General features: G+C 62.1%; 109 protein-coding genes, 2 tRNA genes and 2 pseudogenes (1 of these 113 cut by a window edge). 65 read left to right on the top strand and 48 right to left on the bottom strand.

Going from position 1 to position 111,916, the window contains the following annotated elements:
• On the bottom strand, window positions 1–1,303 hold the 5' portion of the coding sequence (locus RCH10_RS12245) for a type II toxin-antitoxin system HipA family toxin (RefSeq protein ID WP_409052560.1). 83 nt of this gene lie to the left of the window's left edge; the window shows 1,303 of its 1,386 coding nt (coding positions 1–1,303); the start codon lies at window positions 1,301–1,303; its stop codon lies off the left edge, out of view.
• Complete coding sequence (locus RCH10_RS12240; RefSeq protein ID WP_187052229.1) at window positions 1,297–1,557, bottom strand: helix-turn-helix domain-containing protein; 261 nt, start codon at window positions 1,555–1,557, stop codon at window positions 1,297–1,299. Before RCH10_RS12240 ends, RCH10_RS12245 begins: the two co-directional genes overlap by 7 nt.
• A 130-nt stretch (window positions 1,558–1,687) precedes the next feature.
• Here RCH10_RS12240 and RCH10_RS12235 point away from each other — a divergent pair, with 130 nt between their 5' ends.
• Complete coding sequence (locus RCH10_RS12235) at window positions 1,688–2,875, top strand: PLP-dependent aminotransferase family protein (protein ID WP_409052559.1); 1,188 nt, start codon at window positions 1,688–1,690, stop codon at window positions 2,873–2,875.
• A 3-nt stretch (window positions 2,876–2,878) separates the two neighbouring features.
• Here the strand turns inward: RCH10_RS12235 and RCH10_RS12230 are convergent, their stop codons facing one another.
• Window positions 2,879–3,106 (bottom strand): hypothetical protein, encoded by a 228-nt coding sequence (locus tag RCH10_RS12230; protein ID WP_187052227.1) that lies wholly within the window; start codon window positions 3,104–3,106, stop codon window positions 2,879–2,881.
• An 88-nt stretch (window positions 3,107–3,194) separates the two neighbouring features.
• Here RCH10_RS12230 and RCH10_RS12225 point away from each other — a divergent pair, with 88 nt between their 5' ends.
• Both RCH10_RS12225 and RCH10_RS12220 read left to right on the top strand, forming a co-directional pair.
• On the top strand, window positions 3,195–3,533 hold the full coding sequence (locus tag RCH10_RS12225; RefSeq protein ID WP_409052558.1) for a DUF6172 family protein: 339 nt from the start codon (window positions 3,195–3,197) through the stop codon (window positions 3,531–3,533).
• A 31-nt stretch (window positions 3,534–3,564) separates the two neighbouring features.
• On the top strand, window positions 3,565–4,107 hold the full coding sequence (locus RCH10_RS12220) for a Dps family protein (RefSeq protein ID WP_187052225.1): 543 nt from the start codon (window positions 3,565–3,567) through the stop codon (window positions 4,105–4,107).
• 22 nt (window positions 4,108–4,129) lie between these two features.
• Here the strand turns inward: RCH10_RS12220 and serB are convergent, their stop codons facing one another.
• Window positions 4,130–4,843, bottom strand: a complete 714-nt coding sequence (gene serB / locus RCH10_RS12215; RefSeq protein WP_409052557.1) for a phosphoserine phosphatase SerB — start codon at window positions 4,841–4,843, stop codon at window positions 4,130–4,132.
• On the bottom strand, window positions 4,840–8,319 hold the full coding sequence (mfd, locus tag RCH10_RS12210; protein WP_409052556.1) for a transcription-repair coupling factor: 3,480 nt from the start codon (window positions 8,317–8,319) through the stop codon (window positions 4,840–4,842). The genes serB and mfd overlap by 4 nt, the downstream gene beginning before the upstream one ends.
• A 146-nt stretch (window positions 8,320–8,465) precedes the next feature.
• Here mfd and ispD point away from each other — a divergent pair, with 146 nt between their 5' ends.
• Both ispD and ispF read left to right on the top strand, forming a co-directional pair.
• The gene (ispD, locus tag RCH10_RS12205) at window positions 8,466–9,191 is read left to right on the top strand and encodes a 2-C-methyl-D-erythritol 4-phosphate cytidylyltransferase (protein ID WP_409052555.1); all 726 of its coding nucleotides are present in this window, start codon (window positions 8,466–8,468) and stop codon (window positions 9,189–9,191) included.
• Window positions 9,188–9,676: a 2-C-methyl-D-erythritol 2,4-cyclodiphosphate synthase gene (ispF, locus tag RCH10_RS12200; protein WP_409052554.1), complete on the top strand. Its 489-nt coding sequence runs from the start codon at window positions 9,188–9,190 to the stop codon at window positions 9,674–9,676. The genes ispD and ispF overlap by 4 nt, the downstream gene beginning before the upstream one ends.
• 54 nt (window positions 9,677–9,730) lie before the next feature.
• Here the strand turns inward: ispF and RCH10_RS12195 are convergent, their stop codons facing one another.
• Both RCH10_RS12195 and ompR read right to left on the bottom strand, forming a co-directional pair.
• Window positions 9,731–11,167: an ATP-binding protein gene (locus tag RCH10_RS12195; RefSeq protein WP_409052670.1), complete on the bottom strand. Its 1,437-nt coding sequence runs from the start codon at window positions 11,165–11,167 to the stop codon at window positions 9,731–9,733.
• A gap of 71 nt (window positions 11,168–11,238) precedes the next feature.
• On the bottom strand, window positions 11,239–11,970 hold the full coding sequence (gene ompR / locus RCH10_RS12190) for a two-component system response regulator OmpR (protein ID WP_068632698.1): 732 nt from the start codon (window positions 11,968–11,970) through the stop codon (window positions 11,239–11,241).
• Between the two features lie 192 nt (window positions 11,971–12,162).
• On the opposite strand from ompR, the gene RCH10_RS12185 reads away from it, so the two are divergent.
• The 8 genes from RCH10_RS12185 (at window position 12,163) to rimO (ending at window position 19,412) form a co-directional block, all read left to right on the top strand.
• The gene (locus tag RCH10_RS12185; RefSeq protein ID WP_323495043.1) at window positions 12,163–12,510 is read left to right on the top strand and encodes a hypothetical protein; all 348 of its coding nucleotides are present in this window, start codon (window positions 12,163–12,165) and stop codon (window positions 12,508–12,510) included.
• Window positions 12,511–12,622: 112 nt separating this feature from the next.
• A complete protein-coding gene (locus RCH10_RS12180) occupies window positions 12,623–13,306 on the top strand; it encodes an SIMPL domain-containing protein (protein WP_323495044.1) in 684 nt (227 codons plus the stop codon).
• Between the two features lie 105 nt (window positions 13,307–13,411).
• The gene (locus RCH10_RS12175; protein ID WP_409052553.1) at window positions 13,412–14,359 is read left to right on the top strand and encodes an alpha/beta fold hydrolase; all 948 of its coding nucleotides are present in this window, start codon (window positions 13,412–13,414) and stop codon (window positions 14,357–14,359) included.
• A gap of 57 nt (window positions 14,360–14,416) precedes the next feature.
• Complete coding sequence (locus tag RCH10_RS12170; RefSeq protein ID WP_409052552.1) at window positions 14,417–16,621, top strand: RelA/SpoT family protein; 2,205 nt, start codon at window positions 14,417–14,419, stop codon at window positions 16,619–16,621.
• Window positions 16,622–16,667: 46 nt separating this feature from the next.
• Window positions 16,668–16,744, top strand: a tRNA-Val gene (locus RCH10_RS12165).
• Between the two features lie 170 nt (window positions 16,745–16,914).
• A complete protein-coding gene (locus RCH10_RS12160) occupies window positions 16,915–17,310 on the top strand; it encodes a hypothetical protein (RefSeq protein ID WP_261802388.1) in 396 nt (131 codons plus the stop codon).
• Window positions 17,311–17,413: 103 nt separating this feature from the next.
• On the top strand, window positions 17,414–17,962 hold the full coding sequence (phaR, locus tag RCH10_RS12155) for a polyhydroxyalkanoate synthesis repressor PhaR (RefSeq protein ID WP_323495047.1): 549 nt from the start codon (window positions 17,414–17,416) through the stop codon (window positions 17,960–17,962).
• A 40-nt stretch (window positions 17,963–18,002) separates the two neighbouring features.
• Window positions 18,003–19,412 (top strand): 30S ribosomal protein S12 methylthiotransferase RimO, encoded by a 1,410-nt coding sequence (gene rimO, locus RCH10_RS12150; protein ID WP_409052551.1) that lies wholly within the window; start codon window positions 18,003–18,005, stop codon window positions 19,410–19,412.
• Between the two features lie 90 nt (window positions 19,413–19,502).
• On the opposite strand, the gene RCH10_RS12145 is transcribed toward rimO, so the two are convergent.
• Window positions 19,503–19,587, bottom strand: a tRNA-Leu gene (locus tag RCH10_RS12145).
• Window positions 19,588–19,668: 81 nt separating this feature from the next.
• Between RCH10_RS12145 and rnr the strand changes: the two genes are divergently transcribed.
• Complete coding sequence (gene rnr / locus RCH10_RS12140) at window positions 19,669–21,960, top strand: ribonuclease R (protein ID WP_409052550.1); 2,292 nt, start codon at window positions 19,669–19,671, stop codon at window positions 21,958–21,960.
• A 47-nt stretch (window positions 21,961–22,007) separates the two neighbouring features.
• The gene (locus tag RCH10_RS12135; RefSeq protein WP_409052549.1) at window positions 22,008–22,769 is read left to right on the top strand and encodes an SDR family oxidoreductase; all 762 of its coding nucleotides are present in this window, start codon (window positions 22,008–22,010) and stop codon (window positions 22,767–22,769) included.
• 18 nt (window positions 22,770–22,787) lie between these two features.
• Here RCH10_RS12135 and RCH10_RS12130 read toward each other — a convergent pair whose 3' ends face one another.
• From RCH10_RS12130 to RCH10_RS12120, 3 genes are all read right to left on the bottom strand, one after another.
• On the bottom strand, window positions 22,788–24,293 hold the full coding sequence (locus RCH10_RS12130) for an NAD(P)H-hydrate dehydratase (protein WP_409052548.1): 1,506 nt from the start codon (window positions 24,291–24,293) through the stop codon (window positions 22,788–22,790).
• A 14-nt stretch (window positions 24,294–24,307) separates the two neighbouring features.
• The gene (locus RCH10_RS12125) at window positions 24,308–25,564 is read right to left on the bottom strand and encodes a D-amino acid dehydrogenase (RefSeq protein ID WP_323495051.1); all 1,257 of its coding nucleotides are present in this window, start codon (window positions 25,562–25,564) and stop codon (window positions 24,308–24,310) included.
• Window positions 25,565–25,649: 85 nt separating this feature from the next.
• Window positions 25,650–26,975: an amidase gene (locus RCH10_RS12120; RefSeq protein WP_409052547.1), complete on the bottom strand. Its 1,326-nt coding sequence runs from the start codon at window positions 26,973–26,975 to the stop codon at window positions 25,650–25,652.
• A 300-nt stretch (window positions 26,976–27,275) separates the two neighbouring features.
• On the opposite strand from RCH10_RS12120, the gene rpsB reads away from it, so the two are divergent.
• The 21 genes from rpsB (at window position 27,276) to RCH10_RS12015 (ending at window position 49,172) form a co-directional block, all read left to right on the top strand.
• A complete protein-coding gene (rpsB, locus tag RCH10_RS12115) occupies window positions 27,276–28,034 on the top strand; it encodes a 30S ribosomal protein S2 (RefSeq protein ID WP_409052546.1) in 759 nt (252 codons plus the stop codon).
• An 80-nt stretch (window positions 28,035–28,114) separates the two neighbouring features.
• Window positions 28,115–29,038 (top strand): translation elongation factor Ts, encoded by a 924-nt coding sequence (gene tsf, locus RCH10_RS12110; protein ID WP_323500682.1) that lies wholly within the window; start codon window positions 28,115–28,117, stop codon window positions 29,036–29,038.
• Between the two features lie 44 nt (window positions 29,039–29,082).
• Window positions 29,083–29,805 carry a UMP kinase gene (pyrH, locus tag RCH10_RS12105; protein WP_187052208.1) on the top strand — a complete coding sequence of 241 codons (723 nt, stop codon included), beginning with the start codon at window positions 29,083–29,085 and terminating at the stop codon, window positions 29,803–29,805.
• Window positions 29,806–29,818: 13 nt separating this feature from the next.
• Window positions 29,819–30,379, top strand: coding sequence for a ribosome recycling factor (frr, locus tag RCH10_RS12100; protein ID WP_187052207.1), 561 nt, complete (start codon window positions 29,819–29,821; stop codon window positions 30,377–30,379).
• Between the two features lies 1 nt (window position 30,380).
• Entirely contained in the window at window positions 30,381–31,115 is a 735-nt protein-coding gene (uppS, locus tag RCH10_RS12095) for a polyprenyl diphosphate synthase (protein WP_409052545.1), read from the top strand.
• Between the two features lie 15 nt (window positions 31,116–31,130).
• Window positions 31,131–32,000 carry a phosphatidate cytidylyltransferase gene (locus tag RCH10_RS12090; RefSeq protein ID WP_409052544.1) on the top strand — a complete coding sequence of 290 codons (870 nt, stop codon included), beginning with the start codon at window positions 31,131–31,133 and terminating at the stop codon, window positions 31,998–32,000.
• The gene (gene ispC, locus RCH10_RS12085) at window positions 31,987–33,177 is read left to right on the top strand and encodes a 1-deoxy-D-xylulose-5-phosphate reductoisomerase (protein ID WP_409052543.1); all 1,191 of its coding nucleotides are present in this window, start codon (window positions 31,987–31,989) and stop codon (window positions 33,175–33,177) included. Before RCH10_RS12090 ends, ispC begins: the two co-directional genes overlap by 14 nt.
• Window positions 33,178–33,200: 23 nt before the next feature.
• Entirely contained in the window at window positions 33,201–34,571 is a 1,371-nt protein-coding gene (gene rseP / locus RCH10_RS12080) for an RIP metalloprotease RseP (RefSeq protein WP_409052542.1), read from the top strand.
• A 38-nt stretch (window positions 34,572–34,609) separates the two neighbouring features.
• Window positions 34,610–37,051, top strand: coding sequence for an outer membrane protein assembly factor BamA (gene bamA, locus RCH10_RS12075; protein ID WP_409052541.1), 2,442 nt, complete (start codon window positions 34,610–34,612; stop codon window positions 37,049–37,051).
• On the top strand, window positions 37,051–37,593 hold the full coding sequence (locus tag RCH10_RS12070; protein WP_323495059.1) for an OmpH family outer membrane protein: 543 nt from the start codon (window positions 37,051–37,053) through the stop codon (window positions 37,591–37,593). The genes bamA and RCH10_RS12070 overlap by 1 nt, the downstream gene beginning before the upstream one ends.
• A 13-nt stretch (window positions 37,594–37,606) precedes the next feature.
• Window positions 37,607–38,596 carry a UDP-3-O-(3-hydroxymyristoyl)glucosamine N-acyltransferase gene (lpxD, locus tag RCH10_RS12065; protein ID WP_409052540.1) on the top strand — a complete coding sequence of 330 codons (990 nt, stop codon included), beginning with the start codon at window positions 37,607–37,609 and terminating at the stop codon, window positions 38,594–38,596.
• Window positions 38,593–39,075 carry a 3-hydroxyacyl-ACP dehydratase FabZ gene (gene fabZ / locus RCH10_RS12060; protein ID WP_323495061.1) on the top strand — a complete coding sequence of 161 codons (483 nt, stop codon included), beginning with the start codon at window positions 38,593–38,595 and terminating at the stop codon, window positions 39,073–39,075. Before lpxD ends, fabZ begins: the two co-directional genes overlap by 4 nt.
• Window positions 39,076–39,088: 13 nt before the next feature.
• Window positions 39,089–39,877 carry an acyl-ACP--UDP-N-acetylglucosamine O-acyltransferase gene (gene lpxA / locus RCH10_RS12055; RefSeq protein WP_323500675.1) on the top strand — a complete coding sequence of 263 codons (789 nt, stop codon included), beginning with the start codon at window positions 39,089–39,091 and terminating at the stop codon, window positions 39,875–39,877.
• 41 nt (window positions 39,878–39,918) lie between these two features.
• The gene (gene lpxB, locus RCH10_RS12050) at window positions 39,919–41,070 is read left to right on the top strand and encodes a lipid-A-disaccharide synthase (protein ID WP_409052539.1); all 1,152 of its coding nucleotides are present in this window, start codon (window positions 39,919–39,921) and stop codon (window positions 41,068–41,070) included.
• Window positions 41,042–41,761: a ribonuclease HII gene (gene rnhB, locus RCH10_RS12045; protein ID WP_409052538.1), complete on the top strand. Its 720-nt coding sequence runs from the start codon at window positions 41,042–41,044 to the stop codon at window positions 41,759–41,761. Before lpxB ends, rnhB begins: the two co-directional genes overlap by 29 nt.
• Window positions 41,758–42,537: a TrmH family RNA methyltransferase gene (locus RCH10_RS12040; protein WP_409052537.1), complete on the top strand. Its 780-nt coding sequence runs from the start codon at window positions 41,758–41,760 to the stop codon at window positions 42,535–42,537. Before rnhB ends, RCH10_RS12040 begins: the two co-directional genes overlap by 4 nt.
• Window positions 42,538–42,685: 148 nt before the next feature.
• Entirely contained in the window at window positions 42,686–43,870 is a 1,185-nt protein-coding gene (gene carA / locus RCH10_RS12035) for a glutamine-hydrolyzing carbamoyl-phosphate synthase small subunit (protein ID WP_409052536.1), read from the top strand.
• Window positions 43,863–47,090, top strand: a complete 3,228-nt coding sequence (gene carB, locus RCH10_RS12030) for a carbamoyl-phosphate synthase large subunit (protein WP_409052535.1) — start codon at window positions 43,863–43,865, stop codon at window positions 47,088–47,090. Before carA ends, carB begins: the two co-directional genes overlap by 8 nt.
• 29 nt (window positions 47,091–47,119) lie before the next feature.
• Complete coding sequence (locus RCH10_RS12025) at window positions 47,120–47,989, top strand: Kdo hydroxylase family protein (protein ID WP_409052534.1); 870 nt, start codon at window positions 47,120–47,122, stop codon at window positions 47,987–47,989.
• Between the two features lie 62 nt (window positions 47,990–48,051).
• Complete coding sequence (gene greA / locus RCH10_RS12020) at window positions 48,052–48,540, top strand: transcription elongation factor GreA (protein ID WP_409052533.1); 489 nt, start codon at window positions 48,052–48,054, stop codon at window positions 48,538–48,540.
• Window positions 48,541–48,575: 35 nt separating this feature from the next.
• Window positions 48,576–49,172 (top strand): DUF4149 domain-containing protein, encoded by a 597-nt coding sequence (locus RCH10_RS12015; protein ID WP_409052532.1) that lies wholly within the window; start codon window positions 48,576–48,578, stop codon window positions 49,170–49,172.
• Here the strand turns inward: RCH10_RS12015 and RCH10_RS12010 are convergent.
• Together RCH10_RS12010 and RCH10_RS12005 are read right to left on the bottom strand one after the other, a co-directional pair.
• Window positions 49,060–49,779 (bottom strand): glycosyltransferase, encoded by a 720-nt coding sequence (locus RCH10_RS12010; protein WP_323495275.1) that lies wholly within the window; start codon window positions 49,777–49,779, stop codon window positions 49,060–49,062. The two genes, RCH10_RS12015 and RCH10_RS12010, sit on opposite strands and share 113 nt — an antisense overlap.
• 62 nt (window positions 49,780–49,841) lie before the next feature.
• Window positions 49,842–50,321, bottom strand: a complete 480-nt coding sequence (locus tag RCH10_RS12005) for a YhbY family RNA-binding protein (RefSeq protein WP_187052192.1) — start codon at window positions 50,319–50,321, stop codon at window positions 49,842–49,844.
• A 20-nt stretch (window positions 50,322–50,341) separates the two neighbouring features.
• Between RCH10_RS12005 and RCH10_RS12000 the strand changes: the two genes are divergently transcribed.
• The 6 genes from RCH10_RS12000 to RCH10_RS11975 all read left to right on the top strand — a co-directional run bounded on the left by RCH10_RS12000 (window position 50,342) and on the right by RCH10_RS11975 (window position 56,437).
• Complete coding sequence (locus RCH10_RS12000) at window positions 50,342–51,010, top strand: RlmE family RNA methyltransferase (RefSeq protein ID WP_409052531.1); 669 nt, start codon at window positions 50,342–50,344, stop codon at window positions 51,008–51,010.
• A gap of 177 nt (window positions 51,011–51,187) precedes the next feature.
• Window positions 51,188–53,107: an ATP-dependent zinc metalloprotease FtsH gene (gene ftsH, locus RCH10_RS11995; protein ID WP_323495071.1), complete on the top strand. Its 1,920-nt coding sequence runs from the start codon at window positions 51,188–51,190 to the stop codon at window positions 53,105–53,107.
• A gap of 60 nt (window positions 53,108–53,167) precedes the next feature.
• On the top strand, window positions 53,168–54,076 hold the full coding sequence (gene folP, locus RCH10_RS11990; RefSeq protein ID WP_409052530.1) for a dihydropteroate synthase: 909 nt from the start codon (window positions 53,168–53,170) through the stop codon (window positions 54,074–54,076).
• Entirely contained in the window at window positions 54,073–55,410 is a 1,338-nt protein-coding gene (gene glmM / locus RCH10_RS11985) for a phosphoglucosamine mutase (protein WP_409052529.1), read from the top strand. The genes folP and glmM overlap by 4 nt, the downstream gene beginning before the upstream one ends.
• Before the next feature lie 8 nt (window positions 55,411–55,418).
• Window positions 55,419–55,961: an MOSC domain-containing protein gene (locus RCH10_RS11980; RefSeq protein ID WP_409052669.1), complete on the top strand. Its 543-nt coding sequence runs from the start codon at window positions 55,419–55,421 to the stop codon at window positions 55,959–55,961.
• Entirely contained in the window at window positions 55,958–56,437 is a 480-nt protein-coding gene (locus RCH10_RS11975) for a GNAT family N-acetyltransferase (RefSeq protein ID WP_409052528.1), read from the top strand. The genes RCH10_RS11980 and RCH10_RS11975 overlap by 4 nt, the downstream gene beginning before the upstream one ends.
• Before the next feature lie 30 nt (window positions 56,438–56,467).
• Here RCH10_RS11975 and RCH10_RS11970 read toward each other — a convergent pair whose 3' ends face one another.
• Genes RCH10_RS11970 through RCH10_RS11950 form a run of 5 tightly spaced genes read right to left on the bottom strand, consistent with a single transcriptional unit; the run spans window position 56,468 to window position 61,972 of the window.
• Complete coding sequence (locus RCH10_RS11970) at window positions 56,468–57,739, bottom strand: acyl-CoA dehydrogenase family protein (RefSeq protein WP_187052187.1); 1,272 nt, start codon at window positions 57,737–57,739, stop codon at window positions 56,468–56,470.
• A 28-nt stretch (window positions 57,740–57,767) separates the two neighbouring features.
• Window positions 57,768–58,874 carry a phosphotransferase gene (locus RCH10_RS11965; RefSeq protein ID WP_409052527.1) on the bottom strand — a complete coding sequence of 369 codons (1,107 nt, stop codon included), beginning with the start codon at window positions 58,872–58,874 and terminating at the stop codon, window positions 57,768–57,770.
• Between the two features lie 7 nt (window positions 58,875–58,881).
• On the bottom strand, window positions 58,882–59,601 hold the full coding sequence (locus tag RCH10_RS11960; protein ID WP_187052185.1) for a Crp/Fnr family transcriptional regulator: 720 nt from the start codon (window positions 59,599–59,601) through the stop codon (window positions 58,882–58,884).
• Window positions 59,602–59,660: 59 nt separating this feature from the next.
• The gene (locus tag RCH10_RS11955; protein WP_323495075.1) at window positions 59,661–60,440 is read right to left on the bottom strand and encodes an oxepin-CoA hydrolase, alternative type; all 780 of its coding nucleotides are present in this window, start codon (window positions 60,438–60,440) and stop codon (window positions 59,661–59,663) included.
• 11 nt (window positions 60,441–60,451) lie between these two features.
• Window positions 60,452–61,972, bottom strand: a complete 1,521-nt coding sequence (locus tag RCH10_RS11950) for a 3-hydroxyacyl-CoA dehydrogenase (RefSeq protein ID WP_409052526.1) — start codon at window positions 61,970–61,972, stop codon at window positions 60,452–60,454.
• 145 nt (window positions 61,973–62,117) lie between these two features.
• Between RCH10_RS11950 and RCH10_RS11945 the strand changes: the two genes are divergently transcribed.
• The gene (locus RCH10_RS11945) at window positions 62,118–64,340 is read left to right on the top strand and encodes a hypothetical protein (protein ID WP_409052525.1); all 2,223 of its coding nucleotides are present in this window, start codon (window positions 62,118–62,120) and stop codon (window positions 64,338–64,340) included.
• Between the two features lie 24 nt (window positions 64,341–64,364).
• On the opposite strand, the gene RCH10_RS11940 is transcribed toward RCH10_RS11945, so the two are convergent.
• The 4 genes from RCH10_RS11940 to lexA form a co-directional block, all read right to left on the bottom strand.
• Complete coding sequence (locus RCH10_RS11940; protein ID WP_409052524.1) at window positions 64,365–65,528, bottom strand: MFS transporter; 1,164 nt, start codon at window positions 65,526–65,528, stop codon at window positions 64,365–64,367.
• Window positions 65,529–65,536: 8 nt separating this feature from the next.
• Window positions 65,537–66,544, bottom strand: a complete 1,008-nt coding sequence (locus RCH10_RS11935; RefSeq protein WP_409052523.1) for a D-2-hydroxyacid dehydrogenase family protein — start codon at window positions 66,542–66,544, stop codon at window positions 65,537–65,539.
• Window positions 66,545–66,627: 83 nt separating this feature from the next.
• Entirely contained in the window at window positions 66,628–66,993 is a 366-nt protein-coding gene (locus RCH10_RS11930; RefSeq protein ID WP_323495080.1) for a hypothetical protein, read from the bottom strand.
• Window positions 66,994–67,133: 140 nt separating this feature from the next.
• Complete coding sequence (lexA, locus tag RCH10_RS11925) at window positions 67,134–67,808, bottom strand: transcriptional repressor LexA (protein WP_323495278.1); 675 nt, start codon at window positions 67,806–67,808, stop codon at window positions 67,134–67,136.
• A 72-nt stretch (window positions 67,809–67,880) separates the two neighbouring features.
• Here lexA and RCH10_RS11920 point away from each other — a divergent pair, with 72 nt between their 5' ends.
• A complete protein-coding gene (locus tag RCH10_RS11920) occupies window positions 67,881–68,900 on the top strand; it encodes an asparaginase (RefSeq protein ID WP_409052522.1) in 1,020 nt (339 codons plus the stop codon).
• A 77-nt stretch (window positions 68,901–68,977) separates the two neighbouring features.
• Here RCH10_RS11920 and adk read toward each other — a convergent pair whose 3' ends face one another.
• The 6 genes from adk to RCH10_RS11890 all read right to left on the bottom strand — a co-directional run bounded on the left by adk (window position 68,978) and on the right by RCH10_RS11890 (window position 72,887).
• On the bottom strand, window positions 68,978–69,634 hold the full coding sequence (gene adk / locus RCH10_RS11915; protein ID WP_323495082.1) for an adenylate kinase: 657 nt from the start codon (window positions 69,632–69,634) through the stop codon (window positions 68,978–68,980).
• A 149-nt stretch (window positions 69,635–69,783) separates the two neighbouring features.
• A complete protein-coding gene (gene kdsB, locus RCH10_RS11910; protein WP_409052521.1) occupies window positions 69,784–70,584 on the bottom strand; it encodes a 3-deoxy-manno-octulosonate cytidylyltransferase in 801 nt (266 codons plus the stop codon).
• A 68-nt stretch (window positions 70,585–70,652) separates the two neighbouring features.
• Window positions 70,653–70,835: a Trm112 family protein gene (locus tag RCH10_RS11905; RefSeq protein ID WP_187052178.1), complete on the bottom strand. Its 183-nt coding sequence runs from the start codon at window positions 70,833–70,835 to the stop codon at window positions 70,653–70,655.
• Window positions 70,816–71,808 carry a tetraacyldisaccharide 4'-kinase gene (gene lpxK, locus RCH10_RS11900; RefSeq protein WP_409052520.1) on the bottom strand — a complete coding sequence of 331 codons (993 nt, stop codon included), beginning with the start codon at window positions 71,806–71,808 and terminating at the stop codon, window positions 70,816–70,818. The genes RCH10_RS11905 and lpxK overlap by 20 nt, the downstream gene beginning before the upstream one ends.
• A 2-nt stretch (window positions 71,809–71,810) precedes the next feature.
• Window positions 71,811–72,236, bottom strand: coding sequence for an ExbD/TolR family protein (locus RCH10_RS11895; protein WP_409052519.1), 426 nt, complete (start codon window positions 72,234–72,236; stop codon window positions 71,811–71,813).
• Between the two features lie 18 nt (window positions 72,237–72,254).
• Entirely contained in the window at window positions 72,255–72,887 is a 633-nt protein-coding gene (locus RCH10_RS11890; protein WP_323500713.1) for a MotA/TolQ/ExbB proton channel family protein, read from the bottom strand.
• 310 nt (window positions 72,888–73,197) lie between these two features.
• Here RCH10_RS11890 and xseA point away from each other — a divergent pair, with 310 nt between their 5' ends.
• Together xseA and RCH10_RS11880 are read left to right on the top strand one after the other, a co-directional pair.
• Window positions 73,198–74,511 (top strand): exodeoxyribonuclease VII large subunit, encoded by a 1,314-nt coding sequence (gene xseA / locus RCH10_RS11885; protein ID WP_409052518.1) that lies wholly within the window; start codon window positions 73,198–73,200, stop codon window positions 74,509–74,511.
• A 48-nt stretch (window positions 74,512–74,559) separates the two neighbouring features.
• Complete coding sequence (locus tag RCH10_RS11880) at window positions 74,560–75,141, top strand: superoxide dismutase (RefSeq protein WP_261802378.1); 582 nt, start codon at window positions 74,560–74,562, stop codon at window positions 75,139–75,141.
• Window positions 75,142–75,219: 78 nt separating this feature from the next.
• Here RCH10_RS11880 and RCH10_RS11875 read toward each other — a convergent pair whose 3' ends face one another.
• From RCH10_RS11875 to RCH10_RS11865, 3 genes are all read right to left on the bottom strand, one after another.
• On the bottom strand, window positions 75,220–75,684 hold the full coding sequence (locus RCH10_RS11875; RefSeq protein WP_323500659.1) for a DUF192 domain-containing protein: 465 nt from the start codon (window positions 75,682–75,684) through the stop codon (window positions 75,220–75,222).
• An 88-nt stretch (window positions 75,685–75,772) separates the two neighbouring features.
• Complete coding sequence (locus tag RCH10_RS11870) at window positions 75,773–75,967, bottom strand: hypothetical protein (RefSeq protein WP_409052517.1); 195 nt, start codon at window positions 75,965–75,967, stop codon at window positions 75,773–75,775.
• Window positions 75,968–76,122: 155 nt separating this feature from the next.
• Window positions 76,123–76,440, bottom strand: coding sequence for a cell envelope biogenesis protein TolA (locus RCH10_RS11865; protein WP_187052174.1), 318 nt, complete (start codon window positions 76,438–76,440; stop codon window positions 76,123–76,125).
• A 365-nt stretch (window positions 76,441–76,805) separates the two neighbouring features.
• On the opposite strand from RCH10_RS11865, the gene clpS reads away from it, so the two are divergent.
• The 5 genes from clpS to RCH10_RS11840 all read left to right on the top strand — a co-directional run bounded on the left by clpS (window position 76,806) and on the right by RCH10_RS11840 (window position 83,305).
• On the top strand, window positions 76,806–77,165 hold the full coding sequence (clpS, locus tag RCH10_RS11860; RefSeq protein ID WP_409052516.1) for an ATP-dependent Clp protease adapter ClpS: 360 nt from the start codon (window positions 76,806–76,808) through the stop codon (window positions 77,163–77,165).
• Between the two features lie 76 nt (window positions 77,166–77,241).
• Window positions 77,242–79,563 (top strand): ATP-dependent Clp protease ATP-binding subunit ClpA, encoded by a 2,322-nt coding sequence (gene clpA / locus RCH10_RS11855; RefSeq protein WP_409052515.1) that lies wholly within the window; start codon window positions 77,242–77,244, stop codon window positions 79,561–79,563.
• Window positions 79,564–79,737: 174 nt separating this feature from the next.
• On the top strand, window positions 79,738–81,183 hold the full coding sequence (gene cls / locus RCH10_RS11850; protein WP_409052514.1) for a cardiolipin synthase: 1,446 nt from the start codon (window positions 79,738–79,740) through the stop codon (window positions 81,181–81,183).
• A 1-nt stretch (window position 81,184) separates the two neighbouring features.
• Window positions 81,185–82,624, top strand: coding sequence for an exodeoxyribonuclease I (sbcB, locus tag RCH10_RS11845; RefSeq protein ID WP_409052513.1), 1,440 nt, complete (start codon window positions 81,185–81,187; stop codon window positions 82,622–82,624).
• Between the two features lie 348 nt (window positions 82,625–82,972).
• Complete coding sequence (locus RCH10_RS11840) at window positions 82,973–83,305, top strand: FHA domain-containing protein (RefSeq protein WP_409052512.1); 333 nt, start codon at window positions 82,973–82,975, stop codon at window positions 83,303–83,305.
• Window positions 83,306–83,351: 46 nt separating this feature from the next.
• On the opposite strand, the gene RCH10_RS11835 is transcribed toward RCH10_RS11840, so the two are convergent.
• Window positions 83,352–84,125, bottom strand: coding sequence for a response regulator transcription factor (locus tag RCH10_RS11835; protein WP_409052511.1), 774 nt, complete (start codon window positions 84,123–84,125; stop codon window positions 83,352–83,354).
• Window positions 84,126–84,281: 156 nt separating this feature from the next.
• Here RCH10_RS11835 and RCH10_RS11830 point away from each other — a divergent pair, with 156 nt between their 5' ends.
• The 3 genes from RCH10_RS11830 to RCH10_RS11820 all read left to right on the top strand — a co-directional run bounded on the left by RCH10_RS11830 (window position 84,282) and on the right by RCH10_RS11820 (window position 86,703).
• Complete coding sequence (locus RCH10_RS11830) at window positions 84,282–85,043, top strand: winged helix-turn-helix domain-containing protein (RefSeq protein ID WP_409052510.1); 762 nt, start codon at window positions 84,282–84,284, stop codon at window positions 85,041–85,043.
• Window positions 85,040–85,759, top strand: coding sequence for a hypothetical protein (locus tag RCH10_RS11825; protein ID WP_409052509.1), 720 nt, complete (start codon window positions 85,040–85,042; stop codon window positions 85,757–85,759). Before RCH10_RS11830 ends, RCH10_RS11825 begins: the two co-directional genes overlap by 4 nt.
• A gap of 80 nt (window positions 85,760–85,839) precedes the next feature.
• Window positions 85,840–86,703 (top strand): NAD-dependent protein deacetylase, encoded by an 864-nt coding sequence (locus tag RCH10_RS11820; RefSeq protein ID WP_409052508.1) that lies wholly within the window; start codon window positions 85,840–85,842, stop codon window positions 86,701–86,703.
• Here the strand turns inward: RCH10_RS11820 and RCH10_RS11815 are convergent.
• The 5 genes from RCH10_RS11815 to RCH10_RS11795 all read right to left on the bottom strand — a co-directional run bounded on the left by RCH10_RS11815 (window position 86,681) and on the right by RCH10_RS11795 (window position 92,339).
• Complete coding sequence (locus tag RCH10_RS11815) at window positions 86,681–87,964, bottom strand: amidohydrolase family protein (protein WP_323500652.1); 1,284 nt, start codon at window positions 87,962–87,964, stop codon at window positions 86,681–86,683. The genes RCH10_RS11820 and RCH10_RS11815 overlap by 23 nt on opposite strands.
• Before the next feature lie 33 nt (window positions 87,965–87,997).
• Window positions 87,998–88,627 carry a uracil phosphoribosyltransferase gene (upp, locus tag RCH10_RS11810; RefSeq protein WP_323495098.1) on the bottom strand — a complete coding sequence of 210 codons (630 nt, stop codon included), beginning with the start codon at window positions 88,625–88,627 and terminating at the stop codon, window positions 87,998–88,000.
• Window positions 88,628–88,789: 162 nt separating this feature from the next.
• Window positions 88,790–90,094 (bottom strand): class I SAM-dependent methyltransferase, encoded by a 1,305-nt coding sequence (locus tag RCH10_RS11805; RefSeq protein ID WP_409052507.1) that lies wholly within the window; start codon window positions 90,092–90,094, stop codon window positions 88,790–88,792.
• Window positions 90,091–90,921 carry a DUF1365 domain-containing protein gene (locus RCH10_RS11800; RefSeq protein WP_409052506.1) on the bottom strand — a complete coding sequence of 277 codons (831 nt, stop codon included), beginning with the start codon at window positions 90,919–90,921 and terminating at the stop codon, window positions 90,091–90,093. Before RCH10_RS11800 ends, RCH10_RS11805 begins: the two co-directional genes overlap by 4 nt.
• Complete coding sequence (locus tag RCH10_RS11795; protein WP_409052505.1) at window positions 90,918–92,339, bottom strand: NAD(P)/FAD-dependent oxidoreductase; 1,422 nt, start codon at window positions 92,337–92,339, stop codon at window positions 90,918–90,920. Before RCH10_RS11795 ends, RCH10_RS11800 begins: the two co-directional genes overlap by 4 nt.
• Window positions 92,340–92,473: 134 nt before the next feature.
• Here RCH10_RS11795 and RCH10_RS11790 point away from each other — a divergent pair, with 134 nt between their 5' ends.
• Window positions 92,474–93,133 carry a sigma-70 family RNA polymerase sigma factor gene (locus tag RCH10_RS11790; RefSeq protein ID WP_323495101.1) on the top strand — a complete coding sequence of 220 codons (660 nt, stop codon included), beginning with the start codon at window positions 92,474–92,476 and terminating at the stop codon, window positions 93,131–93,133.
• Window positions 93,130–93,786 carry a ChrR family anti-sigma-E factor gene (locus RCH10_RS11785; RefSeq protein WP_409052504.1) on the top strand — a complete coding sequence of 219 codons (657 nt, stop codon included), beginning with the start codon at window positions 93,130–93,132 and terminating at the stop codon, window positions 93,784–93,786. The genes RCH10_RS11790 and RCH10_RS11785 overlap by 4 nt, the downstream gene beginning before the upstream one ends.
• A gap of 43 nt (window positions 93,787–93,829) precedes the next feature.
• Here the strand turns inward: RCH10_RS11785 and RCH10_RS11780 are convergent, their stop codons facing one another.
• From RCH10_RS11780 to RCH10_RS11750, 7 genes are all read right to left on the bottom strand, one after another.
• Complete coding sequence (locus RCH10_RS11780; protein ID WP_409052503.1) at window positions 93,830–94,255, bottom strand: DUF2177 family protein; 426 nt, start codon at window positions 94,253–94,255, stop codon at window positions 93,830–93,832.
• Window positions 94,256–94,331: 76 nt separating this feature from the next.
• Window positions 94,332–95,018, bottom strand: a complete 687-nt coding sequence (locus RCH10_RS11775) for a DUF6134 family protein (protein WP_409052502.1) — start codon at window positions 95,016–95,018, stop codon at window positions 94,332–94,334.
• Window positions 95,015–95,842, bottom strand: coding sequence for a DUF1295 domain-containing protein (locus RCH10_RS11770; RefSeq protein ID WP_409052501.1), 828 nt, complete (start codon window positions 95,840–95,842; stop codon window positions 95,015–95,017). Before RCH10_RS11770 ends, RCH10_RS11775 begins: the two co-directional genes overlap by 4 nt.
• Window positions 95,835–96,389 (bottom strand): DUF2878 domain-containing protein, encoded by a 555-nt coding sequence (locus tag RCH10_RS11765; protein ID WP_409052500.1) that lies wholly within the window; start codon window positions 96,387–96,389, stop codon window positions 95,835–95,837. Before RCH10_RS11765 ends, RCH10_RS11770 begins: the two co-directional genes overlap by 8 nt.
• Window positions 96,390–96,418: 29 nt before the next feature.
• On the bottom strand, window positions 96,419–97,462 hold the full coding sequence (locus RCH10_RS11760; RefSeq protein ID WP_409052499.1) for an SAM-dependent methyltransferase: 1,044 nt from the start codon (window positions 97,460–97,462) through the stop codon (window positions 96,419–96,421).
• 90 nt (window positions 97,463–97,552) lie between these two features.
• Window positions 97,553–98,977 carry a URC4/urg3 family protein gene (locus tag RCH10_RS11755; protein ID WP_409052498.1) on the bottom strand — a complete coding sequence of 475 codons (1,425 nt, stop codon included), beginning with the start codon at window positions 98,975–98,977 and terminating at the stop codon, window positions 97,553–97,555.
• The gene (locus RCH10_RS11750; RefSeq protein WP_409052497.1) at window positions 98,974–100,302 is read right to left on the bottom strand and encodes a GTP cyclohydrolase II; all 1,329 of its coding nucleotides are present in this window, start codon (window positions 100,300–100,302) and stop codon (window positions 98,974–98,976) included. Before RCH10_RS11750 ends, RCH10_RS11755 begins: the two co-directional genes overlap by 4 nt.
• A 191-nt stretch (window positions 100,303–100,493) precedes the next feature.
• On the opposite strand from RCH10_RS11750, the gene RCH10_RS11745 reads away from it, so the two are divergent.
• The 6 genes and pseudogenes from RCH10_RS11745 to RCH10_RS11720 all read left to right on the top strand — a co-directional run bounded on the left by RCH10_RS11745 (window position 100,494) and on the right by RCH10_RS11720 (window position 107,649).
• Window positions 100,494–101,090 (top strand): sigma-70 family RNA polymerase sigma factor, encoded by a 597-nt coding sequence (locus RCH10_RS11745; protein ID WP_409052496.1) that lies wholly within the window; start codon window positions 100,494–100,496, stop codon window positions 101,088–101,090.
• Complete coding sequence (locus RCH10_RS11740; RefSeq protein ID WP_409052495.1) at window positions 101,087–101,728, top strand: DUF1109 domain-containing protein; 642 nt, start codon at window positions 101,087–101,089, stop codon at window positions 101,726–101,728. Before RCH10_RS11745 ends, RCH10_RS11740 begins: the two co-directional genes overlap by 4 nt.
• A 130-nt stretch (window positions 101,729–101,858) precedes the next feature.
• On the top strand, window positions 101,859–103,094 hold the full coding sequence (gene sbcD / locus RCH10_RS11735; protein ID WP_409052668.1) for an exonuclease subunit SbcD: 1,236 nt from the start codon (window positions 101,859–101,861) through the stop codon (window positions 103,092–103,094).
• A pseudogene (locus RCH10_RS11730) lies at window positions 103,091–103,660 on the top strand (AAA family ATPase); the annotation flags it as partial. The gene sbcD and the pseudogene RCH10_RS11730, both read left to right, overlap by 4 nt.
• Window positions 103,661–104,215: 555 nt before the next feature.
• Entirely contained in the window at window positions 104,216–106,558 is a 2,343-nt protein-coding gene (locus RCH10_RS11725; RefSeq protein ID WP_409052667.1) for an SbcC/MukB-like Walker B domain-containing protein, read from the top strand.
• A gap of 128 nt (window positions 106,559–106,686) precedes the next feature.
• Window positions 106,687–107,649, top strand: a complete 963-nt coding sequence (locus RCH10_RS11720; RefSeq protein ID WP_409052494.1) for a GSU2403 family nucleotidyltransferase fold protein — start codon at window positions 106,687–106,689, stop codon at window positions 107,647–107,649.
• Here the strand turns inward: RCH10_RS11720 and RCH10_RS11715 are convergent.
• The 3 genes and pseudogenes from RCH10_RS11715 to RCH10_RS11705 all read right to left on the bottom strand — a co-directional run bounded on the left by RCH10_RS11715 (window position 107,633) and on the right by RCH10_RS11705 (window position 109,224).
• Complete coding sequence (locus tag RCH10_RS11715; RefSeq protein ID WP_409052493.1) at window positions 107,633–108,142, bottom strand: DUF1993 family protein; 510 nt, start codon at window positions 108,140–108,142, stop codon at window positions 107,633–107,635. The two genes, RCH10_RS11720 and RCH10_RS11715, sit on opposite strands and share 17 nt — an antisense overlap.
• Before the next feature lie 255 nt (window positions 108,143–108,397).
• Window positions 108,398–108,682 (bottom strand): annotated as a pseudogene (locus tag RCH10_RS11710) (NIPSNAP family protein).
• 56 nt (window positions 108,683–108,738) lie between these two features.
• Window positions 108,739–109,224 (bottom strand): helix-turn-helix domain-containing protein, encoded by a 486-nt coding sequence (locus RCH10_RS11705; protein ID WP_409052492.1) that lies wholly within the window; start codon window positions 109,222–109,224, stop codon window positions 108,739–108,741.
• Window positions 109,225–109,468: 244 nt separating this feature from the next.
• On the opposite strand from RCH10_RS11705, the gene RCH10_RS11700 reads away from it, so the two are divergent.
• The 3 genes from RCH10_RS11700 to RCH10_RS11690 all read left to right on the top strand — a co-directional run bounded on the left by RCH10_RS11700 (window position 109,469) and on the right by RCH10_RS11690 (window position 110,103).
• The gene (locus tag RCH10_RS11700; protein WP_409052491.1) at window positions 109,469–109,660 is read left to right on the top strand and encodes a hypothetical protein; all 192 of its coding nucleotides are present in this window, start codon (window positions 109,469–109,471) and stop codon (window positions 109,658–109,660) included.
• Between the two features lie 47 nt (window positions 109,661–109,707).
• Window positions 109,708–109,848, top strand: a complete 141-nt coding sequence (locus RCH10_RS11695; protein ID WP_409052490.1) for a hypothetical protein — start codon at window positions 109,708–109,710, stop codon at window positions 109,846–109,848.
• A 63-nt stretch (window positions 109,849–109,911) separates the two neighbouring features.
• Window positions 109,912–110,103: a dioxygenase gene (locus tag RCH10_RS11690; protein WP_409052489.1), complete on the top strand. Its 192-nt coding sequence runs from the start codon at window positions 109,912–109,914 to the stop codon at window positions 110,101–110,103.
• A gap of 62 nt (window positions 110,104–110,165) precedes the next feature.
• Here the strand turns inward: RCH10_RS11690 and RCH10_RS11685 are convergent, their stop codons facing one another.
• On the bottom strand, window positions 110,166–111,872 hold the full coding sequence (locus tag RCH10_RS11685) for a glycosyltransferase family 4 protein (RefSeq protein WP_409052488.1): 1,707 nt from the start codon (window positions 111,870–111,872) through the stop codon (window positions 110,166–110,168).
• Window positions 111,873–111,916 lie beyond the last annotated feature (44 nt).

The raw sequence follows: 111,916 nt of genomic DNA, 5'->3' as shown, positions 1-111,916 counted from the left end.
GCAGCTGGGTTTCGACTGCATCGAGCGCCCCCGGCAACTGCGCGAGGAGTTCATCGCAGAGGGCGTGTGCATCGCCGAGACCCGCGAGTTTGGCGACGCCGTCCCAGTGGCGTGCGCGCAGATCCTGCAATGCCCAGTGCGAGCTCTTGCTGCGCAGCGCCATCGCCAGCTTGGCCTTTTGAAAGGCAAGCTGGTTGGCGCCGCTGCCAATGACAGGCCAGGCCGACAGCACGTCGTAGAACGGCGTAAGCCGGTAGCCGCCGCCACGCTCCAGAAAGATCGAGAAGTTCTTGGCATGGCCGTCGGTTGCTGCAAGCAGCCAGAACACCATCTGCGCCTTGACGAACGCGAGCTTGTCGGCCGTGGCGTTGCTGCTGGCATCGAGGACGCGCAGGATGTCGCGCATGCCGGGGCCGCCGTCGGTCTCGTACTTCTGCGAGCCCGGCACGCCGAGTGCCTGGCAGAAATCTTCCTGCGGCAAACGGGCGATCCATTCCGGATCGCGGTGGTCGCTGTCGTCGCCGCGAGCAGCGCCGGCGTTCTGCAGCGCGCGGTCGAAGCGTTGCACCACGAGCACCTTGCGCTCGCCGAAGGTCGCGATGTCGCAATGCGCCGTCGGCAGCCCGAAGGCCGTCATGATGCGGGAGCAGAGCCATTCGTTTTCGATGGACTCCTTCATGTCGGCCTGCATGTTGCCGACGAGGCCGAGCGGCAGTTTGAAAATGTGGGTTGTCGGTGTGGCGCTCAGCGGGCGAAACCACTGACCTTCACGTTGCAGCAAGGCCGTCTTTTCCTGGGCGCCGGCGATCGAAATGCGGAAGTCCTCGTCGTCGCGCTGGCCGAGCACGCGGCCCGTCGACAGCGACGCGTTGATGGCGCGTTCGACGCCCGCATCATCCAGGGCCTCGGCTTCGATCCGGTCGAAGCCGGTGGGCAGCACGCCGGGCGGCAGCAGCTGTACGGCGCCGACGCACTCGCGGCCGATGGCTGTCAGCAGGTCGAACGCGTCGGTGCTCGGCGTCGCGAACTTGCGTTGCAGGCGCGTGCGAATCGCGTCGCTGTCGGGCAGAAGGTTGTCGAAATAGTTCTGCACCACCGGCCCGCGCTGCGGCGCATTACCGGGCGTCATCGGCAGCGACAGCGAAAGTCGGCGTGCCGCCGGCGAAGCGGTCCATTCGTCGGCGTACTGAAAACGGTGCTCGCCTTCGCGAACCGTCCATTCGCCGACCGTCTGACCATTGATCCAGACCGTCAGCGGGTGCGGGTGCCGGGGGCCGCGGCCTCGTTTGGAACGGCTCACCATGATGTGTCTCCCTTGTCGGTGATCGGCGCTTCGGCAGACGGCAATGCTTCCAGCACCAGACGATGACCCATGAGTGCGACCAGTCGCGAGATCTGGTCGAAGCTCGTGACACCGGGTGCCGCTTCGATCCGGGCCACGCGTTTCTGGTTCACGCCCAACTGTTCGCCGAGCTCGGCTTGGGTGAGGTGACGGGACTGGCGCAATGCCTTCAGCACGGCGCTGAGTTGCTGGCTGGTTTCGAGCGGATACCGCATGCGGCTTACTACCTTGAAGTGGTGAAGTGAATTTACTACTCAAAAATAGTAAAGTCAATAAACTACCTTGGACTGGTAATGCGCCGCGGCCTTCTTGGTTCGACAATGGCGGTCAGAAAGTGAAATCACCATGCAATTCGCCTCCCGCCTCGACAACGTCGAAACCTCCGCCATTCGCGAACTCTTCAAGCTGCTCGGCACACCCGGCATCATCAGCTTTGCCGGTGGCTTTCCGGACAGCGCCATGTTCGACGTCGAGGGCCTGAAAGAAGCCAGCGCCAGGGCCTTGAACGAAGAGGCGTCCGGCGCCCTGCAATACGGCGCCACCGAAGGCTACGAGCCGCTGCGCACGCAATTGAGCGCCTTCATGAAGAGCAAAGGCGTCGATGTCGATCCGAGCGGCCTGATCGTGACGACCGGCAGCCAGCAGGCGCTCGATCTGCTCGGCAAGACGATGATCTCGCCTGGCGACAAGGTCATCGTCGAAGGGCCGACATTCCTCGCGACCATTCAGTGCTTCCGCCTGTATGGCGCGCAGCTCATCAGCGCACCGATCGACGCGCACGGCGTGAAGACCGACGAGCTCGAGGCGCTCATCGCCGAGCACAAGCCGAAGTTCGTCTACCTGATTCCGACCTTCGGCAATCCGAGCGGCGCGCTGCTGAGCCTGGAGCGTCGGAAGAAAGTGCTCGAGCTGGCGGTCAAATACCAGACGCTGGTGGTCGAAGACGACCCATACGGCGACCTGTATTTCAACGAGCCGCCGCCGCCGTCGATCATGGCTTTGAGCAAAGACGTGCCCGGCAGCCGCGAGCTGCTTGCGCACTGCGGCAGCATGAGCAAAGTGCTGAGCCCGGGCCTGCGCATCGGCTGGATGATCGCGCCGGCCGAGCTGCTGGCCAAAGCCACCATGTGCAAGCAGTTCAGCGATGCGCACACCAGCACCTTCGCGCAGGCGACAGCCGGCCAGTACCTGAAGAGCGGCCGTATGCCGGCAACGCTGGACAACGTGCGCAAGGTCTACGGCGAGCGTGCCAAGGCGATGGCTGCAGCGCTGGAACGTGCACTGGGCAATGCCATTGCCTTCGAGCAACCGGATGGCGGACTGTTTTTCTGGGCCCGACTCACGGGCGCGAACGGCAGGTCGTCGGATGCGGCTGCGTTCGCTAAACGGGCCATCGAACAGCGCGTGGCCTTCGTGCCCGGCGCGCCGTTCTATGCCGAGAAGCCCGACATGGCGACCTTGCGCCTGAGCTTCGCGACGGCCAACGTCGAGAAGATCGAAGAAGGCATCGCGCGGCTGGGCAAGGCGCTCTGAAAGTTACGGCGAGCGGTGCAGCCGCGGCGCCCCGAGCGCCACGAGGTTGTCCGCGATGGCAGCGTCGACATTGGGCCAGCGGCCCGACAGACGCGACAGCGTCATGATCGTTTGCAGCGCCTTCAGATCCTTCACGCTGGGTGCTACCTTGATCTGCGCGATCGCCGCGCCTGCGTTGCCGCCGTTGATGAGCGACATCACCTTGCTTGCCCAATCGTTTGCCCGTGCCATGAAATTTCCCTGATGCGCGTTATGTGCCGAATGTAGCCGCGGTCTGCAGTCATTGTCATTGGCGCGGGGGCACACGGTACGATGACCCATGAAAAAGACTTTCCAGCTGCGCCCCGAAGGCAAGCACCCCGACCGCGTTCTCGAGGCGATCAAGCATGAGGTCCGCAAATACATCAAGCGGGAGCGTCGGCGTCCGATGCAGGCAGACACTGATTTTCTCGACTTCGATTGCAAGTTCGGCACGACCGCTGAAACGGCTGAAGCGGTGCACCTGTCGGCGTTGACCTCGCTGATGGACAGCGTTGCCAAAGAAGCCGGCCCGCAGTTCTACGTCGAGATCCTCGGCAAGCCGGGTCATCGCACGGCCAAACCAGCATCGGGCACACCCGCACTTGAGGGCAATGCGCTGCCCGAGACAAAGGCTTAAAGTTCATTTTCCTCAAACGAAAGGGCTCATCATGGCAAAACCCACCGCCAGCAAAACTGCTGACCTCAAGACACGTCGCAAGGCTCCGCTCGCGACGCCGAGCGACCTGGCAGCCGAGGCCACGGTCGATATCGCGGCGGCGCTCAACGGCGTTCTGGCCGATGTGTTCGCGCTTTATCTGAAGACCAAGAATTTCCACTGGCACATGAGCGGCCCGCACTTTCGGGACTATCACTTGCTGCTGGACGAGCAGGGCGACCAGCTGTACGCCATGACCGACCCGATCGCCGAGCGAATCCGGAAGACTGGCGGGACGACCCTGCGTTCCATCGGCCACATCGCGCGCATGCAGCGCATCAGCGACAACGACAGCGACTATGTCGATCCGCTCGACATGCTGTCTGAGCTGCGCGAAGACAATGCCACTCTGGCGGCCCGCCTGCGCGAAGCCCACAACGTGACCGACGAGCATCGCGACATCGCGTCGTCCAGCCTGCTCGAAAACTGGATCGACGAAACCGAGCGGCGCACCTGGTTCCTGTTCGAATCCAGCCGGCGCGGTACGCCCGCCTGATTCGTCGGCGCAGCGGCGTCGTTCAGTGCAGGATCTCCAGCAGCCGGTCGAGGCCGCCTTCGTTGATCGCGACCATGGCCTGCTCGCGGACCTTCGGCTTGGCGTGATAGGCGACCGACAGGCCGGCTTCGGCCATCATCGGTAAGTCGTTGGCACCGTCGCCGACGGCGATGGTTTCGGCCGGCGAGATGCCGAGCAAAGAAGCCACTTCGAGCAGCGTGCGGAGCTTCTCGGCGCCGTCGCAGATATCGCCCCAGCTTTGCTGCGCGACCGCGCCAGTGAGCTTGCCGTCGGCCTCATCGAGCAGGTTGGAGCGGGCGAAGTCGATGCCGAGCCGGTCCTTCACCCGGTTCGCGAAGAAGGTGAAGCCGCCTGAAACCAGTAGCACCTTGAGCCCTGCGGACTTGCATGCCGTGACGAGTTCGGTGGCGCCTGGGTTGAGTTGCAAGCGCTCGTCGTAGACCTGCTGTAGCGCAGCCACCGGCACGCCTTTCAACAGCGCGACGCGGCGTCGCAAGCTTTCCTTGAAGTCCTTGATCTCGCCACGCATGGTGGCTTCGGTGATGGCCGCGACCTCGGCCTTCTTGCCGACTGCGTCGGCGATCTCATCGATGCACTCGATGTTGATCAGCGTCGAGTCCATGTCGAATGCGATGAGCTTGAAGTCGGCGAGGCGCAGCGGCGGCTTCACGCGCTGCAGCACAAGGCCGGACGTAGGCGCCGTGAATTTGTTCATGCGACGACCGCTTCCTTGACCACCGGTTGCCCGAGGCTCCGCAGCACATCCCGCACCATCTGCGCCCGCTCTTTCGGCTCCTTCAACTCGCGTTCGATGCGCAGCTTTTCGTTGCCAGCCAACTTGATGTGCTTGTTCTTCTGGATCAGGTGAATGATCGCCATCGAATCGACCGGCGGGTCTTTCTTGAAAGTGATGTGAATCACACCCGGCGCAGCGTCGACCTTGATGACGCCGTAAGGCCGCGCGAGCACGCGCAGGCGGTGCGTGTCGATGAGTGTCTGTGCCTGCGGCGGCAACTTGCCGAAGCGGTCGACGATCTCTTCCAACAGGATGTCGATTTGGTCGGAGGTCTTCGCGGTCGCCAGCTTCTTGTAGAACGACAGGCGCAAATGCACGTCGCCGCAGTAGGTGTCCGGCAGCAGCGCAGGGGCGTGCAGGTTGATCTCGGTCGTGACGCTGAGCGGCGATAGCAAGTCCGGTTCTTCGCCCGCCTTGAGCGATCGGACGGCTTCGCTCAGCATCTCGTTGTAGAGCTGGAAACCGATCTCCATCATGTTGCCGCTCTGGTTGTCGCCGAGCACTTCGCCCGCGCCGCGAATCTCCAGGTCGTGCATCGCCAGGTAGAAGCCCGAGCCGAGCTCTTCCATCTGCTGGATGGCTTCGAGCCGCTGTGCGGCGTGCTTGGTGAGGCCTTCGATGTCGGGGACCATCAGGTAGGCATAGGCCTGATGGTGACTGCGCCCGACGCGGCCACGCAGCTGGTGCAGTTGCGCCAGGCCGAACTTGTCGGCGCGGCTCATGACGATGGTGTTGGCGGTCGGCACGTCGATGCCGGTCTCGATGATGGTCGAGCACAACAGCAGGTTGTAGCGCTGCGCCACGAAGTCGCGCATCACACGTTCAAGCTCACGCTCCGGCATCTGGCCGTGGGCCACGGCGATGCGAGCCTCGGGCAAGATTTCTTCGAGCTTCTGGCGTCGGTTTTGGATGGTGTCGACTTCGTTGTGCAGAAAGTAGACCTGCCCGCCGCGCTTCAGCTCGCGCAGCACGGCTTCGCGAATCACGCCGGTGCCTTCGTTGCGCACAAAGGTCTTGATGGCGAGCCGGCGTTGCGGCGCGGTCGCGATCACGCTCAGGTCGCGCAGCCCTTCGAGCGCCATGCCGAGCGTGCGCGGAATCGGCGTGGCTGTCAGCGTGAGCACGTCGACCTCGGCGCGCATCGCCTTCATGGCCTCCTTGTGGCGCACGCCGAAACGATGCTCCTCGTCGATGATGAGCAGGCCGAGGTTCTTGAACTTGACCGATGCTGAAAGCAGCTTGTGCGTGCCGACGACGATGTCGACCGTGCCTTCTGCCAGCCCCTTGGCGGCGGCGGTGATCTCTTTCGCGGAACGAAAGCGGCTCATCTCGGCCACCTTGACCGGCCACTTGGCAAAGCGGTCAACCAACGTCTGGTAATGCTGCTCGGCCAAGAGGGTGGTCGGCGCCAGAATCGCGACCTGTTTGCCACCCGTGACCGATATGAAAGCGGCGCGCAAGGCCACCTCGGTCTTGCCGAAGCCGACGTCGCCGCACACCAGCCGGTCCATCGGTTGCGGCGAGATCATGTCCTGAATGACGGCGTGGATCGCGCCCTTCTGGTCAGCCGTTTCCTCGAAGCCGAAGTCATTGGCAAACACTTCGTAGTCGGCGGCTGAATAGCGGAATGCGTGGCCCTGGCGAGTAGCCCGCCGCGCGTAGATGTTGAGCAGTTCGGCCGCCGAATCGCGCACTTGTTCTGCGGCGCGGCGCTTGGCCTTTTCCCATTGACCGGAGCCCAGCTTGTGCAGCGGCGCCTCGTCCGCACTGACGCCGGTGTAGCGGCTGATCTGGTGCAACTGGCTCACCGGCACATAGAGCGTCGCCTTGTCGGCGTACTCGAGGTGCAGCATCTCCTGCAGCAGCGGCTTGCCTTCGGCGTCGACGCCCTGACCGAGGTCCATGTGCACGAGGCCACGGTAGCGTCCGATGCCATGCGCAGAATGCACCACCGGGTCACCGACCTTGAGTTCCGACAGATCCTTGATCAGCGCCTCGACATCGCTGACCTGTTCCTGCTTTTTGTTGCGGCGGCGCGTGGTCGGCGTGGTCGCGAACAGTTCGGTTTCGGTGACGAAGTCGATGCCTGTCTCGCGCCATGCGAAACCGGCGACCAGCGCCGCGGTGGCGATGCCGATCTTCTCGTCGGGCGACGCCTCGAACTCGGCGAGCGAATCGAACGAAGGCGGATTGACACCGCTGGCCCGCAGGAAGTCGAGCAGGCTCTCGCGCCGGCCGTCGCTCTCGGCGATGAGCAGCACGCGGTGCGGCGTGGTGTCGATGTGTAGCTTGAGGCCGACCAGCGGATCGTCCGCGCCGCGAACCACGGCGAAGGGCGGTAGCTTGTCGAACTCGGCGTAAGGCACGCTGTCATCGACCGAGCGGATGGCCAGCTGCGCATGCGGCTTGGCCCGCAGGTAGAACTGTTCGGCGCTCAGGAACAGCGTTTCCGGTGGCAGCGCGGGCCGCTCAGGGTCGCCGCGCACCAGCCGGTAGCGCTCGCCGGTGTCCTGCCAGAAATGCTGGAACGCCGGCTCCAGGTCGCCGTGCAAGACAACGGTGGTGTCGGCACCGAGATAGTCGAACACCGTCGCCGTCTCTTCGAAAAAGAGCGGCAGGTAGTACTCGATGCCGGCGGTCGCGACGCCGTTGCCCATGTCCTTGTAGATGCGGCTCTTGGTCGGATCGCCTTCGAGCATTTCGCGCCAGCGGCTGCGAAAGCGTGCGCGGGCGTCGTCGTCCATCGGGAACTCTCGTCCAGGCAGCAACCGCACTTCGGGCACGGGATAGAGGCTGCGCTGCGTGTCGGGATCGAAGGTGCGGATCGAGTCGATCTCGTCGTCGAACAGGTCGACCCGAAAGGGCACGAGCGAACCCATTGGGAACAGGTCGATCAGGCCGCCGCGCACCGCGTATTCGCCCGGGCTCACGACCTGCGTGACGTGCGTGTAGCCGGCGAGGGTGAGCTGCGCCCGGAGCTTGGTGTCCTGCAGTTTTTGCTTGGTCTTGAAGTGAAAGGTGTAGCCCGCCAGAAACGATGGCGGCGCCAGCCGGTACAGCGCAGTGGTAGCTGGCACGAGGACGACGTCCGCCTCTTTCTGGCTGATGCGCCAGAGGGTGGCCAGCCGCTCGCTGATCAAGTCCTGGTGCGGCGAGAAGCTATCGTAGGGCAGCGTCTCCCAGTCGGGAAACAGCGCACAGCGAAGCTCCGGTGCAAAGAAGGCGATTTCGTCGATCAGTCGCTGCGCGTCGTTGGCGTCAGCGGTGAACACTGCGGTCGCACGACCAGCGGATTTTTCGCGTGTCGCGAGCTGCGCCAGCATGAGCGCGTCGGCCGACAACGGGGGGCGCGGCAGCGTGAATCGCTTGCCCGCCGTGAGATGGGGGAGGTCCATGAATCGCTTCGAAAAATGCAGAACACCCCGCGCCGGATGGCGAGGGGTGTACGACCGTGCAATTCTAGAATGGTGGCCTCATTGCTGCTGGCGCGCTGGCTCATTCACCATTCGACGTTCTCACCGCGCCGATCTACAGGAATTGCATGTCGTCTTCGCGTCTCTATGTGCTCATCCCCTGCGCAGGTTCCGGCCATCGCGCGGGCGGCACGCTGCCCAAGCAATACCAGCAGATCGCCGGTCGGCCAATGGTGGCGCACACGATCGATGCTTTTCGGGCGCTGACGGGTCGCTTCACCGCATTGGCCTTGGTCGTGGCCGAAGGTGACCGCGACATCGCGACGGTGCTTCCGGACTTTCCGGGAACCGCCGAGCATTTGTTCAAGGTCGGCGGCGCGAACCGCGCGGCCAGCGTGCGCAATGGGTTGCAGGCGCTTCGCGGGCAAGGCGCGGGTCCGCACGACTGGGTGCTCGTGCACGACGCCGCGCGATGCCTCGTCACGCCGACGCAGATCGAAGCGCTGATTGCTGCCTGTGAGCACGATGCCGCCGGTGGCCTGCTGGCGCAGCGGTTGCCCGACACGCTCAAGGTCGCGTCACCCGAAGGCCGTGTGGCAGCGACCCTGACCCGTGCCGACAAGTGGCTCGCGCAAACACCGCAGATGTTTCGCATCGGGATGTTGCTCGACGCCCTCGAACGTGCCGGCGACATCGTGACTGACGAGGCGAGCGCCATCGAGGCGCTGGGCTTGGCGCCCCTGCTGGTGCCGGGCAGCGCACAAAATTTCAAGGTGACCTATGCAGAAGACTTCGCACTGGCGGAGGCCGTGCTGAACAGCCGGCGCCGTATTGAGCGGACCGACAAACCATGACGATGCCCTTCGACATTCGCGTCGGCGAAGGCTGGGACGTGCATCAGCTGGTCGCCGGTCGCAAGCTGATGCTGGGCGGCATCGAGGTGCCGCACACCGCGGGCCTGCTCGGCCATTCCGATGCCGACGTGCTGTTGCACGCCATCACCGATGCGCTGCTGGGCGCTGCGGGGCTGGGCGATATCGGACGACATTTTCCGGACACCGATGCCAGATTCCACGGCGCCGATTCCGCCGCGCTGCTGGCTGACGCTGCGACGCGTGTGCGTGCTGCGGGCTGGACGATCGGCAATGTCGACAGCACCGTGATCGCTCAAGCGCCGAAGCTCGCGCCGCACATTCCCGCGATGTGCGGGCGCATCGCAACTGTTTTAGGCATCACGGTCGATCGGGTGAACGTGAAGGCCAAGACGGCTGAGAAACTCGGACCGGTCGGCGAAGGACGCGCGATGGAAGCGCGGGCCGTTGTGCTTTTGTCTCGCTGAGATCGCTCTGATGTCCCGCGATGGTCGCCTTAAAGCGACCGTCGAACTGCTGGTCTAGGCATTGGTGTCACCGCCTTTTGCTGAGGCTTCCCCCTTTTTGCCCGGCGGGCCGTCCAGCTTGATCGACGGACCCCTTGGCATGCGAATGTGCGCCGCCAGGCCGCGACCGGGCGTGCTGGTCAACGCAAAGGTGCCCCCCATGCGCTCGATGTTCTTCGCCACGATCGACAGTCCGAGGCCCGCGCCGGCTGCCGACGTGCGTGCCGCGTCGCCTCGGAAAAACGGCTTGGTCAATTGCGAGAGCAGGGCGGGCGCCACGCCGGGGCCATGGTCGCGCACCTTGATCAGCACCGCATCGTTGTGGGCCTGAGCCTGGATGTTGATATCGGCCACGCCGGTCGCAGGCGTCTTGCCGTAGCGCCGCGCGTTCTCGACCAGGTTGGACATCACGCGCTGCAGCTCGACCTCGTCCGCCATCACGCGTAAATCGGACGCGACATCGACCTTGATCTTCATGTCGTCGTAGTCCTGCACGGCATAGATGCAGGCATCGACCACGTCGCGCAGCAACACGGGTTTGAAGTCGACATGGTCCGGCCGGGCGTAGTCGAGGAACTTGTCGATGATCGAGTCGAGTTGGGCGATGTCGGCAGCCATATGGTTGCGCGCATCTTCGTCCGCCACGCTCAATTCGGTTTCGAGCCGCAGCCGTGCCAGTGGCGTGCGCAGGTCGTGCGAAATGCCGGCCAGCATCACCGCGCGGTCTTGCTCGATCTTGGCAAGCTGGTCGGCCATGCGGTTGAAGCCGATGTTGACGGCGCGAATTTCGCTGGTGCGCGCACCTTCGTCGAGCCGGTGCGCCTCGTATTCGCCTTCGCGAACCTGGCGTGTGGCGCGCGACAGCTGCTTCAGCGGCCGGTTGATGAAGCGCGTGATCAGCGCGGCGCCGGCCAGCGACAGCACCACGGCCGTCGCGAGCCAGACCAGCCACGTGCGTCCTCCGACCCGGCTGAAACGCGTCGGGTCCAGCAAGAGCCAGTAGTTGTCGCTTTCGATCGTGAAGCCGATCCACAGGCCCGGCTCGTCGTTGACGCGGCTCGCCACATTGGTGCCTTCGCCGAGCTGATCGATCAGCTCTTCAGTCACGCGCTGGTCGAGCGAGCCACTGGTGTAGGCCTCGACGCGGTCGTTCGGTTCGCGCGGCAGGATCCGCACGCCTTCCTGGTCGGCCAGCGTCTTGATGAGCGACACGCGCGTGATCGCATCGGAATACACCAGCGCCGCGCGCGTCAGGTTGACCAGCGACGCAATCTGATGTGCGGTCTGGATGGCGCGCGGTTCGTATTCGAGGGCGCGAAAGGTCTGCAGCCAGGCAAAAGTGCAGCCGAACAGCAGCAGCGCCAACAGGAAAAAGGTACGCCAGAACAGGTTGAAGCCGAGCTTCAGGCGCGCGCGACCGCGCTGCGGCAACCCTTCGAGCGGGCTTGGCAGCGTGACTGCGCCGGGGTCCTCGCCAAGCGGGTTCGGCAACGTCGATTTGGGGCCGTTGGCCGCCACGGAAATCAGGTGGTGCCGTCCGGCACGAACACGTAGCCGACGCCCCAGACGGTCTGGATATAGCGCGGCGCCGCGGCGTCGGATTCGACCAGCTTGCGCAGGCGCGAGATCTGCACATCGAGGCTGCGGTCGAAGGGCTCGAACTCGCGGCCGCGTGCCAGCTGCGCGAGCTTTTCGCGCGACAGCGGCTGGCGTGGATGGCGCACCAGCGCCTTCAGCATCGCGAATTCACCGGTGGTGAGAGACAGCTCCTCGCCGTCTTTCTTCAACGTCCGCGAACCGAGGTCGAAACTGAACGGGCCGAAGTTGACGGTTTCGTTGTCGGTCGACGGCGCCCCCGGCGCCTCGAGTGGCGGGCGGCGGCGGAGTACCGCATGCACCCGCGCCAGCAATTCGCGTGGGTTGAAAGGCTTGCCGAGGTAGTCGTCGGCACCGACCTCGAGACCGACGATACGGTCGACGTCTTCGCCTTTGGCCGTCAGCATGATGATGGGCGTGCGGTCGTTGGCGGCACGCAGGCGGCGGCACACCGAAAGGCCGTCTTCGCCGGGCATCATCAGGTCGAGCACGATCAGATCGACCGTGTCGCGCAGCAGGATGCGGTTCAGCGCCTTGCCGTCTTCGGCCACGATGACTTCGAAGCCCTCTTGCGTCAGGTAGCGACGCAGCAGGTCGCGGATGCGGGCGTCGTCGTCGACGATCACGATCTTGTCGGTGCGAGCAGGGTTTTGATTCATTTCTACAACACTGAATTTGTAACAGAGCCGATTCTGAATGCGTTAGCAGGCCATTGAGCCGGTTTTCACAGTGCTTTGACACTAAGTTACAAAACTTGCGGACGTACGCGGTCCAGACGTTTGCGCGTTGCACGCCGGTGGCACAGTGCCACCACCTTGCCGTTTCGCCACATCATTTTTCTACGTCAGACGATGCCTTTGGTCGTTGCTTTGCTGTGCTTGCCCGTGCTGCTCGTGGTGCCTGCAGAAGCCGCGCAAGACGGGTCGACGCCGGCGAGTCAACAGCGCCGCAGCGAACTGCGCACTGCAGTCGACGCGCATCGTGCGTCGCAACGCGAGGAAGTGCGGCGCGAGGAAGCCACCGCCGGCCGTCGCCTGACGGCTGCAGAACTTGCGGAGTTGCGTGACCAGGTGCGGCAACAATGGGCAGCGCGGACCGAGCTGATCCGATCTGCGGAATCGCAACCTGTCGAGCGTATGGTCAGCGCTCCGGAGTCGCGTGCCGTCCAGATCCCAGCGCCGCGTTTGCAGCGGCCCTGACCCCTTATCGCGGCGCCGAAACGCGACGCACGCGAGCCATGCCGCGCGCCGGCTTGCTCCATCTCTCTTTTAAAAATGGAAGTCCCTTGTTTTGAACGCTATTAAATTGACAGTGGCATGCGCCGTTCTTTCCGCGGCTGCCACGGGCTTCGCTCAGACCGCGACCTCGGCGCCGCCGCAGAACGTACTGCAGTTGTCGGCCAACGGCACGGTCGAAGTCCAGCAGGACTTGCTCAGCATGACGCTCGTCACCTCGCGAGACAACGCCGACGCGGCTATCGTGCAGACGCAATTGAAGACCGCCGTCGACGCCGCCCTGACCGAGTCGCGGAAGGCCGCGCAGCCTGGCCAACTCGACGTGCGCACCGGCAACTTCAGCCTGTCGCCACGCTACACGCGAGACGGCAAGATCAGCGGCTGGCAGGGTTCGGCCGAACTGATCCTCGAAGGGCGCGACTTTCCGCGCATAACGCAGACGGCCGGCCGCATCACGACGCTCAGCGTCGGCAATGTCGGCTTCGGTTTGAGTCGTGAGCAACGAACCAAGGTCGAGGCGGAGGCGCAAACGCTCGCCATCGACAACTTCAAACAGAAGGCCGCCGAGCTTGCCAAGGACTTCGGTTTCGCTGGCTACAGCTTGCGCGAGGTGTCGGTCAACGCCAACCAGGCCAGCCCGATGCGTCCGCGCATGATGGCGATGGAGGCCAAGTCGATGGCGTCCGATTCGGCCGTTCCTGTCGAGGCTGGCAAGACCAGCGTGGTGGTCAACGTGTCGGGCTCGGTACAACTGAAGTAGTCGGGGCTTTTCGAATTCCCATGGATGGTCTGCTCCTGAAAGGCCGTTCACCGGATGACTTACGATGCGCTGAGACAATTGTTTGCATTCCCGAAGCCCGCTTTCATGACCGAACCGACCCTGCATCATGTGGCTTGCCACGACGCCTCCGGCGGTCATCGCATGGCTTACTGGCAGTGGGGCGATCCGCGCAGCGCGCATGTGGTGTTGTGCGTCCATGGGCTCACCCGCCAGGGTCGTGATTTCGATGCTTTGACTCTTTCGTTGTTGGCGCGGGCCGGTAACGATCTTCGGGTGGTATGCCCTGACATCGTGGGACGCGGCGAAAGCGACTGGCTCGCCAATCCGGATGGCTACCAGCTGCCGCAATACGCAGCCGACGTCATTGCGCTGATTTCGCAGCTGCACTCGGAGCAAGCGATCGGAACGCTCGACTATGTCGGCACCAGCATGGGCGGTTTGATCGGCATTGCGCTCGCCGGCAGTCCGAGTGTCCCCTTGCCATCGCCGATCCGTCGGTTGGTCCTCAACGATGTCGGCCCGACGCTCGATCCTGCGGCGCTCAAGCGCATCGGCGCTTATGTTGGCCATGGCGGGTCATATGAAACCCTCGATTCAGCGGCCGACGCACTCTGGGCGCTGTCGAGCACCTTCGGTCCGCACTCTTCGGCGCAGTGGCTGGAACTGTCGCGGCACATGGTGGTTCCTGCCGCGTCGCGCACCGAGGCCGGAGACGCCAAGGTTGCAGGCGGTGGCGATGTCGGCCCCTACGTACTTCACTACGACCCGGCGCTCGCACTGCCTCTGCGTGCAATGAGCGTTGAGGCCGCCACGCAAGGCGAGACGGTGCTTTGGGCGTTGTACGACACCATCAGCGCCACGACGTTGCTCACTCGTGGGGCGCAGTCGGATTTGCTTGGGCGTGAAACGGCCTCTGCCATGACCGCACGGGGCCCGCACCCGCGGCTCGTGGAATTCCCCGGTGTCGGTCATGCGCCGACATTCGTGGCGGCGGATCAGATTGCCGTCGTTGCGTCGTTCCTGCTCGACTGACAAGTCGGTCGTCCTCCGTTTTACTTTTGTCCGCTGGTCGTTCCTGTGTCTGTGTCCATGCCTGAGCATCTCGTCGTCGACTACCCACTGTCTGCCGCCACGGCTGACCGCGCGCCCGTCATCGACCAGATGCTGTCGCGTGCGCGAGCGTTCGCCGAACCGTTGATTGCGGACGAGACACTGGACACCGGCGAGAACACGCTGGCGCATGCCGACGCCGTGGCCAAGATCGTGGCGCACATGGGCGGTTCGGAGGCGATGCAGGCAGCGAGCTATCTGGTCTATTCGTGCCAGCACCTGAACCGCCCGCAAGAGGTGATCGCCAAGGTCTTCGGCGACAACTTCGCGGCGCTGGCCGTCGAGACGACCAAGCTGGTTCATGTGCAGAAGCAGGCTCGATCTGCCACGGCCAGCACGCAGCTGTCCGATGGCCTCGGCTCGCAGACCGAGAACGTCCGCAAGATGCTGCTGGCGTTTTCTCGCGACCTGCGTGTCGTGATGTTGCGGCTTGCCTCACGGCTGCAGACTTTGCGGCATGCGGCCGCCTGCAAAGTTCCGGTGGCCGAGAACGTGGCGCGCGAGTCGTTGCAGGTCTTTGCACCGCTGGCCAACCGACTCGGTATCTGGCAAGTCAAGTGGGAGATCGAGGATCTTTCCTTCCGGTTCCTCGAGCCGGAAACGTACAAGCTCATCGCCCGCCTGCTCGATGAAAAGCGCATCGAGCGCGAAGGCTATGTCGAGCAACTGCGCTCGACGCTCGAGCAGGAGTTGAACGAGCAAGGCGTGCAGGCCAAGGTTCAGGGGCGGCCGAAGAACATTTACAGCATCGTCAAGAAAATGCGCGGCAAGTCGCTCGACTTCGCGCAGGTGTTCGACATCCTTGCGCTGCGCGTGGTGGTGCCAGACGTCAAGGACTGCTATGCGGCGCTGGCATGGGTTCACTCGCACTTTCAGCCGATCGACGAAGAGTTCGACGACTACATCGCGCGCCCCAAGCCGAATGGCTATCAGTCGCTGCATACCGTGGTGCGGGCGGTCGTTGATGGGCAGGCCAGCAAGCCGATCGAGATCCAGATACGCACCGAAGAAATGCACGACCATGCCGAGCACGGCGTGGCCGCACACTGGGCATACAAAGAGGCCGGCCACAAAGGTTATGCGGGGGTTTGGGCGAGCGGCGAATACGACGCCAAGATCGCTGTGCTGCGTCAATTGCTGGCGTGGGAACGGGACCTGTCGGGCGGTTCTCAAGGCCAGGGGCTGTTCGACGATCGCATCTATGTGCTGACGCCGGATGCGGCCATCGTCGAATTGCCACAGGGCGCGACCGCAGTCGACTTTGCTTACACGGTGCACACGAGTCTCGGCCATCGTTGCCGCGGCGCGCGCATCGACGGCGCGATGGTTCCGCTGAACACGCCGCTGCAAAACGGCCAGACGGTCGAGATCGTCGCGGCGAAAGAAGGCGGCCCGTCGCGCGATTGGCTCAACGGCGAACTCGGTTATCTGGCGAGCCACCGCGCACGCGCCAAGGTGCGTGCGTGGTTCAACGCGCAGATTACGCACGAAACGGTTGCGCGCGGTCGCGAGGCTGTCGAAAAGGTACTGCAACGCGAAGGCAAGACGTCGATCAAGCTTGACGACCTGGCATCGCAGCTCGGCTTCAAGTCCGCCGACAACCTTTTCGAGGTGGTCGGCAAGGACGAGTTCTCGTTGCGCAACATCGAAATGTTGTTGCGTCCGCCAGAGCCCGCGCCGGGTGCCGATGACGGCGCGCTGATTCGCAAGTCGCGAGGGAGCGAGAAGTCGGCCAAGGGTGGCGTGCTGGTGGTCGGCGTTTCGTCGCTCATGACGCAGCTTGCCAAGTGCTGCAAACCGGCGCCACCCGACGTCATTGGTGGGTTCGTCACGCGCGGCCACGGCGTCAGCATCCACCGCGCGGACTGCAGCAACTTTCGGCAGATGGCGACCCGCAATGCAGAGCGCGTTATCGACGTGGAGTGGGGCGCCTCCAAGCCGGATGACGGTGCCGTGTATGCCGTCGATGTGGCAGTGGAGGCATCGGACCGGCAGGGCTTGCTCCGCGATATTTCGGAAGTGCTCACCCGCGAAAAGATGAACGTCATCGGCGTGCTGACTCAGTCGATCAAAGGAACGGCATGGATGACGTTCACTGTCGAGATTACCGATGCGGCGCGGCTGGCGCATGTTTTGAAGGTCGTTGCTGGAGTTGCTGGTGTGCGTTCTGCACGTCGGCGCTGAATAGCTCGATTTCTCGGGCTATAATCGAACTCTCGAATGCATCCTTAGGCGCGTAGCTCAGCTGGTTAGAGCACCACCTTGACATGGTGGGGGTCGTTGGTTCGAGTCCAATCGCGCCTACCAATTTCCCGTTTTCAGATCACGGTTCCGGCATCACTGTTCAATTCAGGCCGGTCCAGCACTGTGGATCGTTGCACAATTCACCTCGTCGATCATCTCGGCTCAGGTTTTTTGCAGCAAGCGGGTCAACTCTCACCCCTGACCGCGGTATTTTGGACATACTACGTAACCAGATGTCCTCGACCACCACAGTTCCGACTTCCGCTTCGTCGCACACCGCGATCGAGTCCGCACTTGAAGAGATGCGGCTCGCCGCGTTGCTGCGTCAGGCGCCGCTCGAGTTCGCGCGCGTCGTCTATGGGCTGAACGACCGTGCCAATGGCCGTGCTGGCACCATGGCGGCCGAAGAGGTTGCGCGTACGGTGCGCCAAGGCTCGCCGGTGACGCGAGAGCGTGCCGAGCAGCGTGCTCGGGCTTACCTGCCCGTCGCGGGGCAGGAACACTGCCCGCGCTGCTGGATCTTCAACGGTATCAAGAGTCCGCTGCACTACCGTGAGCCGACCGACACGCGCCCTGAATCCGCTGCATGCAAGGTCTGCGGCGCTGAATACGCCACCGCGCTGGACTGACGCAACAGCCTCGACGCGCCGCACGGGTGCCGGTCAGGGTAAACCTTGGCGCGACGCTGCGAAACCGCTCCCTAGAATGCCTTCGACGCGACGGCGCGAACACATGAAGGAGTTCCCAGTGCAGAGCAAGAAGTCCGGTAGCAAGCCGGGACAACGCGTCATCAAAAAGTACCCGAATCGAAGGCTCTACGACACGGAAACCTCCACGTACATCACGTTGACCGACATCAAGCAACTGGTGATGCAGAGCGCGCCTTTCGTGGTGCGGGATGCCAAGTCCGGCGACGACCTGACGCGCAGCATTCTGCTGCAGGTCATCCTCGAAGAAGAAGCGGGCGGCGCGCCGATGTTTACCGAGCAGGTGCTGTCCAGTCTCATCCGGTTCTACGGGCAGACCATGCAAAGCTACATGGGCCCGTATCTGGAAAAGAACATCCAGGCGATGACCGAGGTGCAAGCCCAACTCTCCGAGAAAGCCGAAGGTCTGTCGCCGGAGATGTGGTCGCACTTCATGACGACGCAGTCCCCGATGTTGCAAGGCCTGATGGGCAACTACGTCGAGCAATCGAAGAACGTCTTTTTGCAGATGCAGGAGCAGATGCAGAAGAACACGGAGCAGGTGCTCGGCGCATTCGGTCTGAAGCGCCCCTGAAAGCCGTATTGGCGGACGATAGCTGGGACAATACGGGGATATGAGCGAAGTTGTTTCCCCCGAACGAACGGCCCCTGCGGTCGCCGCCCCTAAAGTCGGCTTTGTCAGCCTTGGCTGCCCCAAAGCACTGACCGATTCAGAGCTGATCCTCACGCGCCTCAGCGCCGAGGGCTATCAAACCTCCAAAACATTCGAAGGCGCCGATCTGGTGATCGTCAACACCTGCGGCTTCATCGACGATGCCGTCAGAGAAAGTCTCGACGCCATCGGGGACGCGCTGGCTGCAAACGGCCGCGTGATCGTGACCGGATGCCTCGGCGCAAAGACCGGGGACCTTGGTGGCAACCTCGTGCGCCAGATGCATCCGAGCGTGCTCGCCGTCACCGGCCCCCATGCGACGCAGGAGGTCATGGATGCGGTGCATCTGAACTTGCCCAAGCCGCACGATCCGTTCATCGATCTCGTGCCGGGCGCTTTCGGCATTGCCGGGCTCAAGCTCACGCCGCGCCACTATGCGTACCTGAAGATCAGCGAAGGCTGCAATCATCGCTGCACCTTCTGCATCATCCCGTCGATGCGCGGTGACCTTGTGTCACGACCCGTAGGCGACGTGCTGAGCGAGGCCAAAGCCTTGTTTGAAGGCGGCGTGAAGGAGCTGCTGGTCATCAGCCAGGACACGTCGGCCTATGGTGTCGACGTCAAGTACCGCACCGGTTTTTGGGACGGCAAGCCGGTCAAGACGCGCATGCTCGATTTGGTGAAGACGCTCGGCGAAATCGCAGAGCCTTACGGCGCATGGGTTCGATTGCATTACGTGTATCCATACCCGAGCGTTGACGAAATTATTCCGTTGATGGCGAGCGGGCAGGTATTGCCGTACCTCGATGTGCCGCTTCAACACAGCCATCCGGATGTGCTCAAGCGCATGAAGCGTCCGGCCAGCGGCGAGAAGAATCTGGAGCGCATCGCAAGGTGGCGCGAAGGCTGTCCTGAACTGGTCATCCGGAGTACGTTCATTGCCGGTTTTCCGGGCGAGACAGAAGCCGAGTTCGAGCATTTGCTGGACTTCATTCGAGAAGCGCAGATCGATCGGGCCGGTTGTTTTGCCTACAGTTCGGTCGAGGGCGCGACTGCCAACGACATCCCCGGGATGTTGCCCATCGAAGAGCGCGAAGCCCGCCGTGGCCGATTCATGGAAGTGGCTGAAGCGGTGTCGATCGAGAAGCTGAAAAAGCGCATTGGCGCCACGATGCAAGTGCTTGTGGATTCAGCGCCGGGTCTGGGCCGAAAGGGCGGTGTGGGCCGGAGTTATGCCGACGCGCCCGAGATCGACGGCACTGTTCGGTTGCTGCCGCCAGAGAAGATCAGCAAGACCATGAAGGTGGGTGAATTCACCCGCGCTCGCATCGTCGGCGCCGAAGGCCACGACCTGATCGCGCTGCCGATTTGATGGCGCACGCGCATTTCGATCGGGCAACAAAAAAGCCACCGGAGACCGGTGGCTTGATTCGTATAAACCTTGAATGGTTTTATTTAAACTTGGTGCCCAGGAAGGGACTCGAACCCCCACGATGTTACTCGCTAGTACCTGAAACTAGTGCGTCTACCAATTCCGCCACCTGGGCCCACATGCTGCACAAGTGCAACGTGTTTTGAATTTCAGGAAAGAGAGAGATTGTATCAAAAATAATGGCCATCCCAGCGGCTTGCTGGATGAGATCGAAGGCTCGGTTCAAGGACATCGCGATGGGCACGGCTTCGTACAACGCGACGATGGTGAAGCCGACATTTATTTGCCGCCCAATGAGATGCGTGCGGTACTGCACAAAGACCGCGTCAAGGCGCGCGTGGTGCGACAAGACCGTCGCGGCAGGCCTGAAGGCCGTGTCGTAGAGATCGTCGAGCGCCCCGAGCAACCCATCATCGGCCGGCTGTTGCACGAGGGCGGCATCTGGCTTGTCGCTCCCGAAGACAAGCGCTACGGGCAAGACGTGCTGATCCCGAAAGGCGCTACCGGCACCGCGAAGGTCGGCCAGGTCGTGGTGGTGCAACTCACCGAGCCGCCTGCACTGTTCGGTCAGCCGGTCGGTCGCGTCAAAGAGGTATTGGGCGAGATCGACGATCCCGGAATGGAAATCGAAATCGCGGTGCGCAAGTACGGTGTGCCGCATGAGTTCTCGGAGGCGTGTCTGGCCGAAGCCAGGGCATTGCCCGACGCGGTGCGCCCTGCCGACAAGAAGGGGCGCATCGACCTGACCGATGTGCCGCTCGTCACCATCGACGGCGAAGACGCACGCGACTTCGACGATGCCGTGTACTGCGAGCCGGCCAAGGTCGGACGTGGCAAGGGCTGGCGATTGCTCGTTGCCATTGCCGATGTGAGTTCGTACGTGCAGACCGGCTCGGGCATCGACATCGACGCGTACGACCGCGCCACCAGCGTCTATTTTCCTCGCCGTGTCATTCCGATGCTGCCGGAGAAGTTGAGCAACGGCTTGTGCTCGCTCAACCCTGAAGTCGAGCGCCTGTGCATGGTGTGCGACATGCTGGTTGCAGCCGACGGTGAGATCTACGCGTACCAGTTCTACCCGGCCGTGATGTTCAGTCATGCGCGCTTCACGTACACCGAAGTCGCAGCGATTCTGGTCAACACGCGTGGACCTGAAGCGGCCAAGCGCAAAGACCGCGTGAAGGACTTGCTGAACCTGTCCGACGTGTACAAGGCGCTGCTGAAGCAACGCGGCAAGCGTGGCGCGGTCGACTTCGAAACCACCGAGACGCAGATCATTTGCGACGACGCCGGGCGCATCGAAAAGATCGTCCCGCGTACGCGCAACGAGGCGCACCGGCTGATCGAAGAAGCCATGCTCGCGGCCAACGTATGCAGCGCCGATTTCATCGCCGAAGGGAAGCACCCCGGTCTCTATCGCGTGCACGAAGGCCCGACGCCCGAGAAGAAGGAAATCCTTCGGGGCTATCTGAAAGCAATGGGCGTTGGCTTGTCGATCACCGATGATCCAAAGCCCGGCGAGTTCCAGGCGATCGCGCTGGCGACGAAGGAGCGGCCCGACGCGCAACAGATATCCACGATGTTGTTGCGCTCGATGCAGCAAGCGATCTACACGCCGATCAACAGCGGTCACTTCGGTTTGGCGTATGCGGCTTACACGCACTTCACCAGCCCGATTCGCCGTTACCCTGATCTGCTTGTTCACCGCGTCATCAAGGCGATTCTCAACAAGCAGAAGTACACGCTGCCGATGTTGCCGACGCCTGGCGAGGCGCATGCCAAGCTCGCAAAGCGGCTGGCATCGCGCGTCAAGGCGCCGACCACCAAGCCCGAGAAGGCTGCCGTGGCGCCCACCAAGGAAGTCCAGGCGTGGCAGGCCGCCGGCTTGCATTGCAGTGCCAACGAGCGCCGTGCCGACGAAGCCAGCCGCGACGTCGAGGCGTGGCTCAAGTGCAAGTACATGCGCGAGCATCTCGGCGAGGAATATGGTGGCGTCGTCAGTTCGGCGACGACCTTCGGCATCTTCGTCACGCTCGACGCGATGTACGTCGAAGGGCTGGTGCACATCACCGAACTGGGTGGCGAGTACTTCAAGTTCGACGAGATGCGGCAGGAACTTCGTGGCGAACGCACCGGTATGCGGTATGCGATAGGCACGCGTGTTCGTGTGCAGGTGAGTCGCGTCGATCTGGATGGTCGCAAGATCGATTTCCGTTTGGTGCGCGAGGGCGAAGACCTCACCTCGCGCGCGATGAAGGACAAGGGCGTGTCGTCGAGCGGCGCACCCGTCAAGGCTTCGGCCAAGCGCGGGTCGCGGCACAAGTCCGAATCCGTTGCCGAGCGCGGACATGATCGAGTCATTGCTGCTGCGAGTGCGGGCGGCAACGTAGCAATGGCAGCGGCGGCGCCGCAATCGGCCATGCAGGCTTTCAAGTCGGCCGTGAAGAACGCCGCAAACAAGATGAAGGGGCGCAAGCCGCGCCGTTGATTTCATCTTCGAACGAGTTTCGCTTTGAACACCAGGAGAAAACAGACATGAGCGTTGAGAACAAGGGCCGCGTCGCGGTTGTCACGGGTGCCGGTTCCGGCATCGGCCGCGCGGCGGCACTCGCATTGCTGGGCGATGGGTGGAATGTCGTTCTCGCTGGCCGCCGGCTCGAGCCACTCGAAGCTGTGGCCGAAGAATCGGGCGCTGGTGTACGCGTGCTTGCCGTGCCGACCGATGTGGTCCGTCCCGAGTCGGTCCAGGCATTGTTCGCTGCCGCTGTCGATCGCTTTGCCCGTGTCGACTTGCTGTTCAACAACGCTGGCGTCGGTAATCCCGCAGGTCCCTTTGAAGATTGGACCGAAGCGCAATGGAAGGGCGTCGTCGACATCAACCTGAGCGGCATGTTCTATTGCATCCAGCAGGCTTTTCGCACGATGAAGGCGCAGACGCCGCGCGGTGGTCGCATCATCAACAATGGTTCGATCTCGGCAACGACGCCGCGCCCAAATTCGATCGCTTACACGGCGACGAAGCACGCGGTAAAGGGGCTGACCAAGACAGCGTCCCTCGATGGCCGCAAGTACGACATCGCCGTGGGGCAGGTCGATGTCGGCAACGCCATGACCGAGCTCGCTTCACGCATGGCCAAGGGCGTGCCGCAGGCCAATGGCGAATTGGGCATCGAGCCATTGATCGACGTGAAGATCGTCGGTCAGTCGGTGTTGTACATGGCGAACCTGCCGCTTGAGGCGAACGTCTTGTTCCACACCATCATGGCGACCAAGATGCCATTTGTGGGGCGCGGCTGACCTGAAGCAGGGCTGGAGCTAATCCGGTCGTTGGCGGGCCAAGCCGTCAGCCGTAAGCGGCTGGTCTTCGGGCCAACGGTCGGCAAGGGCACCGTGCCGCCACACCGCTTCGCGCGCTGCGTCCATTGCCGATCGCCCACTAGCCAGCGCTGCGCCCACCATCCCGGCCAGCACGTCGCCGGTGCCTGCAGTGGCCAGGCGCGCATTACCGGTGAGGTTGATGATCGGTGCGGCAGCGCCTGCGGCAATGACCGAGCCTGACCCTTTCAGCACCACGACACCGAAACGCGCGGCCAAACTTCGGGCAGCGGCAAGGCGGTCCGATTGCACTTCACTCGCCGACGCTTCGAGCAGGCGTGCTGCTTCGAGCGGATGTGGCGTCAGCACCGTAGCGCGACCGCGTCGCACGCGCGCTTCGAGCAATTGCTGCAGGCTCATGTCGAGGGCGATCGCGTTCAGGGCGTCGGCGTCGAGCACCAGTGCTTTGGCCGTCGAGATGACGCGCGGCAGCAGGGTGCGTACTGCGTTTCCGCCGCCGCAGCCGCAGACCACGGTAAGCGCGGACAGGTCGAGCGACTCGACCTTGCGCAACATCAACTCGGGTTGTTGGGTGTCGACCGCCGCGGCATGCGGATCGAGCAAGCCGACAAGCACGCGCCCGGCGCCGGCGTGAAGGGCAGCAGACGCCGCGAGTAGCGCTGCGCCCACCATTCCGGGCGCGCCGCCGATCACGGCGACATCGCCGTAGCTGCCTTTGTGCGACGCATGCGCCCGCCGGGTTATCAGGGGTTTGCCGGCCAGCTTTGCAGTCGATGTTTCGACCGCGGTAGCGCATCCCAAGTCGTCGAACCAGACTTCGCCAGCGGCGTCGCGGCCTTGCGCGGTAAAGAGGCCGGGCTTCAACGTCAGAAGGCTCAGGCAGTAGCGTGTGGCGGCCGTCGTTGTTTTGTTATTTGCCTGTGGGTCGCCTGAGAAGGCCTTCGCGCCATCAACGGCGTTCGCGGAATTCGCCAGAAGCACGCCAGTGTCGGCATTCAGGCCCGACGGCACGTCGATGCTCAACAGCGGCGCTTCGGCCGCGCGCATCAGCTGCAGCCACTCAGCCATCTTGCCTTCAGGCGCGCGTGTGGAGCCTATGCCGAGCAGGGCGTCGATCGCAAGGTCATGTTGTGCGGGTGGCTCGTTGACGATGACGACGCCTGCGTCGCGGGCACGCCGCAGAGATGCCATTGCGTCCGCGGGCAAACGCGCCGCATCGCCACAAAAAGTGACTACGGGCGCGAAGCCGCGGCGCTGTAACTCGCACGCAGCTTCGAAGCCGTCACCACCGTTGTTTCCCGGACCGCAGGCGATCCAGACGGTGCGGGCGTGCGGCGTGATCGCCATCGCAAGCCGCGCGGTCGCCATGCCGGCGCGCTGCATGAGCGTGTGCGCAGGAAGGCCGGCGGCGTGTGCAATTTCGATGCGGCGCGTGGCCGCGATGTCGAATAGATCGCAAATCGTTTCGGATGTGATGCGTTGCATGACACTCGATATTTTCAGGCCAACATCAATCGTTCGACGCCCAGACCTTCGAGATCGATCTCGGGTCGTCGCCCTCCGACCAAGTCGGCCAGTACGCGCGCGCTTCCGCAAGACAACGCCCAGCCGCTCGAGCCGTGCCCGAGGTTGAGCCAGATACCTGTCACTCCGCTGGCGCCGAGCACCGGCGGACCGTCGGGCAGCATCGGTCGCGCACCCTTCCATTGCTGCACGCCCGACTGAAGCGTCGCTGCGCCCGGAAACCAGTCTTGCAACACCTTGTAAAGCGTCTGAAGTGCAGCGGGGTTCATGGTGTCGAGTGATCCACCGAGTTCTGCGCTGCCGGCTACGCGAACGCGTTGGCCGAGGCGAGAGATGGCGACTTTGTAGCGCTCGTCCATTACCGCGCTTTGCGGCGCGTTCAACGGCTCGCGGATGTTTGCGCTGATCGAGTGCCCGTACACCGGCGTCAGCGGAATCCGCAGGCCCAGCGGGCGCAGAAGACGCGCAGAAGCCAAGCCGGCACACACAACGACTGCATCGAAGGGAAGGGCGGGTGAACCGGCAGCCAACGACAGGGAAGTGGGTGCCGATCGACTCAGGGGCGCGATATCGCAATTGAAATGAAATTGAGCCCCAAGTGCCTCGGCCTCCCACTTCAGGAGCAACGCGAATTGGCGGCAATTGGCGACCTCGTCGTCCGGCAGATGAATGGCGCCCGCCAGGTCCGTGTCGGTACTCAGTGCCGGCTCGATGCGCCGGGCTTCGTTGGCATCGACTTCCCGGAAATTCGTACCCGCTTCGCGCAATACGTCGAGGCCAGGCTGCACCAGTTTCTGCTCGCGTTTCGAGCGCAGCAAAACCAGGTAGCCATCGCTTCGCTCGTAGCTCAGCTCGCGGGCTTCGGTGATCTCGTGCAGGCGCGTGCGACTGTAGAACGCCAGGCGCTGCATGCGGCTTCGGTTGGCCAGGTACGTCTCCAGTTTGCAGGCCTTTTGCCAGCGTGACATCCACCTGACATCGCGCGCGCTGATCGGCCAGCGAAGCTTGATGGCGCCGTGCGTCGAAAGCAGCGACCGAAGCACCTTGCCGCGCATGCCTGGCGCTGCCCAAGGCGTGACGTAGCCGGGTGCGACCACGCCAGCGTTGGCAAAGCTGGCCTCTTCAGCGGCTGCGCCGCGGCGTTCGAAGACAGTCACCTCATGTCCGTCGGCCACTAACTCCCAAGCGGTTGTGACGCCGATGATGCCGGCGCCAACGATCGCGATTTTCATTCGAACTCTTTAATCAATGAGGGGTCCGCTGCTTGCCTGTGCAATACAGCGTTTGAAAGCCGCGTGAAGCAACTGTCCTTGCAAGCTACCGTTCTTGTAGTGTCCGCTCGATTTGCAAAGCGATGGCAAGCACCGCATCATCGTGCAGGGCGCCATGCCAGAGCATGAGGCCAACGGGTAGCTCGCCTTTCGCGTGGCAAGGGAGTGAGATGGCGCAGCCATCGAGCATGTTGACGATCGACGGGTTGCGCAAGAGCAGACTGTTTATGCGGAAGAACACGTCGTCGCGTTCTTCGCCCGGCGCCACACTCTCGATCGTGGGCGCCGTGATCGGCACCGTCGGTGACAGCACAGCATCGAAGGGCGCGAGGCTGCGCTCGACGCGAGTAATCCAGTCCCGGCGCGCGGCAACCAGATCGATGTACTGGTAAGCCGTCATGGCAGCACCCTTCAGTATGCGCTGTGCCACACGAGGGTCGTAGCCGGCACCGCTGCGCTCCAGCAACAACCGGTGCCACGCATAAGCTTCGGGGGCTGAAAAACCCCCGGTCGCGTTGAGGTTGGCGAGTTCGGCCAGCTCAGGCAGTTCAATCTCCTGGATGTACGCACCGGCAGCTCGGAGAGACTTGAGACCTCGCTCGAAAGCGATGGCCACGGTCGGCTCTAGGCCGTCGAGAAAAACGTTCTTGACGACGGCGAGTCGGTAAGCTGAAAGCGATGCCGTGCCAGCGACGACGCGTCGTGCCGCCAGAATTTCGTGCGCAGTGACTGCGTCGCGTACCGATCGCGTTATCGCGCAGACCGTATCGAGCGTGGTGGAGAGCGGGACTGCGCCATCGGTTGGCACCAGCCGTGCCGTGCTCTTGAAGCCGACGATGCCATTCAGAGCGGCCGGAATACGGATCGAGCCGCCCGTATCGGAGCCCAGTCCAATGAAGACCGCGCCGGTCGCGACGGACACCGCGGCGCCGGACGACGAGCCACCCGGAATGCGCGGCGTGGCCGTGTCGCATGCGTTGGCCGGCGTGCCGTAGTGCGGATTGACGCCGACGCCCGAGAAAGCGAACTCCGTCATGTTGGTCCGGCCGATATTGACACCGCCGGCCTGACGCAGGCGGGTAACGGCGGTCGCGTCGGCCCTGGCCGTCGTTGAATGTGCGAGGACGACGGATCCGGCGGGGGTCGGCTGGCCGGCAATGTCGAAAAGGTCTTTGGCTGAAAACGCGAGTCCGCTCAGAGGACTTTGCGGGGGCGCAAGGGCAGCCGCGGATCGCGCTTCATCAAACATGGTGCGGGTGAAGGCATGGGCGCATGCCGCAGACGCGGCGATGAGGACCGCTTCCTCCGTGGCTGTGGCCGCATCGGTCTGGCCCGCGAGCAGTGCAAGGCGTGTGGCATGGAGGTCGTTCATGGGGATGGAAAGCGTAGGCGTGGAAGGGGTGGGCAGGAGCGCGAAGCGGGACGCGACAAGGAGGAGTGACGGAGGTAAAACGAGAGCGGCAGTGCTATACTCGTATGGTTTCGCTGGTCATGCGGTGACGGTGTTTGGTGAGCTTGCTTTCTGGCAAGTTTCTCCCAAGTTACTTGTTACTGTGCCTGTTGAAACGCATCCGCAAACCAGCCCAATCAAGGTGTTGTGTCCTACTTCGAAAATGTTCGAAAAAGGCTCAAAACGGGCTGGATTTTAGACCCAACCTTTGGAGTTATTTCTATGTCGACCACCATGCGCGAAATGCTGGAAGCCGGTGTCCATTTCGGTCACCAAACCCGCTTCTGGAACCCCAAGATGGCCCCGTTCATCTTCGGCCATCGCAACAAGATTCACATCATCAACCTGGAAAAGTCGCTCCCGATGTTCCAGGACGCGATGATGTACGCCAAGCAACTCACGGCCAACCGCGGCACGATCCTGATGGTCGGCACCAAGCGCCAGGCCCGTGAAATTGTGGCTTCGGAAGCCCGCCGCGCCGGCGTTCCTTTCGTTGACACCCGCTGGCTCGGCGGCATGTTGACCAACTTCAAGACCGTCAAGACGTCGATCAAGCGCTTGAAGGACATGAAGGCGCAGCAAGAAGTCGGGCTCGAAAGCCTGAGCAAGAAAGAGCAGCTGACCTTTTCACGCGAAATCGCCAAGCTCGAGAAGGATATCGGTGGCATCCAGGACATGGCCGCTCTGCCCGATGCCATCTTCGTGATCGACGTGGGTTTCCACAAGATTGCAGTGCTCGAGGCCAAGAAGCTCGGCATACCCATGATCGGTGTGGTCGACTCCAACCATTCGCCTGAAGGCATCGACTACGTGATTCCCGGCAACGACGACTCTTCGAAGGCCGTCTTGCTGTACGCCCGTGGCATCGCCGACGCGATCATCGAAGGCCGCAACAATGCCGCCGGTGACGTCGTCAAGGCCATCGCCGAAGGCGGCGGCAGCGACGAATTCGTTGAAGTCGAAGAAGGTGCTTCGGCCTGATCCACGCTCTCGCGAGCCTGAAGAAGGGGCTTCGTTGCCCTTTTTTTTATACTGATTTTTGAAGTTACGGAGATAGAAAAATGGCTGCAATCACCGCAAGCATGGTCGGCGAACTGCGCGCGAAGACCGACGCGCCGATGATGGAATGCAAAAAGGCCCTGACCGAGGCCGAGGGCAACATGGAAAAGGCCGAAGAGTTGCTACGCATCAAGCTCGGTAACAAGGCCGGCAAGGCGTCGGGCCGCATCACCGCCGAAGGCGTCGTCACGGCGTTTGTCGATGGCGATGCGGGCGGCATGATCGAAATCAATTGCGAAACCGACTTCGTTACCAAGAACGACAGCTTCCTGGCTTTTGCCAACGCCGCCGCGATGCTCGTGGCGAAGCACAGCCCAGCTGATATTGCTGGACTTGGCGCGCTTTCGTATGCGCAAGATGGCTTTGGCCCGACGCTTGAAGACGTGCGTCGGGGCCTGATCGGGAAGATCGGCGAGAACATGAGTTTTCGCCGCTTCAAGCATTTCGCGGGCAACGGCAAGCTGGCGTCGTACCTCCACGGCACGCGCATTGGCGTGATGGTCGAGTTCGAAGGTGACGACACTGCAGCCAAAGACGTGGCAATGCATATTGCAGCGATGAAACCCGTGTCTATTTCGAGCACCGATGTGCCTGCGGAACTCATCGAAAAAGAGCGCGCTGTGGCTGCCGGCAAAGCTGAGGAAGACCGCAAGACCGCCGAAGCCGAGGGCAAGAAAACCCAGCCGGCCGACATCGTCGCCAAGCGCATCGAAGGCGGCGTGCAGAAATACCTGAAAGAGGTTTCACTGCATAACCAGGCCTTCGTGAAGAACGACAAGCAGACCGTTGAAGCCATGCTCAAGGCCGCCGGTACGAGCGTCAAGGGCTTCACCCTTTACGTGGTCGGCGAGGGGATCGAGAAAAAGGTCGATGACTTTGCCGCAGAAGTTGCTGCCCAAGTGGCTGCAGCCAAGGCGGCGGCGTAATTCCCGCTCTACACTCGCCCCGCAAACACCGAAGGAAAATGCCCATGTCCGAACCCCGCCCAGCCCACAAGCGAATCTTGTTGAAGCTGTCCGGGGAGGCGCTCATGGGCGATGACGCTTTCGGCATCAATCGCGCGACCATAGTCCGCATGGTCGAAGAGGTGGCTGAGGTGGTCAACATGGGCGTCGAACTGGCGGTCGTGATCGGCGGCGGCAACATTTTTCGCGGCGTGGCCGGCGGTTCGGTCGGAATGGACCGGGCCACTGCCGACTACATGGGCATGCTCGCCACTGTAATGAACGCACTAGCACTTGCCGATGCCATGAACAAGCAGGGGCTCGTGGCCCGCGTGATGTCGGCCATCGCCATTGAGCAGGTGGTCGAGCCTTACGTGCGGCCGAAGGCGCTCCAGTATCTCGAAGAGGGCAAGGTCGTGATCTTCGCTGCCGGTACCGGCAACCCATTTTTTACGACCGACACGGCTGCAGCGTTGCGCGGTGCCGAGATCGGCGCCGAACTGGTGCTGAAGGCGACAAAGGTGGACGGCGTGTACAGCGCTGACCCCAAGAAAGACCCGAACGCGACGCGCTACACCAGCCTGACCTTCGACGAGGCGATTTCACGCAATCTCGGGATCATGGATGCCACGGCATTTGCGCTGTGCCGGGATCAAAAGCTGCCGATCAAGGTGTTTTCGATTTTTAAGAACGGTGCGCTCAAACGCGTCGTGCTGGGTGAAGACGAAGGCACTTTGGTGCACGCTTGAGGAGTACTTAGAGATGACCATTGCAGACATTCGCAGTGCGACCGACGTCAAGATGAACCAGTCGCTCGCCGCATTCCAGAACAACCTCACCAAGATCCGCACCGGTCGCGCCAACTCGGCGTTGCTCGATTCGATCCACGTCGACTACTACGGATCGTCGGTGCCGCTGAGCCAGGTCGCCAATGTCTCGGTGCTCGACTCGCGCACGATCAGCGTCCAACCTTGGGAAAAAGGCATGGGCGCCAAGATCGAAAAGGCGATTCGCGAAAGCGATCTGGGGCTCAACCCGGCGTCGATGGGCGACCTCATTCGTGTGCCGTTGCCAGCCATGAGCGAAGAGCGTCGGCGCGAGATGACCAAACTGGTCCGCAACGAGGGCGAGAGCGCCAAGATCGCTACGCGCAATCTTCGACGCGATGCCAACGAATCGGTAAAGAAACTGGTGAAAGACAAGCTGGCTTCGGAAGATGACCAGAAGCGCGCCGAGGCTGAGATCCAGAAAGTGACCGACCGTCATATCTCGGAAGTCGACCGCCTCGTCGCCGCCAAAGAGGCGGAGATCATGGCCGTCTAGCATGGGGCAAACACCTGCCGTGCCGAATCACATCGCCATCGTCATGGATGGCAATGGTCGCTGGGCCACGCGGCGGTTTTTGCCGCGTGTTGCCGGTCATAAGCAGGGTGTCGAATCGCTCCGTCGCTGCGTCAAGGCCTGCGTTGATCGTGGCGTCGGCGTGCTGACGGTGTTTGCGTTTTCTTCCGAGAACTGGAATCGTCCAGTCGAGGAAGTCTCCGGCCTCATGGACCTGATGGTGGGTGCATTGACGCGTGAAGTGCCGCGACTGAGCAAAGACGGTGTGCGTCTGCATTTCGTCGGTGAGCGTGGCGGTCTGTCCGAAAAGATATCCGCTGGACTGGTGCAGGCCGAGGCAGCGACGGCGCACAACACGCACCTTATTTTCAACGTGTGCTTCAACTACGGTGGTCGATGGGACATCGCCCGTGCCGCAGCTGCATTGGCGGAGCGCGGCGAGCCGATCACCGAAGTCAGCCTCGACCGCGAGATGGCGCTTTCCCATGTGTCAGACCCCGATCTTTTTATTCGCACCGGTGGAGAGCAGCGGCTGTCGAACTTCCTGCTCTGGCAGAGCGCTTATGCGGAGCTGTTCTTCAGCGACAAGCTCTGGCCGGAGTTCGACGAGGCCGCGCTGGATGAGGCGATCGGTGCCTTCCAGCGTCGCGAGCGTCGTTTCGGAAAGACCTCTGCGCAGCTTTCGTCGGGCGCCGAGCGCGCCAGACAGCCGGCCTGACGCAACTTAGGTCAAATGCTCAAGCAAAGAATCATCACGGCGATCGTCCTTCTGGCGATCTTGTTGCCGGCTCTCTTCTATCCTTCCAACGGCACCGTTCCGATTCCTTTCGCCTGTGTGATGCTGGCGTTGATTGCTGCGGCGGGTTGGGAGTGGGGCAAGCTAAATGGCTATGGGCAGGGTATCTCGCTGCTGTTCGGGGCCGAGATCCTTTGTCTTTGCCTGTTGTCCTGGGTGCTAGGTTTGCTAGACCAGTCGCTTTCCATCGTATGGATCGTCGCGAGTGCGGCATGGGTGTTGGGCGGGGCCTTTTTGCTGCGCGCCGCAGTGCCCGGCTGGCCGCGCATCCCCAAACCGTTGCGCGTGGTGGGCGGCTTGTTGGCGTTGTGGGTGGCCTGGATGGCCGCAGTGCAGGCTCGCATGATCGGCATTAATTTCTTGCTGTCGATCTTGCTGCTCGTGTGGGTGGCCGACGTGTTCGCGTATTTCGCCGGACGCGCCTTTGGCCTCAAATTCACGCGCAACAAACTGGCACCGTCGATCAGTCCGGGCAAGAGTTGGGAAGGGGTTTGGGGCGGTATGGCCGGTGTCCTGGTGCTGGCGCTGGCATGGGTTTGGGCCGATGCGTCGGCACAGGCGATGGTTGCGAGCCTCTACACGCGGCTGGCGCAACGGGGCTGGTGGTTGCTGCTGATCGGCGTGGTGTTCATGGCGGCGATGAGCGTGGTCGGCGATCTTGTCGAGTCGCTCATCAAGCGCAGCGCCGGCGCCAAAGACAGCAGCAGTCTGCTGCCCGGCCATGGAGGGGTGCTCGATCGGGTCGACGCACTGCTTCCTGCTTTGCCGATCGCGATGATGTTGTGGTCATTCTGTGAATACGCTTAAGCAGCGCATCACCGTGTTGGGCTCGACCGGCTCGGTCGGCGTCAACACGCTCGATGTGATTTCGCGCCATCTCGATCGCTTCGAGGTTTTCGCGTTGTCGGCCGCGACCAAGGTCGACGAACTGCTCGCCCAATGCATGCGTTTCAAGCCGCGCTTCGCTGTGATGGTCAGCGCGCCACACGCTGACCTGCTGGCCGACAAGCTGAAGCAAAACGGCAGTGCAACGCGCGTGCTGACGGCGCCGGACGCAATTGAAGCGATAGCCTCGCACGACGAAGTAGACGCAGTCATGGCCGCCATCGTCGGCGCGGCGGGGCTTGGCGCTTGCCTTGCTGCTGCGCGCGCCGGCAAGCGGCTATTGTTGGCCAACAAGGAAGCGCTCGTGGTCGGCGGCGAACTCTTCATGCACACCGTGCGTGAGGGAGGCGCGACATTGCTGCCGATCGACAGCGAGCATTCGGCCATCTTTCAATCGCTGCCCGAAGACCCGGCGACCTGGGGTCGGCGCATCGACAAAATCATCCTCACCGCTTCGGGTGGTCCGTTCCGCACACGCGCCGCCGGCAGCTTGAGCCACGTCACGCCGGAGCAAGCGTGTGCTCATCCCAATTGGGTGATGGGCCGCAAGATCTCGGTCGACTCCGCGACGATGATGAACAAGGCGCTCGAAGTCATTGAAGCGCGTCATCTGTTCGGTGTCTTGCCCGAACGGATCGAGGTGGTGATCCACCCTCAAAGCGTGGTGCATTCGATGGTGCAGTTCACCGATGCATCGGTCGTCGCGCAATTGGGTACGCCCGACATGCGCGTGCCTATCGCCGTTGGCCTCGCATGGCCTGAGCGCATCGAGAGCGGTGCGGCGCGGCTCGACTTCCGGACGATGGGTGCCTTGACGTTCGAGACGCCTGATGCGGCGCTCTTCCCAGGTCTCGATCTGGCATGGCAGGCACTGCGCGCTGCGCCGGGCACGACGGCCGTGCTGAACGCAGCCAATGAAGTTGCCGTTCAAGCTTTCCTGGATAGACGTCTGCGCTTCGACCTCATACACGCAGTGAACATGGAAACTTTGGAGGTGGTTGCTTCCTCCAAACCGTCGTCGCTCGCCGATCTGCTGGCGCTCGACGCGGTAGCGCGACGGGCTGCCAACGCCGCCGCGCTACGATTCGCCGCGGCCTGACGTTTCAAACAGGGGGAATTCCGATGCTCACAGTCGTTGCCTTTATCGTCGCGCTGGGTGTACTTATCGCTGTTCATGAGTACGGCCACTATCGCGTCGCGGTGGCCTGCGGCGTCAAGGTGTTGCGCTTCTCGGTCGGTTTTGGAAAGACGCTCTACCGGTGGCAGCCGAAGCGCCAGCGCCCGGGTCAGCAAACCGAGTTCGTCATCGGCATGTTTCCGCTCGGCGGCTACGTGAAGATGCTGGACGAACGTGAAGGTGTGGTGGCGCCTGAAGAGCGGCATCGCGCTTTCAACGTCCAGCCGCTCCGTTCGCGCGCGGCCATCGTGGCGGCGGGTCCGATTGCGAATCTGCTACTTGCGGTCGCGCTTTATACCGTCGTCAACTGGATCGGCGTGCAGGAGCCGGTGGCGACGCTGGCACGTCCGGTGCCGGCATCTTTAGCTGAACAGGCCGGCCTGCGCGGCGGCGAGCACATCACGCGTGCCGGCTTCGACGGCGAGCTCGACACGGTCGATTCATTCGAAGACTTGCGCTGGCGCATGACACGGGCAGCACTCGATCGTCGCGACCTGACGCTCGAAATCTCGGGCGAGGGTGGTAAGCCTGCGCGCGAGCTGGTGCTGCCGCTCAGCCGCGTCGAGGCCAAGGATGCCGACGCGCAGATGTTTCGCAAGATAGGCGTCATCGCACCGCTGACCCGTCCTGAGATAGGTGATGTCGTTGCGGGCAGCGCAGGCGACCGCGCCGGCTTGAAGAAAGGCGATCTCGTGCGATCGATCGGGACTGCGGCCATCGTGGACGGGCAGCAACTGCGCGAGGTCATCCGCGCTTCGGTGGATGACGGAAAGCCGAAAATGCAGGCTTGGGCAATCGAGCGCGGCGGGCGCTCGATAAGCATCGATGTCGTTCCTGACGTTCGCGACGAAGGCACCGCCAAAGTGGGTCGCATTGGCGCCTACGTTGGCGCGCCGCCGGTCATGGTGACTGTGCGCCAAGGTCCGGTCATGGGCTTCTGGCGCGGCGTCGTTCGCACCTGGGAAGTGTCTGCTCTGACTGTGCGCATGATGGGCAAGATGGTTATCGGCGAGGCGTCTCTCAAGAATCTCAGCGGACCTCTCACCATCGCTGACTACGCAGGCAAATCTGCGAGCATGGGGCTCACCCAATACCTCATATTTCTGGCACTTATCAGCGTCAGTTTGGGGGTCCTGAATCTCATGCCTTTGCCTGTCCTCGACGGGGGGCACCTGATGTATTATCTTTGGGAGGGCCTGACAGGCAAAAGCGTATCCGACGCATGGATGGAACGCTTTCAGCGCGGCGGCGTCGCGTTGCTTCTCGTCATGATGTCGATCGCACTGTTCAACGACGTAAATCGGCTCCTTGGTTAACTTTCGGTCGTCTCTTTCCGAGCCGGCCCATTTCACAGATGAACAAACACTTCAGTCGCTTTCGCTTGCGTAGCGTGGCAGCGGTAGTCGCCGGTGCACTGGCTGCAACAGCCGCATGGGCTGTCGAGCCATTCACGGTTCGCGACATCCGGGTCGAAGGCCTGCAACGCGTGGAGCCGGGAACGATCTTCGCGTCGTTGCCGCTCCGTGTCGGCGACACCTACAGCGACGATCGTGGCTCTGCTGCGATTCGAGCGCTGTTCGATCTGGGGCTGTTCAAGGACGTTCGAATCGACGTGAGCGGCAACGTGCTGGTAGTCATCGTCGAAGAGCGTCCGACGATTGCCGATGTCGATTTCGCCGGCACCAAGGAGTTCGACAAAGCCGTCCTGCAAAAAGCGCTGCGCGAAGTCGGGCTGGCCGAAGGGCGCCCCTACGACAAAGCACTGGCCGACAAGGCCGAGCAAGAACTGAAGCGCCAGTACATCAGCAAGAGCCTGTACAACGCCACCGTCGTGACCACCGTGACGCCGACGGAACGTAATCGCGTCAACCTGACCTTCACGGTGAACGAAGGCGATTCCGCCCGCATCCGCGAAATCCGGGTCGTCGGCAACAAGGCCTTTAGCGAGTCGACCTTGCTCGACTTGTTCGATCAGGACAGCGGCGGCTTTATGAGCTGGTACACCAAGTCCAACCAGTATTCGCGCGCCAAGCTCAATGCCGACCTTGAGACGATGCGCTCGTACTACCTCACGCGCGGCTACCTCGAGTTCCGCATCGATTCGACCCAGGTCGCCATCTCGCCCGACCGGCAGGATCTGTCGGTCACCGTCAACGTGACAGAAGGCGAGAAGTTTGTCGTGGCTGGCGTCAAGCTCGCGGGCAACTATCTTGGCCGCGATGAAGAGTTCAAGTCGCTCGTCACCATCAAGCCGGGCGAGGCCTACAACGGCGAAGACGTCACGGTTACCACCAAGGCCTTCACAGACTATTTCGGTACCTTCGGCTATGCCTTTGCACGCGTGCAGGCACAGCCCGAAGTCGACCGCGTCAACAACCGCGTCAACCTGACGCTGCAGGCCGAACCTTCGCGCCGCGTGTATGTTCGCCGCGTGAACATCGGCGGCAACAACCGCACGCGTGACGAAGTCGTCCGTCGCGAGTTCCGTCAATACGAGGCGTCGTGGTACGACGGCGACAAGATCAAGCTGTCGCGCGATCGCGTGGACCGTCTCGGCTTTTTCACCGAGGTCAACGTCGACACGGTCGAAATCCCCGGCACACCCGATCAGGTCGACCTGACGGTGAGCGTTGTTGAAAAACCTACAGGCACTCTGCAGCTGGGTGCCGGCTTCTCCAGTGCAGAAAAGGTCTCTCTGACGTTCGGCATCACGCAAGAAAACGTCTTCGGTTCGGGCAACTACCTTGGCTTGCAGGTCAACACCAGCAAGTACAACCGCACGATCTCAATTACGGCGACCGATCCGTACTTCACGGCCGACGGCATCTCCCGGACCTTCAGCCTGTATTCCGCGACGACGCGTCCCTACTATGCGGCGGACGGCGACTACAAACTCGTGCATGAAGGAGGCTCCATCAGTTTCGGCGTGCCGTTCAGCGAAGTCGACACAGTGTTCTTCGGCATCGGGCTCGAGCGCTATCGTTTCGATCCGGGCTCGAACGGAACCTACACGCTGGTCAACGGGCAATACGTCTACAGCGCCTCGCCTCAGGCATATCGCGACTATTTCGGGTGCGCGACAAATGGCACAACCGGCATCGTGACCAGTTGTTCTAACCCGTCGGTGTTTGGCATCCCTCTGACCATCGGCTGGTCGCGCGACGATCGCGACAGTGCACTGGTTCCGACCCGCGGTCGCCTGCAGCGCGCCAACCTGGAAATCGGTGTCGGTGGCGACATGAAGTATCTCAAGTCGAGCTACCAGTACCAGCAGTTTTTCCCGATCACCAAGCAATACACGTTCTCGATTAACGGCGAAGCAGGTTATGCCCGGCCGTATGGTGACAAGGCGTACCCGATCTTCAAAAACTTCTATGCCGGGGGCCTGGGTTCGGTTCGCGGCTTCGAGCAGAACTCGCTCGGCCCGCGCGACTTCGTCACGGGCGCCTCGCTCGGCGGTACCAAGAAGGCCATTTTCAATGCCGAATTGAGCACGCCGTTTCCAGGTGCCGGTAACGACCGTACGCTGCGGCTGTACTCGTTCTTCGACGCAGGCAATGTGTTCTCCACCCGTGGCACCGGCGTGACCGACGCACAATGGAAAGCGCAGCAAAAGATCCGCGCCTCGGTTGGTTTGGGCATCAGTTGGGTTTCCCCGCTCGGACCGCTGCGCCTTGCCTATGCGATCCCGATTCGTCAGCAGAAGCAGGTCGTTGATCCGAATAATGCGTTGATCGAATTGGTGCCTGCCGATCGCGTTCAACGCTTGCAATTTCAGATTGGAACTTCGTTCTGATGAGCAATTTGGTTCGTGCGGCCGGTACGCTGCTGATCTCTTTACTGGCATTTGTTTGTGCGCCGTCGCAAGCGCAGGAAACGTTCCGCGTCGGCTTCGTCAACCCGGATCGTGTGCTGCGCGAGGCACAACCTGCCAAGGCAGCGCAAGCCAAACTCGAAGCAGAGTTCTCGAAGCGTGAGAAAGACCTCGCGGGGCAGGGCGATGCCTTGAAGAGCGCCTCTGAAAAGTTCGAGCGGGAAGCGCCGACATTGTCTGAAGCCCAGCGTGCGTCGCGACAGCGCACGTTGGTAGACCAGGACCGCGATTTTCAGCGCAAGCGACGCGAGTTTCAGGAAGACCTGAATGCCCGGAAGAACGAAGAGCTGCAACAGGTCTACGAGCGGGCCAACCGCGTCGTGAAGCAAGTTGCCGAGGCGGAGAAGTACGACGCCATCCTGCAGGAAGCGATCTACATCAACCCAAAGCACGACATCACCGACAAGGTGATCAAGGCGTTGAACGCTCCTTCGTCGGCGCCTTCGCCGGCCGCTAGCAAATAAGAGGACGATCGCCGTGGCACTGTCGCTTGGCGCCATCGTCGACGCCCTGGGTGGCGAACTCCATGGCGACCGCGCGGTTTCGATCGAGCGGCTCGCGCCATTGAAAAGCGCGCAGGCAGACGCTCTCACTTTTCTCAGCAGCTCCAAATTCAACGACGACCTCGTCGTATCGAAGGCGGCTTGCGTGATCGTTGCTCCCGCGATGCGCGAAATCGCCGCAGCACGCGGCGCCTTTATCGTTGCAACTGACCCGCAGTATTACTTCGCACTGCTCACGCAGTTGTGGAAGGCACACCTTGCACGACCGGGCACGCCGCGCATCCATCCCAGCGCCATCATCGATCCCGGCGCAGACATCGACTCGACGGCCCGTATCGGCGCGCTCTGCGTGATCGAGCGTGGCGTGCGCATCGGAGCGGACACTGTCCTCAAGTCGAACGTGACGGTGAGCGAAGACTGCATCATTGGTGCGCGTTGCAACCTCTATCCGGGCGTGGTGATCGGTGCCGACGGCTTCGGAAATGCACTGCACGAAGGGAAGTGGGTCAAGATCGAGCAGCTTGGCGCGGTACGCATTGGCGACGACGTCGACATCGGCGCCAATACATGCATCGATCGTGGAGCGCTCGATGACACCGTGATCGAAGACGGCGTCAAGCTCGACAACCTTATCCAGATCGGTCACAACGTCCGAATCGGCAAGCATACGGCTATGGCTGGCTGCACCGGCGTCGCGGGCAGCACCAGCATCGGCGCGCATTGCACCATCGGCGGGCAGGGAATCATCATCGGGCACGTGACCATCGCCGACGGGGTGCATATCTCGGCCGGCACAACGGTCATGGGGTCGATTCTCAAGCCGGGCCACTACACTGGTGTGTTCCCCATCGACGACAATGCTTCCTGGCAGAAAAACGCCGCGACCGTCAGGCAGCTACACACTCTGCGCGATCGACTCAGGGCCCTTGAAAAAGCGGCCACGCAAGACAACAAAGCACCATGACAACGCCCGACTCCACGCTCGATTCAGCGCTCGACACATCGCTCGACATCCATCAAATCCTCAAGCTGCTGCCGCATCGCTACCCGTTTTTGCTGGTTGACCGAGTGCTGTCGATGGAAAAAGGCAAGCGGATCACGGCGATCAAGAACGTGACGATGAACGAGCCCTTTTTCAACGGACACTTTCCCCACCGGCCGGTGATGCCGGGTGTGCTGATGCTCGAAGCCATGGCGCAAGCCGCCGCGTTGCTGTCGTTCCGTTCGCTAGACATGGTGCCAGACGAGAACACCATCTACTACTTTGCTGCGATCGATGGCGCGCGTTTCAAGCGGCCTGTGGAGCCCGGTGATCAGCTCACGCTCGAAGTTGAAATCGAGCGCATGAAGGCCGGTATTTCCAAGTTCAAGGGTCGTGCGCTCGTAGGCACCGAACTCGCATGCGAAGCGACTCTGATGTGCGCCATGCGCCAGATCAACTGATCCTGAACGGCGCATGACGCAGGTTCATTCGACGGCGATCGTCGACCCCAAAGCCGAACTCGACGGTTCCGTCGCGGTCGGCCCTTACACGGTCATCGGCCCTCACGTGAAGATCGGTGCGAACACCACGGTCGGTGCGCACTGCGTGATCGAGGGCCGCACGACGATCGGCCAGGACAACCGCATTTTTCAGTTCTCGTCGCTCGGTGCAGTGCCGCAAGACAAAAAGTACGCGGGCGAGCCGACCGAACTGGTCATCGGTGATCGCAACACGATCCGCGAGTTTTGCACCTTCAACCTCGGCGTGCCAGGCGCGGGCGGCGTTACGCGCGTGGGACATGACAACTGGATCATGGCCTACACCCACATCGCGCACGACTGCTTGGTCGGCGACCACACCACGTTGGCGAACAACACGACGCTCGCGGGCCATGTCGAGCTCGGCGACTGGGTGACGATCGGCGGGCTCGTCGGCATCCACCAGTTCGTGAAGATCGGCGCACATGCAATGGTCGGCTTCGCCACCGCCGTGTCGCAGGACGTACCGCCTTTCATGCTGGTCGATGGCAATCCAATGGCGGTACGCGGCTTCAACCTGGTGGGCCTGCGGCGGCGCGGTTTCTCGCCGGAGCGACTCGCCGCGGTCAAGCAGATGCATCGTCTGCTGTATCGGCAAGGTAAGACGCTCGACGAGGCCCGTGCCGGCATCAGCGAGTTGACGGCCGAGATGCCCGACGCGGCGGCCGAGGCCGCGCTCATGAGCGACTTTCTGTCCAGCGTCACGCGCGGAATCGCGCGTTGAGCCGGGTGAGGCATTCAGAAACCCGAACCGCTGAAGCGGGCATGGACAGCAAGGTCGGTCCGCGGCAATTCGCGATGGTGGCGGGCGAGCCATCTGGCGACCTGCTGGCCGGACTGCTGCTCGACGGGTTGCGGGCTCGCTGGCCTGCTCTCAAGATGGTCGGCATCGGCGGTCCCCGCATGCTTGCACGCGGCTTCGAGACCTGGTGGCCGCAAGAGAAGCTGGCAGTGCGCGGCTATGTCGAAGTATTGCGCCACTACGCTGAGATTTCCGGCATTCGCCGACAGCTGAAAGCCCGGCTGCTGCGCGAATGGCCCGATCTTTTTATCGGCGTCGATGCGCCTGATTTCAATCTCGACCTCGAGGCAAGCCTGCGAGGACGCGGCATCAAGACCGTGCACTTCGTTTGTCCGTCGATCTGGGCGTGGCGTGCCGACCGCATTGAAAAGATTCGCGCAGCAGCCGATCATGTGCTGTGTATCTTTCCGTTCGAACCCGCGCTGTTGGCCGAGCACGGCGTGTCGGCGAGCTACGTGGGTCATCCGCTGGCCGATGTCATTCCGATGAAGCCCGATCGCGCCGCAGCCCGCGTGGCGTTGGGCCTAGATGCGAATGCGCCGGTCGTCGCGCTGCTGCCGGGCAGTCGCCGCTCCGAAGTGCGTTACCTGGCATCACGATTCTTCGCAGCGGCGGCGCTCATGAAGCGCGCAAAACCGAACATGCAATTCGTGGTGCCGGTCATTCCCAGCCTGCGCGCCGATGTCGTTGCCGCGCTTCAGGCCAGCGGCATAGCCGACCAGATAACGCTGCTCGAAGGCCAATCTCATGCGGCGCTCGCTGCCTGCGATGCGACCTTGATCGCCAGCGGCACTGCCACGCTGGAGGCCGCGCTTTTCAAGCGTCCGATGGTCATCGCGTACAACATGAACGGCATCTCGTGGCGCATCATGCAAAAGAAGCAGTTGCAGCCTTGGGTCGGATTGCCGAACGTCCTTTGCGGTGAGTTCGTCGTGCCCGAATTGCTGCAGGACGCTGCCACGCCCGAGGCTCTGGCCGAGGCTACGCTGGCATGGCTGCAAGCCCCCGACAAGGTGCGTGCGCTCGAACAACGTTTTACGACGCTGCATCAGCAACTGCAGCGAGATACGCCGAGACTGTGTGCCGATGCGATCCAAAAAGTTCTTGAAGGCTGAACAGGCGCGCCTGGTGTGGGACGCGCCAGGTCTGCTTGCGGGCGTGGACGAGGCAGGCCGTGGTCCGCTCGCTGGCCCCGTCGTCGCGGCCGCGGTCATCCTCGACGATTCACGGCCCATTCGCGGCCTGGCCGATTCCAAGACGCTGACGGCGCTTCAGCGGGAGCGGCTCAACGAGCAGATTCTGGCGAAGGCGTTGTGTTGCTCCATCGCGCACGCAACTGTCGAAGAGATCGACACTCACAACATCCTTCAGGCGACGATGATCGCCATGCGTCGTGCCGTCGAGGGGCTTCGACTGAAGCCTGCCAAGGTTCTGGTCGACGGCAATCGGTTGCCGACGCTCGATGTGCTGGCCGAAGCGGTCATTCAGGGCGATGCATTCATCAAGTCGATCTCGGCCGCATCGATCATTGCCAAGGTGCATCGCGATAAGCTTTGTCAACAGTTGCACGACGAGTTTCCGCAGTACGGCTTTGCCGGTCACAAGGGCTACGGCACGCCCGAACACCTAGAGGCATTGCTGCGTCACGGTGCATGCATTCACCACCGGCGTTCATTCAGTCCTGTCGCGGCGGCGTTGGTGCGCATGAGCGCTCTGGGTATCGGCGTTCGAGTCGAAACGACGGTGACGCAAATCGAATTGCGCGTCTTACCCGTAACGCCTCCGATGCTCGGATTCGGGCAATGACGTCGCCCGACGTCAGCCATGTCAGCTCGCGCGAGAACCCGCTCCTGAAAGACCTGCGTAAGCTGTCGCACGACGCAGGCGCGTACCGCAGACTCGGCCGCCTCTGGCTGGAGGGCGATCATCTATGCCGAGCCGCGCTGGAACGTGGCGTGCGGCCGGCCATCGCAGTGTTTTCCGAAACGTACTGGCCGCAGGCCAAGGTGGAATGGTCCGGCGCGGCAGTCAAAACAATCGTGATCGAGGATGCGTTGCTGGCCGCAGTGAGCGCGCTCGAGTCGCCGGCGCCGATGGGTTTCGTGATCGATCTGCCCGAGCCGCTCGTGCTCTTGCCAAACGCGCCCACCGTCATCCTCGATCGTTTGCAGGACGCGGGCAATGTGGGCTCGATTTTGCGCAGCGCATCGGCCTTCGGTTTCACGCAAGTGATAGCGCTCAAGGGCACTGCGGCGCTTTGGGCCCCTAAGGTGCTGCGTGCGGGGATGGGTGCGCATTTCGGCTTGCGTCTGATCGAAGGCGTCGAGGTCGACGTTCTCGACACCCTAAAGGTGCCGCTCGTCGCCACCAGCTCGCACCGAGGCGAATGGCTGCACCAGCTCCGCTTGCCGAATCCCTGTGCCTGGCTGATGGGCCACGAGGGGCAGGGCGTGTCCGCCGCACTCGCTGCGCGCGCAACAACGCACGTGCGCATCGCGCAACCGGGTGGCGAAGAGTCGTTGAACGTGGCCGCGGCCGCCGCAATTTGCCTTCATGCCAGCGCTGCGACGTCCGTCTTGTAAGTTTGGGGCAGCAGCTCGCGGCTATAATCAAAGGCTTTCCCGCTCATACCCCGCCCACAGCGAACGCTAGCCAACTCCTCGACGAAAGTCGCGACCCTTCGAGTCAAATCAGGGTTCGTTTTGGGCGTAATCCATCCGGAGAACCCCAGTGCTTTTGTCTCTCAAGGGAGCTTTCCCACCCGCCATCCTGGCGCTTGCAGACGGCACAGTCTTCCAAGGCAACTCGATTGGCGCCGCCGGCGCCACGACTGGCGAAGTGGTGTTCAACACCGCCATGTCCGGCTATCAGGAAATCCTGACCGACCCCAGCTATTGCCAGCAGATCGTGACGCTCACGTATCCGCACATCGGCAACTACGGTGTCAATGAGGAAGACGTCGAGGCCGACAAAATTCATGCGGCAGGCTTGATCATCAAAGACTTGCCGCTCATCGCGTCCAACTTCCGCAAGACCGCTACGCTGAGCGAATACCTTGTGGTTGGCAAAACTGTTGCCATCGCCAACATCGACACGCGCAAGCTCACCCGCCATCTGCGGACCCACGGCGCGCAAAACGGCTGCATCCTGGGTTTGGCCGAAGGAGAAGCCGTGACGCAGGCGCTCATTGACAAGGCGATCGCCGCCGCGAAGGGCGCCCCCAACATGGCCGGGCTCGACCTGGCCAAGGTGGTGTCGGTGCAGCATGCCTACGAGTGGAACCAGACCGAGTGGAAGCTCGGCTCCGGCTACGGCGTGCAGATCACGCCGAAATTCCATGTCGTCGCCTACGACTACGGCGTCAAGAAAAACATCCTGCGCATGATCGCGCAACGTGGCGCGCGCATCACCGTCGTGCCGGCGCAAACACCGGCGGCCGACGTGCTCAAGCTCAAGCCCGACGGCATCTTTTTGGCCAATGGCCCGGGCGACCCGGAGCCCTGCGACTACGCGATCGAATCGACACGTGCATTGATCGACACCGGTATTCCGGTCTTCGGTATTTGCCTCGGCCACCAGATCATGGCGCTGGCCTCCGGTGCCAAGACCTTCAAGATGAAGTTCGGCCATCATGGCGCGAACCATCCGGTGAAAGACCTCGACAACGGCCGCGTGAGCATCACGAGTCAGAACCATGGCTTCGCGGTGGACGAGAAATCGTTGCCGCCCACCTTGCGACCGACGCACATCAGCCTGTTCGACAACACGCTGCAAGGCCTGGCGCGTACCGACAAGCCCGCGTTTTGTTTCCAGGGTCATCCGGAAGCGTCGCCGGGTCCGCACGACATCGGCTATTTGTTCGATCGCTTCACGGCATTGATGGAAAAGCACAAAGCAGGGAACAAGAATGCCTAAGCGCACCGATCTAAAAAGCGTCCTCATCATCGGCGCCGGCCCGATCATCATCGGCCAGGCCTGCGAGTTCGATTACTCGGGCGTTCAGGCCTGCAAGGCGCTGCGCGAGGAGGGCTACAAGACCATCCTCATCAACAGCAATCCAGCGACGATCATGACCGACCCGGCCACGGCCGACGTGATCTACATCGAGCCGATTACCTGGCAGACGGTCGAAAAGATCATCGCCAAGGAGCGCCCCGATGCGATCCTGCCGACCATGGGTGGCCAGACTGCGCTCAACTGCGCTCTCGACCTCTGGCGCAACGGCATTCTCGACAAGTACAAGGTCGAACTCATCGGCGCTACGCCGGAGGCCATCGACAAAGCAGAAGACCGTCTGAAGTTCAAAGACGCGATGACCAAGATCGGTCTTGGGTCGGCGCGCTCAGGCATTGCGCATTCGATGGACGAAGCGTGGGTCGTGCAGAAGACGTTGGGCTTTCCGACCGTGATCCGCCCCAGCTTCACGCTCGGTGGTACCGGCGGTGGCATTGCCTACAACCCCGACGAATTCGAGACCATCTGCAAGCGCGGCCTCGAAGCATCGCCCACCAACGAGCTGCTGATCGAAGAGTCGCTGCTCGGCTGGAAAGAGTACGAGATGGAGGTCGTGCGAGACAAGGCGGACAACTGCATCATCGTGTGCTCGATCGAAAATCTGGATCCGATGGGCGTGCACACAGGCGACTCGATCACGGTCGCGCCGGCGCAGACCTTGAGCGACAAGGAATATCAAATCCTACGCAACGCGTCGCTCGCCGTGCTGCGTGAAATCGGCGTCGACACCGGTGGTTCCAACGTCCAGTTTTCGATCAACCCCAAAGACGGGCGCATGGTCGTGATCGAGATGAACCCGCGCGTGTCGCGTTCGTCGGCTCTGGCGTCCAAAGCTACCGGTTTCCCGATTGCCAAGGTTGCCGCCAAGCTGGCAGTCGGCTACACGCTCGATGAATTGCGCAACGAGATCACGGGCGGCGCTACGCCCGCCAGTTTCGAGCCCAGCATCGACTACGTGGTCGTCAAGATTCCGCGTTTCGCTTTCGAAAAGTTTCCTCAGGCCGATTCGCGTTTGACGACGCAAATGAAGTCGGTGGGCGAAGTGATGGCCATGGGCCGCACCTTTCAGGAGTCCTTCCAGAAAGCATTGCGCGGTCTCGAAGTCGGCGTCGATGGGATGAACGAGAAAACGCAGGACCGCGAAGTTCTCGAGAAGGAATTGGGCGAACCCGGCCCCGAGCGCATCTGGTATGTCGGCGATGCTTTCGCGATGGGCCTCAGCGTGGACGAAGTGTTTGCGCTGACCAAGATAGATCCGTGGTTTTTGGTGCAGATCGAAGAGATCGTGAAGATCGAACTCGAACTTGAAACGAAGTCACTCGACGACATCGACAAAGACACTTTGCTTGCGCTGAAGAAGAAGGGTTTTTCTGACCGTCGACTGGCGTTCCAGTTGAAGACAACCGACACCGCGGTCCGTGAGAAGCGCCGAGCCCTCGGTGTGCGCCCGGTCTACAAGCGCGTCGACACTTGCGCAGCCGAGTTTTCGACGAACACCGCCTACATGTACTCGACGTACGAAGACGAGTGCGAGGCTGCGCCGACGAACAAGAAGAAGATCATGGTGCTTGGCGGCGGTCCCAACCGCATCGGCCAGGGCATCGAGTTCGACTACTGTTGCGTGCACGCTGCGTTGGCGATGCGCGAAGACGGCTACGAGACCATCATGGTCAACTGCAATCCGGAAACCGTGTCGACCGACTACGACACGAGCGACCGCCTGTACTTCGAACCGCTCACGCTCGAAGACGTGCTCGAAATCGTCGATAAAGAGAAGCCGATCGGCGTGATCGTTCAGTACGGCGGCCAGACACCGCTCAAGCTGGCGCTCGACCTCGAAGCCAACGGCGTGCCGATCATCGGCACCTCGCCCGACATGATCGATGCGGCCGAAGACCGCGAGCGCTTCCAGAAGCTGCTGCACGAACTCGGCTTGCGTCAGCCGCCGAACGCGACGGCGCGCACTGAGCCTGAAGCCCTTGAAAAGGCAGCATCCTTGGGTTATCCGCTGGTGGTGCGCCCGAGCTACGTGCTCGGCGGACGCGCAATGGAAATCGTGCACGAGCAGCGCGACCTCGAACGCTACATGCGTGAGGCTGTCAAGGTGAGCCACGATTCACCAGTGCTGCTCGATCGTTTCTTGAACGACGCTGTCGAGTGCGATGTCGATTGCATCCGCGACACCGAAGGCACGACGCTGATCGGCGGCGTGATGGAGCACATCGAGCAGGCGGGCGTGCATTCGGGGGACTCGGCGTGTTCGTTGCCGCCTTACAGCCTGAACGCCGACACGATCACCGAACTCAAGCGGCAAACCGCCGCGATGGCCGAAGCGCTTCACGTCGTGGGCTTGATGAATGTGCAGTTCGCCATTCAGCAAAAGGACGGCAAAGACGTCATCTATGTGCTCGAAGTGAATCCGCGAGCGTCGCGTACGGTGCCTTTCGTCAGCAAGGCGACGGGCATTCAGCTCGCCAAGGTGGCTGCGCGCTGCATGGCCGGCCAATCGCTCAAGTCGCAAGGCATGACAAAAGAAGTGACGCCGCCGTATTTCAGCGTGAAAGAGGCGGTGTTCCCGTTCGTCAAGTTCCCGGGTGTGGACACGATCCTGGGTCCTGAGATGAAGTCCACCGGGGAAGTGATGGGCGTGGGCAAGACTTTCGGCGAGGCTTTCGTTAAGTCGCAGATCGGCGCAGGCACGATTTTGCCCAAGTCCGGCAAGGTGTTCATCTCGGTCAAGAACAACGACAAGCCGCGCGCCGTGGACGTGGCACGTGGCCTTGCCAAGCTGGGATTCGAGTTGATTGCGACCAAGGGCACCGCGGCTGCGATTTCGGCAGCAGGCGTCGCTTGCGCGGTCGTGAACAAGGTGACCGAAGGCCGTCCGCACATCGTCGACATGATCAAGAACAAGGAGATCGCGTTGGTCATCAACACGGTCGAAGAGCGTCGCAATGCGATCACCGATTCGCGCCAGATCCGCACGTCGGCGCTGCTGGCCCGCGTGACCACCTTCACTACGATTTTCGGGGCAGAAGCCGCGGTCGAAGGCATGCAGCACATGGATGAGCTGGGTGTCATTTCGATTCAGGAAATGCACGCGCAGCTCGCTGCGGCTTGATGCCTGCAGCAGAGCGAGGGGAGTGCGCTATGGACACGCAGCTTGTAGAGCTCGATCTCGCCGACTGGACTGCGGCGAAGCCGAACGATGCGTGGATCGCGGCGTTGGAAGCGGGCAAGGTGCTTTATTTTCCGCGCCTCGGATTCGAGTTACTGCCGGAAGAGCGGGGCCTGTTGACGGCGGCCGTTCTTTCGCCCGATGTGCGCAATATCAGCCTGAATGCCGATGGCAAGCTCAAGGGCGCAGCCGGCGACGACGCGGTACAGCGCGCCGCCGCCGCTATGGTGTCGCGATTTCGTGAGCAGGCGCAGCAGCTCATACACGGGCTGTTGCCCCACTACACGCCCGCGTTGCGACTCGCGCCCACGAGCTACCGGCCAGCGCAGGTGGAGACGCGAGTACAGTCCTGGCGCGCCGACGACAAGCGGCTGCACGTCGATTCGTTTCCCTCTCGGCCCAACTACGGCGAGCGCATCCTGCGTGTGTTCACCAACGCCAACCCAGACGGACTGCCGCGGGTCTGGCGGGTGGGTGAACCATTCGAGGCAGTGGCTGCCCGCTTCTTGCCGCGGACCAAGCCCTATGTGCGATGGCAGGCCAAGCTGATGCGGGCTTTGCGCGTGACCAAGTCGCTGCGCAGCGAATACGACCACCTGATGCTGCAGTTGCACGACGGCATGAAGTCCGATCTGGAATACCAGAAGACCTCGCCGCAGCAAACCGTGTCGTTCCCTGCGGGGTCGGTGTGGGTCTGCTTTTCGGACCAGACATCTCATGCGGTCATGTCAGGCCAGTACATGCTGGAGCAGACGCTGCACCTTGCTCCTGCCAAGCAATACAATCCGAATTCGAGCCCGCTCGCCATACTGAGCCGGCTGACCGGACGCAATCTCGTCTGACCTGTCCCCAACCGACCGCCGAACGGTATCGTTCGGCGGTTTCGTTTTCTGGAGCAACAAACGTGGCTACTCTTTCGACAACCATCCCCATCACCAAGCGCGGCGCCGAGAAGCTGCGCGAAGAACTGCATCGCCTGAAGACGGTTGAACGGCCTTGGGTCATCAACGCTATCTCCGAGGCGCGTGCGCAAGGCGATCTCAGCGAGAACGCCGAATACGAAGTCGCCAAAGACCGCCAGGGCTTTATCGAAGGCCGCATCCAGGAGGTCGAAGGTAAGCTGTCGGCCGCACAGATCATCGATCCGACCGAGGTCGACGCCGGTGGCAAAGTCGTCTTTGGCTCGACAGTCTTGCTGGAAGAAGAAACATCCGGCGAAGTCGTGAAGTACCAGATCGTTGGCGAAGACGAAGCCGACTTGAAGCTCGGGCTCATCAACATCTCCAGCCCGATTGCGCGTGCGCTTATCGGCAAGGAAGAGGGCGACACTGCGGAGGTGCAAGCGCCTGGCGGGCTGAAGCGCTACGAGATCATGGGCGTCAGCTACGTCTGATTCTGAAGACTCCGAGAGCCGAGACTTTTGCCGCAATGAAAGACCGATTTGCACTGCTGCTCGCCTCCTTTTGGTGGGGAAGCCTCACGACAACCGGCTTTTTGGTGGTGCCTATGGCATTCGCCAAGCTTGGCAGCCCGGCGGTCGCCGGCAATTTTGCAGGGCAGTTGTTTGCTGCGCAGACTTGGGTAGCTTTGGGCTGCGGCATTGCACTGCTGACTTACTTTCGATCGAAGATGGTCGATGGCGTGGCGCCGGCAGTTCGAATCGCGATCTCTTTGATCGTCGTTGCGCTCTTGCTTGCCCTGATGCAGGAGTACGCCGTTTCGCCCCGCATCCTGGCGCGCGACGACCTCAAGCTCTGGCACGCCGTCGGCAGCGGCATGTATCTGGCGCAATGGGCTCTTACAGCAGTCCTGCTCTGGCGTATGGCGCCCTCAGCGCAAAAACGCGCGCCCAGAAACCTGGGTCATTGCCGAGCCACTGCAGCCCGAGCGACCGCGATCTGCTGCGCAGCCGCTACTCTTTCCAGTAACGCGCAACCCAGTTCGCGGGCCGGATGTAGCGAAACAACCGGTTGCGTCGTCCCGCAAGCGCATCGGGCGGATTGCATTCACCATGAAAAATCATGATCCGCGAACCGTCGGGCACGAAGGGTTCACGCCACAAGTTGGTCGGGAATGGCGGAATCCCGTGGTACTTGAAGCTGGGGCACCACTGCGTCGGCCAGTAGTTGAGCTTGTGCTGTCGGTACAAAAAATCCGACAGATAGCGCTGTTCGTTTCGAAACTCGTCCTGAACTTTCTCCGTATTGGCACGAAAGTAGTCGAGCACATCGGCGTGGGCACCCAGCTCGAATCGATACACCGACGAATTGCCGGTGATGCGCTCGCGCCGCCAGGGCCGCGCGTAGTCATGAATGATCAGGAATTCACCGGGCTGCTCGAAGAACGCATCGAGACCGCCTACGACGACCACGTCGACATCCAGGAAAAGCGCCGTACCGCTCAGACCGTACAGATCGGCAGAGAAGGTGGTCAGCTTTTTCCAGGCGCCGTCACGCTGGCCGGGCGCGAGGCTCAGGTCCAGCGGAGGGATCGGAAGGCACAAGACTTCTGGCCGTATGCCGGCGCCATCGTCCGTTAAACAGACAAATTTGAAGTCGCCGCTCAGGTGGCGCCGCACCATCGCATAGAGCCGGTTGACGTATTCAGGGCCGTACTTCGTTCCCCACTTCATGCAGAGGATGTGGCGCTGGCCACCCGACTTCGCAGGCGACGGCGACGGGCTCGCAGGCACGCTCAGTCTGCCTGGCGGCGCTTCTTGGCCGACAGTGGCCGCTTGGCCTTCGCCCGCTTGATGGTGCCGCCGGGGGTCAGGCGCTGGTTGCCGAGCACGCGAAGCGTCTTGATCTCGGGGCGCTGACCGAAACGCTTGCTGTACTTGACGATCTTGACGTCCCGCGGGCCGGGCATGCGGTCTTCGTCGACTTCGCGTTCTTTCTCGACCTTGGGGCGCCAGAGCACTAACAGCTTACCGATGTGCTGGATAGGTGCGGCGCTGAGCTCGTCGGCCAGCGTTTGCATCATGGCTTCGCGGGCGACGCGGTCGTCCGAGAAAACACGCACTTTGATAAGGCCGTGCGCTTTCAGGGCGGCGTCGGCCTCCTTTAAGACGGCAGGGGTGAGCCCGTCGCCACCGACCATGACGATCGGATCGAGGTGATGCGCTTCGGCGCGATGCACCTTGCGTTGTGCGGGGGAAAGTTGAATGGCAGGCATCCTCGTATTATCGAGCGTAGATGAATACCAAAACCACGGGCAAGAAGGTCAACAAGGCTTGGCTGCACGATCACATCAACGATCCGTACGTCAAGCTCGCGACCCGGGAGGGCTATCGTGCTCGGGCAGCCTACAAGCTCAAGGAGATTGACGAGACGCTGGGGCTGATTAAAGCGGGGCAGTTGGTGGTCGACCTCGGCTCCACGCCGGGCGCTTGGAGCCAGTACGTCCGGCGGCGCATGTCTCCGGGCGGCGCAGCGGCCGGGGCGTTGCAGGGCACGATCATCGCGCTCGACTTGCTGCCGATGGAACCGATCGAGGGCGTCACTTTTCTTCTCGGTGATTTTCGGGAAGATGCGGTGGTTGAACAATTGAAAATCGCCATGGGCGGGCGGCTGGCAGATGTGGTCGTGTCAGATATGGCTCCAAACCTGTCCGGCATTGCTTCGGCCGACACCGCTCGAATCGAGCATCTGGTCGAGCTTGCTATCGAGTTTGCACAGAACCACATGAAGCCAGAAGGCGTTTTGGTCGCCAAGGTATTTCATAGTGGGGGTTACGACACGCTGGTCAAGCTGTTTAAAGCGAACTTCAGAACGGTCAAGCCCATCAAACCCAAGGCGTCGAGGGACAAATCTTCCGAGACGTTTTTGGTTGGCATGGGTTTGCTGGGCGCACGTACGGAGTGATGCGCGCGCACCGTTTTGGGCAATGCCCTTGAATTTGCCTCAAACCCGTGCCGGCCCTATGGCTGCTATAGGTAATTTCCGGGGTTTCGCAGCTTGAAAAGCCTAAAATAAGCTGCAGTTGCGTTGTCTACCGCGCGTTTTCATTTTTCTGTCACGCGCTTCCGACTGGAGTTTTGTTTGAACAATCAGTGGTTTTCAAAAGTTGCCGTCTGGCTCGTCATCGCGATGGTGCTGTTCACTGTTTTCAAACAGTTCGACACACGCGGCGCGGCAGGCGCCAACAATGTCGGTTATTCGGACTTCCTTGAAGAAGTGCGCGGTAACCGCATCAAGAGCGCGACCATTCAAGAGGGACAGGGCGGCAGCGAGATCGTGGCGGTCACCAACGATGACCGAAAGATTCGCACCACCGCGACCTACCTGGACCGTGGTTTGGTCGGCGACTTGATCGCCAACAACGTCAAGTTCGACGTCAAGCCGCGTGAAGAAGGCTCGCTTCTCATGACACTACTGGTCAGTTGGGGGCCCATGCTTCTGCTGATCGGCGTCTGGGTCTATTTCATGCGACAGATGCAGGGCGGCGGCAAGGGCGGTGCATTCAGCTTTGGCAAGAGCAAGGCTCGCATGCTGGACGAGAACACCAACACGGTCACCTTCGCCGACGTCGCGGGTTGCGACGAAGCCAAGGAAGAAGTGAAGGAAGTCGTCGATTTCCTGAAGGACCCCGCACGATTCCAGAAACTCGGCGGCCGCATTCCGCGTGGCTTGTTGCTGGTCGGCCCTCCCGGCACCGGCAAGACACTGCTTGCCAAGTCGATCGCCGGCGAAGCGAAGGTTCCGTTCTTCTCCATTTCCGGTTCCGACTTCGTCGAAATGTTTGTCGGTGTGGGCGCAGCACGGGTACGCGATATGTTCGAGAACGCCAAGAAGAACGCGCCTTGTATTATCTTCATCGATGAAATCGACGCGGTCGGTCGCCAGCGTGGCGCCGGTCTCGGCGGTGGCAACGACGAGCGCGAACAGACCTTGAACCAGATGCTGGTCGAGATGGACGGTTTCGAAACCAATCTCGGCGTGATTGTTGTGGCGGCGACCAACCGCCCGGACATTCTGGACGCTGCTCTGCTCCGCCCGGGTCGTTTCGACCGTCAGGTGTATGTGACGCTACCGGACATCCGCGGGCGCGAGCAAATTCTTGCCGTGCACATGCGCAAAGTGCCACTCGGCCAGGACGTGAACCCGAATGTGATCGCACGTGGCACGCCCGGCATGTCCGGCGCCGACTTGGCGAATCTCTGCAACGAAGCCGCCTTGATGGCCGCCCGCCGCAATGCGCGCGTGGTCGAAATGCAGGACTTCGAAAAGGCCAAAGACAAGATCTTCATGGGCCCCGAGCGCAAGAGCATGGTCATGCCCGAAGAAGAACGTCGCAATACGGCGTATCACGAGTCGGGTCACGCGCTTCTCGGCAAGCTCCTGCCCAAGTGCGACCCGGTGCACAAGGTCACCATCATTCCGCGGGGCCGTGCCCTGGGCGTGACGATGAGCCTGCCCGCGCAAGACCGCTACAGCTATGACCGTGAGTACATGCTGAACCAGATCAGCATGCTATTTGGTGGCCGCATTGCTGAAGAAGTGTTCATGCACCAGATGACAACTGGGGCGAGCAACGACTTCGAACGTGCGACGCAAATCGCGCGTGACATGGTCACCCGCTACGGTATGACCGAGTCGCTTGGCCCGATGGTCTATGCCGAGAACGAGGGCGAAGTGTTCCTAGGCCGCTCGGTCACCAAGACGACGACCATGAGCGAGCAAACCATGGAAAAGGTCGACGCCGAAGTGCGCCGCATCATCGACGACCAGTACGCCATGGCGCGTCGGTTGATCGAAGAGAACAGCGACAAGATGCATGCGATGGCCAAGGCCTTGCTCGAATGGGAAACCATCGACACGGAGCAACTGGATGACATCATGGCCGGCAAGGCGCCGCGCCCACCGAAAGACTGGACGCCACGCGTACCACCTTCAGGCAGCGGTGGTGGCAGCGGCGGCGCGCCGACGGTTCAACCCGATCCGGCGCCGACCGCGGCCTGAGGTGAAATTCGCAGCAGCGATGAACGGGGCCTCTGGCCCCGTTTTTTATTGGGCGAAGCAATGGATGGCGACCAAATGATGGCGCTCGCTGAACAGCCGTTGTCGTCGAGGCTGTACTGGCAGACCACGCGCTTCAAAGTCGACCTCACGCAGCCGCGCGTGATGGGCATTGTCAACGTGACTCCCGATTCGTTTTCCGATGGCGGACAACACGCTTCGACCGAAGCGGCATTGCGGCACTGTGAGCACTTGGTCGACGAGGGCGTGGACATTCTCGACATTGGCGGCGAGTCGACACGACCCGGCAGTCCCGCGATAGGGCTGCAAGAAGAGCTCAATCGCGTGCTTCCGGTGCTGCGCGAGGCGCTGAAGCTAGGACTGCCGGTGTCGATCGATACGTACAAGCCCGAAGTGATGAGCGCTGCGCTCGATCTGGGTGTCGACATCGTCAACGACGTGTGGGCTCTGCGACAGCCTGGTGCGCTGGAAGTGATCGCTGCGCATCCGTCGTGTGGTGTTTGCCTGATGCACATGCACCGCGATCCGCAGACGATGCAAGCACTGCCGATGGAGGGCGATATTGTCGCGCCGGTACTGTCGTTTTGGGCGCAGCGTACAGCGGCGCTTCGGGCGCGGGAGGTTGCAGCGGAGCGTATCGTGCTGGATCCAGGCATCGGTTTCGGCAAGACCGTTGCGCAGAATTTTTCATTGCTTGCGCGTCAGCGCGAGTTGATTGCGGTTGGTCGTCCGCTGCTCGTTGGTTGGTCGCGCAAATCTTCGCTCGGTACAGTAGCGGGCATCGAATCGGCAGCGGCTCGCATGGTGCCGAGCGTCGCTGCGGCGGTACTGGCGGCCGAGCGTGGGGCTTCGGTCCTGCGCGTGCACGATGTGCGCGAAACCGTCGCGGCACTCGCCGTCTGGCGCGCGATGAAAGCAGAAAAACAATCAGCACAGGAGCAGTCGACATGACCAGAAAATACTTCGGAACCGATGGCATTCGCGGCACGGTCGGCCAGCCGCCGATCACGCCGGATTTCGTCTTGCGTCTTGCGCACGCAGTCGGCCGCGTGCTTAAAAAAACCGAATCGCGTCCGCGAGTGCTTATCGGCAAAGACACGCGAATCTCGGGTTACATGCTCGAGTCGGCACTCGAGTCGGGTTTCAATTCGGCAGGCGTCGATGTGGTGCTTTTAGGGCCGTTGCCGACGCCTGGCGTGGCTTACCTGACACGCGCCCAGCGCGCCAGCCTGGGCGTGGTGATCAGCGCCAGCCACAATGCTTTTCCCGACAACGGCATCAAGTTTTTCAGCGCACAGGGCACAAAGCTGGACGATGAGTGGGAGCTGGCGGTCGAGACCGCGCTCGAAGAAGCGCCCGTGTGGGCCGACTCGGCGCAACTTGGCAAGGCCCGGCGTCTCGGCGATGCGGCGGGTCGGTACACCGAATTTTGCAAGAGCACCTTCGCCTATGACCTGACGCTGCGCAACATGAAGCTCGTGGTCGATGGCGCCCACGGCGCTGCTTATCAAGTCGCACCTCAGGTCTTCCATGAGTTGGGCGCCGATGTCACCAGCATCGGCTGCGCGCCCGATGGGCTCAACATCAACAAGGACGTCGGTGCGACGCACCCGCAAGCGTTGATCCAGGCGGTAAAGGACCGTGGCGCCGATTACGGTATTGCGCTCGACGGTGACGCCGACCGATTGCAACTCGTCGACTCGACCGGTCGTCTTTTCAACGGCGACGAACTGCTGTACCTGATGGTGGCGGAACGCATCGGACGGGGCGAGAAGCCAGTGGGGGTAGTCGGCACGCTGATGACCAACAAAGCCGTCGAAGTCGCCCTGCGCAAACTCGGCGTCGAATTCGTACGCACCAAGGTCGGCGATCGCTATGTGCTGGAAGAACTCGAAAAGCGCGGCTGGTTGCTGGGTGGGGAAGGCTCGGGCCATTTGCTCGCCCTCGATCGGCATACGACAGGCGACGGCATCGTCAGCGCGCTGCAGGTGCTGCAAGCCTGCGTGCGTAGCGGAAAGACGGTCGCAGAGTTGCTGGAGGGTGTGACGCTCTTTCCGCAGACGCTGATCAACGTGCGGGTCGCTCCCGGGCAGGACTGGCAGACCAATGCGGCGCTCGCGAAAGAAAGCGAACGCGCTGAAGCGAAGTTGGGCGACGCCGGTCGCGTGCTGATTCGCGCCAGTGGTACGGAGCCCGTCGTGCGCGTGATGGTCGAGGCGCGCAACGCGCAAGACGCCGAGGGCTTTGCGCGGCGCATTGCCGCCACACTGGAAACCGCCGATTGAGCACGCAGATCGTGCCGTTGGTGAATGCCGTGCACGCAAGTGACGGGCACAGCTTCTCCAAATTTACAGAGCCGTCGATCACGCTCATAGCGGGAATCGGAGTCGCCGGAGATGCGCATGCCGGCCTGACCGTCAAGCATCGCTCTCGCGTTGCCAGAGATCCACATGCGGTCAACTTGCGGCAGGTTCATCTGCTGCACGCCGAGTTATTCGATGAGTTGATCGAAGCGGGATTCGCGGTGTTTCCGGGCGACCTCGGAGAGAACATCACGACGCGCGGGATCGATCTGCTGGCCCTGCCGACCGGCGCACGCCTGGCGATCGGGCGCAGCGCGGTGGTTCAAGTCACCGGGCTGCGCAATCCATGCAGTCAACTTAATCGATTTCAGCCGGGGCTCATGACTGCGACGTTGGGCAAGGATGCCGACGGTCGTCTGGTCCGCAAGGCGGGCGTGATGTCGATCGTCGTGGCGGGCGGCGAAGTGCGCGCTGGCGATCCGATCGGCATCGAATTGCCCGCAGGCAAACTGAAACGATTGGAGCCGGTGTGATCGACGTTTTCATTGCGGACTACCGCATTCCGGCGCAGATCGCCGCAGTCGTCAGCCTGTTGGACAGCTACGCACGCGATCCTGCGGGAGGTAACGTTGGATTGGCCGAAGACATCAAGCAGGACCTTCCTTCAGCCTTGGCCGCGCGGCCGCAGATGTTCAGTGTGCTGGCTTTTGACGACGGTGAACCGATCGGGCTGGTCAACTGCATCGAAGGTTTCTCAACCTTTGCATGCAAACCATTGGTCAACGTGCACGACGTCGTCGTGTTGGAGAGCCATCGCGGCCGGCACATCGTGCATCGCATGTTCGCTTGCGTAGAGGCCGAGGCGCGCACGCGTGGCGCCTGCAAACTCACGCTCGAGGTGCTATCGGGCAACCAGCCAGCCCTGCGCGCGTACGAGCGCGAGGGCTTTGCTGCGTTTCAGCTCGATCCGTCCTTCGGCACGGCACTTTTTCTACAAAAGAGGCTGTAGAAGAAGGCTTGTCGATCAGCGGCGCGACGGTTAGAAGCGCGTGACCGGCGCTTCGATGTCGCGCTTTTCCACCGCGTACTTGCCCAACTCCCACTTCGCGATCGCATTGCGGTGCACTTCGTCCGGACCGTCCGCAAAGCGCAGCGTACGCGCGCCAGCATAGGCGTAGGCGAGCGGAAAGTCGTCGCTCATGCCGCCGCCGCCGTGAACCTGCATGGCCCAGTCGATGACCTGGCACGCCATCGTCGGTGCCACGACCTTGATCATCGCGATCTCGTTGCGGGCGACCTTGTTACCTGCCGTGTCCATCAGCCAGGCGGCCTTCAGCGTGAGCAGGCGGGCCATGTCGATCTTGCAACGCGCTTCGGCGATGCGTTCTTGCGTGACGGTTTGCGACGCAACGGTCTTGCCGAAAGCCACGCGCGAAGAAGCGCGCTTGCACATCAGCTCGAGCGCGCGTTCCGCCAGGCCGATCAGCCGCATGCAGTGGTGAATGCGTCCGGGGCCAAGGCGACCCTGGGCGATCTCGAAGCCGCGGCCTTCACCGAGCAGAATATTGTCGATCGGCACACGCACGTTCTCGAACGTCATCTCGACGTGGCCGTGTGGCGCATCGTCGTAGCCCATCACGTTGAGCGGTCGAACGATCTTGATGCCCTTGGCGTCGGCGGGCACGATCACCATGCTCTGCTGCGAATGCTTCGCGGCTTCGGGATCGGTTTTGCCCATGGTGATGAACACGGCGCAGCGCGGATCGGCTGCGCCGGAAATCCACCACTTGCGGCCGTTGATGACGTAGTCGTTGCCATCGCGCTCGATGCGGGTTGCGATGTTTGTGGCATCGCTGGACGCGACGTCGGGTTCGGTCATCGCAAAGGCTGAACGGATCTGACCTTCGAGCAGTGGCTTGAGCCAGCGTGCCTTGATATCTGTCGAGCCGTAGCGCGCAATGGTTTCCATGTTGCCGGTGTCGGGTGCCGAGCAATTGAAAGCTTCGCTCGCCCATGGCACCGCGCCCATGATTTCGGCCAGCGGCGCGTATTCCTGATTGGTCAGGCCCGCGCCGTCATAGCCAGAAGCCGACGCGCTGTCGACTGGCAGGAACAGGTTCCAAAGGCCTTGGGCCTTGGCTTTTTCCTTCACCTTTTCAACCGTTTTGAGAGCCGTCCATCGCTTGCCGGCTGCGGTGTTGGCGGCCAGTTCGGCGGTGTACTCGGACTCGGCCGGGTAGATGTGTTCCTGCATGAACGCGCTGACGCGCTTTTGCAGTTCCTTGGTTTTGGAGGAATACTCGAAGTCCATCTTTTGTCTCCTTGGGTAAATAGGGTGGTCAGGCGCGCTGTGCGAAGTCCCAGGCCATCTCGGCCATGGGGCGGGCGCCGCGGGCAGACGCTACGGCTTGCTCGCTCGATGCGGTGCCGGCCTCGACCCGCTTGGCGATGCCTTGCAGGATGGCCGCCATGCGGAACAGGTTGTAGGCCTGGTAGAAGTTCCAGTCCTCTGCGAGCGCCTCGGGTGTAGTGAACTGCGTGCGCTTGCAATAACTCGCGATGTACTCTTCCTCGGTCGGAATGCCCAAGCTTTTGTGGTCGAGCCCGCCGATGCCGCGGAACGAGCCCGGCGAAATGTGCCAGGACATGCAGTGGTAGCTGAAGTCGGCAAGAGGATGGCCCAGCGTCGAAAGCTCCCAATCGAGCACGGCAATGGCACGTGGCTCTTTGGCGTCGAACATGAGGTTGTCGAGACGGTAGTCGCCATGCACGATGGAGATCATCTTTTCGTCACGCGCGCTTGCGGGGATATGTGTCGGGAGCCAATCCATCAGGCGCGCCATGGCATCGATAGGTTGCGACATCTCGCCCTTGCCATCGGCGGAAGCCACGTACTGCTTGCTCCAGCGGCCGATCTGACGCTCGAAGTAATTGCCTGGCTTGCCGTAGCCAGCCAGCCCACGCTCGGCGAACTTGACGGTGTGCAAAGCGGAGATCACGCGGTTCATCTCGTCGTAGATTGCACTGCGATCAGCGTTGCTCATACCGGGCAAAGATTGATCCCATAGCACGCGTCCGGCCATGAACTCCATGACATAGAAAGCGCGACCGATCACGCCTTCGTCTTCGCACAGGCAGTACATGCGTGGCACCGGCACATCTGTGCCTTGCAAACCGCTCATGACTTTGTATTCGCGTTCGACCGCGTGCGCCGAAGGCAGCAACTTGGCGACCGGGCCCGGCTTGGCGCGCATCACGTAGCTCTGGGATGGCGTCAGTAGTTTGTACGTCGGGTTGGACTGCCCGCCCTTGAACATCTCGATGGTCAGTGGGCCTTTGAAGCCGTCGAGGTTCTTCTCGAGCCACGCGGAAAGTGCGTCGATGTCGGGGGCATGCTGTGGGGACACCGCGCGGGTGCCGATGAAGTTACTGAAGTCCTGGGTCATGGCGCGCTCAAACGTCGGCTTCGGAAATGCGCATCAGCGCGGGACGGTCGAGCACCACCAGGCCACCTGGCTCGATCCGGATGACGTCCTCGCGCTCCATCGCCTTCAACTCCTGATTGACGCGCTGACGCGATGCACCGAGCAATTGCGCGAGCTCTTCCTGTGCGAGGTGAAGACCGATGCGCATCTGGTTGCCGTCCGACAAGCTTGCGACCCCATAGCTGCGCACGAGGTGAATGAGCTGCTTGGCCAGCCGCGCACGCAAGGGCAGGGTGTTCAGGTCTTCCACCAGGCCGAAAAGCTGGCGAATGCGCCGCGCCTGCAGCCGCATTAAGGCTTCGTACAGCTCGACGTGCGCCGCGAGGATCTTCTGGAAGTCGGCGCGCGCAACATTGAGCGTCGTGGTATCGCCATGCGCGTACGCATCGTGCGTGCGCCGGTCCCCGTCGAACATCGCCACGTCGCCGAACCAGATGCCCGGCTCGACGTAAGTCAGCGTGACTTGCTTGCCAGACACCGCCGTCGAGCTCACACGCACCGCGCCCTTGGCACAGGCGATCCACTGCTCTGGCGGATCCCCGCGTGCAGCAAGCAGTTCGCCGTCTTTGTAGCGTTTGACGAAAGCGCATCGGAGGATGTCGTGACGTAGAGAGGGGGAAAGGGAGGAGAACCAGCGACCGTTGTTGATCGCTTCACGTTCTTCGATGGTAAGAATGGGGTCGTCCATTGGTCTGTCCTGTCGGCGACTGAAAGGCTGAGGGTTGTCACGGGAGTGACCGGACCCGATCAAGGGTACTGCGGCGTCTCTTTGGCAAGGAAGGCGGCGATGCCGATGCCGGCGTTCGGATGATGCAGGTTGCGCACGAACTGATCGCGCTCGGCAGAAAGCTGTGACGACAAAGTCGCTCCGCGTCCATCGCTGAGCAGCTCCTTGATACTGGCCAACGCATTCGGCGCCCGCGAGTTCAAGCGTTCTGCGAGCGCCAGGGCTGCAGCCAACGCCTGGCCGCTTCCAGCGAGTTCGTTCACCAGGCCGAGCGCATGGAGGCGTTCGGCTGCGATGCGTTGGCCACCCATCAACCATTCGCTCGCCAATTGCCGAGGCAACAGTTGGGCAAGATGCCAGCTCAAGCCGCCGTCGGGAGACAAGCCGATGTTGCTGTACGACGCTGCGAACACCGCGTCGCGTGCAGCGACGACGAAGTCGCATGCCAGCGCCAGCGAGAACCCGGCTCCCGCGGCCGCGCCTTCCACCGCGGCGATCACCGGCTTGGGAAACGTGCGGATCGAGTCGATCCAGTTGTGCAAGCCTTCTATGCTTTCCGCCTGCACGGATGGTTCTCGATCGCGGTTGGCAGACAGGCGCTGCAGCGAGCCGCCGGCGCAGAACCATGCGCCCTCGCCGACGATCACGACGCTGCGGATTTCATCGCTGCTTTCGGCGCCGTTGAGTGCTTCGATGCCTGCGGCATAGATCTCCGGACCGAGCGCATTGCGTTGCGACGGATTCGAGAGCGTCAGCACCATGGTGCGGCCTTCGCTCGTGCTCTTGAGTTCAGCGGTCATCGGGTCAGTTCTCACTCTTCTTCATGGAGCAGGCTCAGGCCGAGTGCGCCGCGGCGACGCAGCCACGGGCTCGGTCGATAACGCGGATCGCCGTAGACCGTCTGCAGGTTGAACAGCACTTCGAGCATGTTCGTCGGGCCGTACAGATTGCCCATGGCCAGGGGACCTTGCGGATAGCCCAGGCCGAGCTTCACCGCTGTCTCGAGATCGGGTGGCGAGCAGACGCGCTGCTGGCACATGTCGGCAGCGATGTTGACGATGGTCCCGATCACGCGCTGGGTGACGAAGCCGCCACTGTCGCGGATCACGCTCACCGGCTTGCTATCGCGTGAGAAGAGCGCATGCGCCGTGTCGCGCATGTCGCGCCGCGTGGCGGGGTTGGTCGCAATCACACGGCGCTTCGTCGCAGCGTCTTCGATCATCAGGTCAATGCCGATGGTGCGCGTGGCGTCGAGGCGTTCCACCGCTGCGACGGTGGTCACGTCGAAGCCCAGCGGCGCGACCACGATGAGCGCCGCGGAGGAAGGTGTCGCACCGCTTTCGAGTTGGGCGCCGAGCGCATGAATGAGCTTGAGCAGGTCGGCGCGGCGTGCGGCGCGGGGTGACACCCAGACGGCCGGCGTCGCATCGATCACCGGTACGGGCGGTTCCGCTGCTTGCTGCATGACACCATCGACATAGCGATAGAAGCCCTCGCCGGTCTTGCGGCCGAGCGCGCCGGCCGCCAGACGCTGCGCGGTGATCACGCTCGGGCGAAAGCGCGGCTCGTCGTAATACTGGCGGTAGATCGATTCCATGACCGGATGCGAGACGTCGAGCGCGGTCAAATCCATCAGTTCGAACGGACCGAGGCGAAAGCCAGCCTGGTCTTTCAGGATGCGGTCGATGGTCGCGAAATCGGTGACGCCTTCACCCACGATGCGCAGGGCCTCAGTACCGAAACCGCGGCCGGCATGGTTGACGATAAAGCCTGGCGTGTCGTTCGCCCGCACCGCGCTGTGGCCCATCTGCACGGCATAACCGGCCAGGCGGTCGCAAATTGCGGGGTCGGTCTTGAAGCCTGCAATGACTTCGACCACCTTCATCAGTGGCACCGGATTGAAAAAGTGGAAGCCCGCCATGCGCTGCGGGTGTGCCATCACCGCAGCGATAGCCGTCACCGACAACGACGAGGTGTTGGTCGCCAGCGTTGCGCCAGGTGCCACCACCGCTTCTAGATCCTTGAAGAGCGCTCGCTTGACGCCCAAGTCTTCGACGATGGCTTCGATCACCAAGTCGCAATCGGCAAGTTGTTGCATCGACGACACAGGATGAACCCTTGCGATGAGGGCATCGCGTGTGGCTTCGTCGAGTTTCCCTTTTTCGTGCAATTTTTGCCATTGGGCGACAAGCGCCTCCTTCGCGCGCTCCGCTGCGCCATCGAAACTGTCCAGCACGAGCACTTGGCTTCCGGCTTGTGCCGCGATTTGTGCAATGCCCCGGCCCATGGCGCCGGCGCCGACCACGCCGATCTTGGAAAAATTCACACTCATTTGATAATTGTCTCCATAGGGAATTTTCGACTCTGACGCACGTGTCAGAATGTGTCTACTTCCGATTGCTTTTGGGCTCATTTTGCAACTCCGACGCATCGCAGCCGCTCTGATTTCTATCGGGGTTGCGCTCCCATCATTCGCTTTGACGATCGGTCGTCCTCAAGGGTCGACCTGGATCGGCAAGCCTGTAGATCTCGTCATTCCGCTCACCCTCGAAGAGGGCGATGGCGGGGATTCGCTGTGCCTGGAAGCAGAGGTTCTGCAAGGCGACACGCGGATAGACGACAAACGCGTAACTGTATCCCTCGAACCGGGCAGCAGCGCCACTGCGCCCCGTATGCATGTCAGATCGACCGTGATCGTCGACGAGCCGGTCGTGACGGTTGCAGTGAGCGCAGGGTGCGCCACCCGCTCCACGCGCCGCTATGTGCTGCTTGCCGATGTGCCTGCGGATATCGCGGTGCCTGGCGTAACGACTTCACCGGGCGGGCGCTCGTCGAGCAATGGCTCGACCGGAAGTTCAGCGTTCTCCTCCTCGGACAGCAGATTCGGCGGCGACTCGAATGGATCGTTCAACGGTGCGACATCCGGTGCAGCAGCAGCGCGCCGCAGTGCCGCGCCACGCGTCGTCCGTCCTCGCGATCCTGACGCCGCGGCTGCAGCACCCCGTCGGCCCGCACCGGCCAAACCGCCGGCGCCTTCACGTCGCGTCGTGGTCGCTGCCGCACCTGTTGCACCCCCCGCGGCATCACCCGTCGCGCCTCGCACGCCTGCACCAGCCGCAACCGCTGCTGCTGATGCAAAACCGGCCGCGAGCGTTGGCCCGCGCCTGCAACTCGACGCGATGGAGCCAACAGCGGCACGCGACGCGGGCCTGAAGGCTTCTCCCGAACTGATAGCAGCGCCCGTTGATGATCCTGCCAAGCGTGCCGAAGCTGCCGCGCTTTGGAAGGCCGTTGGTACGCCATCCGAAGATGCCCAACGCGATGCGCAGCGCATGCAAACGCTCGAAGCGACGTTGACTGCCTTGCGCGAGCAAACCGCTCAAAACCAGCGCACGCTGCTCGAAATGCGCCAGGAGCTTGCGGCTGCCCGCGACAGCCGCTACCGCAACCCGCTTGTCTACGCGTTGATCGCTTTGTTGCTGCTGGCACTGATCGGCATGCTGTTGCTGTGGCGCCTAGCCAAGCGAGCCGCAGCGCCTGCATGGTGGGGCGAAGCGCCGGCCGCTGGCGGACGCGCACCCGAGGAACCGGGCGCAGGCGGCATGCCTCGCAGCGCTGGCCGGTTGCCAGAGCCACGCGCATTTCCGACGCGTCAGGTTGCTGCGGTGTCACGCCCCGCGCCACTCGACGACATCGAGCCCGCCTATCTCAGTGGCTACGGCTCGCTGGAAAACACAGTGGTTCGCACGCCTGATGGTGCGCCAGTGCGCCCAGTTAACACCGAGGAGTTGTTCGACGTGCAGCAGCAGTCGGACTTCTTTTTGTCATTAGGGCAGCACGACCAGGCCATCGCCGTATTGAGCGAACACATCGCCGACAACCCGGGCACCAGCGCATTGGCGTACCTCGATTTGCTGCGCATCTTCCACTCGCTCGGACGGCGCGATGACTACGCGCGCCTGCGCCACGAGTTTGAGCGCGCTTTCAATGCCGACGTGCCGGAATTCGACAAATTCTCGGAAGCCGGACGCGGCCTCGAACACTATCGCAGCACGCTGGCACGCATCGAGTCGCAGTGGCCGGCACCTGGTACGCTGGCATTGATAGAAGAGCTGGTGTTCCGCAAACCCGGAACGCACGGCGACGAAGCGTTCGACCTGGCCGCCTATCAAGAGCTTCTGTTGCTGTATTCGGTGGCAAAGGAAGTCATCGACCCTGACAGCGCGCCGCCAGCGCCCGTCACTCCGCTGTCGTTCGTCGATACCTTCGGCCACGAGCTCGAGCCGACGATGCCGGCACCGATCGATCGCGAAATTCCAACCCGCGAGATGCCACTCGAGACTCTCGAAGCGGAGTCGCCACCCGATGCCATCGAGGGTGCGCCGACGTTGCCGGATTCGATCTATGGCGGCATCGACGACGGGTTGCAGCACAACACGGCGTATGTTCAGGCGCCCACCACTTTGCCCCCTGCTGCCGTTCCGCCAGCGGCGCGCCCACGCGCTCCGCATCGTCCGGGTGTCGATCTGGACCTGGCCGAGTTCGACAAGACGGCCTACGAAACGATGCCGGCACCCATCGAGGTACCCGCTCCGCCGGCAGAGCGTGAGAAAAATCCGCACATCATCGACTTTGATCTTTTTGATCCGGCAACCGAGGCCGAAATCGCGCCGAAGAAGTCGCCAGACACAAAACGCTGAGGTCAGGCTCGGGGCCTCGGCGTTTTACGCCGTGACGACAGGCCTCTGAGCGCGATCGACCAAAAAGCTCAGTAGCATCGCGGCCAGCACCGTCGCGAGGCCGACCCAGTGCATGGAATCGATCGCGTCATGTGCAAGCATCCAGCCGCCAGCGCCAGCACCCACTGCCTGACCGATGTAGATGCCGGAGCTGTTGAGCGCGACAGAGCCGGACGCAAGTGTCGGTGCCAAGCCCACCAAGCGCGCTTGCTGCGCTGAGTTGGCAGCAAAGCAGCCCAGACCCCAAGGCACCAGAACCAGGGCCATCGATGCCATGGTCATCCCCAGCGGCCAGAGCAGCAGGCTCACCGCGATCATCGCTGTGGTGAGCATGACCATGCGCCCCGCGCCCAGCCGATCGATGTTCCGGCTGACCAGTACGTTGCCGATGAGACCGCATGCGCCAAACCATGCCCACATGAGGCTGAGCGATGTCGCGTCCGCGTTCAGTGTCAGCTTCAAGATCGGGGCGAAGTAGCTCGACAACACGAATTGCCCGACGCCCTGCAATGCGGTGACCGACACCACGCCCATGAGGATCGGACTCTTCAAGACGCGCCCCCAGGCTGCGCGTGACAAGGCGGCCGGATGAATGTGGGCCGGCAGAGTGAACCAGATGCCGATCGCGCTTGCAACCGAGAGCGCCGAGATGACCATGAAGGCGCTGCGCCAGCCGAAGTGACCTCCAATGAGCGCGCCGATGGGAAGGCCCAGCACGGACGCCATCGACCAGCCGAGAAAAACGAAGGTGACGGCCCTGCCGCGCTGCTCGGGCTGTACGAGCAGGCCAGCGCAGGCAGCCGACTGCGCAGTGAAAATCGCAGGCGCGATCACCGTCAGTGTGCGCACCAGCAGCAAACCACCAAAGTCGCTCGTCAGCGCGCCGACGGCATGGCCAGCCGCATACCAGAGCATGGTGCAGGCGAGGAGCACGCGGCGGTCCCACCCGGCGAACACGGCTGCCAGCAGCGGTGCGCCAAGGCACATCACGATGGCCGCCACCGTGATGAGCTGCCCGGCCGTCGCTGCGCTAACCGCCAGCGACGCGCTGATCTCGTTGAGCGTGCCGGGCACCACCATGACCCCGGTGCCGATGACGAAGTTACCGGCAAGCAGAGCCCATAGCGCGCCTGGGAGCGGCGGGCGCACCGCCGATGTCAACGTCGAACCTGCAGCGCGCCCGGGTTGACGATGTTGGTCGGGTTGCCCTTGATAAAGCTCACAACGTTGTCGAAAGCCTGACCGAAATAGAGCTCGTAGCTGTCTTGCTCGACATATCCGATGTGCGGCGTGCAGATGCAATTCTCGAGCCGCAGCAGAGCATGTCCTTGCAGCGGTGGCTCGCTTTCGAAAACGTCGATAGCGGCAAGCCCGGGACGGCCGCGATTGAGCGCAGCCAGCAAGGCGTCGGGCTCGACCAGTTCAGCGCGTGAGGTGTTGACGAAGAGGGCGGTCGGCTTCATGCGAGACAAGTCCTCCAGCTTGACGGCACCGCGCGTCTCTTCGTTGAGCCGTAGGTGGACCGACAGCACGTCTGCGGCCATGAAGAAGGCCTCTCGGCTCGGCGCGACCTGAAAGCCATCGGAGCGCGCCTTGGCGCAGCTGGCCTCACGGCCCCAGATCACCACCTGCATACCAAATGCCTGGCCGTAGCGCGCGACCAGTTGACCGATACGGCCGTAGCCCCATATGCCGAGCGTCTTGCCCTTCAGCACCGAGCCGAGGCCGAAATTGGCCGGCATCGACGCCGATTTAAGGCCTGACTGCTGCCACGCGCCGTGCTTCAGATTGCTGATGTACTGCGGCAGACGGCGCATCGCCGACATGATGAGCGCCCACGTCAGCTCGGCCGGGGCCAGTGGCGAGCCGGAACCTTCTGCCACCGCAATACCTTGCTCGCTGCACGCGGTGACGTCAATGTGACTGCCGACGCGGCCGGTCTGCGAAATCAGTTTGAGCTTGGGAAGCTTCTCGACCAGCTGCCGCGATATCTGCGTCCGCTCGCGAATGAGCACGATCACATCGGCGTCTTTCAAGCGCACCGAAAGTTGTCCGATGCCTTTGACGGTGTTCGTATAAACCTTGGCTGCGTAGGCGTCGAGTTTGGCGGCGCAGCGCAGCTTGCGCACCGCGTCCTGGTAGTCGTCGAGGATCACAATGTTCATGACGTGCCATTGTGCCTCGCGTCATCGGCCTTAACAGGCAGTCGACGTCGTTGTCGCCACGTAAGGCGGCAACGAAATGTTCGTCAGTGAAGTCGATGGCGACCGTCGACTGTCTCGGCAGCCTCGAGTGCGGCCAGTCGATCTAGTTCGGCGCACACGTCCGCTATGCGACCCGAAATCACCACGCGGCCCGTGCGACGACCGGGCTCCTGCGGGTCAACGACACGCACCACGCGCAGCGGACGCGACGGCGAAACGGCGCTTGCGCAACCCGGCTCCGCCGCCCGCGAACCACATGACGGCCTGACCGCGACATAGCGCAAGCCGGTCGCGTTTCTGCGCGGCGATGCGGCGAGCCCTCTATTGGGCAACCAGCGATCGGCCAGCAACTGCATCGGCATCCATAGGTCGGCGAAGAGGTCTGAAAAAGTAAGCGAAGCGAGTCCCATGCGATCTCCAAATAGGTCAGAGGTTGAACACAGGCAGGATTGCTTGAACGGCTGTGCCAGGGTGATGGCTCTTCGCCATACGCCCGCCACCTGTCGCAGCCGGTTTTTGCGCGCTGAATGCGCGTAAGAAAGGTACTACCTCACATCAGCATCGTGTTGCGGATGAGGCCAACGGCGAGCCCTTCGATCTCGAAAGGTTCGCCAGGCTGCACGATGATGGTTGGATAATCTGGATTCTCGGCGTGTAGCTCGATGACTTGCTTGTTGCGGCGCAAACGTTTGACGGTCACTTCATCGCCCAGTCGCGCCACCACTATCTGCCCGTTACGCGCCTCCTTGGTGGACTGCACAGCCAGCAGGTCGCCATCCATGATCCCCGCGTCGCGCATCGACATGCCGCGGACCTTGAGCAAATAGTCGGGCTGCCGCTGGAACAGCGTGTTCTCGACGTAGTAGGTTCGATCGACATGCTCTTGCGCGAGGATGGGCGAACCGGCGGCTACGCGACCAATCAGCGGCAGCGCCAGTTGAGCCATGCCCGGCAGTGAAAGCGAAAACTGGTTGTTGCGCGACTCGTTGAGCGAACGGAGCGCATCGCCCCGAAGCCGGATGCCGCGCGACGTGCCACTGATGAGGTCGATGACGCCCTTGCGTGCCAAGGCCTGTAAGTGCTCTTCTGCCGCATTGGCCGATTTGAAGCCGAGTTCGGTTGCGATTTCTGCACGGGTGGGCGGCGCACCAGTGCTCGCGATGGCGCTCTGGATAAGGTCCAGAATTTGTTGCTGGCGGGCGGTAAGCTTCACTGCGAATTGCATGGGAACTCCTTGCGGCACTGGTTGAATGTCCAGTAGCTGTATTTTTAAACAGTTTTTCAAAGTTTGCAAGCCATGATGAAGTCAGAGGGATCGGAAGTGCGTCGCCTTGTGGTGCTGGGCACCGGGGGCACGATCGCCGGCCGTGCGGCATCCGCTGGGGACAACCTCGGCTACACCGCGGGCGAGGTGGGCGTCGCAGCTCTGCTCGCTGGGATTGGAGCGCCATCTGGCGTGACGCTAGTTGCCGAACAGGTCGCGCAGCTCGACAGCAAGGACATGAGCTTCGATGTGTGGCACAAGCTGGCGCAACGATGCATGCATTGGTCGAACGTGCCCGACGTGATCGGCATCGTCATCACGCACGGCACCGACACGCTCGAAGAGACAGCGTTTTTTTTGCACTCTGTGTTGCCTGCGGAGAAGCCCGTGGCGCTGACTTGCGCTATGCGCCCGGCCTCCGCACTCGCGCCCGATGGTCCGCAAAATGTGCGCGATGCGATTGCCGTAGCAGCGACCGCGGGCGCCCGCGGCGTGACCGTGGTGTGTGCAGGCACCATTCACAGCGCCATCGATGTCCAGAAGGTACACACCTACCGGCTCGATGCCTTCGCGTCCGGGGACGCCGGGCCGCTTGGCTATGTGGAAGAAGGGGCGGTGCGCCGCCTCCGTGACTGGCCGGGCGCCCCTGACGCCAAGGTCGGTACTGCCGGCCTCGACGCAGCAGTCAAACTCAAAGTGATCAGCACGGACGTCGAATGGCCGCGCGTGGAGATCATCATGAGCCACGCGGGTGCGACCGGTGCAGTCATCGATGCGCTGATGGCGCATGGCGCGGAGGATGCGGCCGGTCCGGTCCGCGGCCTCATCCTCGCTGCGACGGGCAACGGCACGCTGCACCACGCGATCGAAGCGGCCGCGGCTCGAGCGCACGCGGCCGGCATCGAAGTTCGACGTGCAACACGCTGCGTCAACGGCCGCATCCTGCCGCGCGGTGACGACACGTGGCCCGACGCCGGCGGCTTGTCCCCGGTCAAAGCGCGCATCGCGTTGATGCTTGAGTTGATGTTGGCTTCGCCACCTGTTTCGGCTTGAGGTGGCCTGGGGCTCAACCCATCAAAGGCGCAAAAAAAGCCGCCGCAGCGACTTCTTCGTTCGCCTCGAAGGCTACCTCAGCTGCTCAAAGCCGTCAGCGCGCGTTGCGTGATTTCGTCAACCGAGCCCACGCCACTGATGGCGCGGTATTTTGGCGCTGCCGTCGGATCAGACTTGGCCCAAGTCGCGTAATAGTCGACCAGCGGTCGCGTTTGCTCGCTGTAGACGTCGAGCCGCTTGCGGACGGTTTCTTCCTTGTCGTCTTCGCGCTGGATGAGTTCGTCGCCCGTGACGTCGTCGTGCCCAACGCGCTTCGGCGGGTTGAACTTGACGTGGTAGGTACGGCCTGAGGCCGGGTGCGATCGGCGACCGCTCATGCGATCGATGATGTCCGAGAAAGGCACGTCGATTTCAAGGACGTAGTCGAGCTTTACGCCCGCTGCACGCATCGAATCTGCTTGCGGAATGGTGCGCGGGAAGCCGTCGAACAAAAAGCCGTTGGCGCAGTCGGGCAATGCCAGCCGCTCCTTTACCAAATTGATGATGAGGTCGTCGCTCACCAACGCACCCGAAGCCATGACCGCCTTGGCCTGCAAACCGAGCGGCGTGCCGGCCTTGACGGCAGCCCGCAGCATGTCGCCGGTCGAGATTTGCGGAATGGCGTACTTCTGGCAGAGGAAGGCGGCTTGCGTGCCTTTGCCTGCCCCGGGGGCGCCCAACAAAATCAGTCTCATGGTGTCCTCGGAAGGTTCTTGGAATTTGTGTCGCGCCAAGCCTGCCGAGGCGTCGATCTACGGGGCAATGCCGGGCGGAGTCGGGTCGAGGATAGCATGCGACTTCGTGCTGAAATGCCGGCAAATCCCGCTTGCAGTTGCGGTCGCGATCAGGCTTTTTCAAAGATCGCGCGTACGCGCTGCAAGTCTTCAAGCGTATCGACGCCGGGACCCGGCGCCTGCTGCGAGACATGAACGGCGATCCGGTGTCCGTGCCACAGAACGCGCAGTTGTTCGAGTGCCTCGATGGCCTCGATCGGCGCTGGAGGCAGGTTTGGAAAGCGTTTCACGAAACCGGCCCGGTAGCCATAGATGCCGATGTGCCGCAAAGGCGGTGGCGTCGGCATCGCGGGGGTGGTGACCTTGCTATTTTGGCCGCCCTGGCCGGCGCCGTCTCTCCACCAAGGAATCGGCGCGCGGCTGAAGTACATCGCAAACCCTTTGGCGTCGAGCACCGCTTTCACGACATTGGGATTCACGAAATCTGCAGGGTCATCAATCGCGTGCACCGCAGTGCTCATCGGCGCATCAGGGTTGGCGGCGAGCGTCTCTGCCACCGCATCGATCAACGATGGATCGATCAGCGGCTCGTCGCCTTGCACGTTGACCACGATCGCGTCGTCTGCGAGCCCGAGTTGAATGCAAGCCTCGGCCAGCCGGTCGCTTCCGCTGGGGTGGTCGGCGCTGGTCAGCAGCGCGAGGATGCCGTGGGCTTCGCAGGCGGCCACGATGCTCGGATGATCGGCTGCGACCACCACGCGATCGGCGCGCGACGATCGCGCTCGCTGCGCCACCCGCACGACCATCGGCAAACCGGCGATGTCCGCCAGAGGTTTGTCTGGCAGGCGGCTGGAGGCAAGGCGTGCCGGGATCAAGACTATGAAAGCGGCGTTGGCCGTTGGCGCGGGCACCGGCTCAGCAAAGTGCTCAATCACCGGCGCAATAACGGGCTCAAGAGACGAGTGACCGGCCGGCTGAGTCAAAGCCCAAGCTCTTCATCCGACAAGGTTCTGGCTTCGTCTTCGAGCAGCACGGGAATCCCGTCGCGCACCGGGTAGGCCAGACGCGCGCTGCGCGACGAAAGCTCCTGCTTGTCGGCGTTCCATGTCAGCGGGCCCTTGGTCACGGGGCAAACGAGCAGTTCAAGCAGCTTGGTATCCATCGGCTGATGATAGCTTTGCATCGAGCGCCGCGAAGAAGCCGGGTTCGGGCGTGAAGACCAGCGGCACGGCAAACGCTTCCGGCGTCGAGCGCCAAAGTTTCAATGCGTCTTTTTCCGTGCAAAGGAGCCGGGTTGCACGCGGCTGCGCCCAGACCCAGCCCTTGAAGTCGTGATGGTCGGGCAGCGCGATCCGCTGTGCGATCCGCACGCCACGGGCTGCCAGCATGTCGAAGAACGCGTCGGGGCGGGCGATGGCCGCTACGGCATCGACCTCCGGACCGGCGAGGTCGGCGAGCGGCGTGCGCATTTCGTTGCTCTGCACTGCGTCGCCGCCCAATTCGCGGGTGGCCTTGAAGCCGGCAAACGCAGGACGCGTTCCCGTATGCAGCACCAGGTCGCATCGCCGCGGCCACGTTTCCCGCAATGGGCCTGCGGGCAGCAGCCAGCCGTTGCCGACGCCGCGATCGTCGAACACGCAGATTTCGATGTCGCGTGCGAGCGCCAAATGCTGCAGGCCATCGTCGCTGACGATCACCTGTATGTCGGGATGGCGCGCCAGCAGCGTCTGTGCCGCTACGACGCGTCGTCTTGCCACGACCACTGGCGCGCCGGTCGAACGCCGTATTAACGCGGGTTCGTCGCCCACTTCGGCAGGATCGGAGTCGTTCGAGACTTCGCGGCAATCGGTCGTGTTCCGACCGTAGCCGCGCGACACCACGCCGACGCACAAGCCCTGGCTTTGCAGATGTCTGACGATTGCCATGACAACAGGCGTTTTGCCCGAGCCGCCCGCGATCACGTTGCCGACCACGATCACCGGAACGCCAACGCGCGTGGTCTTCAAAACCCCGAAGCGAAAGAGCAGGCACCGAAAGCCGGTGAGTACACCGTAAACCGCGGCCAGCGGCAGCAGCAGCCGCGCCAGTGCGCCGCGTCGCAGCCACTCGCGCTGCAGCTGCAGGCCAGTCTGCAAGGCTAGCGCCCCGCCTGCGCGGCCGATTGGGTTGCGAAGGTGATCTGCATAAGGCCAACGCGCCGTGCTGCTTCCATGACAGTGATGACCGCCTGGTGCGGCGACATCGCGTCCGCGCTGATGATGATGACGTTGTCCTTGGCTCCGTTACTCGCAGCAGCCAGCGCAGCCGCTACGCTTTCCACGCTGTGGTCGGGCAGGACATTCTTGTTGATCGAATAGCGACCATCCGCCGACACCGCAACGATCACTTCTTTCGGATAGTCGCGTTGCGCATCCGCATCCGCCACCGGCAACTTGAGTTGCATTTCGGTGAACTTGCTGTACGTCGTCGACAGCATCAGAAAAATCAGCACCACCAGCAACACGTCGATGAACGGAATCAGATTGATCTCCGGCTCATCGCGCGCGCCGTGTCGAAAGTGCATGCGTCCGGGCTTCATCGGTTACTTGCGCAGCGCGTTGAGGTGCCGCGCAAAGCGCTCGCCGGCAAGTTCGAGATTCAGCAAATACTCGTCGACTCGGGTGCGAAAGTAGCGCCAGAAAATCAGTGTCGGAATGGCTACGATGAGGCCGAAGGCAGTGTTGTACAGAGCGATCGAGATGCCGTGGGCCAGCTGTGCCGGGTTGCCTGCTCCCACCGCCCCGCCGGCCGACGATTGCGAGCCGAAGATTTCGATCATGCCGATGACCGTACCAAGCAGCCCGAGCAACGGCGCTGCCGAAGCGATGGTCGCCAGTGCCGGCAACCAGCGTTCGAGCTTGTGAGCAACCGTGCGACCGGATGCCTCCATCGCTGCCCGAAGATCGTCTTCAGTACAACGCGGATTCGCGTTCAGCGCACGAAAGCCGGCAGCCAGCACCTGGCCAAGAAACGAATTATTTTCCAGCTTTGTCACCACGTCTGGCCCCGGGATCGAGGTCTGCGACACGGTAATGGCTTCGTCGAGCAGCTTTGGGGGCAGCACACGGGCGGTTTTCAGGCTGGTGAATCGTTCGATGACGAGCGCGAGCGCAAGTATTGAACAGGCGAGCAGCGGCCAGATTGGCCAGCCCGCAGCAACTATGATCGAAAACAAAGAACCCTCCGGCCCGTGGATTGCAAATGCGCGGCGATTATCCACCGAGCCCGCTTCACAAAGTGCAATGTGCTGCTGTAGGCGCCGACGCACAGATTCTGTGGATAACTTTGTGAGTAACACCATGAGCAACCGATGCGAAACCACGCCCGCCGTGGCTTTCGCTGGATCGATTGAATTTTGAGCAGCTGTTTCTCCAATCGAATCAACGAGTTGCACCGCAACTCGGGCGGCTTGCTGGCCTGTCAGGCCTGTTTGCTGATCGCAATGTGGAATGTGGACGAGTCGATAAGCGGCAAGGCGAATAGTGATGAGTGACAACGGACTTTTTTCGGCACCAGGTGGTCGGGTATGGGCCGTTGGCGCGCTGTGCCACGCCGTGGGCGACGCGCTCGAAGCGCGCTTCAACCCAGTGACCGTGCGCGGTGAAATTTCCGGTTTCACCAGGGCGTCGAGCGGTCACTGCTATTTTTCCTTGAAGGACGAATCTGGGCAACTGCGCAGCGCCATGTTCCGCCGCGCTGCGAGCCTGCTCGACTTCGTGCCGCGCGATGGTGATCAGGTCGAAGTGCGCGGCCGGCTTACCGTTTACGAGCCGCGCGGCGACCTGCAGCTGGTGGTCGAAAGTCTGCGGCGTGCGGGGCAGGGCGCGCTCTTTGAGCAATTTTTGCAGCGCAAAGCCAAGCTCGAAGATGAGGGCCTTTTCGATCCGGCGCGCAAACGACCGCTGCCGTCGATGCCCCGCGCCATCGGGTTGGTTACGTCGACGGGCGCCGCGGCCTTGCACGATGTCGTGACCGCACTGCGCCGTCGTGTACCGCACATACCGGTCGTGCTGTCGCCAGCCGCAGTGCAGGGAGCGAATGCGCCCGCCGAACTGGTGCGTGCATTGCAGGCGCTCTACGCGATGCAGCCGCCGGTCGATGTCATCCTGCTGGTGCGAGGCGGCGGTTCGATCGAAGATCTGTGGGCCTTCAACGATGAAACGCTGGCGCGCACCATCGTGCAAAGCCCGGTGCCGATCATCTGTGGCGTCGGCCATGAAACCGACTTCACCATTGCGGACTTTTGCGCCGACCTTCGTGCGCCGACACCTACTGCCGCCGCAGAACTTGTCGCCGCACCGCAGGAGCTGTGGCTCGGTGCGCTGGGGTTGATCGAGGAGCGGCTCGTCGGTGCGGTGGGCAGTCGCATCGATGTCTTGAACCAGCGTCTCGATTTGGCGGCCGGTCGTCTCGCACGTCCTTCGACCCTTGTCGCTCGGCAGAGGTTGCGGCTGACTTACCAGGCGCAGCGCTTGCACTATGCGGTGCTGTCTAAAACCCAGCGGGCGGGGGAGGTTCAAACCCGGCTGCGGGCGGATTTCCCGCAACAACTCAAGCGCAGTCAGGCGCAGCGGCGTGAGCGGCTGGAGCGCGTGGCCTCACGGTTGCGCCTGCTGGACCCGGCGCTGGTGCTGCAGCGCGGCTATGCATGGCTCACCGACACGGAAGGCCGCGCCGTCACGAGCGTCTCGCAGCTCCACGTGGAGGACGCGGTTGAAGTACGACTTGCCGACGGTGCCGTCGACCTTGGCGTGACGGGCGTGCGGCCAACGGGCACGCGTCCGACACCACCATCGTGATTCCTTTCTAGAATGCTTTATCCCACAACCAACCCGCGAGAAAAAAACATGGAACACGTTCTGCCACCCCTGCCATACCCAATGGACGCATTGGCTCCGGAGTACTCAAAAGAAACGTTCGAGTATCACTACGGCAAGCATCACAACGCCTACGTCGTGAACCTGAACAACCTGCAAAAGGGCACCGAGTTCGAGAGCATGACTTTGGAAGAGATCATCAAGAAGTCGAGCGGCGGCGTCTACAACAACTCGGCCCAGGTCTGGAACCACACGTTTTTCTGGAGCTGCATGAAGCCACAGGGCGGCGGCACCCCCACCGGCGCTTTGGCAAAGGCCATCGATGCCAAGTGGGGCGGCTACGACGCATTCAAGGAAGCCTTCGTGAAGTCAGCTGTCGGCAACTTCGGCTCTGGCTGGACGTGGCTTGTGAAAAAGCCTGATGGCTCGGTCGACATCGTCAATACCGGCGCTGCCGGCACACCGCTGACCACTGCCGACACGGCTCTTCTGACGGTCGATGTTTGGGAACATGCCTATTACATCGACTACCGCAACCTGCGCCCAAAATTCGTCGAGACGTTTCTGGCAAAGCTTGCGAACTGGGACTTCGCAGCAAAGAACTTCGGTTAAGCCGGTACTCTGCGGAGACAGTAAAAGCCGACTCGCGGGTCGGCTTTTTTGTGGGCATCGAGTTGGTGTCACCGCCGATCAACGCTGCATTTCGAACGGTGCTCCAGCGAGCTTGTTTCCTTTCTTCAGGTTCTTTTTGGCGAACCAGCCTTGGTTCATCTCAAGAACGTATCGGACCGGTTCTTCTGAGCAATGCGAGTCTTCGGTCTGCGGCTTCATGTCCGCCAGATTGACGATGCGCCCGTCATCGGCAACGAATGCCGCGGTCAGCGGCAAGATCGTGTTCTTCATCCAGAAGCACTGCGTCGCTGGTTGCTCGAAAATGAACAGCATGCCTTCTGCCTGGGGCATTTCCTTGCGGAACATCAGGCCGACCTCGCGCTGTTGAGGCGTCATCGCCAACTGTGTGTCTATCTGGTACATGCCGGCGGTGAGTTTGACGCGCCGGAGGTCGAGTTGCGGCTCTTGTGCCTGGGCAGGCAGAGCCAAGAACAACGCCATGAAGGCAGACAGCGCGAGCAAGGCGACGAAACGCTGGAACATGAACAGGGACTTTCAAAATGCGAAGGCACAATTCTCGGCGCAAAAAAAAATGCCCGCAGGCGCGGGCATCGTCGGCAAGCGGTGAGACTTACATCGCGTGGCGGCGGACGGCCTTGCGGTGGTGGTAATGACGAGCCATGACCTTGTGCTTCTTCATGTGATGCACCGGCGCGTGCGCCACTGTGTGGACATGCGCCACCGGAACGGTGACGTGAGCGGGAGCCTGGGCAAATGCGCCAGCAGAAAAGAGACCGGCGACGAGAACGGCAAGCAGCTTGTTCATGAGAAATCCTGTGAATCGTTGATTTAAGAACCCTCCCCCTGTGGAAGGACCCACGTTCAACGAATGCCATGCGTGGCGGTTGACACGTTTGCTCACAGCCCACGCGAAAAAAAAGCGCCCTCAGGGCGCTTCTTTCAATCTGGCGGAGAGCCGAATTAGTTGGGCGTGCCGCCCTGCGTGCTGCGGCGCTTCAGGCTGCCGTCCTTGTTGCGACGACGTGCATCGCGCGTTTCGGCGCGGGCTTCACCTGCAGCGGCTGCCTTGCCGGTACCGATGGCGCCGCCTTCGGCCGTCTTGGGTTCGTCGCCGCCTGGCGCCTTGACCATGCCAGCAGGACGCGCAGCGACCTTGGCTTCTGCTTTGGCAGCAGACTTGCCTTGGGCCGTGGGGTCGAGTTCGCCTGGCTTCGTGGCTTGGGCGTAGGCACCGGCTGCGAACAGGCCGGCGATCATGACTGCGAGAACTTTGCTCATTACGGATTCCTCAGTGGATTGATTTTAAAACGCCTCCCGGCCAGCAGAAGGTCAGTCAACAACGATGCCGTTGGGCATGCGGTTGACAGCGACCCGCGCCTCCTCCGGTTGCATCTAAAATTCTAAGGCTATTCAGTCGGCCGAAAACGCACTGTCGCTACGTCGCCACTTCTTGCCAAAAGTTCACCGTGTAGTGCGCCTTCATCCAACTCGCACCTTCGCGACACCGTCTCGGCGTGTGGGTCCGGGCTTTTTTGTAGTGACCCCGAAGCGTTCACGATACCGAAGCCTTGATTTGTCGGCAAGCTGCCACCAATTCCTCTCACCCCGGCACGCCGCTTGCACGCTCTATAGAATCATTTTTCATGGCAACCAGAATTCCCTCGACCCCCAAGACACCGCCGGCCCAGAAGCCGCGGCGGGACGATGGCGACTCGGTCGTCCTCGAGCGTCGACCGCAGAAAACAGCACCTCCTCAGATGTACCAGGTGGTCATGCTGAACGACGACTACACCCCGATGGAGTTCGTCATCGTCGTGATTCAGGAGTTCTTCAGCAAGGACCGCGAAACGGCAACCCAGATCATGCTGAAGATTCATTTGGACGGCCGCGGCGTTTGCGGGGTTTATTCCCGCGACATGGCTGCCACCAAAGTAAATCAGGTAACGGAGGCGGCCCATCAGGCCGGCCATCCGTTGCAATGCGTGAGTGAGCCTATCGAATGAACGCAATGAACCTGTTGATTTCGGTACGCTCCAACCCATCTGAGTTTTTATTTACAGAAAGGCAAAAGGAAATCACATGATTGCCCAGGAACTGGAAGTCAGCTTGCACATGGCCTTTGTCGAGGCACGGCAGCAGCGCCACGAGTTCATCACCGTAGAGCACTTGTTGCTCGCTTTGCTGGACAACCCGAGCGCCGCAGAAGTCTTGCGAGCCTGCTCGGCAAACGTAGACGACCTGCGCGCGTCGCTCACCAACTTCATCAAGGACAACACCCCGCAGGTGGCTGGTACCGACGATGTAGATACACAGCCCACACTGGGTTTCCAGCGCGTGATTCAGCGCGCGATCATGCATGTGCAATCCACCGGCAACGGCAAGAAGGAAGTCACCGGCGCCAACGTGCTGGTCGCGATCTTCGGCGAGAAGGATTCGCACGCCGTGTACTACTTGCACCAGCAAGGTGTCACGCGCCTCGACGTGGTGAATTTCATAGCTCATGGCATTAAAAAGAGCGATCCGCCGGAAGCCGCCAAGGGCGCGGGCGAATCGTCTTCGAGCGAGAGCGAAGAGGGTGGGAGTGAGAAGAACGAGAAGGCTTCGCCACTCGAACAGTTCACTCAAAATCTGAATCAGATGGCCAAGGAAGGCAAGATCGATCCGCTGATCGGCCGCGAGTACGAGGTCGAACGCGTGATCCAGATCCTGTGCCGCCGGCGCAAGAACAATCCGCTGCTGGTCGGTGAAGCCGGCGTTGGCAAGACCGCGATTGCCGAAGGCCTCGCATGGCGCATTACCCAGAACGAAGTGCCAGAGATCCTGGCTGAAGCTCAGGTTTATTCGCTCGACATGGGAGCATTGCTGGCGGGCACCAAGTACCGCGGTGACTTCGAGCAGCGCCTGAAGGGCGTGCTCAAGTCGCTCAAGGACAAGCCAAACGCAATTCTCTTCATCGACGAAATCCACACCCTCATCGGTGCAGGCGCTGCTTCGGGCGGCACGCTGGATGCCTCCAACTTGCTGAAGCCGGCGCTTTCGAGCGGCCAGCTGAAGTGCATCGGTGCGACCACCTTCACCGAATACCGCGGCATCTTCGAAAAGGACGCGGCCCTGTCGCGCCGCTTCCAGAAGGTCGATGTGGTCGAGCCGACCGTGCAGGAAACGGTCGACATCCTGAAGGGCTTGAAATCTCGCTTCGAAGAGCATCACGGCGTCAAGTACGCGGTGGCGGCTCTGCAAGCTGCGGCTGAATTGAGCGCTAAATACATCAACGACCGCCATTTGCCAGACAAGGCGATCGACGTCATCGATGAAGCGGGCGCGGCCCAACGCATCTTGCCGCCGAGCAAGCGCAAGAAGACCATCACCAAGACCGAGGTCGAGGACATCGTCGCGAAGATTGCGCGCATTCCCCCGGCCAATGTCAGCAATGACGATCGCGGCAAGCTGCAGACCATCGAGCGCGACCTGAAGAGCGTCGTGTTCGGCCAGGACAAGGCACTCGAAGTGCTGGCATCCGCAGTCAAGATGGCGCGCTCCGGCCTCGGCCGTGCAGACAAGCCGATTGGCTCGTTCCTGTTCAGCGGCCCCACTGGCGTCGGCAAGACTGAAGCGGCCAAGCAGCTTGCCTACATCATGGGCATCGAGCTGATTCGTTTCGACATGTCGGAGTACATGGAACGTCATGCGGTGAGCCGCCTGATCGGTGCACCTCCGGGCTACGTTGGTTTCGACCAGGGTGGTCTCTTGACCGAAGCCGTCACCAAGAAGCCGCATGCGGTGTTGCTGCTCGACGAAATTGAGAAGGCACATCCGGACATCTTCAACGTGCTGCTGCAGGTCATGGACCATGGCACGTTGACCGACAACAACGGGCGCAAGGCCGACTTTCGTAACGTGATCATCGTGATGACCACCAATGCGGGCGCCGAGACCATGAACAAGGCGACCATCGGCTTCACCAATCCGCGTCAAGCGGGCGATGAGATGGCCGACATCAAGCGACTGTTCACGCCGGAGTTCCGCAATCGTCTGGATGCGACCGTCAGCTTCAAGGCGCTGGATGAAATCGTCATCCTGCGCGTGGTGGACAAGTTCTTGCTGCAACTCGAGCAGCAACTGACTGAGAAGAAGGTCGACGTCACTTTCAGCGATGCGTTGCGCAAGCACCTCGCGAAGAAGGGCTTCGATCCGTTGATGGGCGCTCGCCCCATGCAGCGCTTGATCCAGGACACGATTCGTCGCGCGCTGGCCGACGAATTGCTCTTCGGACGGCTGATCGACGGCGGCCGTCTGTCGGTCGATGTCGATGACAAGGGCGAAGTGCTGCTCGACATTCAGCCGTTGTCGAAGAAGGAAGGCAAGTCCAAGCCCGAAGCGGAAGAGACTGCGGCGGGTTGACTCTGACACGTTGACTCGAAGTAGTACGCGGCCCCCGTGGTCGCGTCGCCTCCAAAGGCCGGTAGCATTCGCTTCCGGCCTTTGTCGTTTCTGCCTTGGTTCCTTCTTCGCTTCTGTTCTCGTTTCTGTTCTTCCGGCTCTTTTTTTTGGTCGCTCGTTCTTGGCCCGCATCTTTTGATCCTCCCCGAACTCAGCCAGGAATGGAAAACCGGCCTCTCTTTCGCATGGAGCGGCTACATCGCGGTGTTATCGATCTGGATCGTGATGCAAAAGCGCGCGCCGGTGTCGACGATGAGCTGGATACTGTCGCTCGCACTGCTGCCGTTCGCGGGCTTCGTCATCTATTACTTTCTCGGGCCGCAGCGGCTCAAGAAGCAACGCCTCAAGCGTTTGCGAAGCCGTGCCAGCGCCAACGCGACGGCCGACCTCGCCTTGCTTCGCGAGGCACGCCAGCACGCACCGCCTGCGTTACGGCAAATGGCCGGACTGGGCACGGCGACATGCGGCCTGCCGGTGTCGAGCGCCACCGAGGTCGAGTTGCTGTCTGGCGGTGCGCGCACCTTCGATGCCATCTTCGAAGCCATCCGCGACGCGCGCGATCACGTGCACCTCGAGTACTACATCTTCGAGCCCGACACCATCGGCACCGCCCTGCGCGATCTGCTCGTGCAGAAGGCGCAGCAAGGTGTCGTGGTGCGGCTGTTGCTCGACGCTTTGGGCTCCAAGCGCATCGGCCGCAAGTTCATGGCACCGATGCACGCGGCGGGCGTCAAGGTCGCGCTCTTTCATGACACGCGCATCGGCCGACGTTTGCGTCCGATAATCAACTACCGCACCCACCGCAAAATCGTCGTCTGCGACGGCTTTACCGGTTTCACCGGCGGCGTGAATATCACCGACGAGGAAGACAAGCGCACCCGCGCAGACGCATACCACGACGTGCATTTGCGCATAGAGGGCAGTGCGGTGCGCTGGCTGCAAACCACGTTTCTCGAAGACTGGACGTACGCGACCGGCGAAGATCCGCGTGACATGGACGACACCCTGCCGCACTTGCTACCGCGCGCTGAGGCAGGCGATATTCCGGTGCAAATCGTGACCAGTGGTCCCGACAGCCCACTGGAGGCGATCCATCGCATGCATGTGTCTGCGATCAACTCGGCGAACGAGCGCGCATGGCTTACGACGCCGTACTTCGTGCCGGGCGAGCCGGCGCTCATGGCGTTGACTAGCGCTGCTCTGCGCGGTGTCGATGTGCGCCTGCTGGTGCCTCGGCGCAGCGATAGTTTGGTGGTCAGCGCGGCGGCGCGCTCGTACTTCGACGAGTTGATCGCCGCCGGCGTCAAGGTGTGGGAGTACAAGGCGCGCATGCTGCACTCGAAGACCCTTCTGGTCGACGACAACTGCGCGATGATCGGCACCGCCAACTTCGACAATCGCAGCTTTCGCCTCAACTTCGAAGTGATGGCCGTGGTCTATGGCCCGGCGCTCGCCAAGCCGTTGGCTGCGCAGTTCGAAACCGATCTGCACAATTCTGCTGCGGTGCGTGCCCGCCGCCATCAGACTTTTCAGGGCCGCCTCTGGGAAGCTGTCGCTCGTCTTTTTTCACCGTTGCTCTGACATGTCCCACACCTTTCTTTGGCACGACTACGAAACTTTCGGTGCGATACCACGGCGCGACCGGCCATCGCAGTTTGCAGCGATTCGCACCGACGCGGAGCTGAATGAAATCGGCGAGCCGCTCATGATCTATTGCAAGCCGGCGTCCGACTATTTGCCGAGTCCCGAGGCCTGCCTGATCACCGGCATCACGCCGCAGTTGTGCCTCGAGCGCGGCATTGCCGAGCACGAATTTGCGGCGCAGATTGAACGTGCCTTTGCGCAACCCGGTACCGTTGGCGTCGGCTACAACACCATTCGCTTCGACGACGAAGTCACCCGATTCATGTTCTGGCGGAACCTGATCGATCCGTACTCCCGCGAGTGGCAAAACGACTGCGGCCGATGGGATTTGCTCGACGTGGTGCGCCTCACCTGGGCGTTGCGCCCCGACGGCATCGAGTGGCCGAAGAAAGAAGACGGCAAGCCCAGCTTCAAGCTGGGCGACTTGGCACGCGCTAATGGGCTGCTGCACGAGGCTGCGCACGATGCGCTGTCCGACGTGCGCGCGACCATCGCGCTGGCGCGGCTGATTCGCGACAAGCAGCCCAAGCTCTTCGAGTTCGCCTTCAGCCTGCACAAAAAGGACCGCGTCGTGCGTGAGCTCGGCCTGCCGTCCACGCGTGAAACGGCAAAGCCCTTCCTGCACGTGTCCGGCATGTTCCCAACCCAGCGCGGCTGCCTGGCCGTCATGTGGCCGCTCGCGAGCCATCCGACGAACAAGAACGAACTGATCGCCTGGGATCTTGCATACGATCCTGCCGAGTTGCGCGATCTGGATGTCGAAACGTTGCGATTGCGCATGTTCACGCGCACGGCAGACTTGCCGGAAGGCGTGCTGCGACTGCCGGTCAAAGGCATTCATCTCAACAAGTCGCCGATGGTCGTGGGCAACCTGCGCACGCTCGCGCCGGCGATGGCCGAACGGTGGGGCATCGACCTCGAAGCGGCTTCGCGCAACGCCGAGATCGCACGCGGCTTGCCCGACATGAGCGCGATCTGGCCACAGGTCTATGCGCGGCCCAAAGAGGCCACCCCTGACGTCGATGAAGACCTGTACGGCGGCTTTGTTGGCGATGCGGACCGTCGTCGTTTGCTGCGCGTGCGCGGCCTGTCTCCGGCCGACCTTGCGCGCGAGCGCGTCGGCTTCGACGACGCGCGGCTCGAAGAGATCGTGTTCCGCTACCGCGCGCGCAACTGGCCCGAGACGCTGACAGCCGAAGAAACCGAGCGATGGGAAGCGCATCGCGCGGCGCGGTTGCTCGAAGGCGAGGGCGGCGCCCGCAGCGTCGACATGCTCTTTACCGAGATCGATGCCTTGTCGGAAAGTGCAGACGAGCGTGGCGAAGAGCTGCTCGGTGCGTTGTACGAGTACGCCGAGGCGATCGTGCCGGAGCGTTAGTCAACAAGGAGCGTAGTGGTGTCCATCCGTCGCCCGCTAAACGCAGCATTTGGACGCCTTCACTACCAGTCTGCACGTTTGTGTCGAAGATTCACATGCGGCTAGACCTTTGGACACCGCCTCAGGAGTAGCGCATTTGGCTGCGTGACATTCTGCGCGACGCGTGCCTTAGTGTTACTTGAAACCTATCAGAACCTTTTTTTCGCATCTCTGATTTCGGCCCGGCGTTCGACGATGGCGGTATGTCAACCTTAGTCCACATCGTTCTCCTGCTCGTCGCGATGACTTTCACGCTGTGCGTGATGGTCGCCTGAAGCCCGCGCCTCTCTTTGACTCCGGAGGTGCTTCATGAAACGCAGTCTGATTCAACTCGATCACGGTCTTTCCAGGCTGACCATGCTGTGGTCCGACAACGCGGTGATCGGGCGCGATTCGGTGTGCGACGTCGTCGTGCACGACGAGCGCGTCAGTCGGCAGCATGTGTGCATCGCCATGTCGAAGTACACGACCAGCATCCTCGATCTGTCGAGCCGCAACGGCTTGTACGTGAACGGCTTCAAGGTCAAGGTCGGTCAGCTGCTGCATCTCGATGTCATCCGGATCGGCAACACGCGCTTCAGGTTCTTCGAGACTGCGCCGGTCGGACCAGACTCCGCGCTGGCGTTGATGCACAGCACCTGAAGATCACTTGCCGAAGTGATCTTCAGATGGCCTTGGCGTGTCTCTTTCAGCTGTCCAAATCGCGCTCGGCCGCATGGCTGGGCGCCAGCCGGTAACCCTGCCCGTAGATGGTCTGAAGCTGCAACCCGTTGGTTTCCAGCAAAAGTTTGCGGCGAACTTTGAAGATCTGATTGTCCAGAATCCGCGTGCTGCTGGAGCGCGCGTCCTGGTTGGTCGCCTCCAGCAAATAGAACCGCGAGACGACCCGTCCCAGGTTGCGAAACAGTGCGATCGCCAAACTGAACTCACGCTCGCTCAACGTAAAAAGCTGCGGAGGCAAACCGGCACGGATTACCGTAGCGCTCTCGTGGAAAAACTTCCACTCACCGATCGTTTCCACCCAGCCTTTTGCGGTTTCCTGCGGCGTGCGAAAACGTTTGACGCGCGCGACCAGCTCGATCGGCCTGAAAGGTTTGATCACGTAGTCATTGGCGCCTGCGCTGAGTGCCTCGGCCACATCCCGCTCGGCACCGCGGGCGCTGAGCATGATGACCGGCACGGTCAATCGGCGGTAGTCGCGCAGCCATCGCAAGAGCTCCAGCCCATCCAGCCCCGGCACGTTCCAGTCCAGGATCAGAAGGTCGAACGAATCGGTTCGCAGCGTCGTCCGCAGCATCTCACCGTCGGTGAACTGCTCGCAGCTCGTGTTTTCGTAACCGGCCACAGTCAGCGTCTCCAGGGTGGCGACCAGCAATTGCATTTGCGGCAGTTCATCTTCAAGCAAGGCGATACGCATCATTTCTCCCAAGTTTCTCTCTAGATTCTTGTCGAATTGCAACATCCGAATCTACCGAAATCTCCCAACGCGGTAAGAGTTCGGTTAAGCCTGTTCATGATCTGTGACCTTTTAAACAAAATGTAAAAAACAACTGTTCAATACTTTCGAATCCTCACGTTTGCAATGCGGAAAAGGCAAACCAAAGGAATCATCCGGTGCATGAACATCGCTATCGTTGGACCCCGCCCTTCAGCAATCATTCAAGAAATGTTGTCGAAAGTATCAAGCGAAGCCGAGATTTTTTCTTCGCTCGCAGACCTGTCGAAAGCAATGAAGTGGGGCGCCGTGGTCGACCTCGTCGTACTAGGCCTCGGCGAGCAGGCCACGTCGATTGAGGAAGTCGAAATAGCGCACGACAGCCTCGGCGCCAGCATTCCACTGCTGGCAGTGGTCATGCCCAACGCAATAAGCGATATACAACGAAGCGATCACAAAGAGTTCTTCGATTTTCTGGTGCGACCTTTTTCCGATGAGGAATTGGTAGCTCGAATTCAATTGCTTTACAGTAGGTTGGCTTTTAGTCGCAAAGGCGACGAGATAGAAGATGCACTGGAAGTCGGGCCCTACCGATTCGATACTTCCGTGTTTACCATTCATATGGGCCGCCACGAAGTTCATCTGCAACCAAAGCGATTTCGGCTAGCACGTCTGTTGTTCAGTCGAATTGGTCGTACGGTATCGCGTCGAGAAATTTACGAGGCGATATGGCCACGAATGACCAATTCACGCGTGGTCGATACAGCCATTGCTCAATTGCGTAGCGCACTGGAACTCAAAGGCGAGCATGGTTTCATTCTCCGATCGGTACACGGGACAGGCTATTGCCTGATCGATAAAACACAACTCTGGAAATCACCTGCGAGCGACAGAATATACGCGCAGCCGTTGATTACCACGTCCTATGCAGAGGCTGCACAATGATTGAAAAAGGCGCTGGCCCGGTGGCGGCAGTATGGAGTGAAAACGCATTGGAACGCGCCCGGCTGCGACGCTTGCTCGCAGCAAATTGCTGTGCATCGCTGGCCTATGACTCTGCGGCGGGCCTCTTGAAATTGCTTGCGAGCGGCAAGGCGTTGTCGATGATTGTCATCGGGGAAACCCTGGCCGGCGCGTCTGAAAGCGCCGAGCGCATCCGGCTGCTTGTCAACCCGCGCACAGCGTTGATGGTGGTCAACAAGGCGAGTTATTTGCCCTCAGGCGGGTTCGCGCAAGACCCGGCGTTGCGCGTGCTGGACGAAAAAGCAATCCAGGCCAAGGTCAAGCAAGTGCTGGCCAAGGTCAGGGCAGGCGGCAGCATTTCTCCCTCACCGCTGTCGTTCGGCAACTACGAGTTTCGGCCGCCCGGTCAGGTCTTTGTCGAGAACGAATTGAAGTCGCTGAGCGACAGCGCCTTCAGCGTCGCGCTCACGTTCTTTCGCAACCAGAACACCCCGTTGTCCGAGGCGCGTCTCGACATGTCTTCCTGGGATGAAATCCCTGCGCTGATGGGTGGCCCGCCCGAGACCATGACGGATCACCTGCGCAAGCATCTCGAACTCGATGGCCGGCACGGCTTCAACCTGCAGAGTCTTTTGCGATCGGGCTATGTGCTGACCTCCGGGCAAGGTCGAGCGCCGCAAAGAACAGCTGCCCACTGAGGGCTGACGGACGTTCGCGGGGCGGTCGCTGAACAGCCCCGCCGCTGCGAGCACTTGCGCGTCCTCGTATGCTCCGCCGAATGGATGACATCGCCGCCGCAGCCCCGGTATCTGCACTTGCCGCACTTGCTGATTTCGCTACGCGTCACCGTCGGCTTTTCGTGTTGAGCGGCGCCGGTTGCAGTACCGAATCGGGCATTCCCGACTACCGCGACGAGAAGGGCGACTGGAAGCGGCCCTCGCCCGTCACCTATCAGGCCTTCATGGGCGAAGAGGCGACGCGCAAACGCTACTGGGCGCGCAGCCTGATCGGCTGGCCGACCATGGCGCTGGCCACGCCAGGACCAGCCCATCGTGCACTGGCGCAACTCGAAGCATCCGGTCGCGTCGAACTCCTTCTCACGCAAAACGTCGATGGGCTGCACGACGCGGCGGGCAGCCGCAATACCATTGACCTGCACGGCCGTATCGACACCGTTCGCTGCATGGCCTGCGAGACGTGCTCGCCACGCTCCGAACTCCAGATCGAACTGCGCCGTCGCAACCCTGCATGGGCAAGGCTCGAAGCGCGCGCCGCACCCGATGGCGACGCCGACATCGAAGGCCACGACTTCTCCACATTCGACGTGCCGCCGTGCTCCGCCTGCGGAGGCCTGCTCAAACCCGACGTGGTGTTCTTCGGTGAGGGCGTCCCGCGCGATCGTGTTGCCGCGGCTTTCGCAGCCCTGAGCCAAGCCGACGCTATGCTTGTTATCGGCTCGTCGCTGATGGTGTATTCGGGCTTCAGGTTCGTGCAGGCGGCGGTGGCTGCCGGCAAGCCTGTAGCAGCGGTCAATCTCGGTCGTACCCGCGCGGACGATCTTTTTGAGTTGAAGGTCGAGTTACCGGTCGGGGAAACCCTTTCGGCACTGGTTCAGGCACTCAGGCACCGCGTGACGGCATGAAAGATGTCGCCTCCGCGCGACCTTCCACATGCAGACGTGCAGTCGACGCTGGCGTGTCTGCCAGCAGCTTGCCTTTCTTGAACACTTTGAGCCGCGTGGCGCGCAGCCTTATCGCCTCGACAGCATCTCGCGCCTGCAGCAACACGAAGCTGGCATCGCAACCGGCATCGAGCCCGTAGCCGTCGAGGTGCATCACCTTCGCAGCGTTGGTGGTCACCGCTTCGAAGCACGCGCGAATGCCGGCCTGGCTCGTCATCTGCGCCACGTGCAGGCCCATGTGCGCGACTTCGAGCATGTCACCCGAACCCATGCCATACCACGGGTCCATCACGCAGTCGTGGCCGAAGGCGACGTTGACGCCAGCCGCCATCAGCTCCGGCACGCGTGTCATGCCGCGGCGCTTGGGGTAGGTGTCGTGGCGGCCCTGCAGCGTGATGTTGATGAGCGGGTTGGCGATCACGCTGACGCCGCTCCCGGCGATCAACGGGAGCAGCTTGCTGACGTAGTAGTTGTCCATGCTGTGCATCGACGTGCAATGCGATCCGTTGACGCGGCCTTGCAGGCCAAGGCGTTGCGATTCGTACGCCAGCGTTTCGATATGGCGCGACAGCGGATCGTCCGATTCGTCGCAATGCATGTCGACCAGCTTGCCGCGCTCGGCTGCGATCTCGCACAGCAGCTTCACGCTCGCAGCGCCTTCGGCCATCGTTCGCTCGAAATGCGGAATGCCGCCGACCACGTCGACGCCCTTGTCGAGCGCACGCTTCAGGCTGTCGACGCCGCCGGCCGCACGCAGCACGCCGTCTTGCGGGAACGCCACGAGCTGCAGGTCGATGTACGGCGCGACCCGTCGCTTCACTTCGAGCAGCGCGTCGACTGCGAGCAGGCTCGGGTCGCTCGTGTCGACATGGGTACGAATCGCGAGCAAGCCCTTGGCGGTGGCCCAGTCGCAATAGGTGAGGGCACGTTCGATCAAGGCTTCGGCCTTGAGCAACGGCTTGAGCTCACCCCACAACGCGATACCTTCAAGCAGCGTGCCGCTTTCGTTGACGCGCGGCAAGCCGTAGCTGAGCGTGGCATCCATATGAAAGTGCGGATCGACGAAGTGCGGGGCGACGAGCATCCCCTGGGCGTCTATGGTTTCGTGCGCGGGCGCATCGAGCCCCTTAGTCAACTCAACGATGCGGCCGTGCTGCACGGCGATCGACATGTCGGTGCGACCGTCGGGTAGGGTGGCGTGGGTGACGAGAAGGTCGAGCATGGTCAGCGAAACCGCGGAGTCGTGGCGCGAGCCTTATTTCGTGCCAAAGATCCGGTCGCCAGCGTCGCCCAGGCCCGGCAGGATGTAGCCGTGGTCGTTGAGCTCGCGATCGATCGCTGCGGTGTAGATGGGCACGTCAGGGTGTGCGGTCTGCAGCGCCTTGACGCCTTCAGGGCAAGTCAGCAGGCAAACAAATTTGATCGACTTCGGGTTCAGTTCCTTCAGTCGATCGACGGCGGCGATCGCGGAGTTGCCGGTGGCCAGCATCGGATCGACCACGATGATGTCGCGGTCCTGCATTTCGCTCGGCATCTTGAAGTAGTACTCGACGGCGGTCAGTGTCTTGGGGTCGCGGTACAAGCCGATGTGGCCGACACGTGCGCCTGGCACCACGGTGAGCATGCCTTCGAGGATGCCGTTTCCGGCTCGCAGGATCGACACCAGCACGAGCTTCTTGCCGTCGATGACCTTGGTCGTCATGGTTTCGAGCGGCGTCTCGATCTCGATGTCCTGCATCGGCATGTCGCGCGTCACCTCGTAGGCCATCAGCATGCTCAGCTCGTTGAGCAGGCGGCGAAAGCTGTTGGTCGAAGCGTCTTTGCGACGCATCAAAGAGAGCTTGTGCTGGACGAGGGGATGGTCGACGAGGTGAACGTTGCTCATGGATGGGCGGAGGCTTTCCGTGTTCTTGCGTTGCAAAAGAGAGGGCTGAAGATCGCCCTTCTTTTAGCAGGTGTCAAGCAAGAGCCAAGCCAACGCCCGGTCGACCCCAGACCGCTGCCACTCGGTCGTTTGTTGGCAGGCTCAGGCTTGTCGTCGCGGCGCTTAAGCTGCGACGGCGCTTATGCCAGCGTGCCCAGGTTGGCCGCCGTGATCGGCATGCACCACGGTGAACAGGCCCACGTCCACACGGCCGGTTCTAAAGCCTGCTTCGCAGTAGCACAGGTAGTACTCCCAGAGGCGTTTGAACGAGGCGTCGAAGCCCAGCGCCTCGATCGACGGCCACGCCCGGAGGAACCGGTTGCGCCACTCCGCCAGCGTGGTGCCGTAGCTGGCACCGAAAGACACCGCGGTTTCAAGCCGCATGCCGACTTGCGCCGCCTGTGTCTTCATGGCACTGACCGACGGCAACATGCCGCCTGGAAAAATGAAGCGCTGGATGAAATCGGTACCGCGCCGGTAGTGATCGAAGTAGTCGTCGGCAATGGTGATGACCTGCAGCACCGCCGAACCGGCGGGCCGTAGTCGCTGACGCAGCGTCTCGAAGTAAACAGGCCAGTAATGCTCGCCGACCGCTTCCAGCATCTCGATGGAAACGATGCGGTCGTATTCGCCTTGCACGTCGCGATAGTCCTGCAGCCGCAGGTCGACGGCCTGCGTCAAACCTTCGTCGGCGACTCGTTTGTTGGCGTGGGCCAGCTGCTCGGTGGAAAGGGTCAGGCCGGTCACGCTGGCGCGATGCTTGCGGGCCAGCGCCAAAGCCAGCGCACCCCAACCGCAGCCGATTTCGAGCACCTTGCCATCGTCGGGCACGTCGAGCAGCGACACGATGTGGTCCAGCTTTGCAGCCTGCGCTTCTTCGAGCGATTCGTCGCCCGTGGTGTACAGGGCGCTGGAATAGAGCATGTCCGGATCCAGCCACTGGGCGTAAAAGTCGTTGCCCATATCGTAGTGGAACGAGATGTTTTGGCGGCTGCCCCGCCGCGAGTTGGCGTGCATCAGGTGGAACAGCCGAGTGAGCCAGCGCGCCGGCAGCGAGGCTTCGAGCGCACGGCCCCAATTCGCCTCGTTGCAAATCCCGAATTCAAGCAGCGCGGTGAGGTCTGTCGTCGACCAGTCGCCATCGCGGTACGACTCGGCCAGGCCCAGGTCGCCCTGCAGCAGCAAACGCACCAGCGGGCGCCAGCGATGCAGTCGTATCGAAGCTTGCGGGCCCGGCGCCGTGCCCCGGCCTTCGATGCGCTCGCCACCGGGCAGTTCGACGCTGAGCGTCCCACAGCGCACGTCGCGCAACAGTCGCGTCAGCAGCCGACGCATCGGCCAACCTCCGAGCGACGACAGGGTCGAGGCAACGCCGCTGCGCGGTTCTTCGGTCTGGAGGCTGTTTGGCGGAGAAGAAGGTGTGCTCATGATTCTTCGGCTTTGATAACGGTCACCGACCGGGTCGGTGCGGGCGGCCGAACGTGCAACCGCACGCCCTTGACCCAGAGGCGCAGTGCCTCCCAGTGGATGGCGCCCACGACCTTCAGCGTGAGCAGGGGATGCGAAAAGAATGCCAGCAACAAGGCGGCATCGTTCAGTACGCGGCGATGTGCGTCGAGCCGTGCGAACAACATCGGGCCGTCGGCATCGCTCGCGGTGATGTCCAGGCGCATTTCGGGCTGGTCGACGTGGGGCGCTTGCACGCGAAAGCCGTAGTCCATCTGCAAGCCGAGGAAGGGCGAGACGTGAAACTCCTTGGCGCAGTGCTGGTCGATCGGCGCGCCCTGAGTGCTCCGGGCACGCTGATCCTTGTCCACTTCGATCAGGTAACTGTGGCGTTCGCCGAACGTGTTGTTCACTTCGTAGAGGATCGCTTGCAGCTCGCCATCGGGCAGGTGGCAGAAGTACACGCTGATCGGGTTGAAGGCGTACCCGAGGATGCGCGGCATGCTGAGAAGGCGGATGGGGCCACCCGCGAGCAGGCCCGCGGCGGTCAACTGCTCATCGACCCGCTGGCGCAGGTTATGGCCGTTGCCGTCCTTGCCCTTGCGCGCGCCATAGTCGGCTTCATGCAGGCTGAACAGGTTGAAACGATTCAGGGAAAAGAAGCGCAGCCGTTGCGCCAGCTCCGGCAGTTCGTCGAGGTCGATCAACAGCGAGAAAACACGGTAGGCAAGCCGGTGGCGCGCGGGGCGCATCCGTTGATGCATGACGCGTCCGGGGTAGAGCGCGGACTGCTGCTGTGTCGTGTTCATGCGGTTTGACCATCCGTTGCGGCTTCGGCCATCGCGGGTCGAAGCACAGTCTTCAGCCGGATGCGATCGGACTCGTTGGCGACCGTCCAAGGCCGACGCACGCCGCCTATCGCCTCGGCCACCGCCAGGCCGGACTGCAGCCCGTCTTCGTGGAACCCCGAGCCAAAGTACGCACCACAAAACCAGGTGCGGTTATGACCCTGAAGCGACCACAACTGGTCTTGCGCGCGGATCGCGGCGGCATCGAACATCGGATGCTCGTAGGTCTCGCTGCGAATCAGGTGTTCGGGGCGGGGCTCTTGCATGGGGTTGAGCGTCAGGAACAGCGGCGTGTGGTCTGGAATCCCCTGCAGCCGGTTCATCCAGTAAGTCACGCACAAGGCATCGGGGCGAGTGCGATCGGCCGCGTAATTCCAGCTCGACCACACTGCGCGGCGTTGCGGCATCAGGGCTGGGTCGCTGTGCAACACGGCGCGATTGCGGCTGTAGCCGAAGGCACCGAGCACACGCGATTCCTCGGCGTGTGCATCAGGCAGCAGTCGCAGCGCCTGGTCGGCGTGCGTGGCGATCACGACCTGGTCGAAACGCTCGGGCGCCCAGCCGGCTTCGGTGCAGACATGCACGCCCTCGTCGCTACGCCGGATTTCGACGGCGGCGTTGTCCAGGCGCAAACGATCGCCCATTCCCTTGGTGAGCTGCTCGACGTAGCGGCGGCTGCCACCTTCTACGGTGCGCCAGGCCGGCCGGTTGGTGAGCTTGAGCAGATGATGGTTTTCGCAGAACCGCACGAAGGCCTCGGTCGGGTATTCGCCGATGCGTGCGGCCGACGTCGACCAGATTGCAGCCGCCATCGGATACAGATGGTCGTCGCGAAACGCCCTGCCGTAGCCCTGCATGTCGAGGTATTGGTCGAGCGGCATCAGGCCAGCGCTGGCGGCGTGCGCCGGTGCCTGACGATAGAAACGGACCAGGTCGCGCAGCATCGACCAGAAGCGCAGGCTGACCAGGTTGCGCTTTTGCGCGAACACGCCGCCCAGACCTGTTCCCGAGTACTCGAGCGCACCGTCGTCCAGGCTTACCGCAAAAGACATCTCCGACGGTTTGGTCTCGACGCCGAGGTGCGCGAACAGCGCCGTCAGGTTGGGGTAGGCCGGCTCGTTGTAGACGATGAATCCCGTGTCGACAGCGATCACCGCACCGGCGCCACCTTGCGTGGATTGCACATCGACCGTGTTGCTGTGCCCGCCGGGCCGGGTGTCGGCCTCGAAGACGGTCACGCGGTGCTTTTGCGACAGCAGCCATGCCGCAGACAGACCCGAGATGCCACTGCCGATGACAGCGATATCGAGTGCCGCACCTGCATGGGCGGGGGGCGGCGTGCGCATCGTAGGCGCAGCGGCGGTCGACATCGTTTGCATACTGGGGCTCCTGGAATGCCTGAGGCCAGGTCTGAGGACAGGGCTTGGAGTCAATACGCGGCGGTTGGCCATTTGGATCACGGTATTTGTAATTCGACGTGATCTAATTCCCCGAGCGGGCCGTACGAAGCTGTATGAGCCCCGTCCCACAGTCCACGGTAGCAGCCTTGCTGGCCCAGACAGCCACGGCTGCCCGCCTGTCGGTCGTTACGTTGAAACAACCACGGGGAGCGATGCCGACAAGCGATGAACTGAACGCCCTGGTGCAGGCCATAGCGGCCGCGGGCGACCGGCAGGCTTTTGCTGCCCTGTTCAAGCATTTCGCGCCGCGCGTGAAGGCATTCCTGATGCGGTCGGGTACGGCAGAGGGTCTGGCCGAAGAGTTGGTGCAGGAGACCATGATTTCGGTATGGCGCAAGGCCGCCATGTTCAATCCGGCTCAGGCTGCGGTGTCGACCTGGATCTTCACCATAGCGCGCAATCTGCGGGTCGACCACTTCCGGCGCCAAGGGCAGCGCGAGGTGCAAGGCGACGGCACCGAAGCCGACGACATGCCCGACACGGCCCCCGCACTTGAAGATCAGGTGCGGACCGGCCGGCGCGAAAAGGGCGTTCGCGAGGCGATGTGCAAATTGTCGCCAGAGCAGGCGCAAATCGTGCGCCTGTCGTTCTACGAAGAGCATCCCCACTCCCGCATCGCGCTCGAGCTGGGCATTCCACTCGGCACTGTCAAGTCGCGCGTGCGGCTTGCCGTCAACCACCTGCGTCGATTGCTCGACGGCCTCGAACCATGATGAACCACCACCCGGACGATGACTTCTTGCTGGCCCTTGCGGCGGGCAATCTCGATAACGGCCCTTCGCTGGTCGTGTCCAGCCACGTCGAGGGCTGCGTGCATTGCCAGAAGCGCATTCGCGTGCTGGAAACGATCGGCGGCGACATGCTCGAGGCGGTTGACCCTGCAGTGCTTGCAACCGACGCGCTGACGCGGGCACTGGCTGCCATCGACGCACCGCCGCCGCCTGCCTTCAAACCGCCGACAGCGGTGGGTCTTCGTGCCGCATTGCCGGTTGGCATGAAGTGGCCACGGTCACTCCACGGCTGCACGACCACGCGCTGGCGTTGGCTTGGCCCCGGCATGCGCTGGAGCCGCGTGACGCTGCCTTACGACCGGGCTGCCAACGTGTTCTTGCTGCGCATAGGCGCCGGTAAAAAACTGCCGATGCACAGCCACAGTGAAGTCGAATTGACGCAGGTGCTGTACGGCACCTTCCACGATGGCCGGGCACTGTTCGGGCCGGGTGATTTCGACGAGGCCGACGGGTCCATCCTTCACCAGCCGGTCGTCCTCGCCGATGGTGAGTGCATCTGCCTGGCATCGGTGCGCGGCAAGGTAATGTTCGAAGGTGCGATCGCCCGCTGGTTCGGCGGGCTGGTCGGGATGTAAAAAAACCGCTGCGTCGCAGCGGTTTTTTTTAGCTCCAGCGAAATCAGCGGCGGCCGATGAAATCGCTGACCCACCCGGTGATCCAGCAGGCTGCTGCGGCCGACACGGCAGTCACAAAAGTTCCCCAGCACAGGTCGGCCATGGTGACCTGTACAGGCCAGTTTTTCAGCGTCGCCTGGTTGGTTAGGTCATAGGTCGCATAGGCCACCAGCCCGAGCAAGGCGCCCGAGCCGAGCGCCGACAGCCAAGCCCGGCCGTTGACCGATGGCGCCACGCAGAAGAACACGACACCCACGATGTAGATCAGGTAGAACGCGATCGCCGGTGCCGGCGAAAAGCGCTCCAGCATCATGTTGCCGAGGGCCGGCCGGTAGAGCCGGTCGGCCATGGTGGTGAGCCAGATGGCATCTAGCCCCAGAAAGATGATGGCCGTGATGGGGTAGGCGATGAGGAAGTTTCGAATGGACATGGTGGGTGGTTCTCCTGCAACCATTACGACGCATGGCCGACCATGGATCACTTCAGACGCAATGCTTGCGCCACTTTTACTTCAGCCGGTAGCTGAGCTTGCGGCCGCCGTCGACAGTCGAGTCGAGACCGAGCCAGTCGCCGGCGGCTGAGTACCAGACGTCGATCGGATTCGTGGCGCCCGTGATGCGCCACCGCGTCGCCACGGTCGATTGCCCGCGCACATCGATCTCGCCGCTACCGACGCGCGTGATCTGCACTTTTTCAAGCTTGCCGGTCTGCGCGTTGAGCAGTCGTGTCTGCGTCTGAAGGGCCGGATTCCAATAGGCAAAGCTCATTACGCAGCCCGCCACGGGCAAGCCCGTGGCGTTATCCGCGAAGACCATGAGCCCTTCGCTTCCAGAGCTGCCTTCGCCTTCGGTTTGCGTGCGCACGCGCATGATCTTGCCATCGTCGTCCGTCTTCGAGACGAGGTCGGTCAAGCAGTTGCCGCGCCACTTCTCGACGACTTTGTGCTGGTAGCGGTAAGCCGATATGCCGATGAATCTGACGTCGAAGTTCGCCTCTCCGATAACTCGCCGCTCGTCGCCGGAACCGGTCACATTGAAGCGGTGTTCCCCAATGGGCTTGTCGTTCAGCGAGGCAACGAAATTCCATTCGCCGGTCGGTGCTGTCGCCGCATGGCTCGGTGCCGTTGCCAGCAGGCCGAACGAGAGCGAAAGCGCCAGCGTTTTACCGGCATGGGCGGCGTGCAGCGCTTTCATGGCGTACCTTTGCGCGGCGGGCCCGGCACGAATGCGTTGGTCCGCTCGACGTATTCACGGTACTTCGGCCGGCGCTCAGCAATGTCCTTTTCGAGCAGCGTCACGCCGGACACCTTGAGCAGCAGTACCGTCATGAGCAGCGGCGAAACGACGCTCCACGCGCCGCCCCAGCCTCCGGCGGACAGCGCCATCAGCCACAGTCCCCACCAGACGCAGGCCTCGCCGAAGTAGTTCGGGTGTCTGGTATAGCGCCACAGGCCGCGGTCCATGACCTGGCCCTTGTGGGCGGGGTCGGACTTGAAAGTGGCCATTTGCTGGTCACCGATGGCTTCGAAAACCACGCCGAAGATCGCGATCGACATGCCCGCCCAATCGAGCAAGCCAAGCGGGTTCGGTGCGACAACGCCAACGGTATTTCCCGCGACGACGCCCACGAACAACGGAGCCGAGACAATCCACGCGAGCACCACCTGCAAAGCGAAGATGAGGTACAGGCTTTTAAACCCGAAGTTCGGCTGGTTGCGGGCGCGGATCTCCTGATAGCGGCGATCTTCCCCGTGCCCCCAGTTGCGTACCGTGATGAACATACTGAGGCGCAACGCCCACGCGACCGCGATGGCGATCATGCAGACGCTTCGAATGCCCGGCGCCGGCGTCAGCACGAAGTAAACGCACCCCGCACCCGCGATCAAGATCGGCCACATGCGGTCGACCAGACTCACGTCGGTGCGCGACAGGCTCACCAGCCAGGTCAACACTGCCAGCACGGCGGTCACGCCCAATCCAGTCAAGGCTATCGGCCACATTGCAATCACCTCACGCATGAGAAGTCTCCGGAAGATCGGCATGTAAGACCGCCTCGACGATCACGCCATCGAATCGGATCGACAACCAGACCAGCAGTGGCATCAGCACGGCCCAGCCAACGACCAGTTCGGCCAGCGCCGGCGTGGCATGAATGAACGACGCGCCGCCAAGCCGCACGCCCGACGCAAAAGAGGCCGGGCCGGCAATAGCGCCGAGCACGATGGCCAGCCACAGCCGCGGGCGCAACCAGCGCAATGTCACGTTCAACTGGATCGCGAACAAGCCCCAAAGACCGATCATCCAGTAGGGCGGCAGATGGGCCAAGGGTTGCCCCGACGGATAGCCGATGTTGCCCAGCGCGACATGAATCGTCTCCGATACAAAGCCGATCAGGCAAACCAGCGCAACGAGTGCAGCCTCCTGCGCAGGTCGCGAGGAAACGGCGATGTGCCATGCGATCACCGCGAGCCCGCATGCCAATCCCCAGAGCGGCCGGTCGTGCGCGGCACCGAGCACTGCCGCGAACCAGCCGATCTGCGCCAGCACCACGTTCGCGAGTTGCATGGTCCGCGTTGGTTGCGCTGGAGCGACTGTCACGCGCGCTTCTCGAACAGGTAGTGGCTGACCCACCACCGCTGGCCTTCGTCGTAACCGAACAGCTCTTCGACCGACATGAAGAACAGGCGCCACCGCGTCCACCACACGTTGGCTTCACCACCATAGGTGCTCTCGAACAGCGGCATCAGTTCGCTGCGGTGCGCATCCATGTTGCGCAGCCACGCTGCCGACGTGCGCTGGTAGTGCGTGCCGTTCCAGCGCCAGCGTTGCAGCAGGCGCAAGTCGTCCTGGCAGTGCAATGCCAGGTCGTCGCTGGGCATCATGCCGCCAGAGAAAAAGTGCTTGCTCATCCAGTCGCTGGCGTCGCGCTCGACGAAGGGGTAGGGCGCGTCGCGGTGCGCGAACACGTGCATGAAGAAGCGGCCGCCCGGCCTCAACCATGAGGCGACGTTGGCGAATGCGCGCGGCCAGTTCCGCAGGTGCTCGAACATCTCGATCGACACGATGCGGTCGAACTGCTCGTCGCTGCTGAAGACGTTGAAGTCGCGGGTGAGCACGCGAACGTTGGTCAGCCCGCGCCGCGTCGCTTCGGATTCGATGTACTCGCGCTGGGAGCTGGAATTCGACAGTGCGGTGATCTGGCTGCCGGGGTAGCGCTGGGCCATGAAGAGCGTCAGCGAACCCCAGCCGCAACCGAGTTCCAGCACCTGCTGTCCGTCTTTCAGGCCGGCGCGTTCGCATGTTGCGTTGAGCGAGGCCGCCTCGGCCGCTTCGAGTGTGTCGACGCCGTCGGGCCAATAGCAACTGCTGTATTTACGATGCTTGCCGAGTACGGAGCCGAAGAACGCGGCCGGCACTTCGTAGTGCTGCTCGTTGGCTTTTTCGGGCAGAGGCGCCAGTTCAGCGCTGCGCATTGTTGCGAGAAAATCGCTGGTCTGATCAGACGTGGATTCGGTATCGGCGCTTTCCAGCTCGATCACCCGCGCTTTCAGCAAGCGGCGGATGCCTGCCCGCACGACTCGATCTGGCACGTAGCCCTGTTCGACCCAATGGATCGCGGTGGCAGTGTTTTGCGACATGTGCGCTTTCTTCTCCGGGCACACGATGTGTGTGATTCCAGAGCTGTTACGCAGCCCGATGCCGTTTGGATCTGCAGGTCGAATTCGTCTCTAGAAGACGGTGCCGTCGCTCTCGATCATCAGTGGCGGTGCGCCGTTGCGCAGGCGCTGCGCCAATGCGCGGCCCGCTGCCCATGTGCCGCCTTCGAGCACGCACGCCAGCGGCATATCTTCTTCCGTGCGGTTCAGCACCTTGCGCACACGCGGCGCCACTTCATCGAGCAGCGCGACCGTGAGCGCGCGCCACTCCACGATGAACTCGTCGCTGACCTTCCAGCTGCGTTCGAGAAACGCAGGGTCCTTCGGCACGATGACCTGGCTGTCGATCAGCAGGCCGCCGTTGCGGTATTCGGGCAGTGCGGTCAGCGTCTCCAGATGCCGCACCTTGACGCCGGCCCAAGCGAACGGCTCCAGCAACGAATAGGTCAGCCACTGCGAGAGCTTGTGAAACGGCATCCATCCATTGGTCAAGCCGGGGCCGGTCACTGCGCTGTGGCGCCAGCAATCGCCGAGCGCCAATGCCCGGTCGCTGGAGGCAAAGCCGCCGACGTTGTCGCTGCCGTCGGCGGCCAGGCTGTCGATGGCGTTGGATGCCGGCCAGATGCCCGACAACGAATCGAGCAACAGCGACAGAATCTCGTGCGCCGTGACCTCGGCCGTCGGTGGCGCGGCGGGGCCGTACGGGCCGACCAGCGCGTCGAACAGTCCGCCGGGCCGGCCGCTGTCGCCGAACACCTCGGGCTGCTCGGTCATCGCCTCGCCGAGCCTGCGCAACAGCATCGCGCGCCCGGCAAGGCCGATCAGCGGATTGGCTTCGCTCACTTGCAGTGCGTCGCCGAGACGGTCTGTGACGAGTGCCTTCAGACCGGCCGCGTCGGCCTGCAGCGGACGGTCGGGATTCGATGAAAACAGGCCGCTGGTGAACGCATGAAAGCTCGCCACGGCCAGGCCTTCTGAGCGCGAGAAGCTCTGGCCTTCTTCCTCGCCGAAGGCAGTTTCGATGTAGCGCCAATCGGGCCCGGCACCGGCGTCGAGCAACACGCTGACCAACGCCAGATCGATCTGCGCGCGGGCACGCTCACGCGATGTCGCGGCTTCGCCCAACAGGGAGTTCAACTCGGCCAGCCGGTCGACACCACCGGCCTCGAAATGGCGCCAGCGGCTGTGGTACGGAATGGTGTCCCACGGGTAGCGTTCAAGCGTTACTTCTGCCACGGCCCGTGCGGCATCTTCGATGGTGCTGTCGTTGCCGATGGTGAACCACGCCGACTCGCCGCGCCGCGCGCGTGCCAGCAAGGCGGCCGAGCGTTCGCGGACAGCCGCAGTGGTGCGCAACAGCGCCGCAGCGCCCGCCGCATGACTGCTGTCGTCGGTCAGCTCGACGATCGGATCGACATGGCCTTCCGCGTCCGCACTTCGAACGGCTGCGTTGTGTGTCGGGCGCTCCGGGTCGACGCCGTAGTTGTCGCGGCTCATTTGGCGAGCCCCCGACCTTTGGCCTGCTTCAACTCATCGGCATTGGGCACATGGCCTGGCGTGAAGTAGCCGGCGGCTTTCTTGGCGTCCATCTCGACCTTGGCGTCGGCCGGGATCAGGTCGTCCGGAATGTTGACTCGCTCGCCGATCTCGATGCCCGAGCCGGTGATGGCGTCGTACTTGAGATTGCTCATCGAAACCAGCCGGTGAATCTTGCGGATGCCGAGCCAGTGGAAGACATCGGGCATCAGCTCCTGGAAGCGCATGTCCTGCACGCCGGCGACGCACTCCGTCCGCGCGAAATACTGGTTTGCCGTGTCGCCGCCGACCTGGCGCTTGCGAGCGTTGTAGACCAAAAACTTGGTGACCTCACCGAGCGCCCGGCCTTCCTTGCGTGAGTAGGCGACCAGCCCGACGCCGCCACGTTGCGCTCCCTGAATGCATTCCTCGATGGCATGGGTCAAATAAGGCCGGCAGGTGCAGATGTCGGAGCCGAACACGTCGGAGCCGTTGCACTCGTCGTGGATGCGCGCGGTGAGTTCGACCTCCGGATTCGCCAGATCGCGCGGGTTGCCGAAGATGTAGAGCGTCTGTCCGCCGATGGGTGGCAAGAACACTTCAAGATCGGAGCGCGTCACCAGCTCGGGGTACATGCCGCCGGTCTCCTCGAACAGCGTGCGGCGCAGATCGGTCTCGCTGCAACCGAAGCGCCTGGCAACCTCTGGCAAAAACCAGACGGGCTCGATCGCGGCCTTGGTCACCATCGCGGCACCGCCGGCGGTCAGGAACTTGCCGTCGGCCTTCAGTCGTCCACTTTGCAGTGCCTCGATCACCTCGGGCAGGATGACGTGGGCCTGCGTGATGGCGATGGTCGGGCGAATGTCGTAGCCAGCCGCGAGCTCGCCCGAAAACACATCGGCCACCAGCGCGCCCCAAGGGTCTAGCGAAACGATCCTGCCGGGCTCGCTCCACTGCGGGTAAGGGCCGATGAGGTCGGTCGGCGCGGTGTTGGTCAAGTCGGCGCGGTGCTCGCGCTTGAGTGCGCCGGCCGCGACGGCGAGGGCGCGGTACACGCTGTACGAACCGCTGTGGGTGCCGATGACATTGCGGTGCGCGCGCGAGGTCGTGGTGCCGACGACCGGACCGCGTTCGGCCGCGCTGGCCGCTGCCCAACGGATGGGCAGCGCGCCGAAGCCGCCACTGTGCGAGGTGAGTCGGATGTGGCGTTGAGCTGGTGTTGCAGGGACGGCCGGCAACGGTGAGGGCAAGGCGCCGCCAACGGGGATGTCGACGGAAACTGCAATGTCGGGCGACAGAGAGAACATCAGGGACGGAGGACCGGAAACAGCGGAAGCAGCGGGAGCAGCGGGAGCAAGAGAAGGAATCGAAACGGCATCAACAGACATTGCAAGCCCTCAAAAACATCAATGTAGCGACCCCCTTGTGAACTGGCAAGCCAGCGCACGGCACAATTCTTTGACCTCTTTTTTCGCCAGTGCCGTAACCGATCCACCCCATGCCACGAATAACAAGGGACAGCAATACGGGTGTGCGCGGCGCCAGTGCCGGCGAAACGGTCGAGACCGTCCTTCGTGATTTGTTCCTTCGTGGACTTACCGGAGACGCCGCGGCGTACCACACGTTCCTGTCGAAACTCTGCGCGCACCTTCGCGCGTTTTTGGGCAAGCGCCTGTTCGGCTGGCCCGATGAGGTCGAAGACCTCGTACAGGAATGCCTGCTCGCAATGCACAACCAGCGTCACACGTACCAGCCCGACCAGCCCTTGACGGCATGGGTGCATGCCATTGCCCGCTACAAGATGATCGACTTGCTGCGCTCCAAATCGATCCGCGAGGTCTTGCACGATCCGATCGACGACGACCTCGAAGTCTTCGCCGCGTCGGCTACCGATGCCAGCGATGCCCGGCGCGACCTCGGCGGCCTGCTCGCCACGCTGCCCGACCGGCAACGCCTGCCGATCGTCCACGTCAAGCTCGAAGGGCTGTCGGTCGCCGAGACCTCGCGGCTCATCGGCATGTCGGAGTCGGCCGTCAAGGTCAACGTGCACCGCGGCCTGAAGGCACTCGCCGCCCGCTTCAGGAGCGCCCCATGAAGACCGATGACCTGGTGACGATGCTGGCCAACGGTGTGGCGCCGGTGCCGCGGCATGCCGCATCGCGGCGCGTGACGTGGGCCGTCGCCGTTGGCCTGCCGTTGTCGCTGGCCATCCTGGTCATCGAATACGGCCTGCGACGCGACTTGGTCGAGGTCATGTTTTGGCCGATGTTCTGGGTCAAGCTGCTGTTTCCGGCCTGCATCGCGGTCGCCGGCTTCGTGATGCTGCAGCGGCTGGCGCGTCCCGGCGTGCCGGTACGGCATGCCTGGTGGGGCGCACTGCTGCCGGCTGTGTTGGTGTGGGCGTTGGCGATCGCCGCCTGGCTCGGTGCATCGGCCGATACGCGCATGCCCATGTTGATGGGTCAGACCTGGAAGACCTGCGCCTTCAGCATCTGCCTGATCGGACTGCCGGTGTTCGTGGCGGCGATCGTTGCGCTGCGAACCTTGGCGCCAACGCGGCCCGCGCTCGCAGGCGCTGCGGCAGGTGTGCTAGCCGGTGGGGTCGGCGGCAGCGTGTATGCGCTGCATTGCGTGGAGCTGACGGCGCCGTTCCTCGGCGTCTGGTACGTCGGCGGGATCGCGTTGGCGGTGGCGATCGGTGCGGCGGTGGGGCCGCGGCTGCTGCGCTGGTAGTCAAGCCAAGTGACCAGGCACGAGGTACTGACCCGACCGGTGCGGGTGAGTCGCGCATGCTCGCGGGTGTCTCGGTCCCAATCGGGATAGCGCCCCGATGCAACCAATCAAAACCCAGCAACCAAAGCCGATGCGCATTCTTCACACATCCGACTGGCATCTCGGCCAGCATTTCATGGGCAAGAGCCGCCAGGCGGAGCACCAGTGCCTGATCGACTGGCTGCTGACGCAAGTCGATGCATATGCAGCGGATGCAGTGCTCATCGCTGGCGACATCTTCGACACCGGCTCGCCCCCCAGTTATGCGCGCGAGCTGTACAGCCAACTGGTGGTTCGACTGCACGGCGCAGGTGTGGCGCTGCTGCTGCTCGGTGGCAACCATGATTCGGTTGCGACACTGGGCGAAAGCCGCGGATTGCTCGCCTGCCTGAACTCTACGGTGGTCGCGACGGTAGACGATCCCGCAAGCCAGGTCGTCGTGCTGCCGTTGCGGGGCGGCAAGGGCGAGGCGGGTTGCATCGTCTGCGCGATTCCTTTCATACGCCCGCGCGACGTATTGCAGAGCCAGGCCGGACAGAGTGCCGACGAAAAACAGCAGTCCATGCGAGCCGCCATTCAGGCCTATTACCAATCGGTCTACGAGGCGGGCCTTGCACGGCAGGCGGAACTAAAAAGCGAACTGGGCCGCGTCGTGCCGCTCATAGCCACCGGGCATCTCACCACCGTGGGCGCCACCAGCAATGAGTCGGTCCGCGAGATCTATGTGGGCTCGCTCGATGCCTATCCCACGTCGGCGTTTCCGCCGGTGGACTACATCGCGTTGGGGCACATTCACAAGCCGCAAAAGGTTGGTGGACTCGATCACATTCGCTATTGCGGTTCGCCCATTCCTTTGGGGTTCGACGAAGCGCGGCAGCAAAAAGAGATGTTGCTGGTGGACCTGGGCGCGGACGGACTGACGGCCATCACGCCGCTGATGGTGCCGCGGTTCCAGCCGTTGATCTCTGTCGGCGGCAACTTGATGGCGCTGGCCAGTGCCATCACCGCAGCCGCTCTTGAAGGGTCTGCTGCGCGACCGGTCTGGCTGGAAGTCACCGTCGCGGAGGACGACTATTTGTCCGACTTGCCTGCGCGCATCGAGGTCATGACGCAAGGCTTGCCCGTGGAGGTTTTGCGCGTGCGGCGCCAGCGTGGCAATGCGGCAGCCAGCATGGCTGGCGAGGTGACCGAAACCTTGGATGAACTCAGCCCCCACGATGTATTTGCGCGCCGATTGGCGCAAGAAGAACTGACGCCTGAACTGCTGGTGGCCTTGAGCCAGCGTTACCGAGCCATCGTGACCGGTCTCACGGAGGGTGCTACTTGAAAATTCTGAGTCTGCGCCTGAAGAACCTCAACTCACTCAAAGGTGAGTGGACGATCGACTTCACCGAATCCCCCTTTACCGACAACAGCCTGTTTGCCATCACCGGCCCCACCGGCGCGGGCAAGTCGACCTTGCTCGACGCGATCTGTCTGGCGCTGTACCACGAGACGCCGCGCCTGAAGAGCATCTCGGCATCGGCCAATGACATCATGACGCGGCACACCGCCGATTGTCTGGCCGAGGTGGAGTTCGAAGTGAAGGGCGCTGTGTACCGCGCCTTCTGGAGCCAGCGCCGCGCCCGCGACAAAGTCGACGGCGCGCTGCAGGCTCCCAAAGTGGAACTGGCCAGCGTCGACCGGACCAGCGGCGCAGGGACGATCTTGACGAGCCAAAGCGGCGACAAGCTCAAGCGCATGGCGGAGATCACCGGCCTCGACTTCCCCCGTTTCACCAAGTCCATGCTGCTGGCCCAAGGCGGCTTTGCTGCCTTTCTGAACGCCAGCGCCAACGACCGGGCCGAGTTGCTGGAGGAGCTGACGGGCACCGAAATCTACGGCGAAATCTCCAAGAAAGTGTTCGACGAGGCGCGACAGGCCAAGCAGCAACTGGAGCAACTCAAAGCTCGCGCAGACGGCGTGGAACTGTTGACCGCAGACAAGCGCGAGGCCATGCAAGGCGACGTGAAGCGTTGGGGTGATGAACTGCTGGGCGTGCAAGCCAACCAGCAGGTCACCCAAGCACAACGCCAATGGCAGCTGAACCTGGCGCAAAGCGCGCAAGAGGTGCAAAGCATGGAGGCGCAAGGCATTGCAGCGGCAGCGGCGCTGGAAACCGCCGCACCCGAACTTCGCCGCCTTGTCGAAAGCGAGCCAGCGCAAACGCTCAAGCCGCTGCACCACGCTTGGCAACAGGCGCAAGCCGCATGCAGCCATAGCGAAACCGTGCTGGCAACGCTCCACGTCGATCGGCAACGCGAGACCACCGCTCACTACCGGCAGCACCACCTTGCCCAAACGCTGTCCAGCCAGATCGCGCAGCATGCGCAAGACCAACTCACGCTGAGAAAAGGCGAGCATCAGCAGCTCACCGACTTTTGCGCAACGCACCCACAACGCGCCGCCTTGGGCGAACGCCTGGGCAGTTGGCGCCAACAGTTCGACCAACGCCATCGGCTGCAACACAACCTAGTCACCCAGCAACAGGCTTTGCAGGCGCTGAAAGAAGAGCAAGCGGCCCGCAGCCGCAAGCTCACCGCACAGAGCGCGCTGGTGGATGCAGCGGCGCTGGCAAAAACCGCATCGGCGTCCGCGCAGCAGTCGGCGCAGGCCGCACAAGACCAACGCCTGGCAGGGCAAACGCCTGCGGGTTTGCGCGCGCTGTGGCAGGCCGAGCAGGGCCATCTGAACCGCTGGCAACAGCTGGAAGCTCTGGCCAAACAGCGTCGTGAACTCGCGACCCAGCAAGCCACGCTTGCTGCGGACGTGCAGCATGGCAACGCCAAGATAGGGACGCAAACTGCTGCGGTGTCAGCGCTGCGGGAAGAATACAAAACGGTGAAAGAGCAGGTTGCAGACAAGCAAAAACTGCTCGACCAGGAGCGCCGCATTCAAAGCCTGGATGCGCACCGCCTGGCATTGCAGCCCGGGGAGGCTTGCCCCTTGTGCGGTGCCGTGGAACACCCCGCAATCGATGCTTACCAGGCGCTCGATGTTTCAGCCACCGCCGCCACCTTGAAGCTCAAACAAGATGCGCTCGAGAAACTGAAAACACAGGGGGAAATCGCCTCCGCCGCTTTGGCTGCGAGCAACGCCCGCCAAACGGAGCGGCTGAACAGTCAAGAGAAAGCCGCACAGCACATCAGCCAGTGGCAAACCGTTTGGACCGCGTCGATCAGCCTGGTGAAAACCACGCCCGCATTGACCGTTGACGATTGGCACAGCGCCGAGCACTTGGCCGGGGGACAGCAGACTGTTGCACAGGCTCTCGTCCAACTCGCCAACGATCTGCAAGCCGCGGAGACGGGCGAACAGACGATTCAGCGCGCCCAGGCAGCCGCCAACCAAAGCGCCCAGGCGTTGCAGGCGGCACAGGGCCAGCTGGCCCTGATGCGACAGGCGGCCGAGGATTCGCAGGTGCGCCAGACGACGCTGGTGCAAACCGGTCAAACAAATCAGGAAGAGCTCGCGACCGTGGAGGCGAGCCTGCAAACCACACTGGCCGAAGCCGGCTACGCGCTGCCAGCCGATCCCAAGCCGTGGCTACAAGAGCGAGACGGTGAGTGGCAACACTGGCAGCAGACCCAGCGCCAACTTCAGGCGCTGGCCCAAGCCATCACCCGCCAGCAAGCCCAGTGCGACGCGACACAGACAGAAGCCAGCTCGTGGGCGCAACGATGGACCGACCTGCAGGCCCGCGCGGATCAACCCGCGATGGCCTCGCCCGCGCACAAGGAAGTGGCGGCCGATGAACTGCCGGCCGCGCTCGCCGCTTGCACTCACGACATCGCCATCCTGACCCAAACCATCGCCGCCCTGACGGGCCGACATGCGCAGGCAGAGGCAGCTCTCGCGCAACAACGCGCAGCCTTACTGGATGCGGAAGGCGCGTGGCACACCGCCCTGAACGCCAGCCCTTTTGCCGACGCGCCAGCGTTCGAGGTCGCACTTTTGCCCGAGCCCGAACGCCAGCGCTTGAGTGCGCTGAAAGATTCACTGAACGCCGCGCAACAGCGGGCCAACGCACTGTTGCAGGCCGCACGCGACAAACAAACGCAGTTGGAAGTACAAGCACTCACGCCACTCGCCGCCGAAGAAATCGTTGAGCAAATGGAGGCGCTAGAGGCGCAGCGCAGTGCCCTCAGCGAACAAATCGGTGCCCAGCGCGCCTTGCTTACGAGCGATGCGCAACACCGCCAAAACCAGCAAGCCCTGTTTGCGCAAATCAGCGAACAGACCGGAGAGGCCGATATCTGGCAACGGCTGGACGGCTTGATCGGCTCTGCCAGAGGCGACAAGTTCCGCAAGTTCGCCCAGGGGCTCACGCTCGACCATTTGCTGCACCTTGCTAACCGGCACTTGGCGCGCCTGCATGGCCGCTATCTGCTGCGCCGCAAGTCCACCGGGGAACTGGAGCTGGACATCGTGGATGCGTGGCAGGGCGATGTGACGCGCGACACGCGCACCCTGTCGGGCGGCGAAGGCTTTTTGGTCAGCCTCGCGCTGGCCCTGGCGCTGTCGGATTTGGTGAGCAACAAGACATCCATCGATTCGCTGTTCCTCGACGAAGGCTTTGGCTCGCTGGACGGCGACACGCTGGAGATCGCGCTGACAGCGCTGGATTCATTGAACGCCAGCGGCAAGATGATCGGCATCATCAGCCACGTGGAAGCGCTGAAAGAGCGCATCCCCGCGCAGATCCGGGTGGAGAAGGGCGGGGGGATTGGGCATTCGCGGTTGGTGGTGTAGTGCAAAACTGGCGTGCGGCGTTCGAAGAAGATAGATAAACGCACTAAAAAATGGCTAACAAAGACACCTAACTCATTGTTATTTATTGTGTTTCGGCAAAAAATACAAAAACATTAAAATGTACCGAAATGCATGAACTCAGCCCCGCTATCACCCGCCAGTACATCGATGCTGTCGCCGTGTTCGAAGCCTTGGATGACGCCTTAGCAGAAGCGGCCCAGGTGCGCGGTGGGATGTATTGGCATGCGGGGACCGCGTCGTCGCCAGAGTCCAGATACCTGGTGCGCACCACGCCTGCGGGGGCAGAGAAAAGTTTGGGCCCGGACACGCCTGAGACGCAAGCCATTTACAACAAATTCACCCGAAGAAAGCAGGCCAGCGCCGAACGGCTTTCCAGCCTGAAAGCTGCGCTGGACCAGCAGCAGCGCATGAACCGCGCCCTGCGCGTCGGCAGGGTGGACCCGCTGGTGGTGGCGCTTCTCAACCGGTTGGCCAGCACGCAACTCAGCGAGCACTTTCGCGTGGTCGGCACCCATGCCTTGTATGCGTACGAGGCCGCCGCCGGGGTCCGCCTGGATGCAGACGCCCTGGCCACGCGCGACATCGATTTGCTGTGGGATACGCGCAAACGCATCGTTTTTTCCACCCAGCTCGCACGCGTGGACAGCTCCATGCTGGGGGTGCTCAAAAAGGTGGACCCAACGTTTCGGATGCGCCAAAGCCAAAAGTACACGGCAGTCAACAAAGACGGCTTCGAGGTCGACATCATTCGCCGCGAGCAGACCGACGACGACCCGCACCCCATCAAACTCAGCGACGAAGACGACGACTTCTGGGTGGCCCAGGCCCACCGCGCCAACGTACTGCTCGACTCGCCGGGCTTCTCTGCCGTGATCGTTGCCACCAACGGCACCATGGCGCGCATGAACACCGTGCACCCGGCCACGTTGATGGCGTTTAAACGCTGGATGGCCGGGCAAGCCGATCGCGACGCCCTCAAACGCCGTCGTGACGTGCTGCAGGCCGATGCGGTGCAGGTGCTGCTGGAGCAGTACTTGCCCCAGATTCAAGAGGTCAGTACGCGCCCATGAAGTCACGCTTGCCAATGGGCAAGCCGTTGTGGCGCAGGATGTCGTAGCTCGTTGTCACATGAAAGAAGAACTGCGGCAAACCGTAGTTCGCGAGGTAGGTCTGCCCACTGAGCTTCTTTTCCTTCGGCGTGCCGGGGCGCAAGACGATTTCGGCGCTTTCCTTGCCTTCAAACTGCGACGCGTCGACGCTGTCCAGAAACGCCAAGGTTTGGGTCAACAGCACATCCAGATCGGCAAAGCTCTTCTCCTGGCCTGCAAAGGTCGGCACCTCCACCCCGGCCAGACGCGCCGAAACGCCGCGTGAAAAATCGGCGGCAATCTGTACCTGCTTGAGCAGCGGAAACATGTCGGGCGCCAACCGCGCTTGCAACAGGGCGTCGGGCTCGATCGACTTGCTTGTGGCGTGCTCGCTGGCCTGGGCAAGGATGGTCTTCAGCGCCGTCAGCATCTGCTTGAAGACGGGGACGGAGTGGTTGTACATGGAGCTGGTCATGGGGGGGGGCTTCTGCGGGTAAACGGAGGAGGAAGACGGTGAGGGGCAGCTGCGCCAAGGGCTGAGCGCTTTCAGGCGCGTGTAACCCTGGTTTGGACAGCTTTGGATGAGGCGCCTGGTTCGCGCTGCGATGGCCCCGCCGGGCACTGTAACCGGTCGCTGCGTGAGCCAAGTGCTTCGGAGCTTCAAGTCCCCGTGTCTTTGGCGCTGTCGGGCCTGGTGAGCAACAAAGCCTCCATCGACTCACTCTGCGGCTTATCCAAGTGCGGAAAACGACGTCGGCTTGAGGAATGAGTTGGCCGTGCGAGCCACGATCGGTCCATTGCTTTTGCCGGCCGTCCGGGCGGTCAGCCACTCTGCATCCTTAAAAAAGGCGTCCCACCGGACTTCGCGTTTGGCCAGATCGGTCTAGGCCAGCAGGTAGGTGAGTTCGTTGCTGTCGGGCCCGATCACCGGCGGGAAGAAACCGACGGGCCGGAAGCCATAGCGTTCCCAAATCCTTAGGGTGTGGTTTTGAAAGCGGGTCAGCATGTGTGGCATGCGTCCAAACATCGCTGTTTAGATTCGCAGTTCGTAGAGCATGTCTTTCCGTTTTTTTATCCGGCGTCCTGACTGATTCGGGGTGATGTCATCAGGATTCGTTCCAGCCGCTCGCAGGCGGCTTCCAATTCGATCAGATTTGCGGGGGAGCCAATACACAGGCGGACCGCAACCTCAGCGCGCAGTCGCTCGTTCTCTTCGCGCAGGGCGTCCGCCGAATCGGGGATGGCCTCGGGCGGTGTCTCTGAGCAACGTCGTTCTGGCTTCGTATCTGGCTTTGGCATGGTGTTCCCCAGAGCTTGCGCGTCGCCCTCAGCAATGTCGCGTCGCCAGACCACAACCTGGTTCGGATTGCGGATGTTATAGATGGCGGCGACCCGACGGCTGGACAGTCGCTCACGGTCCTGATGTGACAGAACCTCCAGCTTGAATTCCGAACTGTCCGCGCTGCGTTTAGGGTGCAAGCCGTCGATGCCATGCAGTCGGTAACGACTCACCCAAGTGCGGATCTTCTCCTCGGGCACGTTCCACCGCCGCGCCAACAGCTTGCTCCGCCTTCACCAGCCAGAAAGCTATTGACTGTCCGCGCCAACAGCTTTGGCGCGAGGGTGCATTAATAACAAAGTGAAGGTGTCGTGGTGCGGGTCCGGAGCCATCTTCTTTTTGCGTGGAATGGTCGCTGCGCGCATTTCGATGGGCGAGCGTCGGACAGTCACTTTTTAATGTGTCGGCCGTTTGCGGCGGCTCGGGCACCACGCTCACCGCGCTGCGCGGTATCGAGAAAGCGTGACCTACTGGATGGCTTTGGCGTGCGTGGTGGCAGCCTTCGGTGCCGGACTGGCGGGCGCGATGTACTTTGTCGGCAATCTGCGCATCAGCCCCGACGCGACGTTCAGCGTCAATGGGCAGCGTTCACGATCTTCATGGTTGTCATTGGCGGCATCGGCCGCATTGATGGACCGCTCGTCGGCGCTTTGATTTTCTAGGCATTCAACAAATTCCTTAGCGACTATGGCATCTGGTATTTGATCGGCCTCGGCCTGCTCGTCATCGTGGTCACCATCTTCTTCAAGCAGGGCTTATGGGGCTACGCGCAGCAGCGCTGGGGCTGGTCGCTCTTACCCACGCAACGCCGTTTGATGGAGGTGCCCGGTAGAAGCGCCTGATAGAGGTGACTGATAGAGGTGACCAACATCGCCGGCTGATTCAATTTCAGGAGACAGTACTTCATGAGAAACATCGGCGAAAACACCATCACCGCCGCCGTGCTGGAAAGCATCGCAAGCTGCGACGACCCACGCTGGAAAGAAGTGATGTCTGCCCTGGTCCGTCATCTGCACGACTTCGCGCGCGAGGTGAAGTTGACACAGCTCGAGACTTACGCTTTCGGGGAGAACGCGCACCTCAGTCCGACGTCCTAGCCGACGCGAACCATTGTGGTCGGTCGAAGGTCGGTGTCTTCCATACAAGCGCCGTGCGTCTTCTAGTCAAGTTGTCGCGAGCCACCACGCAAGCGCAACAATTGCTTGCGCAGTCGATCCCATAAGTTAGCGACGAGGTACTCGTCTTTGAGATCGATATGCGAGTCTGCGATCACGCGCGCACGGTTTAGAGTGCCGTCCAACCCCAGTTTCCACATAAGTACAGGAACTTTGTGTAGCCTGACTGCGTAATAGCCAGGAAATCGCCTCATGTCCTTTAGCAATTTGGAAGTCAGCATTGCGCTAGCGTCGGTCGCGGGTGATCCGATCTGCGTCGCTTTTGCCGCGGAAGACGCGGGTCGCTGACCTCTGCGTAGACCTGCAACCTCGTCAAGTCGTCGTCGCATTGCCAGACCGACGACCGAGGCTGACAACTGCGCATTTATCGTTCGCTGACCGGCCTTGCCAATTTCTTTACGCCATCCCGGCTCTGTCCACATCCGCCGCATCAGGCGTGCAGCAGCATCGGTCCGCGGCTCGGCCCAGACCGTTCCCAAAGGATAGGGGCCGTGGGCTTCTTTGCTGCGAATGAGGTCAAACGGGACCAACGCAGCGTTGCCATCGTGGGTGAAATCAACATTTCCGCTCCACCCCGTTGCCAATACAGGAACCCCATAGGCCATAGCTTCGGCTATCGATAGTCCGAAGCCCTCGGACCGGTGCAATGAAACGAAGCTGTCGATTGTCGCCAGTAGTCGAAAACGTTCTGTACTTTCGAGTGTCTCTGTCATGAACGACACTCGGAGTCCACGCGCTGATTTACGCAGTGCATCCAGAATCTCGGGGGCCGCATATCCGTTGAGTGTTTTCACGATCAGCCGAACTGGCTCGTGTGGTCTAAACGCTTTTATGAAGGCGGCCAACACACCCTCTGGATTTTTTCGAAACGGCACAGATGCCACGTCGAACTGGAACATGAAAAGGAATTCGTCTGGCGCCACTTCCGGAATTTGTGATGCCAGCCAAGCGCGGTTCGGCACTACTTGCGGTGGCATCACCATAGGCGGCATCACCAACACTGGAATTGTGGTTTTCGCACGAATGGCGTCTGCAATGAACTGACTTCCAGCCCATATTTCATCGACCAGGTCAAACCGGTCTACCCACCTATCGGGAAACTCGGGTGTTTCCCAGTACCAGCAGCCAATGCGATAAGGCGTAAGTAGCTCGCTTGGCAATTTTGCGAGCACCGCAGGCAGCATATCTGCGTTGCAGCCCAGAATCGTCGCCGCGGGCGTGCCGGACATCCACTGCAGCCCGACGATTGAATAGTCGCCCATGGGGGCGTTGGCTTCCATAGAGATGTCGTGGTTGAAGACCACAACTCCTGCCGCCTCCAACGCAGCCACGCTGTTTCGAGCCGCTTCACCTACACCCAAGTGGGATCTGAGATAGCCCACGTAGTTTGCGTCCATGCGGCTGGCATTGGCGGTCGGACCCATGCGCTCGATCAATTTGCGACTCAGCCCCATCTCTCGAAGGCCGGAGGTGCGTAGCCACGCCATCAGGCCAACCGAGTCGCGGCCATCCTGAAAATTACTGACGAGATCCGGGCGCAACTGCAAAATGGCCCGAGAGTAGCGACTCAGGTGGTCATTCCTCGCAGGACTCTCTGCCCAGTTCAGAAAATGTGGATCCTCCAGAGGATCTCCCAGCTCTAGGGATGGTCTGCATAAGTCCACCGCAACATCTGCTTGAACGTTGACCACAGATGAGTCAAATCAGCCTTGGCACCAGTGGGTTCGAGCTCTCC

Origin of the sequence: Variovorax sp. GrIS 2.14, assembly GCF_046115955.1 — a bacterium.
In the GTDB taxonomy this organism is placed as follows: domain Bacteria; phylum Pseudomonadota; class Gammaproteobacteria; order Burkholderiales; family Burkholderiaceae_C; genus Variovorax.
Note: the sequence above shows the minus strand (reverse complement) of the source record. Positions and strands in the feature narration are given on the sequence as shown.

What these genes read in the sequence shown, in the direction of transcription:
- RCH10_RS11740 (WP_409052495.1), top strand. Translation starts at nt 101,087, where the DNA reads ATGAAGACCGATGACCTGGTGACGATGCTGGCCAACGGTGTGGCGCCG.
- ispD (WP_409052555.1), top strand. Translation starts at nt 8,466, where the DNA reads ATGTCGTCTTCGCGTCTCTATGTGCTCATCCCCTGCGCAGGTTCCGGC.
- RCH10_RS11820 (WP_409052508.1), top strand. Translation starts at nt 85,840, where the DNA reads ATGGATGACATCGCCGCCGCAGCCCCGGTATCTGCACTTGCCGCACTT.
- rnhB (WP_409052538.1), top strand. Translation starts at nt 41,042, where the DNA reads ATGCGATCCAAAAAGTTCTTGAAGGCTGAACAGGCGCGCCTGGTGTGG.
- RCH10_RS12025 (WP_409052534.1), top strand. Translation starts at nt 47,120, where the DNA reads ATGGACACGCAGCTTGTAGAGCTCGATCTCGCCGACTGGACTGCGGCG.
- bamA (WP_409052541.1), top strand. Translation starts at nt 34,610, where the DNA reads ATGAACAAACACTTCAGTCGCTTTCGCTTGCGTAGCGTGGCAGCGGTA.
- fabZ (WP_323495061.1), top strand. Translation starts at nt 38,593, where the DNA reads ATGACAACGCCCGACTCCACGCTCGATTCAGCGCTCGACACATCGCTC.
- glmM (WP_409052529.1), top strand. Translation starts at nt 54,073, where the DNA reads ATGACCAGAAAATACTTCGGAACCGATGGCATTCGCGGCACGGTCGGC.
- lexA (WP_323495278.1), bottom strand. Translation starts at nt 67,808, where the DNA reads ATGCAATTCGCAGTGAAGCTTACCGCCCGCCAGCAACAAATTCTGGAC.
- RCH10_RS11815 (WP_323500652.1), bottom strand. Translation starts at nt 87,964, where the DNA reads ATGCTCGACCTTCTCGTCACCCACGCCACCCTACCCGACGGTCGCACC.
- RCH10_RS12090 (WP_409052544.1), top strand. Translation starts at nt 31,131, where the DNA reads ATGCTCAAGCAAAGAATCATCACGGCGATCGTCCTTCTGGCGATCTTG.
- RCH10_RS11750 (WP_409052497.1), bottom strand. Translation starts at nt 100,302, where the DNA reads ATGTTCTCTCTGTCGCCCGACATTGCAGTTTCCGTCGACATCCCCGTT.
- RCH10_RS11830 (WP_409052510.1), top strand. Translation starts at nt 84,282, where the DNA reads ATGAACATCGCTATCGTTGGACCCCGCCCTTCAGCAATCATTCAAGAA.
- RCH10_RS11970 (WP_187052187.1), bottom strand. Translation starts at nt 57,739, where the DNA reads ATGGACTTCGAGTATTCCTCCAAAACCAAGGAACTGCAAAAGCGCGTC.
- RCH10_RS12010 (WP_323495275.1), bottom strand. Translation starts at nt 49,779, where the DNA reads ATGAAGTGGGGAACGAAGTACGGCCCTGAATACGTCAACCGGCTCTAT.
- lpxB (WP_409052539.1), top strand. Translation starts at nt 39,919, where the DNA reads ATGGACAGCAAGGTCGGTCCGCGGCAATTCGCGATGGTGGCGGGCGAG.
- RCH10_RS11955 (WP_323495075.1), bottom strand. Translation starts at nt 60,440, where the DNA reads ATGACCGCTGAACTCAAGAGCACGAGCGAAGGCCGCACCATGGTGCTG.
- rimO (WP_409052551.1), top strand. Translation starts at nt 18,003, where the DNA reads ATGAGCGAAGTTGTTTCCCCCGAACGAACGGCCCCTGCGGTCGCCGCC.
- RCH10_RS11715 (WP_409052493.1), bottom strand. Translation starts at nt 108,142, where the DNA reads ATGACCAGCTCCATGTACAACCACTCCGTCCCCGTCTTCAAGCAGATG.
- RCH10_RS12000 (WP_409052531.1), top strand. Translation starts at nt 50,342, where the DNA reads ATGAATACCAAAACCACGGGCAAGAAGGTCAACAAGGCTTGGCTGCAC.
- RCH10_RS11870 (WP_409052517.1), bottom strand. Translation starts at nt 75,967, where the DNA reads ATGAACAAGCTGCTTGCCGTTCTCGTCGCCGGTCTCTTTTCTGCTGGC.
- RCH10_RS12135 (WP_409052549.1), top strand. Translation starts at nt 22,008, where the DNA reads ATGAGCGTTGAGAACAAGGGCCGCGTCGCGGTTGTCACGGGTGCCGGT.
- RCH10_RS12040 (WP_409052537.1), top strand. Translation starts at nt 41,758, where the DNA reads ATGACGTCGCCCGACGTCAGCCATGTCAGCTCGCGCGAGAACCCGCTC.
- carB (WP_409052535.1), top strand. Translation starts at nt 43,863, where the DNA reads ATGCCTAAGCGCACCGATCTAAAAAGCGTCCTCATCATCGGCGCCGGC.
- RCH10_RS12015 (WP_409052532.1), top strand. Translation starts at nt 48,576, where the DNA reads ATGAAAGACCGATTTGCACTGCTGCTCGCCTCCTTTTGGTGGGGAAGC.
- serB (WP_409052557.1), bottom strand. Translation starts at nt 4,843, where the DNA reads ATGAACAAATTCACGGCGCCTACGTCCGGCCTTGTGCTGCAGCGCGTG.
- RCH10_RS11795 (WP_409052505.1), bottom strand. Translation starts at nt 92,339, where the DNA reads ATGCAAACGATGTCGACCGCCGCTGCGCCTACGATGCGCACGCCGCCC.
- uppS (WP_409052545.1), top strand. Translation starts at nt 30,381, where the DNA reads ATGGGGCAAACACCTGCCGTGCCGAATCACATCGCCATCGTCATGGAT.
- RCH10_RS11770 (WP_409052501.1), bottom strand. Translation starts at nt 95,842, where the DNA reads ATGCGTGAGGTGATTGCAATGTGGCCGATAGCCTTGACTGGATTGGGC.
- RCH10_RS11875 (WP_323500659.1), bottom strand. Translation starts at nt 75,684, where the DNA reads ATGTTCCAGCGTTTCGTCGCCTTGCTCGCGCTGTCTGCCTTCATGGCG.
- RCH10_RS11935 (WP_409052523.1), bottom strand. Translation starts at nt 66,544, where the DNA reads ATGAACATTGTGATCCTCGACGACTACCAGGACGCGGTGCGCAAGCTG.
- rpsB (WP_409052546.1), top strand. Translation starts at nt 27,276, where the DNA reads ATGTCGACCACCATGCGCGAAATGCTGGAAGCCGGTGTCCATTTCGGT.
- RCH10_RS11690 (WP_409052489.1), top strand. Translation starts at nt 109,912, where the DNA reads ATGAGAAACATCGGCGAAAACACCATCACCGCCGCCGTGCTGGAAAGC.
- frr (WP_187052207.1), top strand. Translation starts at nt 29,819, where the DNA reads ATGACCATTGCAGACATTCGCAGTGCGACCGACGTCAAGATGAACCAG.
- phaR (WP_323495047.1), top strand. Translation starts at nt 17,414, where the DNA reads ATGAAGGAGTTCCCAGTGCAGAGCAAGAAGTCCGGTAGCAAGCCGGGA.
- RCH10_RS11880 (WP_261802378.1), top strand. Translation starts at nt 74,560, where the DNA reads ATGGAACACGTTCTGCCACCCCTGCCATACCCAATGGACGCATTGGCT.
- RCH10_RS12240 (WP_187052229.1), bottom strand. Translation starts at nt 1,557, where the DNA reads ATGCGGTATCCGCTCGAAACCAGCCAGCAACTCAGCGCCGTGCTGAAG.
- RCH10_RS12120 (WP_409052547.1), bottom strand. Translation starts at nt 26,975, where the DNA reads ATGAACGACCTCCATGCCACACGCCTTGCACTGCTCGCGGGCCAGACC.
- RCH10_RS11920 (WP_409052522.1), top strand. Translation starts at nt 67,881, where the DNA reads ATGATGAAGTCAGAGGGATCGGAAGTGCGTCGCCTTGTGGTGCTGGGC.
- RCH10_RS12185 (WP_323495043.1), top strand. Translation starts at nt 12,163, where the DNA reads ATGCCTTTGGTCGTTGCTTTGCTGTGCTTGCCCGTGCTGCTCGTGGTG.
- RCH10_RS12125 (WP_323495051.1), bottom strand. Translation starts at nt 25,564, where the DNA reads ATGAAAATCGCGATCGTTGGCGCCGGCATCATCGGCGTCACAACCGCT.
- RCH10_RS11960 (WP_187052185.1), bottom strand. Translation starts at nt 59,601, where the DNA reads ATGGACGACCCCATTCTTACCATCGAAGAACGTGAAGCGATCAACAAC.
- adk (WP_323495082.1), bottom strand. Translation starts at nt 69,634, where the DNA reads ATGAGACTGATTTTGTTGGGCGCCCCCGGGGCAGGCAAAGGCACGCAA.
- RCH10_RS11720 (WP_409052494.1), top strand. Translation starts at nt 106,687, where the DNA reads ATGCATGAACTCAGCCCCGCTATCACCCGCCAGTACATCGATGCTGTC.
- lpxA (WP_323500675.1), top strand. Translation starts at nt 39,089, where the DNA reads ATGACGCAGGTTCATTCGACGGCGATCGTCGACCCCAAAGCCGAACTC.
- RCH10_RS12005 (WP_187052192.1), bottom strand. Translation starts at nt 50,321, where the DNA reads ATGCCTGCCATTCAACTTTCCCCCGCACAACGCAAGGTGCATCGCGCC.
- clpS (WP_409052516.1), top strand. Translation starts at nt 76,806, where the DNA reads ATGGCAACCAGAATTCCCTCGACCCCCAAGACACCGCCGGCCCAGAAG.
- clpA (WP_409052515.1), top strand. Translation starts at nt 77,242, where the DNA reads ATGATTGCCCAGGAACTGGAAGTCAGCTTGCACATGGCCTTTGTCGAG.
- RCH10_RS12230 (WP_187052227.1), bottom strand. Translation starts at nt 3,106, where the DNA reads ATGGCACGGGCAAACGATTGGGCAAGCAAGGTGATGTCGCTCATCAAC.
- upp (WP_323495098.1), bottom strand. Translation starts at nt 88,627, where the DNA reads ATGAGCAACGTTCACCTCGTCGACCATCCCCTCGTCCAGCACAAGCTC.
- RCH10_RS11780 (WP_409052503.1), bottom strand. Translation starts at nt 94,255, where the DNA reads ATGTCCATTCGAAACTTCCTCATCGCCTACCCCATCACGGCCATCATC.
- RCH10_RS11930 (WP_323495080.1), bottom strand. Translation starts at nt 66,993, where the DNA reads ATGGGACTCGCTTCGCTTACTTTTTCAGACCTCTTCGCCGACCTATGG.
- RCH10_RS11800 (WP_409052506.1), bottom strand. Translation starts at nt 90,921, where the DNA reads ATGAACACGACACAGCAGCAGTCCGCGCTCTACCCCGGACGCGTCATG.
- sbcD (WP_409052668.1), top strand. Translation starts at nt 101,859, where the DNA reads ATGCGCATTCTTCACACATCCGACTGGCATCTCGGCCAGCATTTCATG.
- ompR (WP_068632698.1), bottom strand. Translation starts at nt 11,970, where the DNA reads ATGAATCAAAACCCTGCTCGCACCGACAAGATCGTGATCGTCGACGAC.
- RCH10_RS11905 (WP_187052178.1), bottom strand. Translation starts at nt 70,835, where the DNA reads ATGGATACCAAGCTGCTTGAACTGCTCGTTTGCCCCGTGACCAAGGGC.
- RCH10_RS11765 (WP_409052500.1), bottom strand. Translation starts at nt 96,389, where the DNA reads ATGCAACTCGCGAACGTGGTGCTGGCGCAGATCGGCTGGTTCGCGGCA.
- RCH10_RS11835 (WP_409052511.1), bottom strand. Translation starts at nt 84,125, where the DNA reads ATGTTGCAATTCGACAAGAATCTAGAGAGAAACTTGGGAGAAATGATG.
- rseP (WP_409052542.1), top strand. Translation starts at nt 33,201, where the DNA reads ATGCTCACAGTCGTTGCCTTTATCGTCGCGCTGGGTGTACTTATCGCT.
- RCH10_RS12130 (WP_409052548.1), bottom strand. Translation starts at nt 24,293, where the DNA reads ATGCAACGCATCACATCCGAAACGATTTGCGATCTATTCGACATCGCG.
- RCH10_RS11790 (WP_323495101.1), top strand. Translation starts at nt 92,474, where the DNA reads ATGAGCCCCGTCCCACAGTCCACGGTAGCAGCCTTGCTGGCCCAGACA.
- RCH10_RS12225 (WP_409052558.1), top strand. Translation starts at nt 3,195, where the DNA reads ATGAAAAAGACTTTCCAGCTGCGCCCCGAAGGCAAGCACCCCGACCGC.
- RCH10_RS11760 (WP_409052499.1), bottom strand. Translation starts at nt 97,462, where the DNA reads ATGTCGCAAAACACTGCCACCGCGATCCATTGGGTCGAACAGGGCTAC.
- RCH10_RS12175 (WP_409052553.1), top strand. Translation starts at nt 13,412, where the DNA reads ATGACCGAACCGACCCTGCATCATGTGGCTTGCCACGACGCCTCCGGC.
- RCH10_RS12070 (WP_323495059.1), top strand. Translation starts at nt 37,051, where the DNA reads ATGAGCAATTTGGTTCGTGCGGCCGGTACGCTGCTGATCTCTTTACTG.
- pyrH (WP_187052208.1), top strand. Translation starts at nt 29,083, where the DNA reads ATGTCCGAACCCCGCCCAGCCCACAAGCGAATCTTGTTGAAGCTGTCC.
- RCH10_RS11840 (WP_409052512.1), top strand. Translation starts at nt 82,973, where the DNA reads ATGAAACGCAGTCTGATTCAACTCGATCACGGTCTTTCCAGGCTGACC.
- RCH10_RS11755 (WP_409052498.1), bottom strand. Translation starts at nt 98,977, where the DNA reads ATGAGCCGCGACAACTACGGCGTCGACCCGGAGCGCCCGACACACAAC.
- tsf (WP_323500682.1), top strand. Translation starts at nt 28,115, where the DNA reads ATGGCTGCAATCACCGCAAGCATGGTCGGCGAACTGCGCGCGAAGACC.
- RCH10_RS12170 (WP_409052552.1), top strand. Translation starts at nt 14,417, where the DNA reads ATGCCTGAGCATCTCGTCGTCGACTACCCACTGTCTGCCGCCACGGCT.
- RCH10_RS11895 (WP_409052519.1), bottom strand. Translation starts at nt 72,236, where the DNA reads ATGCACTTTCGACACGGCGCGCGCGATGAGCCGGAGATCAATCTGATT.
- RCH10_RS11745 (WP_409052496.1), top strand. Translation starts at nt 100,494, where the DNA reads ATGCCACGAATAACAAGGGACAGCAATACGGGTGTGCGCGGCGCCAGT.
- ispF (WP_409052554.1), top strand. Translation starts at nt 9,188, where the DNA reads ATGACGATGCCCTTCGACATTCGCGTCGGCGAAGGCTGGGACGTGCAT.
- RCH10_RS12235 (WP_409052559.1), top strand. Translation starts at nt 1,688, where the DNA reads ATGCAATTCGCCTCCCGCCTCGACAACGTCGAAACCTCCGCCATTCGC.
- RCH10_RS11825 (WP_409052509.1), top strand. Translation starts at nt 85,040, where the DNA reads ATGATTGAAAAAGGCGCTGGCCCGGTGGCGGCAGTATGGAGTGAAAAC.
- mfd (WP_409052556.1), bottom strand. Translation starts at nt 8,319, where the DNA reads ATGGACCTCCCCCATCTCACGGCGGGCAAGCGATTCACGCTGCCGCGC.
- RCH10_RS12160 (WP_261802388.1), top strand. Translation starts at nt 16,915, where the DNA reads ATGTCCTCGACCACCACAGTTCCGACTTCCGCTTCGTCGCACACCGCG.
- RCH10_RS11965 (WP_409052527.1), bottom strand. Translation starts at nt 58,874, where the DNA reads ATGACCCAGGACTTCAGTAACTTCATCGGCACCCGCGCGGTGTCCCCA.
- xseA (WP_409052518.1), top strand. Translation starts at nt 73,198, where the DNA reads ATGAGTGACAACGGACTTTTTTCGGCACCAGGTGGTCGGGTATGGGCC.
- RCH10_RS11865 (WP_187052174.1), bottom strand. Translation starts at nt 76,440, where the DNA reads ATGAGCAAAGTTCTCGCAGTCATGATCGCCGGCCTGTTCGCAGCCGGT.
- RCH10_RS11775 (WP_409052502.1), bottom strand. Translation starts at nt 95,018, where the DNA reads ATGAAAGCGCTGCACGCCGCCCATGCCGGTAAAACGCTGGCGCTTTCG.
- folP (WP_409052530.1), top strand. Translation starts at nt 53,168, where the DNA reads ATGGATGGCGACCAAATGATGGCGCTCGCTGAACAGCCGTTGTCGTCG.
- RCH10_RS11805 (WP_409052507.1), bottom strand. Translation starts at nt 90,094, where the DNA reads ATGAGCACACCTTCTTCTCCGCCAAACAGCCTCCAGACCGAAGAACCG.
- RCH10_RS11785 (WP_409052504.1), top strand. Translation starts at nt 93,130, where the DNA reads ATGATGAACCACCACCCGGACGATGACTTCTTGCTGGCCCTTGCGGCG.
- RCH10_RS11950 (WP_409052526.1), bottom strand. Translation starts at nt 61,972, where the DNA reads ATGAGTGTGAATTTTTCCAAGATCGGCGTGGTCGGCGCCGGCGCCATG.
- RCH10_RS12220 (WP_187052225.1), top strand. Translation starts at nt 3,565, where the DNA reads ATGGCAAAACCCACCGCCAGCAAAACTGCTGACCTCAAGACACGTCGC.
- sbcB (WP_409052513.1), top strand. Translation starts at nt 81,185, where the DNA reads ATGTCCCACACCTTTCTTTGGCACGACTACGAAACTTTCGGTGCGATA.